The organism is Pantoea sp. AS142 (assembly GCF_037152305.1).
Classification (GTDB): Bacteria; Pseudomonadota; Gammaproteobacteria; order Enterobacterales; family Enterobacteriaceae; genus Pantoea.
In genome coordinates, this window is record NZ_JBBCMO010000002.1 from 575,213 (window position 1) to 656,753 (window position 81,541).

81 protein-coding genes and 1 tRNA gene (1 of these 82 only partly in view) are annotated in these 81,541 nt (G+C 54.3%); 46 read left to right on the plus strand and 36 right to left on the minus strand.

The annotated features are described in order from the left end of the window. Positions 1-2,537 carry the 5' portion of an ATP-binding protein gene (locus tag WFO64_RS07595; protein WP_337010369.1) on the minus strand. Its footprint begins 67 nt before the window's first position, so 2,537 of the gene's 2,604 nt are visible here — the first part of the coding sequence; it begins with the start codon at positions 2,535-2,537; its stop codon lies off the left edge, out of view. A 147-nt stretch (positions 2,538-2,684) separates the two neighbouring features. Between WFO64_RS07595 and WFO64_RS07600 the strand changes: the two genes are divergently transcribed. The 4 genes from WFO64_RS07600 to WFO64_RS07615 all read left to right on the plus strand — a co-directional run bounded on the left by WFO64_RS07600 (position 2,685) and on the right by WFO64_RS07615 (position 6,947). Beyond that, positions 2,685-4,199, plus strand: coding sequence for a sugar ABC transporter ATP-binding protein (locus tag WFO64_RS07600; protein ID WP_337010371.1), 1,515 nt, complete (start codon positions 2,685-2,687; stop codon positions 4,197-4,199). A 10-nt stretch (positions 4,200-4,209) separates the two neighbouring features. Continuing rightward, a complete protein-coding gene (locus WFO64_RS07605) occupies positions 4,210-5,190 on the plus strand; it encodes an ABC transporter permease subunit (protein WP_337010373.1) in 981 nt (326 codons plus the stop codon). Positions 5,191-5,280: 90 nt separating this feature from the next. Beyond that, positions 5,281-6,219: an ABC transporter substrate-binding protein gene (locus WFO64_RS07610; RefSeq protein ID WP_337010375.1), complete on the plus strand. Its 939-nt coding sequence runs from the start codon at positions 5,281-5,283 to the stop codon at positions 6,217-6,219. 44 nt (positions 6,220-6,263) lie between these two features. Next, entirely contained in the window at positions 6,264-6,947 is a 684-nt protein-coding gene (locus tag WFO64_RS07615; protein ID WP_337010377.1) for a D-lyxose/D-mannose isomerase, read from the plus strand. Positions 6,948-6,962: 15 nt separating this feature from the next. Here WFO64_RS07615 and WFO64_RS07620 read toward each other — a convergent pair whose 3' ends face one another. Then, on the minus strand, positions 6,963-7,706 hold the full coding sequence (locus WFO64_RS07620) for a response regulator transcription factor (protein WP_337010380.1): 744 nt from the start codon (positions 7,704-7,706) through the stop codon (positions 6,963-6,965). A gap of 422 nt (positions 7,707-8,128) precedes the next feature. On the opposite strand from WFO64_RS07620, the gene WFO64_RS07625 reads away from it, so the two are divergent. Continuing rightward, the gene (locus tag WFO64_RS07625; RefSeq protein WP_212685931.1) at positions 8,129-9,427 is read left to right on the plus strand and encodes an NCS2 family permease; all 1,299 of its coding nucleotides are present in this window, start codon (positions 8,129-8,131) and stop codon (positions 9,425-9,427) included. An 853-nt stretch (positions 9,428-10,280) separates the two neighbouring features. Here the strand turns inward: WFO64_RS07625 and WFO64_RS07630 are convergent. Further along, entirely contained in the window at positions 10,281-11,735 is a 1,455-nt protein-coding gene (locus tag WFO64_RS07630; protein ID WP_337010382.1) for an AMP nucleosidase, read from the minus strand. A gap of 461 nt (positions 11,736-12,196) precedes the next feature. On the opposite strand from WFO64_RS07630, the gene WFO64_RS07635 reads away from it, so the two are divergent. From WFO64_RS07635 to WFO64_RS07645, 3 genes are all read left to right on the plus strand, one after another. Further along, the gene (locus WFO64_RS07635) at positions 12,197-13,606 is read left to right on the plus strand and encodes an EmmdR/YeeO family multidrug/toxin efflux MATE transporter (protein ID WP_337010384.1); all 1,410 of its coding nucleotides are present in this window, start codon (positions 12,197-12,199) and stop codon (positions 13,604-13,606) included. A 195-nt stretch (positions 13,607-13,801) separates the two neighbouring features. Continuing rightward, entirely contained in the window at positions 13,802-14,914 is a 1,113-nt protein-coding gene (locus tag WFO64_RS07640) for a lactonase family protein (protein ID WP_337010386.1), read from the plus strand. Between the two features lie 150 nt (positions 14,915-15,064). Further along, entirely contained in the window at positions 15,065-15,220 is a 156-nt protein-coding gene (locus WFO64_RS07645; RefSeq protein ID WP_337010388.1) for a hypothetical protein, read from the plus strand. Positions 15,221-15,791: 571 nt separating this feature from the next. On the opposite strand, the gene WFO64_RS07650 is transcribed toward WFO64_RS07645, so the two are convergent. From WFO64_RS07650 to WFO64_RS07660, 3 genes are all read right to left on the minus strand, one after another. Next, a tRNA-Asn gene (locus tag WFO64_RS07650) sits at positions 15,792-15,867 on the minus strand. Positions 15,868-15,970: 103 nt separating this feature from the next. Further along, positions 15,971-16,747: a DgsA anti-repressor MtfA gene (gene mtfA, locus WFO64_RS07655; RefSeq protein WP_337010390.1), complete on the minus strand. Its 777-nt coding sequence runs from the start codon at positions 16,745-16,747 to the stop codon at positions 15,971-15,973. 170 nt (positions 16,748-16,917) lie between these two features. Then, positions 16,918-17,595, minus strand: coding sequence for a hypothetical protein (locus WFO64_RS07660; protein ID WP_337010392.1), 678 nt, complete (start codon positions 17,593-17,595; stop codon positions 16,918-16,920). A gap of 611 nt (positions 17,596-18,206) precedes the next feature. Here WFO64_RS07660 and WFO64_RS07665 point away from each other — a divergent pair. Together WFO64_RS07665 and WFO64_RS07670 are read left to right on the plus strand one after the other, a co-directional pair. After that, on the plus strand, positions 18,207-18,911 hold the full coding sequence (locus WFO64_RS07665; protein ID WP_337010394.1) for a phosphohydrolase: 705 nt from the start codon (positions 18,207-18,209) through the stop codon (positions 18,909-18,911). A gap of 71 nt (positions 18,912-18,982) precedes the next feature. Beyond that, the gene (locus WFO64_RS07670) at positions 18,983-19,264 is read left to right on the plus strand and encodes an Arc family DNA-binding protein (RefSeq protein WP_337010396.1); all 282 of its coding nucleotides are present in this window, start codon (positions 18,983-18,985) and stop codon (positions 19,262-19,264) included. 275 nt (positions 19,265-19,539) lie between these two features. Here WFO64_RS07670 and dcm read toward each other — a convergent pair whose 3' ends face one another. Continuing rightward, complete coding sequence (gene dcm, locus WFO64_RS07675) at positions 19,540-20,916, minus strand: DNA (cytosine-5-)-methyltransferase (RefSeq protein WP_337010398.1); 1,377 nt, start codon at positions 20,914-20,916, stop codon at positions 19,540-19,542. A gap of 187 nt (positions 20,917-21,103) precedes the next feature. On the opposite strand from dcm, the gene WFO64_RS07680 reads away from it, so the two are divergent. The 5 genes from WFO64_RS07680 (at position 21,104) to WFO64_RS07700 (ending at position 23,380) form a co-directional block, all read left to right on the plus strand. Then, positions 21,104-21,583, plus strand: a complete 480-nt coding sequence (locus WFO64_RS07680; protein ID WP_337010399.1) for a very short patch repair endonuclease — start codon at positions 21,104-21,106, stop codon at positions 21,581-21,583. 51 nt (positions 21,584-21,634) lie between these two features. Next, a complete protein-coding gene (locus WFO64_RS07685; protein ID WP_337010401.1) occupies positions 21,635-21,916 on the plus strand; it encodes a hypothetical protein in 282 nt (93 codons plus the stop codon). A 4-nt stretch (positions 21,917-21,920) separates the two neighbouring features. Further along, complete coding sequence (locus tag WFO64_RS07690) at positions 21,921-22,832, plus strand: DUF808 domain-containing protein (protein ID WP_337010403.1); 912 nt, start codon at positions 21,921-21,923, stop codon at positions 22,830-22,832. Between the two features lie 34 nt (positions 22,833-22,866). Beyond that, positions 22,867-23,004 carry a hypothetical protein gene (locus WFO64_RS07695; protein WP_337010532.1) on the plus strand — a complete coding sequence of 46 codons (138 nt, stop codon included), beginning with the start codon at positions 22,867-22,869 and terminating at the stop codon, positions 23,002-23,004. A gap of 196 nt (positions 23,005-23,200) precedes the next feature. Then, positions 23,201-23,380, plus strand: coding sequence for a YodC family protein (locus tag WFO64_RS07700; RefSeq protein ID WP_337010405.1), 180 nt, complete (start codon positions 23,201-23,203; stop codon positions 23,378-23,380). 85 nt (positions 23,381-23,465) lie between these two features. Here the strand turns inward: WFO64_RS07700 and WFO64_RS07705 are convergent, their stop codons facing one another. From WFO64_RS07705 to WFO64_RS07715, 3 genes are all read right to left on the minus strand, one after another. After that, on the minus strand, positions 23,466-24,686 hold the full coding sequence (locus WFO64_RS07705) for a glycosyl transferase (protein WP_003854447.1): 1,221 nt from the start codon (positions 24,684-24,686) through the stop codon (positions 23,466-23,468). 30 nt (positions 24,687-24,716) lie between these two features. Continuing rightward, a complete protein-coding gene (locus tag WFO64_RS07710) occupies positions 24,717-25,508 on the minus strand; it encodes a mannosyl-3-phosphoglycerate phosphatase-related protein (RefSeq protein ID WP_337010407.1) in 792 nt (263 codons plus the stop codon). A gap of 355 nt (positions 25,509-25,863) precedes the next feature. Continuing rightward, entirely contained in the window at positions 25,864-26,094 is a 231-nt protein-coding gene (locus tag WFO64_RS07715) for a DUF2525 domain-containing protein (RefSeq protein ID WP_337010409.1), read from the minus strand. 316 nt (positions 26,095-26,410) lie between these two features. On the opposite strand from WFO64_RS07715, the gene WFO64_RS07720 reads away from it, so the two are divergent. Then, a complete protein-coding gene (locus WFO64_RS07720; protein ID WP_003854456.1) occupies positions 26,411-26,569 on the plus strand; it encodes a YqaE/Pmp3 family membrane protein in 159 nt (52 codons plus the stop codon). A 65-nt stretch (positions 26,570-26,634) separates the two neighbouring features. Continuing rightward, positions 26,635-26,829: a protein DsrB gene (dsrB, locus tag WFO64_RS07725; protein ID WP_337010411.1), complete on the plus strand. Its 195-nt coding sequence runs from the start codon at positions 26,635-26,637 to the stop codon at positions 26,827-26,829. Positions 26,830-26,936: 107 nt separating this feature from the next. Here dsrB and WFO64_RS07730 read toward each other — a convergent pair whose 3' ends face one another. The 15 genes from WFO64_RS07730 to fliF form a co-directional block, all read right to left on the minus strand. Continuing rightward, entirely contained in the window at positions 26,937-28,643 is a 1,707-nt protein-coding gene (locus WFO64_RS07730) for a methyl-accepting chemotaxis protein (RefSeq protein ID WP_337010414.1), read from the minus strand. A 141-nt stretch (positions 28,644-28,784) separates the two neighbouring features. Next, entirely contained in the window at positions 28,785-29,420 is a 636-nt protein-coding gene (gene rcsA, locus WFO64_RS07735; RefSeq protein WP_013358291.1) for a transcriptional regulator RcsA, read from the minus strand. A gap of 626 nt (positions 29,421-30,046) precedes the next feature. Continuing rightward, positions 30,047-30,832 (minus strand): flagellar biosynthetic protein FliR, encoded by a 786-nt coding sequence (gene fliR, locus WFO64_RS07740; protein ID WP_337010416.1) that lies wholly within the window; start codon positions 30,830-30,832, stop codon positions 30,047-30,049. Beyond that, positions 30,832-31,101 (minus strand): flagellar biosynthesis protein FliQ, encoded by a 270-nt coding sequence (gene fliQ, locus WFO64_RS07745; protein WP_003854466.1) that lies wholly within the window; start codon positions 31,099-31,101, stop codon positions 30,832-30,834. Before fliQ ends, fliR begins: the two co-directional genes overlap by 1 nt. Positions 31,102-31,125: 24 nt before the next feature. After that, positions 31,126-31,857, minus strand: coding sequence for a flagellar type III secretion system pore protein FliP (gene fliP / locus WFO64_RS07750; protein WP_031593200.1), 732 nt, complete (start codon positions 31,855-31,857; stop codon positions 31,126-31,128). Next, complete coding sequence (gene fliO / locus WFO64_RS07755; protein WP_337010418.1) at positions 31,857-32,255, minus strand: flagellar biosynthetic protein FliO; 399 nt, start codon at positions 32,253-32,255, stop codon at positions 31,857-31,859. The genes fliP and fliO overlap by 1 nt, the downstream gene beginning before the upstream one ends. Before the next feature lie 13 nt (positions 32,256-32,268). Continuing rightward, positions 32,269-32,676, minus strand: a complete 408-nt coding sequence (gene fliN / locus WFO64_RS07760; RefSeq protein WP_337010420.1) for a flagellar motor switch protein FliN — start codon at positions 32,674-32,676, stop codon at positions 32,269-32,271. Next, positions 32,669-33,676, minus strand: a complete 1,008-nt coding sequence (gene fliM, locus WFO64_RS07765; RefSeq protein ID WP_003854473.1) for a flagellar motor switch protein FliM — start codon at positions 33,674-33,676, stop codon at positions 32,669-32,671. Before fliM ends, fliN begins: the two co-directional genes overlap by 8 nt. A gap of 4 nt (positions 33,677-33,680) precedes the next feature. Then, positions 33,681-34,166, minus strand: coding sequence for a flagellar basal body-associated protein FliL (gene fliL / locus WFO64_RS07770; protein ID WP_337010422.1), 486 nt, complete (start codon positions 34,164-34,166; stop codon positions 33,681-33,683). A gap of 129 nt (positions 34,167-34,295) precedes the next feature. After that, positions 34,296-35,564 (minus strand): flagellar hook-length control protein FliK, encoded by a 1,269-nt coding sequence (locus WFO64_RS07775; RefSeq protein WP_337010424.1) that lies wholly within the window; start codon positions 35,562-35,564, stop codon positions 34,296-34,298. Further along, the gene (gene fliJ, locus WFO64_RS07780; protein WP_337010426.1) at positions 35,561-36,004 is read right to left on the minus strand and encodes a flagellar export protein FliJ; all 444 of its coding nucleotides are present in this window, start codon (positions 36,002-36,004) and stop codon (positions 35,561-35,563) included. Before fliJ ends, WFO64_RS07775 begins: the two co-directional genes overlap by 4 nt. 28 nt (positions 36,005-36,032) lie before the next feature. After that, the gene (gene fliI, locus WFO64_RS07785) at positions 36,033-37,394 is read right to left on the minus strand and encodes a flagellar protein export ATPase FliI (protein ID WP_337010428.1); all 1,362 of its coding nucleotides are present in this window, start codon (positions 37,392-37,394) and stop codon (positions 36,033-36,035) included. Then, positions 37,394-38,086, minus strand: a complete 693-nt coding sequence (fliH, locus tag WFO64_RS07790; RefSeq protein ID WP_337010430.1) for a flagellar assembly protein FliH — start codon at positions 38,084-38,086, stop codon at positions 37,394-37,396. Before fliH ends, fliI begins: the two co-directional genes overlap by 1 nt. Then, a complete protein-coding gene (gene fliG / locus WFO64_RS07795) occupies positions 38,079-39,071 on the minus strand; it encodes a flagellar motor switch protein FliG (RefSeq protein ID WP_003854483.1) in 993 nt (330 codons plus the stop codon). Before fliG ends, fliH begins: the two co-directional genes overlap by 8 nt. Beyond that, complete coding sequence (gene fliF, locus WFO64_RS07800; RefSeq protein ID WP_337010432.1) at positions 39,068-40,795, minus strand: flagellar basal-body MS-ring/collar protein FliF; 1,728 nt, start codon at positions 40,793-40,795, stop codon at positions 39,068-39,070. Before fliF ends, fliG begins: the two co-directional genes overlap by 4 nt. 232 nt (positions 40,796-41,027) lie before the next feature. Between fliF and fliE the strand changes: the two genes are divergently transcribed. Next, positions 41,028-41,339, plus strand: a complete 312-nt coding sequence (gene fliE, locus WFO64_RS07805) for a flagellar hook-basal body complex protein FliE (protein ID WP_013358280.1) — start codon at positions 41,028-41,030, stop codon at positions 41,337-41,339. Positions 41,340-42,659: 1,320 nt separating this feature from the next. Further along, on the plus strand, positions 42,660-43,055 hold the full coding sequence (locus WFO64_RS07810; protein ID WP_337010434.1) for a hypothetical protein: 396 nt from the start codon (positions 42,660-42,662) through the stop codon (positions 43,053-43,055). Positions 43,056-44,026: 971 nt separating this feature from the next. On the opposite strand, the gene WFO64_RS07815 is transcribed toward WFO64_RS07810, so the two are convergent. Continuing rightward, positions 44,027-44,227, minus strand: coding sequence for a hypothetical protein (locus WFO64_RS07815; protein WP_337010436.1), 201 nt, complete (start codon positions 44,225-44,227; stop codon positions 44,027-44,029). Between the two features lie 305 nt (positions 44,228-44,532). On the opposite strand from WFO64_RS07815, the gene WFO64_RS07820 reads away from it, so the two are divergent. After that, positions 44,533-44,781 carry a hypothetical protein gene (locus WFO64_RS07820; RefSeq protein WP_337010438.1) on the plus strand — a complete coding sequence of 83 codons (249 nt, stop codon included), beginning with the start codon at positions 44,533-44,535 and terminating at the stop codon, positions 44,779-44,781. A 65-nt stretch (positions 44,782-44,846) separates the two neighbouring features. Here WFO64_RS07820 and WFO64_RS07825 read toward each other — a convergent pair whose 3' ends face one another. After that, positions 44,847-45,479, minus strand: coding sequence for a helix-turn-helix domain-containing protein (locus tag WFO64_RS07825; RefSeq protein ID WP_337010440.1), 633 nt, complete (start codon positions 45,477-45,479; stop codon positions 44,847-44,849). A 136-nt stretch (positions 45,480-45,615) separates the two neighbouring features. Here WFO64_RS07825 and WFO64_RS07830 point away from each other — a divergent pair, with 136 nt between their 5' ends. The 3 genes from WFO64_RS07830 to WFO64_RS07840 all read left to right on the plus strand — a co-directional run bounded on the left by WFO64_RS07830 (position 45,616) and on the right by WFO64_RS07840 (position 46,745). Next, positions 45,616-45,999 carry a hypothetical protein gene (locus WFO64_RS07830; RefSeq protein WP_337010442.1) on the plus strand — a complete coding sequence of 128 codons (384 nt, stop codon included), beginning with the start codon at positions 45,616-45,618 and terminating at the stop codon, positions 45,997-45,999. Between the two features lie 82 nt (positions 46,000-46,081). Further along, positions 46,082-46,327, plus strand: a complete 246-nt coding sequence (locus tag WFO64_RS07835; protein WP_337010444.1) for a hypothetical protein — start codon at positions 46,082-46,084, stop codon at positions 46,325-46,327. Positions 46,328-46,478: 151 nt separating this feature from the next. Beyond that, positions 46,479-46,745 (plus strand): hypothetical protein, encoded by a 267-nt coding sequence (locus tag WFO64_RS07840; protein ID WP_003854505.1) that lies wholly within the window; start codon positions 46,479-46,481, stop codon positions 46,743-46,745. A gap of 38 nt (positions 46,746-46,783) precedes the next feature. Here WFO64_RS07840 and WFO64_RS07845 read toward each other — a convergent pair whose 3' ends face one another. After that, positions 46,784-47,023, minus strand: coding sequence for a DinI-like family protein (locus WFO64_RS07845; RefSeq protein WP_003854508.1), 240 nt, complete (start codon positions 47,021-47,023; stop codon positions 46,784-46,786). Between the two features lie 175 nt (positions 47,024-47,198). On the opposite strand from WFO64_RS07845, the gene iraP reads away from it, so the two are divergent. Beyond that, the gene (iraP, locus tag WFO64_RS07850) at positions 47,199-47,498 is read left to right on the plus strand and encodes an anti-adapter protein IraP (protein ID WP_337010446.1); all 300 of its coding nucleotides are present in this window, start codon (positions 47,199-47,201) and stop codon (positions 47,496-47,498) included. Positions 47,499-47,697: 199 nt separating this feature from the next. On the opposite strand, the gene WFO64_RS07855 is transcribed toward iraP, so the two are convergent. After that, entirely contained in the window at positions 47,698-48,021 is a 324-nt protein-coding gene (locus WFO64_RS07855; protein WP_337010448.1) for a DUF6388 family protein, read from the minus strand. A gap of 254 nt (positions 48,022-48,275) precedes the next feature. Here WFO64_RS07855 and yedD point away from each other — a divergent pair, with 254 nt between their 5' ends. Then, positions 48,276-48,749 carry a lipoprotein YedD gene (gene yedD, locus WFO64_RS07860; RefSeq protein WP_337010450.1) on the plus strand — a complete coding sequence of 158 codons (474 nt, stop codon included), beginning with the start codon at positions 48,276-48,278 and terminating at the stop codon, positions 48,747-48,749. Between the two features lie 56 nt (positions 48,750-48,805). Here the strand turns inward: yedD and amyA are convergent, their stop codons facing one another. The 4 genes from amyA to fliD form a co-directional block, all read right to left on the minus strand. After that, on the minus strand, positions 48,806-50,287 hold the full coding sequence (gene amyA / locus WFO64_RS07865) for an alpha-amylase (RefSeq protein WP_337010452.1): 1,482 nt from the start codon (positions 50,285-50,287) through the stop codon (positions 48,806-48,808). 101 nt (positions 50,288-50,388) lie between these two features. Further along, complete coding sequence (gene fliT / locus WFO64_RS07870) at positions 50,389-50,754, minus strand: flagella biosynthesis regulatory protein FliT (RefSeq protein WP_337010454.1); 366 nt, start codon at positions 50,752-50,754, stop codon at positions 50,389-50,391. Then, positions 50,754-51,161 (minus strand): flagellar export chaperone FliS, encoded by a 408-nt coding sequence (fliS, locus tag WFO64_RS07875; protein ID WP_337010455.1) that lies wholly within the window; start codon positions 51,159-51,161, stop codon positions 50,754-50,756. Before fliS ends, fliT begins: the two co-directional genes overlap by 1 nt. Positions 51,162-51,169: 8 nt before the next feature. Beyond that, positions 51,170-52,585 (minus strand): flagellar filament capping protein FliD, encoded by a 1,416-nt coding sequence (fliD, locus tag WFO64_RS07880; protein WP_337010456.1) that lies wholly within the window; start codon positions 52,583-52,585, stop codon positions 51,170-51,172. A gap of 336 nt (positions 52,586-52,921) precedes the next feature. Between fliD and WFO64_RS07885 the strand changes: the two genes are divergently transcribed. The 10 genes from WFO64_RS07885 to WFO64_RS07930 all read left to right on the plus strand — a co-directional run bounded on the left by WFO64_RS07885 (position 52,922) and on the right by WFO64_RS07930 (position 62,834). Continuing rightward, positions 52,922-54,205 (plus strand): FliC/FljB family flagellin, encoded by a 1,284-nt coding sequence (locus WFO64_RS07885; protein WP_337010458.1) that lies wholly within the window; start codon positions 52,922-52,924, stop codon positions 54,203-54,205. Between the two features lie 576 nt (positions 54,206-54,781). After that, positions 54,782-55,420 carry a hypothetical protein gene (locus WFO64_RS07890; RefSeq protein WP_337010459.1) on the plus strand — a complete coding sequence of 213 codons (639 nt, stop codon included), beginning with the start codon at positions 54,782-54,784 and terminating at the stop codon, positions 55,418-55,420. Next, positions 55,381-56,349, plus strand: coding sequence for an HNH endonuclease signature motif containing protein (locus tag WFO64_RS07895; protein WP_337010461.1), 969 nt, complete (start codon positions 55,381-55,383; stop codon positions 56,347-56,349). Before WFO64_RS07890 ends, WFO64_RS07895 begins: the two co-directional genes overlap by 40 nt. A 144-nt stretch (positions 56,350-56,493) precedes the next feature. Next, positions 56,494-57,216: an RNA polymerase sigma factor FliA gene (locus tag WFO64_RS07900; protein ID WP_003854529.1), complete on the plus strand. Its 723-nt coding sequence runs from the start codon at positions 56,494-56,496 to the stop codon at positions 57,214-57,216. A 50-nt stretch (positions 57,217-57,266) separates the two neighbouring features. Then, positions 57,267-57,770 carry a flagella biosynthesis regulatory protein FliZ gene (fliZ, locus tag WFO64_RS07905; protein ID WP_337010463.1) on the plus strand — a complete coding sequence of 168 codons (504 nt, stop codon included), beginning with the start codon at positions 57,267-57,269 and terminating at the stop codon, positions 57,768-57,770. 205 nt (positions 57,771-57,975) lie between these two features. Continuing rightward, the gene (locus tag WFO64_RS07910; RefSeq protein ID WP_337010465.1) at positions 57,976-58,962 is read left to right on the plus strand and encodes a D-cysteine desulfhydrase; all 987 of its coding nucleotides are present in this window, start codon (positions 57,976-57,978) and stop codon (positions 58,960-58,962) included. A gap of 113 nt (positions 58,963-59,075) precedes the next feature. Then, positions 59,076-59,876: a cystine ABC transporter substrate-binding protein gene (gene tcyJ, locus WFO64_RS07915; RefSeq protein ID WP_337010466.1), complete on the plus strand. Its 801-nt coding sequence runs from the start codon at positions 59,076-59,078 to the stop codon at positions 59,874-59,876. Next, positions 59,876-60,544: a cystine ABC transporter permease gene (tcyL, locus tag WFO64_RS07920; protein ID WP_337010468.1), complete on the plus strand. Its 669-nt coding sequence runs from the start codon at positions 59,876-59,878 to the stop codon at positions 60,542-60,544. Before tcyJ ends, tcyL begins: the two co-directional genes overlap by 1 nt. Continuing rightward, a complete protein-coding gene (gene tcyN / locus WFO64_RS07925) occupies positions 60,541-61,293 on the plus strand; it encodes an L-cystine ABC transporter ATP-binding protein TcyN (protein WP_337010470.1) in 753 nt (250 codons plus the stop codon). Before tcyL ends, tcyN begins: the two co-directional genes overlap by 4 nt. Positions 61,294-61,757: 464 nt before the next feature. After that, on the plus strand, positions 61,758-62,834 hold the full coding sequence (locus WFO64_RS07930) for an acyltransferase family protein (RefSeq protein ID WP_337010473.1): 1,077 nt from the start codon (positions 61,758-61,760) through the stop codon (positions 62,832-62,834). 433 nt (positions 62,835-63,267) lie between these two features. Here the strand turns inward: WFO64_RS07930 and ulaR are convergent, their stop codons facing one another. After that, the gene (ulaR, locus tag WFO64_RS07935; RefSeq protein ID WP_337010475.1) at positions 63,268-64,023 is read right to left on the minus strand and encodes an HTH-type transcriptional regulator UlaR; all 756 of its coding nucleotides are present in this window, start codon (positions 64,021-64,023) and stop codon (positions 63,268-63,270) included. A 67-nt stretch (positions 64,024-64,090) separates the two neighbouring features. After that, complete coding sequence (gene ulaG, locus WFO64_RS07940; RefSeq protein ID WP_337010477.1) at positions 64,091-65,155, minus strand: L-ascorbate 6-phosphate lactonase; 1,065 nt, start codon at positions 65,153-65,155, stop codon at positions 64,091-64,093. A gap of 358 nt (positions 65,156-65,513) precedes the next feature. On the opposite strand from ulaG, the gene ulaA reads away from it, so the two are divergent. Genes ulaA through WFO64_RS07970 form a run of 6 tightly spaced genes read left to right on the plus strand, consistent with a single transcriptional unit; the run spans position 65,514 to position 69,921 of the window. Beyond that, on the plus strand, positions 65,514-66,914 hold the full coding sequence (ulaA, locus tag WFO64_RS07945; RefSeq protein ID WP_337010479.1) for a PTS ascorbate transporter subunit IIC: 1,401 nt from the start codon (positions 65,514-65,516) through the stop codon (positions 66,912-66,914). A 12-nt stretch (positions 66,915-66,926) separates the two neighbouring features. Continuing rightward, positions 66,927-67,232 carry a PTS ascorbate transporter subunit IIB gene (gene ulaB, locus WFO64_RS07950; protein WP_337010481.1) on the plus strand — a complete coding sequence of 102 codons (306 nt, stop codon included), beginning with the start codon at positions 66,927-66,929 and terminating at the stop codon, positions 67,230-67,232. Between the two features lie 9 nt (positions 67,233-67,241). Next, positions 67,242-67,709: a PTS ascorbate transporter subunit IIA gene (ulaC, locus tag WFO64_RS07955; RefSeq protein ID WP_337010483.1), complete on the plus strand. Its 468-nt coding sequence runs from the start codon at positions 67,242-67,244 to the stop codon at positions 67,707-67,709. Positions 67,710-67,721: 12 nt separating this feature from the next. After that, positions 67,722-68,372: a 3-keto-L-gulonate-6-phosphate decarboxylase UlaD gene (locus tag WFO64_RS07960; protein WP_337010484.1), complete on the plus strand. Its 651-nt coding sequence runs from the start codon at positions 67,722-67,724 to the stop codon at positions 68,370-68,372. A 9-nt stretch (positions 68,373-68,381) separates the two neighbouring features. After that, positions 68,382-69,242 carry an L-ribulose-5-phosphate 3-epimerase gene (locus WFO64_RS07965; protein ID WP_337010485.1) on the plus strand — a complete coding sequence of 287 codons (861 nt, stop codon included), beginning with the start codon at positions 68,382-68,384 and terminating at the stop codon, positions 69,240-69,242. Further along, complete coding sequence (locus WFO64_RS07970) at positions 69,235-69,921, plus strand: L-ribulose-5-phosphate 4-epimerase (protein ID WP_337010486.1); 687 nt, start codon at positions 69,235-69,237, stop codon at positions 69,919-69,921. Before WFO64_RS07965 ends, WFO64_RS07970 begins: the two co-directional genes overlap by 8 nt. 447 nt (positions 69,922-70,368) lie before the next feature. Here WFO64_RS07970 and putA read toward each other — a convergent pair whose 3' ends face one another. Further along, a complete protein-coding gene (gene putA, locus WFO64_RS07975; RefSeq protein WP_337010488.1) occupies positions 70,369-74,316 on the minus strand; it encodes a trifunctional transcriptional regulator/proline dehydrogenase/L-glutamate gamma-semialdehyde dehydrogenase in 3,948 nt (1,315 codons plus the stop codon). A 451-nt stretch (positions 74,317-74,767) separates the two neighbouring features. Between putA and putP the strand changes: the two genes are divergently transcribed. The 5 genes from putP to phoH all read left to right on the plus strand — a co-directional run bounded on the left by putP (position 74,768) and on the right by phoH (position 81,073). Beyond that, a complete protein-coding gene (gene putP / locus WFO64_RS07980) occupies positions 74,768-76,252 on the plus strand; it encodes a sodium/proline symporter PutP (protein ID WP_337010490.1) in 1,485 nt (494 codons plus the stop codon). A 190-nt stretch (positions 76,253-76,442) separates the two neighbouring features. Continuing rightward, on the plus strand, positions 76,443-77,267 hold the full coding sequence (gene efeU / locus WFO64_RS07985; RefSeq protein ID WP_337010492.1) for an iron uptake transporter permease EfeU: 825 nt from the start codon (positions 76,443-76,445) through the stop codon (positions 77,265-77,267). A 51-nt stretch (positions 77,268-77,318) separates the two neighbouring features. Further along, on the plus strand, positions 77,319-78,434 hold the full coding sequence (efeO, locus tag WFO64_RS07990; RefSeq protein WP_337010494.1) for an iron uptake system protein EfeO: 1,116 nt from the start codon (positions 77,319-77,321) through the stop codon (positions 78,432-78,434). Between the two features lie 2 nt (positions 78,435-78,436). Further along, positions 78,437-79,714, plus strand: a complete 1,278-nt coding sequence (gene efeB / locus WFO64_RS07995) for an iron uptake transporter deferrochelatase/peroxidase subunit (RefSeq protein ID WP_337010496.1) — start codon at positions 78,437-78,439, stop codon at positions 79,712-79,714. Positions 79,715-80,284: 570 nt separating this feature from the next. Beyond that, entirely contained in the window at positions 80,285-81,073 is a 789-nt protein-coding gene (gene phoH / locus WFO64_RS08000; protein ID WP_003852284.1) for a phosphate starvation-inducible protein PhoH, read from the plus strand. Positions 81,074-81,541 lie beyond the last annotated feature (468 nt).

Here is an 81,541-nt window from a genome sequence, read left to right on the forward strand (position 1 = left end):
GCGCGCTGTAACGCCTGCACCAGCTGCGCCTGCTGCCAGGGTTTCCCCAGCCGTTCACACAGCGGCAGTGTCACCGGCTGGTGACGCAGATCCTGACCGCTGATGAGCAGCGTTGCCAGCTGCGGCCAGTTCTGTTGCGCCTGGCGGATCACTTCCGCGCCGTTGATCTCACCGGGCAGCATCAGGTCGCTGATCAGCAGGTCGATATCGGGTGTCTGGCGCAGCAGCGCCAGCGCCGCTTCACCGTCGCCACACTCCAGCGTCAGATACCCCAACTGATGCAGATGTTCGCACAACGTCTGGCGCACCGCCGGTTCATCATCCAGCACCAGCACCAGTCGGTTATTCGCCGGCTCCGCTGGTGCAGGCGGTGGCGGGGCGATCACGGCGCAGGCGGCGGCTTCGGCTGCACGCGGCAACAGCAGCCGTACTGTGGTGCCCTGGCCCGGCGCGGTTTCCAGTTCTATCTGCCCACCTGACTGCCGCACAAAGCCATAGACCATCGACAGGCCCAGCCCGCTGCCGCTGCCAGTAGCTTTGGTGGTAAAAAACGGCTCAAACACCTGTTCGCGTACCTCGGCTGACATGCCGCAGCCGTGGTCAATCACCTCAATTGTGACGTGGTCACGTTGGTCATCCCCTTCCAGGCGGCGCTGGTTTCGGATGTGCAGCCGGATTTCGCCGCTTTGCTGGTGCATCGCATCACGCGCATTCACCACCAGATTCATCAGCGCATTCTCCAGCTGACTGGCATCAATCCAGGCGGGCCAGCCGGGACGCTGCGCGTCTATTATCAGCTGCTGTCCCGGCAGCAGCGAGTGCTGCAGCAGGCCCTGCAAATTGTCCACCAGCGTCACCACCGACACCGCGTGCGGATAGAGCGCCTGCTTGCGTGAGAACGCCAGCAGCCGCTGAGTGAGCTGCGCGGCGCGGTCGGCCGCCTGACGCGCCCGCTCAATCCGGGTAGCCAGCGGGCCGGGCATTAGCTGGCCCTCGGTCAGCGCCAGACTGCCGATAATCACCGCCAGCAGATTGTTAAAGTCATGCGCCAGTCCGCCGGTTAGCTGGCCGACTGCTTTCATCTTCTGGCTGTGCTGCAGCGCCTCTTCCAGTGTTTTACGTGAGGTCCTATCCAGCACCGTATTGACCATGCCGCGCCGCGGGATTGGGCTGAAGCGCAACTCCAGGGTACGGCCATCAGCCAGCCGGATCTCCTGCGGTTCACCGGGGTCGTGCAGATCGACCGCCAGCGGGGCCAGCAGCTTTTGAACGTGTACGCCACGATGCAACTCACGCGGGGCGATGCCGAGCAACTCCGCATACTGGGCATTCCACACGACCAGTTGACCGTCGTTGTCGAACAGGGCAAAGCCGTCGCGCATCGCCAGGAAGGTTGACTCCAGTTGATTGCTCTTCTCTTTTAGCAGCCGCGAGGTATGGGCCAGCGAGGCGGTATTGCGGGCAAAGACGTTAAAGGCCCGCGCCAGTTCGCCCAGCTCGTCGCGGCGCTGCAGTCCCGGTACGCTGACGTTCTGCTCGCCCTGCGCCAGCCGCGTCATCGCCCCGGCAATCGCCGTCAGGCTGGAGCCGAGATTGCGGTAGATGTAGATCCCGGCATAGCCGGTGATCGCCAGCGCCAGCAGCACGAACAGCGCGATGAAGCCGATGATGGAATCCAGTTCGCGATGGGTGGCCAGCGTGCGCGCCTCACTCTGAAACGCAACCTGCTGCACCGAGGCGCTGATATCTTCATTCAGCATTGCCACCAGCGCTTTAATCCGGTAGGTGGCGTAGGCGATCGCCAGGTCGCTCTGTTCCAGCGCCTCTGCCAGCGGCAGCAGGCGCTGCTGAGTGGCCAGCAGTCGCTGCGCGTTTTCGCCGGTCACGCCCGTCAGCGGCACGTTGCGCCACTGCGTCATCACCTGCTGGAGCTGCTCAATCACGGCGATGGGCGAGGGCGTACGGATGGCGATGGTGATCAGCCGTTCGGTTTGCTCGCGCAGTGCGGCATCCGGCCGCGTCCGCCGTTCCCGCTGCACCCGCGGGTTGATATGGCTGAGCAGAATCTGCGTCTGCCACAGGTCGCTCAGCATGTTATTGCGCTGCAGATGGCGCTGATGGCCGGTCAGCAGCAGGCTGTTGATCGTCTGTTCCAGCATCAGGCTGCGGGCGCGGATGCGGGCGATGCGCTCCGGCTGACGAGCCGCGAGCGGGGCACTGGCCAGCAGGCTCAGCGACTGCTGCAACGCCTGCTGATTCTGTTGTAGCCGCTGTGATTCGCTCTGGTACTCCAGCGCCCCGACCACCTGTGACAGCCGCACGGCCGCCGTCGCCACGTTGGCGGTATCACGCGCCAGCGCCAGGCTGCCGTTCATATCCGCCAGGGTCTGCGCCTGCGCCTGCTCCTGAATCGCCCCGGCATGACGAAAGCCCATAATCGCCACCACGCTCACCATCAGCGTGACCGACACCACCAGCAGATTGAACATCAACAGGCGTCCACGCGCCCCGGCCTGCCACGGATAAGTGCGCTGCATCCCACGACCTCGTCATCACTGCCACGATGGGCCGAGTATAGGCGCGTGCAGGCGGGCGTTTATGACAAATATGAATGGCCGCTGACATTCTCCGTTTATCTGGCGTTGCTCTACTGGCGGCTATCCACAGTCCGCAGGAGCGAGGCGATGACAGCCACACCGATACTGGAAATGCGGGGCATTACCCGCCGCTTCGGCAGCTTTTATGCCCTTAAGGGGGTCGATCTCACGGTCTGGCCCGGTGAGGTTCATGCGCTGATGGGGGAGAACGGCGCGGGTAAAAGCACACTGATGAAGATTCTGGCCGGTGCTTATACCGCCAGCAGCGGGGACATTCTCATTGAAGGCAAGCCCTACGCAATCAGGGGGCCGAAAGAGGCACTGGCCGCCGGGATCACCCTGATTTACCAGGAAATCAATCTGGCGCCCAACCTGACGGTGGCGGAGAACATTTTTCTGGGCAGCGAAATCGCGCCCGGCGGGCTGGTGAAGCGGCGGCAGATGGCGGAACAGGCGCAGCGGGTGATTGACCGGCTCGGCGCGCAGTTCAGCGCCTGGGACCTCGTCAGCCGCCTGAGCATCGCCGAGCAGCAGCAGGTGGAAATTGCCCGCGCGCTGCAACGCAACAGCCGCATTCTGGTGATGGATGAGCCGACCGCCGCGCTCTCCAACCGCGAAACTGAACAGCTGTTCGCGCTGATCAAACGGCTGCGCAGCGAAGGCATGGCGATCATCTATATCAGCCACCGCATGGCGGAGGTCTATGAGCTATCGGATCGCGTCAGCGTGCTGCGTGACGGGGAGTATGTCGGCAGCCTGACCCGTGAGCAACTCAACGCCAGCGAGCTGGTGCGGATGATGGTCGGACGGCCGCTCAGCGACCTGTTTAACAAAGACCGCGCTATCCCATTGGGTGATATCCGGCTGGCGGTCAATCACCTGACCGACGGCGGCAAAGTGCATCCCAGCAGTCTGACGGTGCGGGCCGGGGAGATTGTCGCCCTGGCCGGGCTGGTGGGCGCAGGCCGCAGCGAGCTGGCGCAGCTGATCTTCGGCGTACACAAGCCGAAAGAGGGCGAAATCTGGATTGACGGCGAGAAGGTCACCCTTCATTCACCGCGCGATGCCATTGCGCGTGGCATCGGTTTCCTCACCGAAAACCGCAAAGAGCAGGGGCTGTTTCTGGAGATGGCCGCGCAGGAGAACATCGTGATGGCGACGCTGGAACGTGACGCCAGTTACGGCATGCTGAACCGCCGCAAAGGGCAAACCATCGCCAATGAGGCGATCGCCTCACTCAATATTCGCGTTCCGCACGCCCAGGTTCGGGCGGGTGGTCTGTCAGGCGGCAACCAGCAGAAGCTGCTGATCTCACGCTGGGTAGCGATTGGCCCGCGCATCCTGATCCTTGATGAACCGACGCGCGGCGTCGATGTCGGGGCCAAAAGCGAGATCTACCGCATGATGCAGCAGATGGCGCGGCAGGGCGTGGCAATTCTAATGATCTCCAGCGAACTGCCGGAAGTGGTGGGGATGAGCGACCGCGTTTACGTGATGCACGAAGGCACTCTTGTCGGTGAGCTGGAGGGCAGCCACATCAGTCAGGAAAATATCATGACGCTGGCAACCGGTGCGCACAGCACGTCAGCAGGCGAAATTTAAGGAGACCACCATGACACAACTGGCCCGTACCCAAGCGCCGACGCTGAAACGCGCCCTGATGGGCGATCTGCTGCAAACGGTGGGTATTCTGCCGATTCTGATCCTGATCGTGGCAGTATTTGGTTTCGTCACGCCGAACTTCTTTACCGAAGCCAACCTGCTCAACATCACCCGCCAGGCATCGATCAATATCGTGCTGGCGGCGGGCATGACCTTTGTGATTCTGACCGGCGGCATCGACCTCTCGGTGGGATCGATGCTGGGCACTACCGCGGTGGTGGCGCTGGTGGCGTCGCTGGACCCGATGCTCGCTTCCCTGACCATTCCGATGGCGCTGGGCGCGGGTCTGGTGATGGGGCTGTTCAACGGCATTCTGGTCGCCTGGGCCGGATTGCCGCCCTTTATTGTCACACTCGGCACTTACACCGCCCTGCGCGGAGCCGCTTATCTGCTGGCGAATGGCACCACAGTGATCAACTCCGATATTAACTTCGAGTGGATCGGTAACGGCTATCTCGGGCCGGTGCCGTGGCTGATTGTGATTGCCTTTGCGGTCATCGCCCTTTGCTGGTTCATCCTGCGCCGTACCACGCTGGGCGTCCATATTTACGCGGTCGGTGGCAACATCCAGGCGGCGCGTCTCACCGGTATCAAGGTTGGCGTCGTGTTGCTGTTTGTCTACGGCATAAGCGGCCTGCTGTCGGGGCTGGGGGGGCTGATGAGCGCCTCGCGGCTTTACAGCGCCAACGGCAACCTCGGCGTCGGCTATGAGCTGGATGCGATTGCGGCGGTGATCCTGGGCGGCACCAGCTTTGTCGGCGGCATCGGCACCATCACCGGCACCCTGATTGGCGCACTGATTATTGCCACGCTGAATAACGGCATGACGCTGATGGGCGTCTCCTATTTCTGGCAGCTGGTGATTAAGGGGGCGGTGATCATTATCGCGGTCCTGATCGACAAATATCGTACCCGTCATCATGTGAGTTGAGGCTTAACAGCGCGGGTGCGCCATGTCGCCTCCGCTTCTGTAAAAACGCCATTAAGTGGTTGGCATTCTGAAAACAGCAGGAGAAGGTCTATGCGTTTTAATCCGATTGTAACCGGGCTGCTGGCGGCGACGCTGTTCAGTACCGGCCTGGCTCAGGCAAAAGAACTCAAATCTATCGGCGTCACGGTCGGCGATCTGGCCAATCCCTTCTTCGTGCAGATCACCAAAGGCGCGGAGATGAAGGCGCGTCAGCTGGCGGGCGATAAGGTGAATGTGACGCTGGTCTCCAGCGGCTATGATCTCGGTCAGCAGGTGGGCCAGATTGACAACTTTATTGCGGCCAAAGTCGACATGATTATCCTCAATGCCGCGGACTCTAAAGGGATCGCCCCGGCGGTGAAGCGGGCGCGTGACGCGGGTATCGTGGTGGTGGCGGTCGACGTGGCAGCCGATGGCGCGAATGCGACCATCACCTCTGATAACACGCAGGCGGGCGCAATGGCCTGTAAATATATTTCTGACCGCCTGAAGGACAAAGGCAATGTGGTGATTATCAACGGCCCGCCGGTTTCTGCAGTGCAGAACCGCGTTGAAGGCTGCATGAACGAGCTGAAAACCCATCCTGACATCAAGCTGCTCTCGTCCAATCAGAATGCCAAAGGCAGTCGTGAAGGCGGACTGGAGGTGATGACCGGCCTGCTCTCGGCTAACCCGAAAATTGATGCGGTGTTTGCTATCAACGACCCGACCGCCATTGGTGCCGATTTAGCGGCGAAGCAAGCACAGCGCAGTGAGTTCTTTATCGTGGGCGTCGATGGATCGCCGGACGGGGAAGAGGCGCTGAAGCGCAAGAATTCGCTGTTCGTCGCCACACCCGCCCAGGACCCGCAGGTAATGGCGGCCAACGCGGTTGAGATTGGCTATGACATCCTGCAGGGCAAGCCTGCGCCCGGTAAGCCGGTGCTGATCCCGGTGAAGCTGATTGATCGCAATAATATCGGCAGCTACCAGGGCTGGACGGTGAAATAAATTTGAGTGCGGCACCTTCCCGGTGCCGCACTCAGGAGGCCACAATGCAACGTTCCAGGGTTAACGGCTACCTGCAAGATACGCGCGAGTTCTTCCGGCAGCAGGGTGTGCATCTGCCACCGTGGGCTGATTACGGCGTGAGCCAGTGGCGGGCGCAGAATCGTGACGTGGCGCAGGAGATTCTGGCGTTGCGGCTGGGCTGGGATCTCACCAGTTTTGGCGCGGCTGATTTTTTACAGACCGGGCTGACGCTGTTTACCCTGCGCAACGGCTCGCCAGGCGGGCAGCCGTGGCATAAACCCTACGCCGAGAAGATCATGCACGTGCGCGAAGGGCAGCTAACGCCGATGCACTATCATCCGCGCAAGATGGAAGACATCATCAACCGTGGCGGCGGCAATCTGATCGTCGAACTGCACAACCGTGAGGGTGACGGACTGGCTGACTCGCCGGTGGCGGTGTCGCTGGATGGCCTGCGCCAGACCCATGCTGCCGGTGTACAGCTTCGGCTCTCGCCGGGGGAAAGCGTGACGCTGGAGGCGGGCATCTGGCACAGTTTCTGGGGCGAAAGCGGCTTCGGTGACGTGCTGGTGGGCGAGGTGTCGATGCCCAATGACGACGAAAACGACAATGTGTTTCTGACGCCACTGGCCCGTTTCAACCCGCTGGATGAAGATGAAGCGCCGCACGGGTTGCTGTGTAATGATTATGCGCACTGGCTACCCTGAGCGCAGCAGGGGTAATCAGGCAATCTGGCTGATACGCGTTGTCGAATCGGGTTTCACCACATCGACGGAAAAGACATAGCCCAGTCCGCGGATGGTGCGGATCAGGTCGGGCTGGTGCGGGTTGATTTCGATTTTGCGGCGCAGCCGCATGATCAGGACGTCGATGGTGCGGTCAAACACGTCGAGACTTTCGCTGTGGGTCAGCTCCAGCAGCTGATCGCGGGTCAGCACTTTGCGGGCGTGACGCACCAGCGCCCGCAGCAGGCTATATTCTCCCTGGGTCAGCGGCACCAGTTCACGCTGCGGGTTAAACAGCTGGCAGCGGCTATCGTCCAGTTGCCAGCCGCCAAAATACCAGCCCTCCTGTTCAGGATCGGCCTGCGCAATGCGGCCGTTACGACGCAGGGCCGCCCGGGCGCGCGCCACCACCACACGTGGATTGAAGGGTTTGGCGATGTAGTCATCTGCGCCCATCTCCAGGCCAACCACCATCTCCGCTTCTGAACCCATGCCGGTCAGCATAATCACCAGCACCTCCGGTCGCTGACGCTGAAGCTGCTGCAACACCAATAGCCCGTTAGTATCGGGCAGCATCATATCCAGCATCACCAGCGAGATCTCCGGGTGTTCGCTGAGCATCGCTAGCGCCGCTTTTCCCTGATGACAGCGGTAAACAGTCAACAGATGTTCACTTAACGCATCCTGCAAAACGTCGCAGACAGCAGGGTCATCATCCACCACCAGAATCGCGGGCTTCATTGCGCGGCCTCAATGTTACGAAAGAGTTAATTTTGGAGTCTACACAGGCCAGAAAAGGTTGCTGAGGCAGTGTGCTGAAACGTGACCGGCTTCGCCAGTGAGAGTGTGGAAGCGTGCGCTGGCGCAGAGTTTTTCGGGGCTGCCCGTTTGCTGCAGGAAAACGATTGCGCGGCATCGGTGCATTGCACCATAATCGCGCCTCGTTTTGGTTCGGAATGCTCTTAGGCGCATCCGGCTCTGCCAGGTAATCGATTGCGTCGGGATATGGCATGGCAATTGCTTTGGGCAGTGGGTAAGTCAGGGATTTCAGGCGATTCTGGCACGCAAGTAGGCAGCGGCCGGCGTCAATGTCCCGGAAACAGAATAATCAGCATGCAAACCCCTTTGGCAAGTGAGACTGATGTCTCCTGTATCGAGAGATGATGATGTTAGAAAAACTATTCAAACTCAAAGCGCATAACACCACGGTTCGTACTGAGATTATCGCCGGGATCACCACCTTCCTGGCGATGGCTTATATTCTGTTTGTGAACCCGAGCATTCTGGGCGCGACCGGCATGGACAAGGGCGCCGTGTTTGTCGCGACCTGTCTGGCGGCGGCGATTGGTTGCGTACTGATGGGGCTGATCGCCAACTACCCGATTGCGCTGGCACCGGGCATGGGGCTGAACGCCTTTTTCACCTACACCGTTGTGCTGCATATGGGCTACACGTGGCAGATTGCGCTGGGCGCGGTGTTTCTCTCGGCGGTGATTTTCTTCGCGATGTCGCTGTTTAAGATTCGCGAGTGGATTATTGCCAGTATTCCGCTGCCGCTGCGTGCCGGGATTGGTGCCGGTATCGGGCTTTTTCTGGCGCTGATTGCGCTGGAAGGGGCGGGCATTGTGGTGGATAACCCGGCGACGCTGGTGGGCATTGGCGACCTCACTAAACCGGGTCCGCTGCTGGCAATGCTCGGCTTTGTGGTCATTGTGGTGCTGGAAGCGCGTCGGGTGACCGGTGCGGTGCTGATCGGTATTCTGCTGGTGACCTTTATTTCCATGGGTATCGGTTTGTCGCCGTTTGCCGGGGTCTTCTCTGCACCGCCGTCGATTGCACCCACCTTTATGCAGCTGGATATTGCCGGGGCATTTAACGTTGGCCTGATCAGCGTGATTTTTGCCTTCTTGTTTGTCGATGTGTTTGATAACACGGGCACGCTGCTGGGCGTAACCAAACGCGCCGGCCTGGCGGATGAGCAGGGTAACGTGCCGAAAATGGGCCGTGCGCTGATTGCCGACAGTGCGGCTGCGCTGTTTGGTTCGCTGCTCGGCACCTCGACCACCACCAGTTATGTGGAATCGGCGGCGGGCGTGAGTGCCGGTGGCCGTACCGGCCTGACGGCGATTGTGGTCGCCGTGCTGTTCCTGCTGGCGCTGTTTTTCTCGCCGCTGGCATCCAGCGTGCCGGTTTATGCCACGGCGCCTGCACTGCTGTTTGTGGCGGTGCTGATGGCCTCAGGTCTTGCAGAGATTGACTGGAAAGATATCACCACCGCAGCGCCTGTCACCGTGACCGCGCTGACCATGCCGCTGACCTATTCGATTGCTAACGGCATCGCGTTTGGTTTTATTACCTGGACGCTGGTGAAGCTGCTGAGCGGTCGTGCTAAAGAGGTGAATGCGGCGCTGGTTATCCTGTCAATTCTGTTTGTGATCAAGCTGGGATGGCTGAGTGCTTAGGTGTTGCCTGTCGGCAGGGGGGCGCTTAGCAGCGGGCTGGCACTGAGCAGGGCTCGCTTGGCTGCGGGCTGACACTGAGTAAGTTTCGCTTTGCAGCGGGCTTGCACTGAGAAGTTTACGCCCGCCAGGCGTTCGGGCGTTTCAGGTTGCCTGAGCAGGCGGTCGCGTCAAGGGGCGGACGCCCGCCCCTTAACAATCCCGGCGTCCGGCAGCCTGCGCGCCCCGCTTAGCGGGGTGCCTTCGTCACGCCCTGCGGCCGACGGACCGCCCGGACGCGCCATCCCTGGCGCGTGCCGTTCTTTCGCCGACGTCCTGTCGGCTCATCCTGGCCTGCGGTTGTTCCTCAGCGCTGCGGATGCCTCTGGTAAATCCCCGCCTGTAATATCTTTTTATGTTTGCAGAGCTGAGGTGTTTGCTGGCGTGAAATCCAAAGCTAATCCCGGAAACGTAAAGCGATAAAGTACTCAACCCAAAAAGAAGAAATAACAGCGAGGGGGTGGGGAGGCCGTCAGAGCCGCTGAGCGGATGAGGGATTTTAGGACGAGCGACAGGGATGTCGCGAAGAGGCGGGTTCGCGCCAGGGATGGCGCGTCCCGCCGTTCCGTGAGAAATCCGGAAGACGCGAAGGCACCGCGAAGCGGCGGTGATGCAGGCCGGAGCCCGGGGTCAAGGGGGCGCGGCGACTGGCGCCCCCTTGTCGGTCGCCTGCAGCGGCGAGTCTGAAACTGCCTGACTTACCAGGCGAACGAAACCCTCTCACAGCCCGTTCGCGCAGCGAACAACCCCAGCCTCAGCGCAGCACGCCAGCCCGTTCGCGCAGCGAACAAACCTCTGCCAGCCAGCGGCGATAAACTTACCTGAAAGGCGGCTCATTAAACGTCCGCAACTTACGCGAATGCAACTTATCGCCCTCGGCGCGCAGCAACTCAACAGCATGGATACCAATCTGCAGATGCTCCGAAATCGCCCCTTCATAGAAGCGGTTCGCCTGGCCGGGCAGCTTAATTTCACCATGTAGTGGCTTGTCGGAAACGCACAGCAGCGTGCCGTACGGCACCCGGAAGCGATAGCCCTGCGCGGCAATGGTGGCGCTTTCCATATCGACCGCCACCGCCCGGCTCAGGTTAAAGCGCAGGGCTGAGGCGGAGTAGCGCAGCTCCCAGTTGCGATCGTCCGTGGTCACCACGGTGCCGGTACGTAGCCGCTGCTTCACCTCTTCGCCAGGCATGCCGCTCACCGATTTGGTGGCGTCATACAGCGCGCGCTGCACTTCGGCAATGCTTGGCACCGGGATGTCCGGCGGCAGCACGCTGTCGAGCACGTGGTCGTCGCGCAGATAAGCGTGGGCCAGCACATAATCGCCGATCCGCTGGCTCTCGCGCAGACCGCCACAGTGACCAATCATCAGCCAGGCGTGGGGACGCATCACCGCCAGATGATCGCAGATGGTTTTGGCATTCGACGGGCCGACACCAATATTAATCAGCGTAATACCGCGGCGATTAGGTGAGGTGAGATGCCAGGCGGGCATCTGGTGCTTCTTCCACGCCAGATCAGAGAGCATTGACTCGCTGTCGGCGGTTTCAGCTGTCAGCACCACATCACCGGCGCAGGCCAGGCTGTTGTAAGGGGTCGTGGGATCGCGCACCTGCGCAATCGCCCAGCGCACAAACTCATCAACATACCGCGTGTAGTTGGTGAACAGCACAAACGGCTGGAAGTGCTCAACACTGGTGCCGGTGTAGTGACGCAGACGGGCCAGCGAGAAGTCGGTTCGCAGCGCGTCGAAGTGGGACAGTGGGAACTGTGCGTCGGCGTGGAACAGACCGTCGGTGGTCTCATCGCCAATTTGTGACAGTTCGGTGGTCGGGAAGTGGCGCGCAATACCGGCGCTCATGGTGCGATCCAGTGACAGATCGGAACCGTCGATCACGTAAGGATAGGGGATCTCCTGGCTGGACGGCACCACGTCAATCTCCAGCTGATACTCTTTCTCCAGCATCGCCAGCTGTTCCGCAATATAGTGACGCAGCAACGCCGGACGGGTGACGGTGGTGCTGTAACTGCCGGTGTGGGTGAAGCGTCCCCAGGCACGCGTGCGGTTCTGCTGTGGACCCTCGCCGCGCCAGGTGATGCGCAGCTCCGGATAAACAAACAGTCCCTGCGCCCGATCGGTCTCGTCGGGCAGGGTGCCGTTTTCGGTAAACGCTTTAATCGCCGCGCGCAGCGCATCGACGGCGCCATCGTAAAGGCGTTCAAGTTCATCCAGCGCTTGCTGGCTGGTCAGGTTTTTCCGTAGTGTCGGCATGGTTTCTCCTTCCATTTTTTTTCGCAATTTGCCCCAAGCTTAGCGGGTTTGTTGCAGAGATTGGTGAAGAATCTATGATCGTCGTTTTTTTGCGCTAACGAAGCGGGCAATCTGACCAGGGCTGCGTTGCGTCGGAACGGACGGTGCGAGAATTAATTAAGAAAATCTTTACTATTAAAAGGGCGACGCCCCGGTTTTAATGACGCCGCTGAGAATAAAAGAGCGGTAAAGCAGCCAACGGTAACGCGCTGGCAACCGATCATAACGTCAGGTAAATAATCAGGTTTACTACAGCGGGCGGGACAGCCAGGCAGAATCTGCCGTATCAGAATTAAAAAGTGTGTAACCATGATTAATTTGCACCGGAAAGACTTTGCATATTTCTCTGCCCACTATCATCATTAGATCTCGTCAGTCTCTTCTGATTTGGTAATCCTTTGCAAAATCCCGGCGTAGCAGTGATGCAAGCGATCAGACGCACGGCGTGGTACCCGAAACGCCGCTCTTATCGCACGCTCTACTGGCGTGAAATATCGCCATTAGCAGTGCCTATCTTTTTCGAGAACGCCTGTGTGTTGTTGATGGGCGTACTGAGCACCTTTTTGGTCAGCTGGCTGGGCAAAGAGGCGATGGCGGGCGTCGGCCTTGCCGACAGCTTCAATATGGTGATCATCTCGTTCTTTGCGGCCATCGACCTCGGCACCACGGTGGTGGTGGCATTCAGCCTGGCAAAACGCAACGGCAAGCGTGCCCGCGCCGCCACGCGTCAGTCGCTGGCCATGATGACGATACTCGCCTTTATACTGGTGATCGCCATTGAGTTCTGGGGCCATCTGATCGTTGATGCGATAGCCGGTGCCGCTGATCCCAAAGTGAAAGCGCTGGCGTTGAGCTACCTGCAGACCTCCGCCTGGAGCTATCCGGCTGCCGCCATTACCCTGATCGGCAGCGGGGCGCTGCGGGGCGCAGGGAATACCAAAATTCCAATGCTGATTAACGGCGGCATGAACATCCTCAACATCATCATCAGTAGCGTGCTGATTTATGGCTGCTTCTCATGGGATGGTTTAGGGTTTGTCGGGGCCGGGCTTGGGCTGACCATTACCCGCTATATCGGGGCGATCGCGGTCATTTACGTGCTGATGATTGGCTTTAACGCCTCGCTGAAAATCACGCTGTCGAGTTATTTCCGGCGCTGGAACAGCAGCATTCTGATGGAAGTTTTAGGTATAGGTGTGCCTGCCAGTATCGAGTCAGTGCTCTTCAACGGCGGTAAACTGCTGACCCAGGTGTTTGTTGCCGGAATGGGCACCAGTGAAATTGCAGGTAACTTTATCGCTTTCTCGGTTGCGTCGCTGATCAACCTGCCGGGCAATGCGCTGGGGTCTGCATCAACCATTATTACCGGCACCCGTCTGGGCAAAAATCAGGTCTTCCAGGCGGAGCGCCAGGTGCGGCATGTTTTCTGGCTGGCAACGGTGTGCCTGAGCGCGATAGCGCTGATGACGGTGCCGCTGGCCGGGTTGCTGGCGCGTTTTTATACCAGCGATCCGGAAGTGATAAATGTTACAAAGCACCTGCTCTGGCTGAACGCGCTGTTTATGCCGATATGGGCCGCGTCCTGGGTGCTGCCCGCCGGACTTAAAGGCGCACGTGATGCGCGCTACACCATGTATGTGTCGATGTTCAGTATGTGGTGCGCACGCGTAGTGGTTGGTTACCTGCTCGGCATTGAGCTGGGGATGGGCGTCACCGGTGTCTGGCTGGGCATGTTCCTAGACTGGACGGTGCGCGGTATTTTCTTCTGGTGGCGTCTCAACAGCGGCAAATGGCTCAACCGCTATTACAGGATGATCGCGAAAACGGGATAGCGCGTTCTGCACGCCTTCCCCTGGTGCCGGGGGAAGGCATCACTTCTCACCGCCCGCATAAAAAATAACATCTCCGTCACATCTCCAGACTTTAAGATATAATTTCAGTCAGTTGCACAAAGCCAGTCTTGTCTGACAGGGTTAGCGTGATGCCTGCTGCGCATTGACGCAGACACTACTTATCAAGGTGACCCTATGATCCGTCTCAAAACGGCGCTGGCCCTTCTGCCGCTGCTGTGTAGCCCCCCGCTGTGGGCGACAACCTTTGTTTATGTATCAAATGCCGACTCCGGCACCGTTTCCCGCTATCAGCTCAACGAGGTAAATGGCAGCCTGCATTGGCGTGGCGATACGCCTGCCGGGAAAAAGATCATGCCGCTGGCGGCCAGCCCGGAGGGTAATCGACTTTATGGTGCGCTGCGTAGTCCGCCTTACGCGATCATCAGCTGGCGCGTCACCGGGCCAAAGGGTGATTTGCAGAAGATGGCGGTGACGCCGGTTGTGGCCAGCTTTCCGTGGATCACGACCGATCAGCGTGGGCGCTATCTTCTGGCCGCCTCCTATGACAGCGATATCGTCACCAGTAACCGGATTGATGATAAAGGCGTTGTGACCGCGCAGGTCACCGGAGAGGTGAAAACCGGGCCACACGCCCATTCAGTGATCACCGACGTCAGCAATCATTCACTCTACGTCGGCAACCTTGGCACGGATCGGATATTGCAATATGCCTTTAGCGACGATGGCACCCTCGCCCCGCTGGGAACCGGTTTTGTTCAGGGCGAGAAGAACAGCGGCGCACGGCATTCCGTGATTTCACCAGACAATCGTTTTCTCTATAACCTCGCGGAGATGAGCGGCACCATTACGCAGTTCCGGCGCGCGGCGGAGGGATCGTTGACGGAGCTGAAGCGCTGGCCGAATGCGGTGGCGAAGAAATATACTTTGCAGCATGGCGAGCAGCGCCCGGCGGGCTACAGCGATCCGACGCGACGCATCTGGGCAGCGGATATTAAAATCACGCCGAATGGACAATTCATTTATGTGACCGAGCGCACCTCCAGCACTGTCAGCGGTTACCGGGTCGATAAACCGTCGGGGGAGTTAACGCTGATCGGCGACTGGCCGGTTGAAAAACAGCCGCGCAGTATCGCGGTTGATGCGCAGGGTAAATGGCTGATTGTCAGCGGAGAGAAAAGCGCAGTGATTGGCAGCTATGCCATCGATCCCGCCAGCGGCGAACTCAGGCGCGTTGCAGAAGCCCCGGCCGGTAAAGGGGCAAACTGGGTGACGCTGATAACGCGCTAATGGGCTGGAGCAGACGGTACCTGGCGCTGCCAGATCGGTCGGGCAGGGCGCTTTATGCGAAATCTGATATAAGCAGTGCAGAAATTTTTGCTTCAGATTGGGCGTGTAAGCGGGTTAACTCAGGGCATCAACTGATGCGGAGAGCCTGAAATGAAACAGAAACTGATAGCCTGGTTTGAACAGCTGCTGAGCGGCCCTGCGACGGATGAGCATGGGCATGACATTCACGTCGAACTGCTGCTGCCCCTCAGCCAGCTATATGGTCTGGAATATTATCCGGCAGTGCATCGCTACCATGAAAAATAACGGTAGTTGTATTGTCTCTTGTTAAAGGCCCGCTACGTTGCGGGCCTTTTTGCGTCTGGCGGCCTGGGGGAGAAGTGTCATACCGTTTCTACGTGAAGGGGCAGGCATAAATAGATAATCTGGCTTTCCTGACGGTAAAATCGTTTAAAATCTGTGAGTTGTGTTCCATTGTCACCCGTTGTCGTCCATCTTTAATTGCCGCATGCTTTCTCTGCGCCTGTAATACCTTTGAGCAGGAAATGGCTGCCAGACGCGGGATTTGAAACCAGAATCGTTATTAGGGTGAAAATTGAGCGGGGTTATTTTGTGCTGATGTTGGGAAGTCCGCAATAAGTGTCTATTCCGGTCTCTTCTGATCTGACTGATGAGTTATCTGACGCATTAAGCGGTCAGAAACGCCGGCGTAAGACAAACATGTGGACGTTATTTCAGCCAGCACGCTGCGCATCTGCGGACGAAATATCTGCGGCTCTGGCTAAAGCTGCTCAGGGAGATATGCCGGAAGGACAGAATTGGGATGACTGAAAAGCAAAAAAACCGCTCAGGTTTCCCTGAGCGGTTTTTTTTAATCTGGCTCCTCTGACTGGACTCGAACCAGTGACATACGGATTAACAGTCCGCCGTTCTACCGACTGAACTACAGAGGAATCGTTTGAACGAGGCGAATATTAGCGGCGCCGACCGAAGGTGTCAACAGCAAAAAAGACATTATCATTCAACTGGCTAGCTTTAACACAAAGCGAGCGTGATTTAAACAGTTTGAACCGCGTCAGCAGCCATTCGGGCCAAGGGATCCTGCTGATAAAACTGGCGCAGATGTTGATACATGACGGGAAAACGTTCGGCAAGCAGAAGCGGGGCCGTAAAGAAATATTCAGAGAGCACGGCGAAGCACTCAGCGGCATCGCTGGCGGCGTAAGGATCAATCGTGGCGGCCTGTTCACCCACCAGTTCGACTTCACTCTCAATCTCCGCCATTGCGGCCCGCAAATCCTTTTCCCATTGCGCCACGTCACGTAGCGGTATCACCGGAACGCCGCTGGTGTAACCGCTGCCGCGGGCATCCAGCTTATGTGCCACCTCATGGATCACCAGATTAAAGCCGGAGAGATCGAACGAGTCCTGAATATCGAGCCAGTTTAGTACTACTGGCCCCTGCGTCCAGCTCTGTCCGGCGTGAACGGCTGGCGCGCTGTGAACCAGCCCATCTTCATCCTGCCACTGATCGGCGACCTTAAACGGCTCGGGATAGATCAGCACATCATGAAAACCGTCCAGCCACTCCAGACCCAGTTTCAGTACCGGCAATGAAAAGAGCAGGGCAATCCGCACGCTGCGTAGCTCATCCAGCTCTGTCCCCCCGAGAGGCACCAGCGTTTTCTGTTGCAGAAAACGCTTCGCCAGTGCTACCAACGCCTGTTTGTCAGCCTCATCAAGCAGGCTGAATACAGGCTGGGCCAGCCCCTGCTGCCACGGCAGCGCAGCCAGCGTGGTGACGTTGTGCGTTTTCCAGGGCCATTTAAACATCGCAACTCCTGCACAGAACCGGACTATTTCGCTATCCTGACGTGCCAGACATAAAAATGCCAGCATCGAATGCTGGCATCAGATTCTGGCTACAGGGCTGAAGACTGTCTATTCAACCCGTTAGCGCAACCGCTGTCTGTGATTCAACCCGCAAAGCGGGGGCTGAGGTATTAGTTGCGTTCGATGCGCTTAAACTCAATAACCCAGACCCAGGGATTCACTTCCCAGCTGGTGGCGCCATACTGTTTTTCCCAGGCTTTGCGATACGCCTCTTTAGGCGACTCAGAATTAACGTTCATCGTGAAGAAGTTATTAAGAAAGTGCGAATCGGTCTGTACACCTTCCGCCATAATGTCATCTTCACTGATATCCTGAATCTTCTCAGCGCGAACGCCGGTAATTTCGAGATTGATGCGACTGGCCCAGCGAGGCATATGAATGGCGGTCTGCCAGCCAAACTCTTCTGCTTTCGGGGTGCTCATCGCATGCTGACCCAGCTCATTGCTGTCAGCACGATACTGGCAATATTCCGGCAGGCGAAACGGCGTTGGGTCACGTTCATATTCGGCCAGAGCGCTCTCTGGCACCATCGGGCCACGCCAGGTTTCCCGCACCCAAAGTATGTCACCGGGTTTGCCATAAGGGCACTGATAGCTGATGTCGGTCATCGACATCATTTTGTAACCATGCTGATGGTTAGCACTTACATCGAAAGCGTGTACGCCCTCATGATGATCCTGACCCGGACCAAAAGCCTGAGTTTTCATAATGCGCCGGGTTTGTGTTTGCTGGCCAACCAACAGGGCACGAACACGCTGTTCGGAAAAAAGAATCGGCCGTTCTTTCATTGATTACCTCTTTTTATTAGTAGAACCCGGTATTGCTGTAAATAACCATTTGCTTCACATATGGGGGTTACCCGAAAAGCTTTAAATCATTTTACTTAATAATTTGTCTGTCTGACAGATACTTTAAAAGTGTCACTTTGGGTGTTAAAAACCCGCAAAGTGCAAAAAGCGCACCAAAGCGTATTACGCAACCGGCTGACAGCGACGAACAGCCCAGATACAGTACGTTATAACGGTAAAAATAGGAACCTTTTCAGATTTTTTCACCTGTTTTTACCGACAGTTTTACAATTAATCACGTGACAGAAAAAAATACAGCGCTGGATTTGATAGCCTGATGGAGTGAGTCAAACATTACTGCTGTTAAACTAATTTTCATAGCAGCAATTTGCTAAGGAATAGCTGAAAACCGCCCAAATTGCGGTTGTTGTGCAACAGAGATGCTATACATATGATCCAGATCTCATTTTTCTGCCGTAAAGCGCTGACAGCGCCGCTCTTTTCAACCGCACTGTAAAAAAAGTGTCATTAGCCAGTCGCTATGATGGTTTGCCGTTCGCGCACTGATCGCGACAGAGATTTTGCTGTCGAACACTACTGGGAGATAAATTATGTCACTCGCACTCTGGCAATCTCGCTACGAAAGCTGGTTTCAGGCGAACTGGATCCACGACGACAGCGCACACGATATTGCCCACCTGCGGCGCGTCTGGATGAGCGCGCAGCGCATCATGTCCGGCACTCTCGCGGATCCGCTGGTGGTGCTCACCGCCTGCTACTTTCACGATGTGGTAAACCTCCCGAAGAATCACCCGGAACGTCATCTTGCCTCCACCTATGCCGCAACGGAAACCCAGCGTATTTTGCGGCAGGATTTTCTCGATTTCCCTGCTGAACGAATAGATGACGTAATGCATGCCGTAAAAACCCACAGTTTCAGCGCCGGTATAGCACCTCAGACGCTGGAAGCCAAAATCGTGCAGGATGCGGATCGGCTGGAGTCGCTGGGCGCGATCGGGCTGGCGCGGGTTTTCTACACCGCCGGTGTGCTGAATCGCCCGTTATTCGACAGCCAGGATCCGCTGGGTAAAGAGCGCGAGCTGAATGATGTCAAATGGACGCTGGATCATTTCCAGAAAAAGCTGTTGCGTCTGCCGGAAACGATGCACACCGAGACAGGCCGCATGCTGGCTGAGCATAACGCCGATTTCCTGGTGCGCTATATGGCCAAGCTCTACGCAGAGCTGCAGGGCAATCTGGTGGGTATGGATGAGGGCGTATTGCGCGATTTCACCCCGTTGCGTACCGAATATTAAATTTTTATGACCGTATTTTAATCGAAACAGTCATCCGGTAGCGTGGAGTAATAACAAAAAGGAGCTGCCCGATGACCGACACTGTTAATTTGACGATTAAAATTGATCCCGAGTTGAAAGAAACGATTAAACAGCTGGCGCTGGAAAACCAGATTTCGATGAGCCAGGAGATTGTGCAGCGTTTGCAGGCCAGTCTGGATACGCATCCACATCCGGCAATTGATAACCAGGACATCACCGAAGAGGCAGCTGAAGTATCCAGTGCAACTGACGTGAAGGCCGTGGGATTAAGCGCCACGGAGTTGAAGCAAATTCGCCTGCTACTGAAGAAGCAGAGCAAGAAGAAGAAATAAAACAGAAACCCGTCGCAAGACGGGTTTTTTTATTCTCGCATATCTGGAGTTGGGTCGATCTGGCCGCAACGTATAAATTCAACGCCCAGGAAACAGGGGCAGAGGAGAAACGCTTTCCGCGCCATGGACGGTGCGGTCTGAGCGGTCATGGATGACAGTTTTTGCGTCTTTCCGGTCTGACCTGCTCCCTGAGCAGGCCGGATCTCACCGGTAATCCGGGCAGTTTAGCAAGAACCTTAACCCCGCCGGCAGAGGGATTTTTCATTGCAAAACGATTACGACGTTAGCTGACGGATATGCGGCAGCAGCAGCTGTGCCACAGCCGCAAACACCGGTACCACCACCGAGTTACCAAACTGCTTGTAAGCCTGGGTGTCCGAAACCGGAATGCGAAACGGCTCGTGGCCTGGCACATCGAAGCCCATCAGGCGGGCGCACTCGCGCGGGGAAAGACGGCGCGGTCGGCGCGCCATGTTGTCGGCATCCTGAAAATCCGCTTCGCCCAGCGAACTGTCCCAGCCGCGATCGATCAGAATCTCTGAGCCATCTTTGTAGTAACGCGCTGACAGCGTACGCACGCAGCAGTCAGGATTACGGGGATCGTTGAGGCCAAAGCCGAAGCCATTACCTTTGGCTCTGTGTTTTTTCGCATACTGGTAGAGGTAGCCCCACAGCACCGGCGACAGAATATATTTGTCGTCAGGTGCGTGTTCCAGCAGGCTCTGCAGGCTTGGTACCTGCGCCGGGTAGAAACGGCGGATATCGCGCAGCGTAAAATCCTGCTTTTTAAGGTCACGGCGAATACCGACCAGCACAATGCGTTCTCGATGCTGGGGCAGGAAATGACGCGCATCGATTACTTTGGCATCCGGGCTGCTGGCGCCGGCATCCGCAACGTCATAACCCAGCTCATCCAGCGTTTCCATGATTATGGCGAAGGTTCGGCCCTTATCATGGCTCTTGAGGTTTTTCACATTCTCCAGCACAAAGAACGGCGGCTTCTTGGCAGCCAGAATGCGGGCCACATCGAAAAACAGTGTGCCCTGCACCTGGCACTCAAAACCGTGAGCGCGGCCCAGCGCATTTTTCTTGCTGACGCCCGCCAGCGAAAAGGGCTGGCAGGGGAAACCGGCCAGCAGCACCTGATGATCGGGGATCGCCGCATCAATCGCGCGGTAGATCTCTTCATCGTCGGTCAGCCCTTCCGGCTGGGTGATCTGACGGATATCGGTATTGAAGTGATGTTCCAGCGGATCGCTGTAGTGGTTGGCTTTGTAAGTGCGAACCGCCTCTTTATTCCATTCACTGGAGAATACACACTTGCCGCCGATCGCCTCGAAGCCTTTTCGAATGCCGCCAATCCCGGCAAAGAGATCGATAAAACGAAATTCAGGATTATCATAATGGGCAGGTCGGGTCGGCAGCAGCCCTTGCAACAGTGACAGTTCCGTCTCACACAGCTGTGGCAGGGCGCATTTACCCTGACGAATCCTGTTCATAAGGGCTGGCGTCCAGCCGGTAAATCCCGCCTGTTGTAGGCGAGATGTGAGATCACGAACCGAATAGATTGCCAGCACCTGCTCAAAGAGTTCAGACACATCAGCAGATGGAAGTGCAGCAGAGAATGGTTCAGCGAGAGCGGCGGGATGCATGCGTTTTTCCTTAACAGTAAGGCGCCTATGCTATCACTCCTGAGGCAGTGAGGAAATTGCCGGGATGTGCCCTGTATCAGCCCCCCGGAATCTTCTGTCAGGGCGGCGCCTTTTCCGACGTCTGGCGGCGGCTTTCGCTTTTCGTGGCGCAGACTAAAGTTACAGAACCAGCAAAAAAGGAGAGTTTATGGCTGATGTTCACTCCAGCGAAATACGCAGCAAAAATATGCGTGCCATTCGCGCTCAGGATACGGTTATTGAGCAACGTATTGCGCTGTTGCTGAAAGACCGCGGTTTCAGCTTTCGCGTGCAGGATAAAAACCTGCCGGGCCGCCCCGATTTTGTTCTGACAGAACACCAGGCGATTATTTTTGTTCACGGCTGCTTCTGGCATCGCCATCACTGCTATCTGTTTAAACTGCCGGCGACGCGCACAGAATTCTGGACCGGCAAAATCAGCAGCAATGTTGAACGCGACCGGCGCTATGTGCGCCAGCTACAGGAGGCTGGCTGGAAAGTTCTGATCATCTGGGAGTGTGCGCTACGTGGCAAACTACGCCTGGCGGATCAGGATCTGCTGGAGCGGCTGGAGGAGTGGCTGCTGGCGATGTCGGTGAGTACCGAGATCGACCATCAGGGCATTCATCATTACAACGCCGATTGCTAATCACAGACATAATTGGTTAGATCTGCCTTTCTCCGTGGCCAGGAGCCTGAAATGAGCAGCATAAAACTGACGGTAAAACGTCTGTACCAGATTCGTGACGAGCGGATGGTAAACACCAAAGCGACCGCGCGGATCTATTGCGGCGACAGACTTATCGCCACGGAGGAGATCACTGGCATGACCGAAAGCCCGGTCAGCAAATATTTGCATGCTGAAGGAGCAGCAGGTGAGACAGTACGGGTGGAGTGGGATTGTGAGGGGATCGCCGAGATGACCGTAACGGAAATTGAGCGCTGCCCATGTTGTCAACATAACGAACCAGACGAAGGATAAGATTTTGGCGGGAACCAGTTTACTGACTTTACTTGATGATATTGCAACACTTCTGGATGATATTTCCGTCATGGGGAAAGTGGCGGCGAAAAAGACGGCTGGGGTACTGGGTGACGATCTGTCGCTGAATGCTCAGCAGGTCACCGGCGTGAAAGCCAATCGTGAGCTGCCGGTGGTGTGGGGCGTTGCCAGGGGATCGTTTCTTAACAAACTGATCCTGGTGCCGCTGGCGCTAATCATCTCGGCGTTTGCACCCTGGCTGATTACGCCGTTGCTGATGATCGGCGGTGCCTATCTCTGCTATGAAGGCGTGGAAAAAGTGATGCACACACTGCAGCAGGATAAGCAGAGCAAATCACCGGAAGCGCGCAAGCAGCGGCTCGATTCGCTGGCGAATCAGGATGCGGCAGAGTTTGAAAAAAAGAAGATTAAAGGCGCGGTACGCACCGATTTTATTCTCTCTGCGGAAATTGTCGCGATTACCTTAGGCATCGTGTCGGAAGCGCCGCTGCTCAACCAGGTCATTATCCTGGCGGGCATCGCCATTCTGGTCACTATTGGTGTTTACGGCATCGTGGCGGCCATCGTAAAAATTGATGACCTTGGCTTCTGGCTGCGTGAAAAATCCTCCCGTCTTGCGCAGGGTACCGGCAGCGTGCTGCTGGCTGCCGCGCCCTGGCTAATGAAGATTCTCTCGGTGGTTGGCACCATCGCTATGTTCCTGGTCGGCGGCGGTATCGTGGTGCACGGTATCACGCCGCTGCATCATCTGATCGAAGAAGTCAGCAACGGCTTCAGCGGCTGGATCGCCATGCTGCTCAGCAACGGCGCCAACCTGGTGCTCGGTTTTATCATTGGGTCGATCGTGCTGTTAGTGGTTAACCTTATTGCCAGAGTGCGCGGAAAATCGGTATAAAGCGCACTGTGATTTACGGTCAGGAGTCAGGAGAATGACGATGAACGACGACATGTTTGAATTTGATATCGATGCTCAACTTGAGCAGGCTGAAGCGAAAGCGCAGAAAAAAGCCAGCGAAGTGCCGGATGATCTCGGTGACGAAGCCGATTGCGAAGGCTGTAAAATCTGACGTCAGCACCATCACTTCATCTCATCAAAGCGGATAATAGGTTTTATCCGCTTTTTTTATTTTCCGCCTATCTCTCTGATTAATTCTGAATTTGCCCTATTTTTGCGTGCCTTAACAGGCAGGAACCTGACTCACCTGCTATAAAGAAAATAGTCACCCAGGTGAATAACACACAGGTTAATAAAAGGAGAGCAACATGACTTTCGCAATCAGTGAAGAAGTGCAGCACAAGGAAGAGGGGCACACCATGGTGGTGACCGGCTACGCGAGTGGCATGGTGGAGTGCCGCTGGTATGATGGCTATGCCGTGCGCAGCGAAGCTTTTCGTAGCGATGAACTTTGCGCTCTGAACCCCGCGCAGCAACGGGTGAGCTGATGAGCATCAGGCCTGGAGTCGTGCGACCCGCCAGGCCCGCTTTCTGTTTTCCTGTGGTCCGGCACATTCTCTGTGCCGCCCCGTGTCAAACGTTACCGTCGTTATCCTCTTCAACCGCTTGATAGATACGCTGCAAAACATCCGGGAAGGCTGACTGTACGCGGCTCCAGCTGGGTATAAAAGGCTTATCATTAGGACGCTCAATAAAGGCCTGTCCCGCTTCAAGAATAGACTGGGTGAACATCTCTACCGCGGCCTCTTCGACATGCTGATCAAATTTCAGCCCGTTCATCGCCGCCTCGTGGTTATAAGTCTCCATCATATCCAGCGCATTACGGTAATAGGTCGCCTTTAGCACCCGGAACGAGTCGCTGGTCAGCGGCACACCCATCGTGGCGAGCTTACGCAGCAGTGACTGAACAATATCGCTGCTCATGCGCTTCAGGCCGCCGGTGCCATCATCCTCAGCCAGCGGCTGATGTTTGTGATCGTAGTTGTCGGCGATCTCAACCTGGCACGACTGACGGGTAGTGTAGTTACGGTAAATCTCCGACAGCACGCCAATTTCCAGCCCCCAGTCGCCGGGAATTTTAATCCCGTTTAGCACATGCGTCCGCATGGCGAACTCCCCGGAGAGCGGATAGCGGAAGCTCGACAGGTAATCCAGATATTCTGAATGGCCATACACTTTCTGCAGCGAGCGCAGCAGCGGCCCGACCAGCAGACGGCCCACGCGTCCATTAAGCTTGCCATCCGCTACACGCGCATAAAAGCCCTTACAGAACTCATACTGAAATGCCGGGTTTGCCAGGGGGTAGAGCAGGCGAGCCAGCATCCCGCGCTCATAGGTGACGATATCGCAGTCATGCAGCGCCACACAGCTGGTCCGGTCTGACGCCAGCGTATAGCCGGTGCAGAACCAGACGTTGCGCCCTTTGCCAGGATTGGTGGGTGACAGACCCTCTTTATCCAATTCCGCATCAATCGCCTTCAGACGCGGGCCATCATTCCACAGAATGCGATGCCGTTGCGGCAGGCGGGAGAAGAACTCTCGGGCAAACAGGAACTGGTCGCGGTCGGCACGATCCAGACCAATCACAATTTCATCCAGATAGGGTACTTTAGCCAGCTCATCGACGATTTTCGTCAGCGCCGGGCCTTCAAGTTCGGAAAACAGCGATGGCAGGATCAGCCCCATTTTGCGTTTGCGGGCAAAGCGTACCATCTCTTTTTCCAGCGACTCCACGCTACGGTGGGTGAGGTTGTGGAAGTTGGTGATTACGCCATTCTGATAAAAGTCACTCATCGCATCATCCTTTTAATGCCCGTGGGCAGCTCATTGAGGTTGAATCAAAAAATAGTCCAGCCCTTCACGCCAGCCCTCGGGGCCACGGTGAGCGGTGTGATAGACCTGCTGTTGATCGGTACGGCTGAGCGTTACCGGTGTTTTGCTGTAGCCCTTGATCACCACCGCATAATCAACTGCATCCAGCATCGGGGCGTCATTAGGCCCGTCACCCAGTCCGATTGTCGTGTGTGCCTCACCGGATGCGTGGTCCAGCAGCCAGCGCAGTGCGTCGCCTTTGCCGCAGCCCGCTGGCATCACATGCCAGAAGCGTCCGCCCTGGGTCAGTGCCAGCCCTTCAGCACGCAGTGCATCATGGAACGGGTCAAATGCCGCATCACTGTCGCGCCAGACAATCACTTCTGAAGCGTCACGTTGCCGTGACAGTGCCGCATCTGCCTCACTCAGGCCGGTCATCGAAGCCACTTCAGCATCAGAGAAATCATGAAAACCGGTAAAACGGTAATCTGTTTTTAAGGTGGCCAGCCGCTGACAGATGGCGTTATAAGTCAGCGTGCTATCGGGCAGGCGAACCCGCTGCTGATCGCGGGTCTGCACCACGGCACCATTCTCAGCAATAAACGGTGAATCATTGATGCCGAGCCTTTTTTGTAGCGGGATAATCTCGGCTGCCGTTTTGCTGGAGCAGATCACCAGCGGAACAGTATGCTCCTTCAGGGCGGTGAGCCATTCGGTGGCCGCATCCCAGCGATAGGTATGATGGTCAAGTAATGAACCATCCAGATCGGTAATAATCATTAACGGTTGTTGAAGATCGGGCATTGACAGGCTCCTTTCATCACATTCACGGCTAAAGCAGCGATTTTTCAATATTATAGTTGAATATGGCGCTCACTTTAGTTCCTCCCACGCTGGCTGAACATCCAGGATAATTCTTAAAAAGAAATGACATTAAAAGTGGGGATGCAAGAGGTGTACTGGCGCTAAGTGGCTGTCCGGCGCGGTGTTTTCGGTAACGGCGGTTCCCTAATTACCAGCTATGTTACAGAAAAGTGCATATCTGATACTTGTTTCAGCCAGGAGATAGCGTAATCTGCAGAGGTGTTAAGAATTCCCTGGTGTAACGAATTGAATTTTTTACCCGGCCATCGCGCCGGGTATTTTTTTGAAATCGATTTCAGCGGTTAGCTTCATAGGCGCGATAATCACAAATGTCGATTTCAAACGCCTCCGCCAGTTCGGTATAGGAGTGGAAAACCCGGCCTTCAATTTCCAGCCGCGGCGTCTGATCGTGCTCCATATACTCCCGTACCTCCCCAGGCGTTCTGGCCTGAATGGCCGCCAGTAAGCCCTCGACATCAACCTGCAGATCGGACGGCTCACTATTATGCTGCTTTTTGTCTGTCATTTTCAGACTCCTGAGAGCAAACAGAATAATCAGTATAGAACGCGGTGCAGAAAGGTGGAGGCGGGCAGATCGCAGACAAAAAAAAGCCCGCGCTGCGCGGGCAAAATCCTTGTTACTTATAGGTTGGCTGCACCTATGGGAGTGGCGCAGTGGGAGAAGTGTAAAGGCCAGGCGCGTAAGAAGTCTTGCGGTGTAATGTTAAGACATTGTAAAAGTATACACTTACTCAGATTTACCTGACTTTTCGCCAGATCAGAGCAGATTCGGCTATAGTTGGTGATAAAGCTGATTTTTATCAATACCTAAAGGAATGGTTATGGACATCTTAAGAATTATTATCGCGATTTTGCTGCCACCGCTGGGCGTATTTATGCAGGTTGGGTTTGGCGGCGCCTTCTGGCTGAATATCCTGCTGACGATCTGTGGTTATATCCCTGGGATTATCCACGCCGTCTGGGTCATTGCCCGCCGCTAACGCGCTGCATCGCCTCGGTTCTTCGTTTAGACTGTATTCAGTAAATAATCAGGAGAACCGAAATAATGAAGGTAAATGACCGCGTCAGCGTCAAAACCGATGGCGGCCCGCGTCGCGTTGGCACCATTCTGGCTATGGAACCGTTTAATGAAGGCACCATGTTCCTGGTGGCGCTGGAAGATTATCCGCTGGGCATCTGGTTTTTTAATGAGCTGCACCAGCCGAATGGCATTTTCGTGGAGCCTTACCACGAAGCATGAGTCCGACGCGCAATAAAAAAGCCGTCTTTCCGCATGGCGGGAAGGCGGCTTTTTGCTGCCGGAGATTAAGCCTCCAGAGTCACCGCTGAAGGTTAACCGGCATGCGTTTAGAACGTTTCCCAGTTATCGCTGCTGCCCGCCAGGGCCGGACGGGGTGTCAGAGCCGGTGTTTTGAGCGGTGAAGGGGGACGAGCAACCACACCCGCGGTGGCCGGCGAATCCTGCAGGCGGAAGGCTGCCACCGCCTGCGTCAGTTTAGCCGCCTGATCTTCCAGCGAGGCCGCTGCGGCTGAGGCTTCTTCCACCAGCGAGGCGTTCTGCTGGGTGACGTTATCCATCTCGGTGACCGCCTGGCTCACCTGCTGAATACCGCGGCTCTGCTCGTCCGATGCCGCCGCAATCTCCGACATAATATCGGTAACGCGCCGTACTGCTTCGACAATTTCATCCATGGTGCTACCGGCTGCGCCAACCTGATGTGAACCGTCATTGATCAGTGTGACCGACTCAGCAATCAGGGATTCAATCTCTTTGGCTGCCTGCGCACTGCGCTGGGCAAGGCTGCGCACTTCGCTGGCCACCACTGCAAAGCCACGGCCCTGCTCACCGGCACGTGCTGCTTCAACCGCCGCGTTCAGCGCCAGGATATTGGTCTGAAACGCAATGCTGTTAATGACGTTAGTGATCTCAGCAATCTTCTTCGAGCTGCCGGAAATGTTGGTCATGGTTTTCACAACGCTGCTGACCAGCTCACCACCGCTGCGCGCTTTGCCAGAGGCATCTGCGGCAAGCTGGCTGGCATGATGCGCATTATCGGCGTTCTGCTTCACCGTGGCGGTAAGCTGTTCCATGCTGGCGGCGGTCTGCTCCAGAGCCGCAGCCTGCTGCTCGGTGCGTGAAGAGAGATCGGTATTACCGGCTGAAATTTCGCTGGACCCCTGGTAAATCGCAACGGCGCCTTCACGCACGGTGCCGACGGTGGTCACCAGCGCCTGCTGCATCAGCTGCAGATTGTGGATTAGTGTACCGATCTCGCTGCGGCCGTGGGGCAGGGGAGTGGAGGTCAGGTCCCCCTGCGCAATGCGCTCAATACGCAGCACCGACTGACGCAGCGGATTAATCACCACGCGGCGCAGGAAGACAAAGGTCAGCAATACCAGCACCAGCGCGGCGCTAAACGCTACGGCCATGGCGATAAAGCCGATGCGCGACTGTTGATCGGCTTCGGCGGTTATGGCATTGGCCCGGTCCGTACGGATCTTGATCGCCTTTAGTAACACGGTGTTATAGTCGTCATCCAGCTTGCGCGTAACGTCCGTCTCCTGAGCGATGATGCCTTCAAAGCTGCCCTGCTTACCGGCATTAATCATCGGTATCAGGCCTTTGTTAATGTAATCGTTGAAGCGTGTCTGAAGCGTGGCATCCAGTTCAGTGTCTCCAGCTGTCTTCACTTCGCGCGCCTGATAGAACGCAAAGCCATCTTTTGCCTGTTGAATACGTTTCTCGGCAGCAGCAATGTTGGCGCGAAACTCATCCATTTCACCAATACGCGCGGCAGCACCTGCATGAATAATGGTCAGACGCGCCGTACGCAGGTGGTTTGAACTGTTAGAGAGGCCCATACGAACCTGAATTTCGTCCGTGGCATCATCGAGGGAGTGATTGCTTGAAATCAGAAAGTAACTGGCGAGACCAATACAGAGTGCGAACAGCAGCAAAATGCCGCTGAAGATGAGGCTAAACAGGGGCACCAGGCGGATATTCTGCCATATGCCCGCGCTTTTCTGTCCATCATTATCTAATGCAGTATTCATTTCCTTGCTCTCTTGAGGCTGTTGTTATAGGGCTTAACATCGGCAAAAGAGAGTAAAGGCTTAGCAGGAAGAGTGAGACTTAGATCGCAATTCAGAGCAAAAGAAAACCGGCCATAAAGGCCGGCTTTTCAGGTAACATGATCAGCGAATATTAACGTAAATACCTGAGGTCACATTATCGGTTAAACGTACCACATGATAAATAACCTGCTTATTATGGGTTTTAATTTTACGTTTAATATTACCTTTGTGTGACGATACCGTTTTGGCCTTAATTTGCATTTTATCTGAGATCTGGATGGTATCATGACCCGACATCCACATCTTCAGCATGTTTGACTCAGTCTGGCTCAGCGTTAATGGATGAACATCCATGCCCGAAGAGATGCGTGCAGACTGGTTAAGCTTCTTCTGCAAATAGGTGCTGAGTAAGGAATCCAGCGTCGATGTCTTCATCGATTTTGACGTAATAATCAGGTTCTTACGAACGTAGAGATATTCCTCAAAATGGATATTACTAATCGCCATGAAAATAAAGAACAGCGTGTCAGGATGCTGCGTAATAATGCTGCGGATACGTTCGCTGGAATCTGATTCATGAATGAAACAATCTTCATTAATAAAGACGACACCAGGATTTAATTGCTCACATTTCTGCTGTAGTTGCTCAATATCGGAGACAGAAGAGATATTTTTCTTCTTAACTCCCTTTGAAGACATATAGTCTGATAATCCCAGGCGTGTGTAGTTACAGGAATCCATAATAATAGTTGGCATAATAGCAACCCTCACCAATTTGTTATCCGTTTAAATCAACGATGAATACGCGTTGCGGTACGAGAGAGATTTCTTAGGTACTTTTTTATTCTGCTCGTGCAGTTTGGCAACAGGCAACCGCCCGTAAAAGTCTTCATCCCTGACCCGATCTGCAAAAAATTTGTGCTGCCATGACGTCACCCATTCTCCGGCAACGGCGGAGAATGCCAGTGAACAGCCAGAGATTAAGTAAGACGCATTTTTGGGAGCGATGTCACTATCCCTGAAAACACGGCGCTTTCTGATAGGACAATTCTCAAAAACATTTGTTTTACGAAAGTGTGATGTCTCAGCGTGCGTTGACAATGCCGGAAAAAACATTTTTTAACAAGAAAAATCACCTAAAGATTTTTTTCTTTTAAATTCAGTATATTGCCTTTTTTGCCAGCGCATTCACAGACTGACCGCTTCTGTGAACCACCCAACTAAAATACGCGAAGCCCGGTTTAATAAGAATTATTTTCAGACTCTCTGCACATTTATCAGAATTTCCTTAGTTGCATTCTGGAAAACATGGTGCGGAAAATGCACGGATGGTTTTGCAATACTTAAGTGTCGTTATGCAAAGATAGTTAGAAACTTAATGTTCAGGGACGGGATAGTTCTGTCAGGAACAGGGCGAGTAAATCAAATATTTCACCGAACAAATGCTCACAGAACGGGGCGAGAAGGGGCATCAGCAAGCTGATGGTTAAAATTCCGACTGATAAGGTAATCGGGAAGCCAATTGCGAAGATGGATAGCTGTGGTGAAACACGGTTTAACAAACCCAGGACCAGATTGACCATGAGTAATAAAACGATTAAGGGTAGCGCTAACATCATGCCATTAAGGAAAATTAATCCGCCCGATTTCACCAGCGCCATAAACGCATTGGCATTTAGCGGCTGACCGCCAATCGGCAGTGTATGAAAACTGTCCGCCAGTAGCGAGATCAGCCACAGGTGACCGTTAAAGGTCAGAAACAGCAACATCGCCAGCATGTCGAGAAAACGGGCCAGAACCGGCATGTTAAGACGGCTGCCAGGATCGAAAAAGGTGGCGAACGAGATCCCCATCTGCAATCCAATCACTTCCCCGGCAAGGCGCACGGCAGCAAAAGCGAACTGCATGGTGAAGCCAAGCGCGATACCAATCAGCATCTGCTGAATCAGCAGCAGGAAGCCAGCAGGCGAAAACAGGGTGACATTGACCGCAGGTAACAGCGGCATCAGCAGCCATGTGATCATCACCGCCAGACCGATTTTGACACGTTTGCTGACGGATCGTTCATTGAGGATTGGCGCAGTGGCGAATAACGCCATGATGCGCACCAATGGCCAGAAGAACTGGCTGACCCACTGCACCAGCTGGCTGCTGTCGAGAGTAATCATCAGCCGATGATGTAAGGCAGGTTGGTAAAGACGGTACGGATATAGTCCAGCAGCAGATTCAGCATCCACGGGCCGGCAATGATACCGGTGGTGGCAACCGCCAGGATCTTAGGAATAAAGGATAAGGTTTGTTCGTTGACCTGGGTCGCAGCCTGGATCAGGCTGATCAGCAAACCGCTGACCAGTGCGGCCAGCAGCAGCGGGGCGGCCAGCATCAGGGCGACGCGCATCGCTTCCTGTCCCATTACCATTACTGATTCGGGTGTCATATGTTGCTCCGGTAAAAAGGGGGATCAGGAGTAGAAGCTTTGTGCCAGCGAACCGACCAGCAGTTGCCAGCCATCGACCAGAACAAACAGCATCAGTTTAAACGGCAGCGCGATAGACGCTGGCGGTACCATCATCATGCCCAACGCCATCAGGACGCTGGCAACGACCAGGTCGATGATCAGGAACGGGATAAATACGGTAAAGCCAATCTGAAAGGCGGTTTTCAGCTCGCTGGTGACATAGGCGGGCAGCAGAATACGCATCGGGACGGCTTCAGGACCGGCAATCGGGGCGGTATTCGCCAGCCGGGCAAACAGGGCTAAATCTGCTTCGCGGGTCTGACGTAACATAAATTCACGCAGCGGCTGGGCGCCTTTATCAATCGCCACATCCATGCTGATCTTGTCCTGGCTGAACGGCAGATAGGCGTCCTGATAAATTTTGTCGAAGGTCGGCGCCATAATAAAAAAGGTCAGAAACAGCGACAGTCCAAGCAGCACCTGGTTAGGCGGAGCCGACGGCGTGCCCAGGGCGTTACGCAGTAAACCAAACACAATGATGATACGGGTGAAACTGGTCATCATCAGCAGCACGGCCGGAATAAAGGTCAGCGCAGTGATAAAAACCAGCGTCTGTACCGGCAGTGACCAGCTCTGACCGCCATTCGGCAGCGAGTGACTCACCAGGCCAGGCAACTGAGCATGGGCAACCGGTGCCAGTAACAGCAGTGGCAGTAAAGGAAGCAGTCGACGCATCATTGTGGTTTTCCGGGACGTTTAACCAGGTTCTGTAACAGTTGACGAAAATCCTGTGGCGCACTGTTAACCGGGGTCAAAGAGACCGGCTGACCCGGCGGCAGAGTATGCAGATGCGTAATCTGCTGAGCGGTGATGCCCAGTACCAGACGGGCATCGGCGGTATCGACAATCACCACTCGCTCACGCTGGCCCACTGAGACGCTGGCTGTGAGTTTAAGCTCCTGGCTGCTGACCTTTTTCGGCGCGAAGCCGACACGGCGTGCCAGCCAGGCGCAGGCCAGAATCAATAAGATAATCACCGCTAACACGCTGCTGACCTGTGCCAGCATGGAGCCGGTCGAGATCGCCTGAGCATGCGGTACAGCCGGTTGCAGCGTTTGATTCTGGCTATTCATATTCAATGACTCTTTAGCGACTCAGACGACGCATACGTTCAGAGGGGGTGATGATATCGGTGATACGCACGCCATATTTATCGTTCACCACGACCACTTCACCCTGAGCGATCAGGTAACCGTTGATCAGGATATCCAGCGGTTCGCCCGCCAGGCCGTCCAGTGATACCACCGACCCCTGCGCCAGACGCAGCAGCTCTTTAATGGTCATTTTGGTGCGGCCCAGTTCCACGGTGAGTTTCACCGGGATATCCATAATCAGATCGATATCCTGCAGCGATCCAGCGACGTTGCCGCTGTCGAATGATTTAAAAACTTCGTCGGTCTGCGGCGCAGTGCTGCTGCCGACCTGCTCATTCATCGCCTCAGCCCACAGATCGTCCGCAGAGATATCGTCAGACGGTTTATTACTGTCAGTCATGGGGCTGTTCCTCGTTCAGCGAATTCAAAATCGGGTTTATCAGGTGTTCGACACGGAGCGCGTACTGACCATTCATCGTGCCATATTGGCTGGTTAAGACCGGGACGCTATCAACATGCGCGATAATGCGTTCCGGTTTCTCAATCGGCAGCACATCACCGGGTTTCAGCTGCAAAATCCGTGACAGACGCAGTGAAGTTTCGGCAAAGTGAGCGATCAGTTCCAGCTCAGAGTGCTGCACCTGTTTGACCAGGTTGTCACGCCAGTGGTTATCTTCCTGACGGGAGTTTTCGAGCGGTGGATTCACCAGCAGCTCGCGCAGCGGTTCAATCATAGAAAACGGGATGCAAATATTAAACTCACCCACCAGGTTACCAATCTCCACCTGGAACGGCGTGTTAACCACGATGTCGTTCGGTGAAGTGGTAATGTTGGTGAACTTGACCTGCATCTCTGAACGCACATACTCGACGTCCAGTGGATAAATGGCCTTCCATGCGTCGCTGTAACCATCCAGCGCCAGTTTCAGCATACGGCGAATAACGCGCTGCTCGGTATGGGTAAACTCACGGCCTTCGACTTTTGTCGGAAAACGTCCGTCGCCACCAAACAGGTTGTCAACGGCGATAAACACCAGGCTCGGTGAGAACACCACCAGCGCGGTGCCGCGCAGCGGCTTCAGGTGGATCAGGTTCAGGTTGGTTGGCACCGGCAGATTGCGGGCAAACTCGTGATACGGCTGAATCTTAATCGCCCCAACGCTGATATCCGGGCTACGGCGCAGCAGGTTAAACAGCGCCATACGGAAACTACGGGCAAAACGCTCGTTAATAATCTCCAGCGCCTGTAAACGCTCGCGCACCACGCGGCGCTGGGTATTGGGATCGTAAGGGCGAATATCGCCCTCGGGCCCGTTTTGTTTCTTTTCTTCTTCCGCGCTGCCACTGTCGCCGTTTAAAAGGGCGTCAATTTCAGCCTGGGAGAGAATGCTATCGCCCATTGATTCACCTCAAAATGAAGGCAGTAAACAGCACATCGTTTACGGCCTGCGGAGGTTGACCTTTTACCAGCGGGGGTGCCAGCGCCTGTTTAATTTGTTCTACAAGCGCCTGCTTTCCTTGCTCTGTCGCCAGCGCCGCAGCGCTCTGACGCGAGAGCAGCAGCAGCAAACGGCTGCGCACCTCAGGCAGATAGTCATTCAACCGACGCCGGGTATCCTCATCGGCCAGACGCAGGGTAAAGCCTACGTAAAGCACGCGGTCAGGATCGTTGTCGGGATTGACCAGGTTAACCGTAAATGTATCAAGTGCAAAAAAGACCGGAGCGGGAGGCGGTTCAACTTTCGCCACCTCAGGCTTATCGCCCTCATGTTTGTTCATTATTCGCCAGACTGCATAGCCTGCCACGCTGCAAGCGGCCAGCGTCACAATGAGCAACACCGGTATTAAGAGTTTACGTTTGCGGCCTTTTGCTTTCGCGTTATCAGACATGGTAGCAGTTACTTCCTGTGAATTATGGGCAAGCCTCTCGGCTCACGGGACAGATTATCCCGCGTCTTAAGTCAAACCAATGGGAAGAAAAGACGCGGGTTTTACGCTTACCTTCAGCGTTTGTCGCTGTCAGGCAAAAGTGTCGACGGCGCTGTTGCCACTGACGCGAGCCTGAAGGGCAGCGGGAACGGCAATCGGCGTAATGTCGGTGTCACTGTCCTGGGAGAGGGAGAAGCGGCCATGCTGTCCATCGCGGCGCGCCTCCTGCTGCTGCTGGAAGCTCTGGCCCTGCGCGGAACTGTCACTGCTCACCTGACTCTCGCCCAGGTTGATACCGCTTTCTGCCAGCGCGCTGCGCAGCTGCGGTATCGCGGCTTCCAGTGCCGATCTGACGTGGCTATGGCTGGAGACCAGACTAATTTGTGCCTGGTCGTTATCCAGTTTCAGGCTGATCTGGATAGCGCCAAGGTCTTCCGGATGCAAACGTAACTCCGCGTTCTGCTGGCCGTTGCGACTGAACATCACAATCTGCTGACTCAGCGCCTGCTGCCACTCGTCGCTGCCCAGTTGTGAGTTGAGCATCGGCGTTGACGGTGTGCTGCTGGTCGCGGAGGCGGTCACCGGTGCGGGCAGGCTGCTGGCACTGGCGATCGGCGTGGTATCGAGCGCGTTATCGCTGGCGCTGGCTTTAATCGCAGCCTGATCATCCTGCTTAACCATATTGCTCAGCGCCTGCTGGAAACTAGCGTCGAGCGTCAGACCGCTGCTGGTCGCACTTTGCGCGGCGGTGCTGCTCTGGCTGGCGGCAGTACTGACGGCCGGTGTGCTCTGCGCAGCACTTCTTTCCCCTGGCTGTTCATCTTTTCCCGCTGCGTGGTTCTCCTGCGCACTGTTAAGCAGTTGCGTCAGCGAGGCCTGTGTTTTACGGCCCGTGTCGGTCTGGGCAATCAGCTCGCCCGCCTCACTGCTGACCGGGGTCGGGGTAGTGGCAGGGACAGCTGCAACGCCCGGTAACATGGCGAACAGCGCCTGCACATTCTGCATGTCGCTGGCGCTTAAGGGGGCGGCATCGGGCTTGTCTTTATCATCGGCTGATTTTGACCCAGCTTTAATATTTTCCGGTTTAAACAGAGCGGTCAGCGCCGCTGGATTATCCAGTGCTGCCATCAGTGTATTCAGGGGGGCCTTTGAACGAGCGTCATCGGCAGTTTCGGCTTTAGCGTCAGTGGATTGCGCGGCTTTTCCCTGCTGTTTAGCCTGGCCGAGCAGCTGGTTTCCCAGCGCAGTCAGAAAATCCTTTGGCAGGGCATCAGCACCCGCGGCAAGGTCAGTTGAAACTGTTGTTTCCGCGTCGGTTTTTACCGCCGCTTTCATGGCAATGTTTGGCAGCGTAATCATTCGCCTCTCCTCGATGCGGCCCGTTGGGCAAATTCATCCATCCGTTTCTGATCGAGACGGTTTTCCTGTCGTAAAGCATTTTCAGCTGCCCGCGTAATCAGGGTCTGATAGGCGTTCAGCCGCTGCTGTTTGTCACGCCAGTTGATTAGCGCCTGCTCCAGCCGCTGGTTCCAGTTATTGAGCTGGTTGCGGTGCTGTTCAATCGCCTTTTCCAGCGTCTGAATAAACTGGTGATAGTTCGTCCAGCGGGTGTTAGCGATACCCGATGACATATCATCGTTGAGCTTGTTGCGATATTCGTCCTGATAGTCGAGCAGCATGGTCAGCTGCTCGTTAGCGGCATGCTGGCCGCGTCGCATATCGCCTAAATAGATGGCGGCGCGTTCGAGATCCTGCTCCGCTAAGTCGCGCAGCGTATCAATGGCATTTGCAGTTTTCATTGCCGTTACCTCGCGTTAATTCGTGTGACTAGCCAAACAGCGCATGCAGATGCAGGCTGGCGTCGTCGTAATCGCTGCGTTCAAAGATGCCCTGTTGCAGGAAGGCTTCCATCTGCGGATAGAGCTTGATCGCTTTATCGAGCATTGGATCGCTGCCGGCGGCATAGGCACCCACACTGACCAGATCGCGGTTACGCTGGAAACTGGAGAGCAACTGCTTGAACTGGCGCACCTGCGCATAGTGGTTCTCGTCGATCAGCGAGGTCATCGCACGGCTGATCGAGGCTTCGATATCAATGGCCGGATAGTGACCCGCTTCGCCTAGCCGACGCGACAGCACGATATGGCCGTCGAGAATGGCACGCGCGGAGTCCGCAATCGGGTCCTGCTGATCGTCGCCTTCGGTCAGTACGGTATAGAAAGCGGTGATCGAGCCGCCACCGTCGATACCGTTACCGGCACGCTCAACCAACGCAGGCAGTTTGGCGAACACGGAAGGCGGATAGCCTTTGGTAGCCGGGGGCTCACCAATCGCCAGGGCAATTTCACGCTGCGCCATGGCGTAGCGGGTCAGGGAATCCATAATCAGCAATACATGCTTGCCGCGATCGCGAAAATCTTCAGCGATGCGGGTAGCGTAGGCCGCGCCCTGCATACGCAGCAGCGGCGAGACGTCCGCCGGGGCGGCGATCACGACCGAACGGGCGCGGCCTTCAGCACCGAGTATGTTCTCGATAAAATCTTTGACTTCGCGGCCACGTTCGCCAATCAGACCAACCACAATGACGTCTGCTTTGGTATAGCGCGCCATCATGCCGAGCAGCACGCTTTTACCCACACCCGAACCGGCGAAAAGGCCCATACGCTGACCGCGACCGACTGTGAGTAGGGCGTTAATCGCCCGAACGCCGGTATCCAGCACGTCGGTAATCGGCGTACGCTGCAGCGGGTTAAATGGTGGGGTGTTCAGCGGCGCGCGATAGCCGGTATCTGGTGACGGCAGGCCGTCCAGTGGCCGGCCGCTGCCATCAAGTACGCGGCCCAGCAGTTCTGGCCCCAGCATCAGCTGTTTGCCCGCCTGCGGGTTCTCACCATTCTGGCGCGCATAAACCCGCGCACCCGGTAAAATGCCGTCCACTTCTTCCAGTGGCATCATCAGCAGCTTCTGACCATTGAATCCCACGACTTCGCTTTCGATTTCGCTGATGGTTTTGCCATCATTACGTTCGATCACGCAGGTCGCCCCCAGGGGTAGCTGTAAGCCAGTCGCTTCCAGCACCAGGCCGGTAGCGCGGGTCAGGCGGCCATAACGGCGTACTGGCTGCACCTGGGCGATGCGTTTCTCAAAGGCGTCGAGCGAGCCCAGCCAGCGATTCAGACGGGTGGTCATTACACTTCTCCTGGTGCAGCAAGACGGCAGAGTTCCTGCCAGCGTGTCGCGACGCTGGCATCCAGATCGCCATCTTCAGCGCTGAGCTTGCAGCCGCCAGGATGGAGGGTATTGTCAGCTATCAGGCGCCAGCCATGCAGATCCAGCGTTGGGCCCAGGGTCTGCTCAATGCGTTGTAAATCGTCCGGGTGAACCCGCAGTTGCGGTTTACCGCTGAACATCGGTTCCTGCTGCAGTAAACCCTGAATCTGGCGCAGCAGGGCAGTGCCATCCACCGTGGTTGCCTGACCAATGACTGAGCGAGCGGCTTCCAGCGCCAGCTGCATCAGGCGGGCAGCAATCACGCTGTCCAGTGATTCCAGCGTGTTCTGGAACTCCGTCACCAGTTGCTGCATCCGCGCCTGAAGTGGCGCCTGCTGCTGCTGGGCATCGGCCAGACCCTGCTGAAAACCGGCGTCATAGCCGGCTTTCTGACCTTCGGTAATACCCTGCTGATAGCCTTCGTTGTAACCCTGGCCCTGTGCCTCTTTACGCATCTGCTGTTGCAGGCGTTCGAGCTGCTGTTGCTGCTCATCAACGCCGTCTTCAGCTTCGTAAATTTCTGGCTGCAGTTCAGGTTCAGGCTCATCAAAGCGGCCTAAATCATTGGGCTGCCAAAGCTGCCAGGGGCGGGCAGAAAATGCATCAGACATACGTTTCCTCGCCACCACCAATCACCATCTCGCCCGATTCGGCCAGGCGGCGTACCACCAGCAGGATCGCTTTCTGTTCGTTTTCCACTGCAGACATACGCACCGGACCCCGGTTGGCCAGATCGTCGCGCAGGATATCGGCCGCACGGGCAGACATGTTTTTGAGGAACTTCTCGCGCAGTGGCTGTTCGGCACCTTTCAGTGCAACCAGCAGCTGCTCGGACTCCACTTCCTGCAACAGACGCTGGATGCTGCGGTCGTCCACTGCCACCAGGTTTTCGAACAGGAACATCTCGTCGATAATTTTCTGCGCCAGTTCGCCATCGAAGTCGCGTACGGCTTCGATAACCGCCTCTTCCTGCTGTGTCTTCATCAGGTTGATGATCTCGGCTGCTGTTCTCACGCCGCCCATCTTCGCACGCTTGAGGTTGGTGCCATCCAGCAGGCCGTTCAGCACTTCGGTCAGCTCAGCCAGCGCGGCTGGCTGCACACCCCCAAAGGTGGCGATACGCAGCATCACGTCGTGACGCAGACGCTCGTCGAACAGCGCCACAATATCGGCTGCCTGGGCACGCTTGAGGTGGACCAGAATAGTGGCGATGATCTGTGGATGCTCGTCGCGAATCAGATCGGCAGCGGCCTGCGGCTCCATAAAGTTGAGCGTTTCCATGCCGCTGGTGGTTTCGCGCGTTTCGAGAATGTCCTCCAGCAGGCTGGAGGCACGTTCTTCGCCCAGGGCACGGGTCAGCACCGAACGCAGGTATTCATTGGAGTTCAGACTCAGCGCCGCGAACTGCTCGGCATCCGCTTCGAACTCACGCAGTACTTCAGTCAGCTGTTTATGCGACACCTGACGCATGTTGGCCATTGCACCGCTCAGGTGCTGTACCTCGCGCTGGTTCAGGTGTTTGAAAACTTCCGCGGCGCGCTCTTCACCAATGGTCATCATCAGGATGGCGCTTTTTTCGGTTCCGGTCAGACTCATAGCTCTTTACTCATCCATTCGCGAATTACCAGCGCGACAACGCGCGGATCGTTTTCTGACATGTCGCGGATGCGCTGACTCATCACTTCTGCGCTCATGCGGTTGTTAGACTTACGTTCCTGATCCAGCTCATCTTTGCTGAGCTGCACATTAAAGGCTTCTTCTTCCGGCTGCTCTGTGGCACGGGCGGCAATGGCTTCAGCGGCGGCTTTCTCTGCGGCCTGCTTGCGAACCAGGTGCGGACGAACCAGTTTGCGATAAAGAATGAAGGCGACCAGGGCAATCAACAGCCACTTACCGGCGTTCATCAGCTGATCAAAGAAGGACTGCTGTTGCCAGAAGGGCAGATCGGCGGTCATCGGTTCCGTGGTGTTGAACTGCGAGTTCACCACGTTGACGCTGTCGCCACGGTTCTGGGAATAGCCCATCGCTTCTCGGGTCAGATCTTCAATCTGCTTCAGTTGCTGTTCGTTTAGTGCAACCGCTTTGCCTTTATCGTCAGCACGGAAGTTCACCACCACCGCAACCGACAGGCGCTGTACATCGCCGACATTCACTTTGGTATGACGAATGGAGCGATCCAGTTCGTAGTTCACCGTGTCGTCACGACGCGAGTTGGTCGGTGTCGAGCTGGCTGCGGCGGTGTTGGTGGCCTGGCCGGCGTTGTTCTGTCCGTTAGCATTCTGACCATTGGCGTTCTGGCCATTGGCTGCATTGTTGTTCGGCGTCGTCACCGGCGCGGTATTGGCTGGCGCAGGCTGGTTAGAGAGCGCGCCCGGCACGCCGCCCGGATAAGGGCTGCCCGACTGGTCGCTGGTACTGGTCTGACGCGAGCGGATCGCCGTGTTAGACGGGTTAGCGTTAGGTTGATATTTCTCGTCGGTCTGTTCGCTGGTGTCGAAGTTGATCTGCGCGGTAACCTGCGCATGCACATTGCCCTGGCCGAGAATCGGATTCAGGATCGCTTCAATCCGTTGCTGGTAACGCGCTTCAACTTCAGAGGCATACTTCAACTGCGCGTCATTCAGATCGCGACCGGCGGAATCAGAGCGGGTCAGCAGGCGACCGGACTGATCGACCACGGTGACGTTGCCCGGCGGTAAACCGGCGACGCTGCTGGAAACCATGTGGGCGATGGCCTGAATCTGGCCTTCATCCAGCGCACGGCCAGGCTGAAGGGTTAAGGTGACAGAAGCGGAGGGCGCTTTCTGCTCACGCACAAATAAGGTCGGTTTTGGCATCGCCAGATGAACACGGGCGCTTTTGACCGGGCCAAGCGACTCGATGGTGCGGGCCAGTTCGCCTTCCAGGGCGCGCTGGTAGTTAACCTGCTCGCTGAACTGGCTGATACCAAACTTCTCTTTATCCAGCAGTTCAAAGCCCACAGATCCGCCTTTTGGCAGACCCTGCTGAGCCAGACGCAGACGCAGCTCATGTACGTTCGCTTCCGGCACCATCAGCGCGCCGCCGTTTTCGGCGAAGCGATAAGGGATGTTCATCTGCGTCAGCTGCGTGACGATGGCACCGCCATCTTCATCAGTGAGGTTGTTATAAAGGACGCTATAGCTGGGCTGCTTCGCCCAGAGCACCATCGCGATCACTATCGCCACAACGGCGGCAGCGGCGACGATTAAAGGAATACGCGGATTTGCGCGCAGGCGAGCGAGCAGGTCACCGAAGCCTTTCTTTTCTTGTTCTGTTGTGGCGGCTGTACTCGCATTCATGACCGATTCCTGCCTGACGTAATTGACCGGGTAAGTTGAGATGGCAAAACAGACTCCCTGACCTGCGTAGATAAAATTTCCACTTCAATGCCAGGCATTATTAGGTGATAAGCAAAATTCGATGGCTGGATAAGGTAGGGTTTTTGATGTCATTTAGCGGCTTTGTCTCATTGACAACGTGCTAACTTTTACCCACAGAAAAATCATCACCCTCTTTAATAAGGTATCGTTCATGTCCATTCAGGCAATTGACGGCGTACTGCAGCAGCTTCAGGCGACCTCACTGCAGGCCAGCAACCGAAGCAGTGAAGCCACTAATCAGATCGATTTCGGTGCGACCATGAAAGCGGCGCTGGATAAGATCAGCGAGACGCAGACCACCGCCCGCACCCAGGCGCAGGATTTTGAGATGGGTAAACCCGGTATCGCGCTGAATGACGTGATGGTCGATCTGCAGAAATCGTCAATCTCAATGCAGATGGGTATTCAGGTCAGGAACAAGCTGGTATCTGCCTACAGTGAAATTATGAATATGCAGGTTTAGGTGCGTAACTGTCTGACGCTGATCTGGTCTGCGGGACGGGCATGTTGTTCGAGTATCCATGTCGTACACATCGCTCATTTTCGTGTTGATGAGCGATAGCGGGTCGGTATTGTTCTCTGACGTCCAGTCGCCATAAACCCGGCATCTCTTCTGTGCATTGGGATGATCCTTTTGCAAAATGATGATGCTCGGGTTTGCGTCTGCTGAGAGAACGCGCGATGAGAACCTGAGTCAGGATTATCTGGCCGGAGGCCTGCGCGGCTGCGAAGGGCGTTTGCTGTCTGTCCGAATGGCTAATTAAAAGCTGAAACCCATAGTATATCCTGCTGTTAAACGTGTCAGATCAGTCGCGACCGACCTCTTTCACAAACATAAAAAGCATCCAGCGTGTCCTGTTGACAGGCCTTTTTGCTATATCTGCATTGCGTGATGCAGTGACCACTGAAATTATAGCCGCTCTAAAAAAGCCCTTATCATCAGTATGCTGTATCCAGACATTATCCGGTAGCAAAGACCGGGCTCCATTTTATGTCCCCCCAGGGGGACAGGTGTCACCTGAAAATCTTTCCTGCATATTTCTTTCTGACATCCTGAGCGGATGCTCGGTAATTCGGAAGTTAACCTCTGAAGTTAACAATATTAAGAATATGGTGCACCCCGTCATCAACATTGATAAGACAAGCGCTCCAGAAGGCGCCCGCCCGACAGAGATATCATATCTTTCCACCGACTCCTGAATGAAATATATTACTGGCATATAAATCAGGCAAATAAAATAAGACCTTGCGCCAATGTACAGCGTTGGCCTTTCTGATAAATATGGGGGTGAAAATGTGGATTTTATCAAAGGAAGCTATGCTCAATCAGCATGCTAATAATGGGTGTTGAGACCAGAAATAAATCGTTAGCCATTAAATAATGGGATCAGAACCCTGTGAAGAATAAGTGAAATAGTCGTGATTGATATGCTTATTCATTCTCTCTTCATAAATCGGGTGCAAATTTCCCTGACCGGTCATTTATAAAAGGAGATGATATTCACTAACGTTTCAAACGATAAGATTTATGTCTGGTTATTGGGGTTTTATAAACGAACGACGGCTGATTATTTAAATTTAACAGAAGCAACAAAGCGGTGAGCAGGGGCGCTTCTCTGTTCCTGCCTTTTGTCGATGGCCCAGCGACATTCGGTTCCAGAACTCATTTATTCTGTCAGGCATTGAGATTCGGGTCATTAGCTATACTCTTACTTATTGCGCCACAAGCTGTGTCAACTCTCCGGTTTGACACCTTATCACCCATCAGCAGGACGCCAGACCAATGTTAAAGAAACTTATCCTGATAACGTCGCTAATCAGCATATTTGCCCCCGCCTTTGCCGCCACACAGTGCGGGCCGTTCTACCTTAAACCCGATAAAAATGGCTGGTTCTCAGTAAACGGTGAACGTGCGAAAACGCAGAAAGTTACTTTTGCCAAAGGTAAGGGCGATTACGACAACGCAACGATCAAACTGCTGGTTAAAAATACCAAGGCGCCGGGAATGGTCAATCTGGAGCAGACGACGCGCGATGGCAAAGGGATGTTGAGGGCGGAAATCGTCCGCACCAGCCAGAGTCAAATCCGCATACGGGGTACCTATGATTGCGAGTCGTCCAGCCAGGCTGAGTTGCGACTACAAACTCCTGAGGTTATCACAGTCCCGAAGCGGGCCTGATACGCCGCTATTGAGAGAAGGGGCTGAAGCTTATCAGGTGCGTGATTACTAGCCACCGTCGTCGCCCTAAAAGCTCATCGTCAATAAAATTGGCCATGCCAACGTCGCGCTGAATTTGGCGTTACACTTCTTTCGTCATCTGGCGGCAAGGAAGATTCAACGTGAATTAAACAGTCTTCATTCAATTTCTTCAGCCAGGGCATCGAGACTTGCCAGAATAAGGCTAAACCTGTTGTGAAAGTTTAACGGAAAGCTGACTTGATCTCCTATGAACGCTGTGTCCCTGGCGATCGGGCCCAGATGGATAGCTATACGTTAGGCTCCGGCTTATATCAGTCAATAGCTGGTGATGATTGCGCCCGCCAGAGGGTTTTAAGGCTTTACTCTCGCCTTAAGATTAAAACACTCGGGATTTATTGGTTGTCTTATTGAAGAACTGTCTTTACCAATACCGCGGTTCCAGACTAAGCGGGGAGGAACGTTTGTTGCCGTTAAGGTGCGGGGAGAATTAAAAGAGTACGGCTTCAGGTTTCGCCCGCATAAGCCTGCGTCACCTCATCTTAATCGCAACGTTGAACGCTCTCAAAAGACAGACAAGACGAAGTGTTACGCGACCGTAGACCTCTCAGCTAGCACCCTGAAGAAATACTGGCGGAAGGGAAGCACTACACCAACTGAGACTGTCCTCGTACCGCCGACAACCAACATCCATGGAGCGCGACTTCAATCCTGCTGGGCAAACGGCATTCTCTGATGTTGTCCAGCCAAACGACAAGCCCAATGACGGACGCAGAGAAGAGCAGAATGACAAGCCTGATCGGAAGCCGAGAAAACTGGAACCGATCTCTTTGAATCACTCAATTAATAGTACTCTCCAGACCCTTTTTCGGCTGGCGCAATCTGGCGGGGCGTCCCCTGAAATACCTCGAATCGCGATGATCAGCGCGCCCAGCGGGCGCACCTCTCGCCCGTCAGCTTGCTTTGTAGGGATCTTTTTTATCATCCTGGCTGTCATCATTTTTCCGTGGCACTTCGCCATGATCTTTCGGTGCATCAGTGGCGGGATGATCATCTTCCTCATAAGCATTGCCCGCATTTGGCGCAGCTTCAGGCAGGCTTTTGCTAACATCCCCTTCTTGCTGACGTTCTTCATTCGTATTGTGCTTAAACATAATTCCCTCCTGTTTTTCCTGTCCTTTAAGTCTAGACCAGCCCTGGAATCCCGCATTCGCTGCGGAGCGAAGAGAACAAAAAGCCCACCAGAGGCGGGCTTTTTAGCGTTTCTCTCATACTGAATTTGTCATTTTTGAGGTTTGGGTGTGTCCAGCAGGATCATGCTAACCGGGCATCATTGATGCAGAAATGGACAAACCTGGCATGTGGCTCGCGGTAGGTCACACTATTGTCGATAAATAAATTCGATTGAAATGATTAACGAAAGGCATATAGTGACCCGCGTTACCAGGAGATGAAAATTATGTTACGAGATTATTTAAAGATTGAAGCTGAAGATCAGTTAATCGAACAATGCGCACTGAGTATGAGAAATGGTGGTCAGGAAGAGGTGACTCAATGGATGATTGTTAACCGTGAGGGTGTTAAAAAAGGCGGCGTCACGCTGTTCGATAAACTCAACACCCGCCGCTCATGGCCGGTCAATTACCGCATTACGCAGACCGATCTGCAGGGCAATGTGATAGTGGATCAACTGACTGACGCCCTCTAGTTGCCCGACGATCCTCTTAAGCCTTGTTTTATGATGAAAAGTGAACCCGCGTCCGGCGGGTTTTTTTATGTCGGGCGATAGCGCCGCATTTCCACTAGCGTGCCTATCAGCTTCAGGCTATCCCGGCTGGAATAGAGCTCGGAAAAGTTGATATTGACCGGTGCCAGTTCAAACTGCATGACGCCATCTTCATTCCTGCGCTGACGCCAGGTGCGCAACAGTGCGGTCTGATGCTGTAACGCCAGCACGCAGTCGCCTGGCTGAGGTGAGAGACTGGGATCAATAATCACCACATCATCCCGTAAAATCGCAGGCGTCATCGCCTGTTCTTCAACCCGGAAGGCAAAACTCTGCTGAGAAAGCGCCATGTCGTTATGCATCAGCAGGGCATGCTGAACAGAACCGGCATCAGTTAGCCATTGCGCCACGTCGCGCTGTGCAAGCAGCGGAATCTGGTGGAGACCAGCGTAAGCGCTTTCGCTGAAAACAGGGCCATCCCCATCTATCAGAAAAGCCGGTGCGCAGCCAAGCGCTTCGGCGAGCCGTAGCAGGTTCTCACCGCGCGGTAGCGTCTCCTCTTTTTCCCATTGCGAAATCGCCACATGGGACACTTTCACCTGTTGCGCCAATTGCTTCTGCGTTAGTTGCAGTGATTTCCGTTGGAGTCGGATGCGGTCACCCAGCGTTTCATTTTTCATCAGCTTGACTTTTTGGTTGAGAGTGGTTTAAGTATACTTAAGTCCGAAACTTAAGCAATCTTAAATTTCAGACTGAGGACGTGGCTCTTCAGCACGCAGTATGTTCCAGAGACCTTACCGGACAAAGGGGTGTGGCATGGAAAGTAGTTTGATTACCAGTGTAGGTGCCTTAGTTCTGGGTGGGGGCGCAGCAGCACTGTTCTGGAAACCGTTATTGGCGGGTATCGCGTCAATCGTAACCAGTAATCGAGCCGGCGGCGAAATTATTACCAGCTACAAAGAGCAGGTGGTGTTGCTGAAAGAGAGCAACTTGCTGATACGGGAGGAGAACGATGAATTACGCGAACGGCACGACAGGAATCTGCGGCGTATCTCGACACTGGAAACCGATCTTCGGTTAATCAAGAATGCGGTAGGTATTTTACTGGCAATGACTGAAACAGATCAGAACGATAAATTTCGTAATGAAATCGATCGGCTTATCTCAACTCTGGAGGATCGCAGCGATGGTAATGATTAATAGCACCAGGGCTCCCATGTCATACAGGCGCAAAGTTATCCTCGGTGGCATTCTTCTGAGTTGTTCGATGATTTGCATCCTGATGACGATTATTTTTCTCTATGTCAGTAATACCGCCAACAAGCGGGTCGAGGAAATTCGGGCGGATTATCGGGCGATCGCGGCGCGGCGTGATGAACGGGTTGACGTTCTGACTGACAAGGTCACGGCATTACAACATAAGCTTGATGTGACGCCGGATCGCACCGCTGATGAAAAACGGAATAAAGTGACAGAGGCGGTAACAGAAGGTAAGCAGTCTGCGGCAAAACCGGGCCGCAAACCGTAACTTCCGATTATTCTTAGTGCAGCTTCGCTATTATTGACTAGGTTTAAATCTCAGGGCGACATTTTGTACCTGAATGCAGGCCCGCTGATTGGCCGGTTGATGAACCGCTAAGCCTAATCATTTTGGATAACTGACCAGAAGGAAATTTAGCATGAGCGATTCAACAGAAACCAAGACCAAAACTGACTATCTGCGTGACGTGACCTCTCAGCTGAAAGAGATGCGCCACTATGCGCAGACTAACACCGAAACCCTTTCCAGCCATTGGTTAGCCTTTGATGCCGGTGAATATAAAGATAAGACTAACGCCGACAGAATCGATGCATTGCTTAACAAGCAGGGCAAATTGCTGGAAGATCTGGATGCCGCTATTCAGGACATCGAGATTGAAATTAACCATAGCGAGCAGGAGAGCTAAGTCATCTCCCGCTAACTGATGCGGTGGCCGTTAAGGGATTAGTCGGCCACCAGCCACATTTCCGCTTCGTCGAACATCTCTTCAACAATACGCGCAACTGTCGCTTTATCGTTCTTACTCAAATCAGTATCAATCGCGTTACGTTCCATCGGTTTAACCTTAACTTCAATGTCAGGAAACACCCGATGCACCCGCTTCTCCAGCTCCTCACGAATCATCTCGCGGGCACCCGGTAAACCGGCAACGTTGCGCTTGTCATAAATCAACTCAACAAACATGATGGCAATCCATTCAGGGCAAAATCGCTGACATATAATACTGTAAATAAAAACAGTAGCAAGGTAGTGCGTCCGATTTTACATAAATTTTTATGTCGCGTTAACCTCAATCTTCGACTAGTAAAATGCGCACGCATCACGACATAATGGCGGCTCACTTTTCAGGAGGTCCGTGATGCGACAACTGGTTATTGATATTCTGTTAAAACTGGCAAAGATGGACGTCGATGCAAAAGAATTGACGGCGCAACTTGAAGCGCAGTCTCTGCTGGTTGCAGCGCTGCTGGTGCAGGCGAAACAGGACAACTCGCTGACCATTTCCGAAACGGTACAGGATGCCATTATCACTGCTTCGCAATCGTCGCCCGAGTTTTTACAATCTGATGTTGACCTGCTGCTGACGCACATAAATCGTCTGCTGGCCGTGGCGAGTTATGTCGAAGTCAAGGGCAAGGCAACGGAAGGTGAGGGGTAGGGGCGGATAAATATTCGCCTCTGGAGGTGGAATCGGGACAACACCTGCAGAGGCAGTGCATAGGCACTATTCGTTAAAGGTCAATCACGACCTGAGTCCCCGGCAGAAGTCTCACACACCGGTACCCTGAGTACCATTTTTCCGCCGTGGATTCACTGGGTGAAGGTGTTAACCCGATGCGATGCCTATGCAACGCTGATTAAAGCTCGTTTTTAATACAAAACTCTTCCCAGCTCATCCCCAGTGATTCAGCGTGAGATTGGAGATAGGTTTCGATCGCCTCAGCCGCCACGGCTTTATCCGGCTCCGCGAGCTGAATGGAAAAGATCATTCCATCCAGATTCTTCTGTCGTAAAAAAGCCGCATAAATACGTTCGGCATGCCAATCGCGTAGCTGTCGCAGAGACAGGTTGGCGGCACGGGCGTCGCTTTCAGTTAATTCATCAAGTGCAGACTGAAAGTCCGGATGCGCGGTAAAAAACATGTCGCGCGCCTGGGCATAGTAGGCTTCTGGCGTTTTCATATTCATATTCCTGAAAGTCTGTTGCAGCGCGTCAGTGTAGCGGGTTGTCTCTCGCTTGTCAGGCATGACAGAGGAGGCAGAGTGTGTCTGCTTAGCCAGCAATCAGCTGGTCGAAAAGCGAACCACGGTCCTCGTTGCCGGATAAATTCTGCCGCAATCATGGTCTGCGGGGTGTTTGAACATCCAGATACCTTGCGCAACTCGGTGTAAAAATTATAACGTAGCCGCCATTGACGCGATTTTAGGGATTAAACATGAAAAAGTGGATGCTGATTGCCGCGCTGGCACTGGGTGGTTGTGCGCAAATCAACGATTATGAAAACGCGGTGCAAACGCCGGCGCCCGCGGCTTTGCAGGGGAACTGGCAAACCGTCGGCCCCCAAAGCAGTCTCATCAGCGACCAGGCGATAGCCAGTGTCATTATCGATGCGGCTGGCAGCACGCTGGATTGTCGTCAGTGGCAGCGGGTGATCGCCAAGCCGGGTAAATTGACGCGGCTAAGTGGCGATTATGTCAACGTTACGCGTCAGATGCGGGTTATGCCGCTGGTGGTGGATAACGGTGAAATGAAATATGACAGGATGACGCTGCGTAAAGTGGCGCGTCCGACGGTAGAGTGTCAGCAGGCACTGGAAGAAATGGCGAAACAACCAAAAGCCACCGTGATTCAGAACATCGAACCGCAACTGCTGCGTACGTCGATTACCGACCATAACGCGCAGTCGTAATGACACCCTCATAACCAAACCGCCCCGACCGGGGCGGCTGATTTTTTACTGCATATTTATTCTGCAATTACCCATACGCTGACGCTGCCACCGTTACAGACAAAAACCGCTGTGCCGTGTTCGTCCGCAGTAATCGTCTCTTCACGGTTACCCAGATGATCGCGCCATACTTTGCCAGCAAAGCCTGCACCCATTGGCACGCTTTTTTCACCTGCATCGCCGTTCGACATGATCACCACGCAACCCGGTTGTGTTTCAGTGCCGCTGCGGCTGAATGCTACGCAGTTGGGATGATCAAAATAGTCGATCTGCACACCCCAGCCATACTGCTGGCGCGCCCGGATTAATCCTTCCAGTTCGGGGATTACCGGCATCTCAATCTTGTATTTCTCGCCGTCGCCGCCTTCATCTTCATAAGTCGCCCCAAACAGGTCAGGATAGAAAATAGTCGGCACGCCCTGCTCACGTAGCAGGATCAGCGCATAGGCCAGCGGTTTGAACCAGGCCTCTACCGGCGCTTCCAGCGACTGCAGCGGCTGGGTGTCATGGTTGGCCACGATTGTCACGGCATGCCACGGATCTGCCACCACCAGCGAGTTAGCAAAAATCTGGCTCATATCGTAGGCGCTACCTGCGGTTGAGGCCTGATGGAAGTTCATGTGCAGTGGCGCATCAAACAGCATGGTTTTGCCTTCCACCTGATGCACATACTCCTGCAGCTTGTCGGTTTCAAACGACCAGTACTCTGCGACGATAAACATCGGCTCTTCAGCGACTTCCTGAATATGATCGATCCACTCTTTATAGAACCAGGCCGGGATATGTTTAACCGCATCCAGACGAAAGCCGGTGCAGGGCACCTGTTCCATCACCCAACGCGCCCAGTATTTCAGCTCTTCCCTGACCGCATTGTTGCGGAAATCGATGTTGGCCCCCATCAGATAGTCGAAGTTACCCAGCTCGTTATCGACCTGATCGTTCCAGCCGTCGGCGGTGTAATCGTTGATGATTTTGAAGACGCCGTTTTCGTCCGGATTCTCTACATGGTCTACGCCGCTAAAGCATTTATGATCCCAGACAAATTTCGAATATTCCCCGGTACGAGCCGGAAAGGTGAATTTTGTCCAGGCTTCGCAGGGCACGACCTCGTCATAAATTTCATCACGGTTATCCGGATTGACGCGGTTAACGCTGATCGCCTCTTTCTCATCGGCACCCATCTTGTGGTTCAGCACCACATCCAGTAGCACCCCAACGTTGTGGCTGCGCAGGGCTTCTGTGGCCGCCAGTAATTGCTGTTTGTTGCCATATTTAGTGGCAACGCCGCCTTTCTGATCAAATTCTCCCAGATCGAACAGGTCGTAGCTGTCGTAACCAACAGAATAGCCACCCGAATCCCCTTTGTAGCACGGGGGCAACCACGCCATAGTGATACCAATTTCGCTGAGCCAGGCCGCGCGATCGGTAACTTCAGGCCACAATTTGCTGCCATCCGGGTAATACCAATGGAAAAACTGTAATAACGTTGGGTTTTGCATGTACCGCACTCCAGGGGATGATGAAAATCAAGTATGGAATAAGCGGCAGAAAAGAGACGTCGCGCAGAAAAATAAATCTGGCGACGTGATAATGCAGGGGATCAGGAGAGGGTTTCGCGCGGCACCATAACAACGCCACCTTGCTTGCCATAGGCGGACAGCACCGATTTTTGTCGGCTAGTCTGCCCCACCAGCGAGGCCAGCTCATCCATCCGCGCCTGTAACAGGCGTTTCACTTCGCTTTCATTATCCAGAATACGGCGCAGCACCGGGCGTAACTGCTCCTGAGTCTGCGCCGAGGGCGACACAGCTTCTGTCGATTGGGCTAAGTTCTGCACCGCACTGACATACTCCATCTCCCTGCTGATCAATTCATCCCATTCACCCTGTGCTGCATGACGCAGCATTCCCTGGCTGAGTTCGAGTAACTGTTGGTAAACGGTAAAAAGGTGCGGTGCAGTTGTCATTAAACGGCGTCCTGAATCAGGTTAGATTGAACCACTTCTTTCCACGCGTCCGCAATGTTGCGCAGCAGGCCTTCGACCTCCTCGACCGCTGCAACATCATTGTGCAGGTTGGCCTGCAACAGGCGACGCGTCATGTAGTTGTAAAGACCCAGCAGATTGTCTGCCAGCTCGTCACCACGGTTTTCAGTCAGGCCCTCTTTCAGGCCTGCTTCGATAATATTAATGGCTTTGGAGATGGAGCTGCCTTTGCCTTCAATGTTGCCATCCTGCATAAACAAACGGGCGCGGATTAACGCGCTGAGTGCGCCGTCGAACAGCATCACCACCAGCTGCTGCTGGCTGGCGCTCATGACGGCGCTTTCTACGCCAATTTTTGCATAGGCTTTGATGCCTGTAGCGCTGTACATGGTCACTCCTATGAGGTACTTGAACTTGAAGTATCGAACTGCTGCGTCAGATATGAGCTGGTCGAGTTGAGTTTATTGATGGCCAGATCGAGCTGGGTAAACTGTGTCTTATAGCGTGCGATATCCGCATCAATACGAGCGCTGGTGGTGTTGTAGAGGGTAGTTAAGTTGTTTAGTGTCTTGCTGACGCCATCGGTGGCAGTCTGAACAATCCCTTGGGTCGACAACCAACCGGTGATGTTGGTCGCGATATTGGTGGTGATACCCGTGGTTTTACCGTCTCCTACGATCATCTCTTTCACGCCCGCGATATCTTTATCCAGCGCGGCACTGACCTTGGTGGCATCCATTTTCAATGAACCGGTTGTCGGATCAGTGGTTACACCAATCTGCCCCAGTGATTTGTAGGAAGACGAGCTTTGCGCGTTGGTCAGCATACTTTTCAGCTGCGTCTGGATAGTGCGTAAGGTGCTATCACCCAACAGGGCGCCATTGCTGGAGTCCTGTGTAGCCGTATTGGTATCAACTTTGGTGTATTTGGTCAGGGTATTAAACTGATCCAGCAGTGTATTGTAGGCATCAACCCAGGTGCTGATGGCGCTGGAAGCTTTTGAAGTGTCTTTGGTGATCGTCAGCGACTGGTCGCCTGTCGTCAGTGCAGTCAGATTTAAGGTAATCCCTTCCAGCGCATCACTGATCTTGTTGCTGCTGTTTTCGATTTCAACCTTGTTGACCGTGAGCTTAGCATTCTGCGCCGTGACGCTTTGCGTCATCGCATTGCTGCTGGCGCTGGCGTCATAACCCACAATTCCCTGCAGCGTATCATCGCCGGTGACGGCGATAGTCGACACCGCATTATCGCTACCCGTTTCATTCGCGCTCATTGACAGGCGGAAGCTGCCATCCGACACCTTAATGATAGTGGCCGTGACGCCGGCATTGGCACCATTGATGGCGTCACGCATTCCGGTCAGCGAGGTCTGATCGCTGGAAAGTGTCACGCTTTTGCTTGAACCATCTTTTAAGGTAATCGCAATGCTGCGGCTGGCCACCGAACTGTCGCCCAGCGCGGCGGTGTTGCTGCTCTGTACCGATGAGGTCAGGACCTGCGCCTGTGCCAGCTGAGAAACACTAATTGAATAGGTACCCGCCACAGTGCTGCCAGAAGTCGTGGCGCTGAAGGCGCTGGAACTGCTGGTCGCGGTAGTGGCAGTAAAGAGATCGGCACTGTTCAGCTTGGTGTTAGCCGTCTGAAATGTTGATAGTGAACTCTTCAGCGTGGCATAAGCACTGAGCTTGGCGGTATAAGCTGTTTGTTGGGTGGATATCGGTGTGAGTGCCGTTTTTTCCGCCGTTTGCAGACTATCCAGAATGGTACTCAAATCGAGTCCTGAACCAATACCCAACGTTGAGATAGTAGCCATGTTAATTCCTTTATAAGGTCGACAGGGAAATTGATACCGGTGTTATCGGCCTTGAATAGGGAAAGTTTAAGGTTATTTGCCTTAGCGTAATGAGGTAAATAAGCCCTATAGAGAAGGGTATTTCAGCGGCTAGAAAATTAATGAATTAAGTCTAAAGAAGTTGGGATGGGTGGCGATAACTTAAAACGTGACAGGCAGAAGCAGAAAATTTCGCCTGGTACTAAAAAAATTCTAAAGGTTGTTAAACGGCAGACGATAACAACTTTGACGGCGCTGAAGCCGGCGGGTTGAAGCCCACACCTTAACCGAAAGACTTGATTAACAGGAAAATTCATCATGGCCCAAGTCATTAATACCAACAGCCTCTCGCTGATCACTCAGAACAACATCAACAAGAACCAGTCAGCTCTGTCTACTTCAATGGAGCGTCTGTCTTCTGGTTTACGTATCAACAGCGCGAAAGATGACGCTGCTGGTCAGGCAATTGCTAACCGTTTTACCTCTAATATCCAGGGCCTGACTCAGGCTGCTCGTAACGCCAACGACGGTATTTCTGCTGCGCAGACTACTGAAGGCGCGCTGTCAGAAATCAACAACAACTTACAGCGTGTTCGTGAGCTGACTGTTCAGGCTCAGAACGGCACCAACTCTGATTCTGACCTGACGTCAATCCAGGACGAAATCAAATCCCGTCTGGACGAAATCGACCGCGTATCTGGTCAGACTCAGTTCAACGGCGTGAACGTGCTGGCTAAAGACGGCACTATGAAAATCCAGGTTGGCGCAAACGACGGCGAAACCATCAACGTCGACCTGAAGAAGATTGACTCTTCTACTCTCGGTCTGTCAGGTTTCGGCGTGTCTAAAAACTCACTGAAAACCAGCGATGCAATCACTCAGGTTGGCGCAAGCGGTTCACTGAAAGATGTTGACCTGTCAGCGGTTGCCACTGCGCTGAAAGTCGATGCAAGCTCACTGTCACTGAAAAACGTACAGACCTCAGCTGGCGCAGCCACTGCAACTTACGTTGTTTCTTCTGGCAGCGACAACTATGCAGTATCTGTTGATGATGCTACTGGTGCAGTAAAACTGAACACCACTGACGTTTCTTACACCGACTCAGCTAACGGCGTTACTGCTGGTACTATGTCTGGTCAGTTTGTTAAAGTGGGCGCAGATTCAACTGGCGCAGCACAGGGTTACGTGACTGTTCAGGGCAAAGACTACAACACCGCAGCAGGCGCCATTGTCAATGGTAGCGCAGCCGGTACTACTGCCGTAGCAAGCAACATCGGCGATATCGCTTCTACCACCAATGCTAATGCGCACACGGGTTCTGCTACCGCTGACCCACTGGCACTGCTGGACAAAGCTATCGCGTCTGTTGATACTTTCCGTTCAAGCCTGGGTGCAGTACAGAACCGTCTGAACTCAGCGGTAACCAACCTGAACAATACGACGACTAACCTCTCTTCAGCACAGTCTCGTATTCAGGATGCTGACTACGCAACTGAAGTTTCAAACATGTCTAAAGCGCAGATCGTACAGCAGGCTGGTAACTCCGTGTTAGGTAAAGCTAACCAGGTTCCACAGCAGGTTCTGTCTCTGCTGCAGGGCTAATCGCCTTCTGTCAACATTCAAAACCCTGCTTCGGCAGGGTTTTTTGACTGTTGCTGACCGGTTTCTTTGACGTCAGCATCCGCCAGCCAGCATGACGTTGTTATTACACATCCTATTCGTGGGGCTACCGTAATATCACGATTTACGCTGAAGGTCAGCGCTGTAATTTTTCTTTTTCCCGAATAAGTCAAGCTTTTGCTTCTGCCCGTGTTTCCTTTCTGAATAATTAAACGATCCGCTTGCCTTTAATTAGCCTCTCTGAAATTTTATTGCCATTTTGCAGCATGTAAATGAGCTCCCTGTGGGTTTTCGCCTGTTTTGAACCTGATAAAATAACGCAGCGGCTGGTCTGTCGGGTTTAATATTTTTATGATGGAGGTCTGACAACTGCATGAAAACCTTTATCATTCACACCCGCGTGATTAATTCTGCACTCAGACCGGACGAAATAGGGTGCGCATTGATTCATTTCACTATGTATCGAAAAATGAGGGTTGAGGATATTGTCAGGCGTTAATTCTGGACGATGACATCTTATTTACCGAATAGCGCTCTGCGGGATTATTCCGTCCGACAATGCAGTTATCCAAAAGTAACGCCACGCGGGTGATGTTATCGAAAGCGATGCCCACGCTAACGGAAACAGCCTATTTTTATCCGGTCTACAGCGCCACCACCGCCCACGCTTATGTCATCAATCTGGAGGCGGCGACACACCTGCTTAAAGTGCTCTATCCGGTCTGGAGGGTTGCCGATACATGGTGCCGGTTTGAAGAGTATGGCGCCATGAAGCTACTAACCGTGCATCCCGCACCGGTGTTGCTGCATGAACTAGCGCAGCAGACCACGCGCCAGCCAATCAATAATATTGCTCAACACAACCCGCAGAAATGCGACATCTGGGCAGTGTTAATGGCGAACCGACCGCTCCGCGTCAGATTGCGTCATCGCTATGGTCGGGCTGAGCTCCTGCTGCTTCATCGCATCGTTGATGTCAACGTCGGTGCAAAACGTCAGGAAAAACGAAACCAATGCAGTATGGTACGGTTGCGAAGATGGCCAACGCCGCCGGCCCCAACCTTGTTGATCGCCCAGCCCGTTACAGTTCCCCTCAGTCCTGCCGATAACTCCTCACAGAACAACATTAATTTTGATTTTAACTTTGTGGAGTGTCTATGCGCTTCAATTATGACCTGTTACCGGGTGAGCGGCTGACCTTTGATGAGATCGCCCGGCGTTATGCTTTGCAATACCCTGATGATAAAGAGCTGACGGCGCGCGCCTTGCTGAGTCCCTCAACCGGCCTGCGCACGTTGAAAATTCGTGCGGTGTTCGCACAGGAAGAGAGCAACAGCCCGCTTGAGGATCTGCTGTTTATCTCTAATGACAATGAGCGTAAAAATTATCTGCGTCGCTTTGAGCACTACCTTAAGCAGAATCTTTCTTTCCTCTATTTCCGTCGCAGCGACAACGAGAAACGCGACAACCTGTGGCAAGTGATGGGCAGCAGCCAGGTCTTCGCGATGATCGATCCGCAATCCGCCACGGCACAAAATCTGCTCAACAGTCGTGGCTACAAACTGGTGCTGATGCATCAGGATGATGAAGATGCCTGGTGGCAGCTCTTCAATCCGCAGGCGGATCCCTGTTTCCCGCAATCGCGGCGTATTCAGTTCATCGTGGTGCTGAGTACGCCGCAGCACAAAGTCCCTGCGGCGGTGATGCCGGGAACTGAAGTCGGGCGTAGGGTCAAAGCACGGGTGCTGCAGCGTGCCAGTCAGGCGGAATTCAGCGCCGGTGTCAAAGCCCGCTACGGGGCCTGTGTGATGACCGGAACCGAGCTGACAGAACGGCATAACTGGCCGTGGGTGGAAGCCTGCCATATCGACACCCAGGAAGGCGATGACGGCTTACTGGCTGATAATAGCGTCGACAACGGCCTGTTTTTACGCAGCGATTTGCAGCGGCTATTTATTAACCGACTAATTAGCATTGATGGTGAATCAGGAGAGATTCAGGTGCATCCTGGCGAGGCGGCGCGGCAGCACATCGTGCCCTGGTATCAGGAGCTGAACGGTCGTGTCTGCCGTCTCTGGGATTCGGTGCCGCCCGCCACGCGCCAACGGTTGCGCGCCCGTCGTTAATCCCCTCTGAAGAGTGCAGAAGGATCTGCGCTCTGACGTAACAAAAATGAAATAGCCTCGTTTTACCCCGCCTATTCCCCCAATCGAAAACGCTACAGAATTGCATAATCATGCCGATAACTTCATTAACGCAGGGTAGTCAACGTGAACGATTTCTATACCGCCGAAGGCGTGATGGACAAGCATTCGCTCTGGCAGCGCTACGTGCCGCTGGTGCGCCATGAAGCGCTGCGTCTGCAGGTTCGCCTGCCGGCCAGCGTTGAGCTTGACGACTTGCTGCAGGCCGGGGGGATAGGGCTGTTAAATGCCGTAGAGCGTTATGACGCGCTTCAGGGTACAGCCTTTACCACCTACGCCGTGCAGCGTATTCGTGGCGCCATGCTCGACGAGCTTCGCAGTCGGGACTGGGCACCGCGCAGCGTGCGTCGTAACGCACGTGAGGTGGCCGGAGCAATGCACAGAGTGGAACAGTCGCTGGGGCGCTCTGCCTCCGAGCAGGAAGTGGCGCAGCAGCTGAATGTTTCCATGGAGGAGTACCGGCAGATTCTGCTGGACACCAACAACAGTCAACTTTTCTCCTACGACGAGTACCGGGAAGAGCACGGCGACAGCGCGGAGCTGGTGACGGAAGGCCATGAAGAGGCCAATCCGCTTCATCAGTTGCTTGAAGGGAGTCTGCGTGAGCGCGTCATTGAAGCGATCGAAGCGTTACCCGATCGTGAAAAGATGGTGCTGACACTGTACTACCAGGAAGAACTGAACCTGAAAGAGATTGGCGCGGTGCTTGATGTGGGTGAATCCCGGGTCAGCCAACTGCACAGTCAGGCGATTAAACGCCTGCGTGCCCGACTTGCGGGAGCGCGCTAGCAGTATCAGTTCCTGGCGATTGAAAATTATAAGAAACCGGGGACTCAGTAATGGGAGCCAAGACCAAGGCCAGACCGTTAAGTCGTTATCTTAAAGACTATAAACACAGCCAGAGCAACTGTTCACACTGTGGCAAGGTATTAGATCGAATGGCGCTCGTTTTTCGTGGCCAGATCATCAATAAAGAGGCCATCGCTCGAATGGACCAGATGATTGATGAGCTGTTGTGGCTGAAACTTCAGCCCGAACTCACTGCGCTTTGTCGTTTTTGTAGTGATATTTTTTGTAATACCCATCCTAATTACTTCGACATTATGGCGTTTAAGCAGTACCTGTTTGAACAGACAGAGATGAGCCCCAGCACGATTCGTGAATATGTGGTGCGGCTGCGTCGGCTGGATGAAATGCTAAAAGCCAAAAATTTCCCGGCCGACAGGCTTCAAGGAAATAGCTGGCATCAGTGTCTGGAAAGCGATCTGCCCGACGCCGGTAATAATAATTACCGCATCGCGCTGCGCAAGTACGATCAGTTCTTAGGCTGGCAGCAGGGTTAACCCTGATCTGCACCGATTGCTCCCCCGCGTGCCTGCGGCACGTTGCCCTTTTGCCCGCCAGCCGGGTAACGGGGAAGGGGGAGCACGGCGCTTCTTGCTTCCCACATCTGCCTCACCGCATCTGCTGTCACCTGAATCAGAGTGATCCTTTTCGCATCTTCTGCAACACTGTAAGGATAATTCCAGTGCCCGAACGGAGGCCCTATTGTCTTTACATCTGTTACACCAATTCCCACGTCTTGAACTGCTGGGCGCACCGACGCCGTTAGAACATCTGCCACGGCTCTCCGACTATCTGGGACGGGATATTTTCATCAAACGCGACGACTTCACGCCGATAGCGATGGGGGGTAACAAGCTCCGCAAGCTGGAATTTCTGGCGGCGGATGCGTTGCGTGAAGGCGCCGATGTGCTGCTAACCGCGGGTGCGATTCAGTCTAACCATGTGCGTCAGACGGCGGCCGTGGCGGCCCGGCTCGGTCTGAAGTGTGTGGCGCTGCTGGAAAACCCGATTGGTACCCATGCTGAAAACTACCTGAGCAACGGTAACCGTCTGTTACTGGATCTAATGGACGCTGAAGTGATCATGGTGGATGCGCTGCACAATCCCACTGAACAGCTGGCTGAGCAGGCCGCGCGTCTGGAAGCCCAGGGGTTTCGCCCTTACATCGTACCGGTCGGCGGTTCTAATGCGCTGGGTGCGCTAGGCTATGTGGAGTGCGCGCAGGAGATTGCTCATCAGAGCGAAGGCGTGGTCGATTTCGCCGCCGTTGTCGTCGCTTCAGGCAGTGCCGGCACCCATGCCGGACTGGCTGTGGGTCTGGAGCATCTGTTGCCAGAAACCGAGCTGGTGGGCGTCACCGTTTCACGCCAGGTTGAGGCGCAATTGCCGCTGGTTGCGCGGCTGCGTCAGTCGCTGGCAGAGACGCTGGAAGTGCAGGCCACGGCAGCGATTACTCTATGGGATGACTATTTCGCACCGCGCTACGGCCAGCCTAATGATGAAGGTATGGCTGCGGTGAAACTGCTGGCGCGGCTGGAAGGAATCTTACTTGACCCGGTTTACACCGGCAAGGCGATGGCCGGGTTGCTGGAGGGTATCAGCCAGGATCGTTTCCGCCGTGAAGGCCCGTTGCTGTTTATTCATACGGGCGGCGCACCGGCGTTATTTGCTTATTATCCTTCGGTCTGAGACAAGCAAAAAAAACAGTTTATACTCCGTGCGTTATCATTCTGGACTGGCAGCGACACGCGGTGCTGCCCTTATAAAAACACACACACAATACTGTCAATAATGGGGTGAATATGTCCTTTTCTCGTGCAGGCCGTCAGATGGTGATGGGCGTCATGGCTGTGGCGCTGATCGCTGGCGTCAACGTTAAAACGTTCGCAGCGGAAAATTTGCTGAACAAAATTAAAGAACGCGGCACGCTGCTGGTGGGACTTGAAGGCACCTATCCGCCGTTCAGCTTCCAGGATGAAAAAGGTAAGCTGACCGGCTTTGAAGTGGAATTTGCGGAACAGCTCGCGCAGCACATGGGCGTAAAGGCGAGCCTGAAGCCGACCAAATGGGATGGCATGCTGGCCTCACTCGACGCGAAGCGTATCGATGTGGTGATCAACCAGGTCACCCTCTCTGATGAACGTAAGAAGAAGTATGACTTTTCGACGCCATACACCATTTCCGGTATTCAGGCGCTGACCCTGAAAGCCAACGCGAACACCATCACCAAACCTGCGGACCTGGCGGGCAAAAAAGTGGGCGTTGGTCTGGGCACCAACTACGAGCAGTGGCTGCGTGAGAATGTGAAGGGCGTGGATATTCGTACCTATGATGATGACCCGACGAAATACCAGGATCTGCGTTCTGGCCGTCTCAATGCCATTCTGGTGGACCGTCTGGCCGCACTGGATCTGGTGAAGAAAACCGGCGATACCATGGCGGTCGCGGGTGAGGCGTTCTCCCGTCAGGAATCGGGCGTAGCGGTTCGTAAAAACAACGACGATTTGCTGAACGCTATCGACCAGGCCATTGCTGACATGCAGAAAGATGGCTCGCTGAGCAAGCTGTCTCAGAAATGGTTTGGCGCGGACGTGACGAAATAATGCAGGAAAGTCTTCAACTGGTGCTGGATTCAGCACCTTTTTTATTAAAAGGTGCGCTGTTTACACTCCAGCTCAGTATCGGCGGGATGTTCTTTGGGCTGCTGCTGGGCTTTATCTTGGCGCTAATGCGTTTGTCGCGCTTCTGGCCGGTTCGCTGGCTGGCGCGGATCTATGTCTCTATCTTTCGGGGTACCCCGCTGATCGCCCAGCTGTTTATGATCTACTACGGCCTGCCGCAGTTTGGCATTGAGCTGGATCCGATCCCCTCTGCGATGATTGGCCTTTCCCTGAATACCGCCGCTTATGCCTCAGAGTCACTGCGCGGCGCGATTTCATCGATTGAGCGCGGTCAATGGGAAGCGGCGGCAAGTATCGGCATGACGCGCTGGCAGACCCTGCGCCGGGTGATCCTGCCGCAGGCGGCACGCACCGCGCTGCCCCCGCTGGGTAACAGCTTTATCAGCCTGGTGAAAGATACCTCGCTGGCGGCGACCATTCAGGTGCCGGAGCTGTTTCGTCAGGCGCAGTTGATCACCTCGCGGACGCTGGAAGTCTTTACCCTGTATCTGGCAGCCTCATTGATCTACTGGGTGATGGCAACGGTATTGTCTGCATTGCAGAACCGGCTGGAACAGCATGTTAATCGTCAGGATTCGGAGCTGAAATGAGCGCCATCGAAGTCAAAAAGCTGGTGAAATCGTTTAATGGCCAGACGGTGCTACACGACATCGACCTCGATGTGGCCGCCGGTGAAGTGGTGGCGATTATCGGTCCCAGCGGCTCGGGTAAAACCACACTTCTGCGCAGCATCAACCTGCTGGAAGTGCCGGATAGCGGCAGCATCCGGGTCGGAGAGATTACCGTTAATGCGGCGCTGGCTCAGAGTAAGCAGAAAGAACAGGTGCGTCGTCTGCGTCAGCAGGTCGGGTTTGTCTTCCAGAACTTCAATCTGTTTCCGCACCGTTCGGTGATGGAGAACATTATTGAGGGGCCTGTTATCGTCAAAGGCGAAGCGAAAGCGGATGCGATAGCCCGCGCCCGCACGCTGCTGGAGAAGGTCGGGCTGCATGGCAAGGAAGAGAGCTATCCGCGCCGTCTGTCGGGGGGACAGCAACAGCGTGTGGCGATAGCACGTGCGCTGGCGATGCGGCCGGAAGTGATTCTGTTTGATGAACCGACCTCGGCGCTTGACCCGGAACTGGTCGGCGAGGTGCTTAGCACCATTCGCGCACTGGCTGAAGAGAAGCGTACCCTGGTCATTGTTACGCATGAGATGAGCTTTGCGCGCGACGTCGCCGATCGCGCCATCTTTATGGATCAGGGACGCATTGTGGAGCAGGGCGACGCGAAAGCGTTGTTTAGCAATCCTCAGCAGCCGCGTACCCGTCAGTTCCTCGATAAATTTCTTAATCAGTAATCTCACTGCCTTCTCTGGAAGGCAGCTTTAACCTGTTTAATTACCTCAGTTTTTTTAGGTAAATCCGGTATCTGTTTCTATAGTTACAGGTGCAATATCATAATAATTATTCCGCCGTTAAACCTTTTGCCACCTCTGACAAATCTTTTCTTTTCATCGGATATTCAATGGTTTTATTTGCTGCCACTTGGTCTTATTTATATTTTACTCATTATCGAATAATGTTTTCCTTTAATCGGGCTGCGGCGTTGCTCATTAACTTCATGCTGACCTGACTAGTAAGTGTAAGGAAACGTTCTGCCGAGTAAATAACAGTGGTATCAGGGCCAGTCAGCGGCTTTTAAGAGTTTCGCTACATTCATTCCCGTTTTAATGGCGAATAATTACTGGATAATCATAAAAGCAAAACTGATTTCCTCGCTTTTACTTCCCGGTATTCTGACCTACACAGCAGGAGTCATTGAATGAACCAGACTAAGTCAGACCAGATAGTGTGGGTAGATACTCTGAAGGGGGTCTGCATATTGCTGGTGGTCCTGTACCATACCGTTTTACCCGGTTTTGAAGGAACGATGAGATATCTCTCTGCCGGGTGGCTCCCCGCCGAAATATGGATACAGTTTAATACGGTACTGTCGCCGCTGCGTATGCCTGCCTTTTTCTTTGTATCGGGATTACTGGCAACCAATGGCATTCTGAACCGGCCATGGAAACAGGTCTTTACCAGTCGCATCACCAATCTCTTCTATCTCTATATTCTGTGGGGATTTATTCAGTGGTGGTCAATTATCGGCATCTCCACTGAAATTACCGGCCAGCGTATTTCGCAGAATCTGAACGCCGCCTATGCCGGTTCGCTATTCGAGTTTCTCAAGCTGACTTTTATGGCCATGAGCACCTCGTGGTATCTGTATGGACTGGGGCTCTATTTCCTCTGTGCCAAAGTTTTCCGTCAATATAAGCTGGCCCTGGTGGCGGTGGCGATCCTGCTGAACTATCTGGCGGTAGAAAAAGTGATCCCGTTCTGGGGACCTCAGAGCCTGGCCCAGTATTTCCTGTTCTTCCTGTTAGGGGCATTCTGGAGCCAGACTATGCTGCGCCTGAGTGAATGGCGACGGGAGAACCTGATGCCCTGGGCGCTTCTGGCCGCCATTGCCGGGTTTCATGTGATATTCGGTCTGGATAAAAGTTTGTTTCTCTGTGTGCTGGTGGTGCTATTCAGTATCGCCGCCTGCCGATGGCTGAATCTGCATTTCAACATGTGCTATTTCAACTGGATAGGCCGGAATACGCTGCAGATTTATGTCATCCACCGTATTTTTATCGAGTTTTTTGGTATGTCTGCCATTCTGTTCGCGCAGCGGCATCATCTGTTTGAGCAGGCGTGGTTTTCGTTCCTCTGGGCCTGTTTCTATCCGGTAGCCATCGTGGGTCTCTGCTCGCTCTGTTCAGTGGCAATCTGGTCGCTGACCAATCGTGGTGTCGGGCAGTCGCTGTTTGTGTTTCCGACGTTGATGAAGAGGGAACGAACAGGTGGATAATAGGCTGTGCAGTGTGACGACGGTACAGCTTTTCAGTGCAGACGAAGAAAGCCATTTTCCAGAATTCAGGAATTTCCTGACCCAATCTTTCTGTGCCTCTTTCTGCAGTGCAGGACGTTCTTATGGCTGATGCTGACCTATGCAGATGTGACTGTCTCCACCCGGTCAACGTTTGGTGAGTGAAAATAATGATTCCAGGACATGTCAACACCCGTATTGACAGTGACTTGTCTGCTCTGGAGCCGGAATGTCATCAGGGGATACAAATTTTGCAGTCACCAGATGAAATATCTGAGTACAGCGCCGAGAATACCTTATTCAGCCAGGTTTGAGACAGTATGAGGCTGCCACGCTGACGAACAATGATGAAGGCCGCTAGTCGAACCGTATTTTGCGCCTGCTTTTAAACCCTGGAGTGCTAAACAGCGGTACGCTACACCAGTAAAACTTCGACACCTTTTGCTTCAAGCGCTGCCACTATTTCCGCATCAGCCTGCTGTCCGGTAATGACCAGATCGATATTTTCAGTCTTGCTGAACAGCATGCCAGCACGCTGACCCAGCTTGCTGCTGTCGACCAGAACCGCCAGCTTCCCGACCATACCTAACATCCTCTGCTCGGAAATCGCAGTCAGCATTTCCGTTTTGTACAGACCCTCTGCGGTCAGTCCCTTGCCACTCGTGAACATCCAGTGTCCTGCGTAGAGGCTGGTTGTGCTCTCCTGAGATGGCATGATGATCGACTGGGTTTTATTGTACTGCCCCCCGATGATAACCACGTTCTCGTGATCGTGCTCAATCAGATAGTTCGCGAGAGGAAGATAGTTGGTGATGATTTGTACTGGCTTGTTGCAGATTTCCTGTCCCAGCAGAAAAGCGGTTGAACCACAGTTAATGACAACACTTTCTTCCGGCTGAATGAATGTAGATGCCGCCCGGGCAATACGAATTTTTTCGTCGTGATTATGTGCACGATGAGGATTGAGCGGGGTCCAGGGTTCACGTGTCGGTATAATCGCTTCTGCGCCGTTGCGAACTTTACGGACTTTACCCTCTTTATCAAGGCGAGCAATGTCACGCCGTGTGGTAGCCGGAGAGCTACCCAGCAGCTCCGTTATCTGACTGACACTGAGAACAGCATGTTCACGCAGCAGGTCAAGCAGAAGATGATGTCGCTGTGTTTCAGTCATTCTGGCACCTGTTCACATTTATTACGCCTTAAGGCGGCAGGGGCCGGAATTATCCAGCCCCTGAGTGCTAAAGAAAAGCCTTAAAAGGCAGATCGGGTTCAATAGTAAAGCAATCATCAAAGCCACGTGGATAGTGATATTCAAGATTATCTTTATCCTGCGGCCAGATGAACTTACCCCCTACCTGCCAGATAAAGGGCTTGAATCCATACTTCAGGCGATCTTTTTTCATCTCCCAGAGTACGCGGATCTCTTGCGGGTCAGCCTGAAAGTTTGACCAGATATCGTGGTGGAAGGGGATCACCACGTTAGTATTCAGCGCTTCAGCCATGCGCAGTATATCGGCACTGGTCATTTTATCAGTAATACCGCGCGGGTTCTCTCCGTAAGAGCCTAACGCCACGTCGATCTGATGCTCATTACCATGTTTCGCATAATAATTGGAATAGTGGGAGTCACCGCTGTGGTACAAGGAGCCACCAGGCGTTTTAAAGAGGTAGTTTATCGCTCGCTCATCCATCCCGTCTGTCAACACGCCTGTGGCTTTTTGATCAGCTGGCAGAGTAATGAGCGCGGTACGATCAAACGCATCCAGCGCACGGATTTCAGTATCTTTGATTTTCACGACATCGCCTGGTTTCATGACAATACAGCGCTCTTTTGGCACCCCCCAGCCGATCCACAAATCTACGCAGGTTTGCGGGCCAATAAACGGCACATCATTGGCGCAGTTTTTCAAAACCGCTGCAGCCACATTGACATCAATGTGATCGTTGTGATCGTGAGTAGAGAGTACGGCGTCGATTTGCCGAATGGCAAAGGGATCAAGCACAAATGGGGTGGTGCGCAGATTTGGCTGCAGCTTTTCAACCCCCGCCATGCGCTGCATCTGGTGGCCTTTTTTCATCAGGAAATTGCCGTGGCTTTGTTTGCCGGTTCCGCACCAGAAGTCTACGCAAATATTCGCGCCACCTTCAGATTTCAGCCAGATCCCGGTACAACCCAGCCACCACATTGCAAAGGTGCCTGGCGCGACCTTTTCCTGCTCAATTTCTTCATTTAACCAACTCCCCCATTCCGGAAACGTGCTCAGAATCCATGATTCACGAGTGATGGTGTTCACTTTACTCATCGGTTTACCTCCATTTTAATCAAAAGATATCATTTCATGATTTAATATGATTTATGATGGCACCGGATAATGAGTATTGCAACGAAATTAACAGGGGATATTCCACTGGGCGTGACGGTTTTTATTCTTTAATGGTGCAAGTAACATCAAAATATTACACGCCTTTTTTAATTAACTTTAAGTTTTTAATGATTTTTCTTGTTGAGTGATAAGGAGCGTCACGTAGAGTTGGGAAATAATTTGCGTGTCACATCACAAATAATCATTTTAGGTCTTGTTGTGATTATTTTTGATTAATACAGTGATGCCACCCGCCCCACAGGAACTGCCCCTTGTGTCCTTATATCTGGAGAGAGTTATGGAGATCCTCTACAACGTCTTTACCGTGTTCTTTAATCAAGTGATGACTAACGCCCCACTGTTGCTGGGTATCGTGACGTGTCTGGGCTACATTCTGCTGCGCAAAAGCATCAGCGTGGTGATTAAAGGCACCATCAAAACAATTATTGGTTTCATGTTGTTGCAGGCAGGTTCAGGCATTCTGACCAGCACTTTTAAGCCTGTTGTCGCCAAAATGTCCGAAGTGTATGGCATCAACGGTTCAATCTCTGACACTTACGCATCAATGATGGCAACTATTGACCGCATGGGTGATGCCTACAGCTGGGTAGGTTACGCGGTTCTGCTGGCGCTGGCGCTGAACATCATCTACGTGCTGTTACGCCGAATAACCGGTATTCGCACCATCATGCTGACCGGCCACATCATGTTTCAGCAGGCCGGGCTGATTGCGGTTACTTTCTATATTTTCGGCTACCCAATGTGGACCACGATCATCTGCACTGCGGTGCTGGTCTCGCTCTACTGGGGTATCACCTCCAACATGATGTACAAGCCAACGCAGGACGTGACCGACGGCTGCGGCTTCTCTATCGGTCACCAGCAGCAGTTTGCGTCCTGGATTGCGTATAAAGTTGCGCCGTACCTGGGCAAGAAAGAGGAGAGTGTTGAAGATCTCAAGCTACCGGGCTGGCTGAATATCTTCCATGACAACATTGTCTCAACGGCAATTGTGATGACCCTCTTCTTCGGGGTCATTCTGCTCTCATTCAGCATTGACGTAGTCCAGGCAATGGCGGGTAAAACCCACTGGTCAATATATATCCTGCAAACCGGTTTCTCTTTCGCCGTGGCGATTTTCGTCATCACCCAGGGCGTACGCATGTTTGTCGCTGAGCTGTCAGAGGCTTTCAGCGGTATCTCTCAACGCCTGATCCCTGGCGCGGTACTGGCGATTGACTGTGCGGCTATCTATAGCTTTGCGCCCAATGCGGTGGTCTGGGGCTTTATGTGGGGTACCATCGGCCAGCTGATTGCGGTGGGCATTCTGGTCGGTTGCGGCTCATCCATTCTTATCATTCCCGGCTTTATCCCCATGTTTTTCTCTAACGCCACCATTGGCGTATTTGCTAATCACTTTGGCGGCTGGCGCGCGGCACTCAAAATCTGCCTGGTAATGGGGATGCTGGAAATCTTTGGTTGTGTGTGGGCGGTCAGGCTCACCGGCATGAGCGCCTGGATGGGTATGGCTGACTGGTCAATTCTGGCACCACCGATGATGCAGGGCTTCGCGTCTGTTGGCTTGGGCTTTATGGCCGTCATCATCCTTATTGCTCTGGCTTATATGTTCTTCGCGGGCCGCTCACTGCGTGCTGAAGAAGAGGCTGAAAAACAAATAGCAGAAGTGTCTGCTCATTAAGGAGTATCAATTATGACCGTACGTATCCTGGCTGTTTGTGGCAATGGGCAAGGTAGCTCCATGATTATGAAGATGAAAGTGGACCAGTTTTTAACCCAGTCAAATATTGACCATACGGTGAACAGCTGCGCGGTAGGTGAATATAAAAGTGAAGTGAATGGCGCGGATATCATCATCGTCTCTACCCATATCGCCGGTGAAATCACCGTAACGGGCAACAAATATGTCGTGGGCGTACGCAATATGCTGTCGCCTGCGGATTTTGGTCCAAAACTGCTGGAAGTGATCAAAGAGCACTTTCCAAACGATGTGAAATAAGGAAGCCACATGAAACTACGTGATTCGCTGGCAGACAATAATTCCATCCTTTTACAGGCTGAAGCCAGCACCTGGCAGGAAGCGGTAAAGCTAAGTGTGGATCTGCTGGTTAAGGCTGACGTTGTCGAGCCGCGTTATTATCAGGCCATTCTCGATGGTGTTGCACAGCATGGCCCATATTTTGTTATTGCTCCTGGTCTGGCAATGCCGCACGGCCGCCCGGAAGAGGGCGTGAAGAAAACCGGTTTTGCGCTGGTAACGCTGAAGACGCCGATTGTGTTTAACCATGCTGATAACGATCCGGTCGATATTCTGATCACCATGGCCGCAATTGATGCAAATACCCATCAGGAAGTGGGCATCATGCAAATCGTCAACCTTTTTGACGACGAAGCCAACTTTGACCGCTTACGCGCCTGTCGAACTGAGCAGGACGTGCTGGATTTGATTGATCACGCCACTGCGGCGGCTGTCTAAGAGGAAAAGAATATGTCTTTACCCATGTTACAAATCGCGCTGGATAACCAGACACTCTCTCACGCATATGAAACCACCCGCCTGATTGCGGAAGAAGTGGATATCATCGAAGTTGGCACCATCCTCTGTGTAGGCGAAGGTGTTCGCGCGGTGCGAGACTTAAAAGCTCTGTATCCGCATAAAATCGTGCTGGCAGATGCCAAGATTGCCGACGCTGGCAAAATTCTTTCCCGCATGTGTTTTGAAGCCAGTGCTGATTGGGTCACGGTGATTTGCTGCGCAGATATCAACACCGCGAAAGGTGCTCTGGACGTAGCAAAAGAATTTGGCGGTGACGTGCAGATTGAGCTGACCGGGTTTTGGACCTGGGAGCAGGCGCAGAAGTGGCACGATGCGGGTATCCGGCAGGTCGTTTATCATCGCAGCCGTGATGCTCAGGCCGCAGGCGTGGCGTGGGGCGAAGCGGATATCAGTGCTATTAAGCGTCTGGCAGATATGGGCTTCAAAGTCACCGTTACCGGTGGACTGGCGCTGGAAGATCTACCGCTGTTCCAGGGTATTCCCGTTCATGTTTTTATTGCCGGTCGCAGTATTCGTGATGCGGCGTCCCCGGTGGAAGCGGCGCGTCAGTTCAAACGTTCAATCGCCCAGCTTTGGGGCTAAGGAGCGGGTATGTTGTCAAAACAGGTCCCGCTGGGCATCTATGAAAAGGCACTCCCGGCGGGGGAGTGCTGGCTGGAACGGTTGCAGCTGGCTAAACAGCTGGGGTTCGATTTTGTCGAAATGTCTGTGGATGAAACGGACGAGCGCCTCTCTCGTCTGGACTGGAGTTGTGAGCAGCGCCTGGCGCTGGTGCGAGCCATCGCTGAAACGGGTGTATGTGTGCCTTCCATGTGCCTGAGCGCCCATCGTCGTTTTCCTCTTGGGAGTGAGGACGATGCCGTGCGTGCGCAGGGGCTGCAGATCATGCGTAAAGCGATTCGCTTAGCGCAGGATGTCGGTATCCGCGTGATCCAGCTTGCCGGGTATGATGTCTATTATCAGGAAGCCAGCGATGAGACGCGTCGTCGTTTCCGTGACGGCCTGAAAGAGAGCGTCGACATGGCCAGCCGCGCACAGGTGATGCTGGCGATGGAGATCATGGATTACCCCTTAATGAACTCTATCAGTAAGGCGTTGGGCTACGCGCACTACCTGAATAACCCATGGTTCCAGATCTACCCGGATATCGGCAACCTGTCAGCATGGGATAATGACGTGCAGATGGAATTGCAGGCGGGTATCGGGCATATCGTGGCCATACATGTTAAAGATAGCCGTCCCGGCGTATTCAAAAATGTTCCGTTCGGTACCGGGGTAGTGGAATTTGAACGCTGTTTCAGGACGCTCAAAAAGAGAGGTTACTGTGGGCCTTACCTGATTGAGATGTGGAGTGAAACGTCGGACAACCCGGCTGCGGAAGTGATGAAAGCGCGTGACTGGGTGCGTGAGCGCATGGCGCGGGCGGGATTACAGGAGGCTGAACATGCGTAATCTTAAACAAGAGGCCTTTGAGGCTAACATGGATCTGCCACGTTACGGCCTGGTGACTTTCACATGGGGCAATGTTAGCGCTATTGATCGCGGGCAGGGACTGATCGCCATTAAGCCAAGCGGTGTAGCTTATGACACTATGAAAGCTGAAGATATGGTGATAGTGGACCTTGAAGGAAATGTCGTTGAGGGTAAATGGCGGCCTTCTTCAGATACAGCAACCCATCTGGCACTTTACTGCCGTTACCCATCCCTTGGCGGTGTGGTGCATACGCACTCGACGCATGCCACGGCCTGGGCGCAGGCAGGTTTAGCCATTCCGGCACTGGGAACGACACATGCGGATTACTTCTTTGGCGACATTCCCTGCACGCGCGCATTAACGCAGGCAGAAGTAGAAGGTGAGTACGAGCTCAATACCGGCAAGGTGATTATCGAAACGCTGGCTGAGACAGAACCGCTGAATACGCCAGGAATGATAGTTAATCAACATGGCCCGTTTGCATGGGGTAAAGCTGCGCACGACGCCGTTCATAACGCGGTAGTCATGGAAGAGGTAGCGCGAATGGCGTGGATTTCCTGCGGTATAAACCCGCATCTTCAGGGTATTGATGAGTATCTGAAGCACAAGCATTTCATGCGCAAGCATGGGCCTGGTGCTTACTACGGTCAAAAGTAACAATAAACAGCCCTGGAATGGTGTGAATTTTTCAATTGTCATCGCTCAGGTTCCAGGGCATCGGGCATAAGATTCTGCTCTGGAAACCCTTCAGATTCGCATCATTAATTTTCCCGATAGCTGACTGGATGAAACTTTCGTGTTGATCATTTACTGAATATCCAGAGAGCTGCTGGCTTTTAGCCAGCATTGCAAATTGTCCATTGCTGATTCATCCGTCAGACGTGGTGCGCTAAAACAGGTTTTCCCTTTAAAAAGCATTTTGATTAACGCTCTGGCAGCATCACCCGATTGGATGCCCCAACTGTAAAGGATTACCCTGATAGCCTGGCAATTATTTCATTATTATTTTCCATACTGTATCAAAGCTGAAATACCTAACCCGCCGCGCGAACGCACTCTCCATGGGGTCCGTTCGCGCAGCGAATACCTGTAGTGGGTGTCCTCTTACCCGATGGTCATCAGACTGGCATTACCCCCGGCTGCCGCGGTATTCACACTCAGTGAGCGCTCAATCAGCAGACGCTCCAGCAGCAGATTGGTTTCTCCGCGGGCGAAGCCCTGCACCGAAACAATCGCGCCGTCACGCGCAGCGATCTGCTCACACAGGGTGCGAAGCTGATCGGCATCACCATGATAGATCACCGCATCAAATTCTGAGGCTAACGGGTCACGCGCCAGCGTGATACGCGCTTTCACTGCGTCCGGCAGTGAGGCCCGCAAGGCGCGATGCAGTTCATCATCCTGCCACAGTGCTTTACTGCCGACGCTGGTCACCGCGGCCAGCTGGATTAACGTATCCTGCTCGTTGTCAGCCAGACAAAGCACCTGATCACGCGGCAATAGCGAGAAGGTATTGCGCTCGCCGGTCGGGCCAGGCAGCAGACGGACGACGCCCGCCTGGGCCAACTCGCCATAGTGCTGGCAGAGGTCAGCCAGTGCAGGCTTATCTTTGGCCCAGTTGCTGAGTGCCTGATGCGGTGCCAGCAGAGACTGACGCAGCGTGCTGTCAGCCGGGCGCTCGGCATCCTGACGATCAAAGGTCAGACGCAGCGCACCCTCCGGGCGATGCGCCAGCAGACGGTAAAGATAGAGCGGGCCGCCCGCTTTCGGACCCGTACCGGATAAACCCTCGCCGCCAAATGGCTGGACGCCAACTACCGCGCCGACCATATTGCGGTTGACGTAAAGATTGCCGACTCTGGCTTTCGCCGTGACCTGCGCAATGGTTTCGTCGATGCGGGTGTGTACGCCCAGCGTCAGCCCATAGCCGGAGGCATTAATCTGCTCAACCAACTGCGGCAGGTTATTGCGCGTGAAGCGCACCACGTGCAGTACCGGCCCAAAAATCTCTTTATCAAGATCGCTGGCCTGATCCAGCTCAATCAGCGTCGGTTTGACAAAGGTGCCGCTATTCCACTCTTTGCTGTCCTGCGGGTTATCCTGCACCGCCTGATAAACCGTGAAGCCCTTATTACGCATCGCCTGAATGTGGCGATCGATATTGGTTTTCGCTTCGGCATCAATCACCGGGCCGATATCGGTTGATAAGCGTTCCGGATTGCCCATGCGGCACTCCGCCATCGCACCGCGCAACATTTTCAGCGTATGGTCGGCGACATCTTCCTGAATGCAGAGCAGACGCAGGGCAGAGCAGCGCTGCCCGGCACTGTCAAACGCTGAGGCGACGATATCAATGACCACCTGCTCCGTCAGCGCGGAAGAGTCGACGATCATCGCATTCATCCCGCCGGTCTCAGCAATCAGCGGTGTCGGACGACCCTGAGGGTCAAGGCGACCAGCCAGGTTACGCTGCAGCAGAGTAGCTACCGCAGTGGAACCGGTAAACATTACGCCACGAACCCGGTCATCACCGGTCAACTGCGCACCAACGGTTTCACCCTGGCCTGGCAGCAGTTGCAGCACGCCTGGTGGCACACCGGCATCCAGCAGGATCTGAACCCCCAGCGCGGCAATCAGCGGTGTCTGCTCAGCCGGTTTTGCCAGCACGCTGTTGCCCGCTGCCAGTGCTGCTGCAATCTGACCAGTAAAGATCGCCAGCGGGAAGTTCCATGGACTGATGCAGACTACCGGGCCAAGCGGACGATGCGTTTCGTTGTCGAAATCGTCGCGCACCATACCGGCGTAGTAATAGAGGAAATCAACGGCTTCTCGCACTTCCGCGATAGCGTTGTTATAGGTCTTGCCCGCTTCACGCACCAGGATGCCAATCAACTGCTGCATCTGGCCTTCCATGATCTGTGCGGCGCGTTCCAGAATGGCGGCACGCTCCTGCGGTGGGGTTGCAAACCAGATTGGCCCGCTGTTCACCGCGGCATCGAGCGCCAGTGAGACGTCCTGTTCGGTTGCTTCACGGACCTGACCGACCCGATCACCAGGCGCTGCCGGGTTCAGAATGTCGTGCAACTCGCCGGCACCCGCTTCACCGTCGATCATCGGCTCGGCCAGGCAGGGCTGTGCGGCGCTGCTCAGCAGGGCGCTGGAAAGCGAAGCAAGACGGTGTTCATTCGCCATATCCAGACCCGCAGAGTTGACGCGTTTATCGCCATACAGCGCGCGTGGCAAGGGGATCTTCGGATGCGGCAGACCCATTGCGCCTTCGCTGGCACCCAGTTTCTCCACCGCCGTCACCGGGTCGGCCACCAGTTCATCAATCGGCAGCGAGGTATCCGCAATGCGGTTTACGAAGGAGGTGTTAGCCCCGTTCTCCAGCAGGCGGCGTACCAGATAGGCCAGCAGAGTTTCATGGGTGCCAACCGGTGCATAAATACGGCAGGGACGATTAAGTTTGCCGTCTGCCACTTTGCCGACCACCTGCTCATAGAGCGGTTCGCCCATGCCGTGCAGGCACTGGAACTCATACTGACCCGGATAGTAGTTGTTACCTGCCAGATGATAAATTGCTGCCAGGGTGTGAGCGTTGTGGGTGGCGAACTGTGGATAGATCAGGCTTGGTACCGAGAGCAGTTTACGGGCGCACGCCAGGTAAGAGATATCGGTGTAGACCTTGCGGGTATAAACCGGATAGCCTTCCAGTCCTTCCATCTGGGCACGCTTGATTTCGCTGTCCCAGTACGCACCTTTCACCAGACGGATCATCAGGCGACGGCGGCTGCGCTGCGCCAGATCGATGAGCTCATCAATCACAAACGGACAGCGTTTCATGTAAGCCTGAATCACGAAGCCGATGCCGTTCCAGCCTTCCAGCTCTGGCTCGAAGCAGAGTTTCTCCAGCATATCCAGCGACAGTTCCAGCCGATCCGCCTCTTCTGCGTCGATGTTGATGCCGATGTCATAGGAGCGCGCCAGCAGCGTCAGCGATTTCAGAATCGGGTAGAGCTCTTCCATCACACGCTCACACTGCGCGCGACTGTAGCGGGGATGCAGCGCCGACAGCTTGATGGAGATGCCCGGGCCTTCATAAATGCCACGACCATTTGACGCTTTACCAATGGCGTGGATCGCCTGTTGGTATGAGAGCAGATAGGCTTTGGCATCGCCAGCGGTCAGTGCCGCTTCGCCCAACATGTCGTAGGAATAGCGGAAGCCTTTCTCTTCCAGCTTGCGTGCGTTAGCCAGCGCTTCGGCAATGGTTTCACCGGTGACGAACTGCTCACCCATCAGACGCATCGCCATATCCACGCCTTTGCGAATCAGTGGCTCACCGCTCTTACCGATGATGCGATTAAGGGAACGTGAGAGGTTGGCTTCGTTGTGGGTTGAGACCAGACGGCCGGTAAACAGCAGGCCCCAGGTCGCCGCGTTGACAAACAGTGACGGACTGCGTCCCAGATGTGACTGCCAGTTGCCGTTGCTGATCTTGTCGCGGATCAGCGCATCGCGCGTCGGTTTGTCGGGAATACGCAGCAACGCTTCGGCCAGACACATCAGCGCCACACCTTCATGGGAAGAAAGAGAGAACTCCTGCAGCAGGCTTTGCACCATGCCTGCGCGTCCGGTTGCCCCTTTCTGGTGCCGCAGCTTATCGGCGAGCTGATAAGCCAGTTGATGAGTTTTCTCTGCCAGTGCCGCTGGCAAGCGCGCCTGCTCCAGCATCATTGGCACCGCATCGGTCTCCGGACGTCGCCAGGCGGCGGTCACCGCTGAACGGGTCACTGACTGAGGTAAAATCTGCTCTGCGAAATCAAGGAACGGCTGGTGCGTCTCCTCTGGCTGGCTGTCCTCAGACTCAGTGGCCGCCTGGCCAGAAAGAGGGATCTCCGGCACGGTATGGCCGGTTTCCAGCTGACCCAGGTAGTTAAAAATCGCCTGTTTAATCAACCAGTGTGGCGTGCGATCAATGCGCTGTGCAGCCAGTTTGATGCGCTCACGCGTCGCGTCATCCAGTTTTACACCCATGGTGGTTGTACCCATGACTCCAGAGCTCCTTAATAATGGTTCGATACAGCGTTGGCTGCACTATCACTTAAGTTGCAACTTTGTGCAACCGTGTTAAATGTGAGCCAGTTAACACCCTTTTAATGTCGCCGATTGTTAAATCTCGCAATGCGGCACGGATATTGCTGCAAGATCCTCGCCAGGTTGAAGAGTTTGCTAAGTGGCGGGTTTAAGGGAGGTTATACGGAGTTGCAACCGGATAACTGTGAGCAAGTGCAACCTCTGAGTACTTTTTCTCAACCGTTTAGTGAAATCGGTGTAACGCCTGTGTTAAATCCATTGTGCGCGCCACGCCTTTCCGGCAGGATACCGCGCCGCTGGGAAATGACTGACGCCCTGACGAAGAAAATCGACCTGCTTTGCCCCGTTCCGGCAGGCGGGTAGCTGGCGATTTCTCTGGAATATCAAATAATAAGTGGAGAGAGAGATGAGTGTAAGTACACCAATGTTGGTGACCTTTTTGGTTTATATTCTCGGGATGGTGTTAATCGGTTTTGCGGCGTATCGCTCTACCAAAAACTTTGATGATTACATCCTCGGTGGCCGGAGTCTGGGAAGCGTGGTCACGGCCCTCTCTGCGGGTGCATCAGACATGAGCGGCTGGCTGCTGATGGGATTGCCGGGTGCGATCTTTATCTCCGGAATCTCTGAAAGCTGGATTGCAATTGGCCTGACCATCGGTGCCTGGCTGAACTGGAAAATCGTGGCCGGCCGTCTGCGGGTGCAGACCGAACATCACAACAACGCCCTGACTCTGCCGGACTTCTTCACCAGCCGCTTTGAAGACCACAGTAAAATCCTGCGCATTATCTCAGCCATGGTGATCCTGGTGTTCTTCACCATCTATTGCGCGTCAGGTGTGGTGGCCGGTGCGCGTCTGTTTGAAAGCACCTTCGGTATGAGTTACCAGACCGCTCTGTGGGCGGGTGCAGCGGCGACCATTCTCTATACGCTGGTGGGCGGGTTCCTGGCGGTAAGCTGGACCGATACCGTACAGGCGAGCCTGATGATTTTTGCGCTGATCCTGACGCCGGTATTTGTGATTATCGCGGTCGGCGGCTGGTCTGATTCTCTGGCGGTCATTGAAGCGAAAAGCCTGGAAAATCTCGACATGCTCAAGGGGCTGAACGTCGTCGCGGTGATCTCGCTGCTCGGCTGGGGATTGGGCTACTTCGGGCAGCCCCACATTCTGGCGCGCTTTATGGCGGCAGATTCGCATCGCTCCATTCGTACGGCTCGTCGAATCGGCATGGCGTGGATGGTGTTCTGTCTGGCGGGTGCGGTTGCAGTAGGCTTCTTTGGTATCGCTTATTTCCAGAACAACCCGACGCTGGCAACGGGCGTCAATGATAACGCCGAACGGGTCTTTATCGAGCTGGCGCGTATCCTGTTCAACCCCTGGATTGCCGGCATTCTGCTCTCAGCGATTCTGGCGGCCGTGATGTCAACACTGAGCTGTCAGCTGCTGGTCTGCTCCAGCGCCCTGACCGAAGACCTCTATAAAGGGTTGCTGCGCAAAAATGCCAGTCAGAAGGAGCTGGTGTGGATCGGACGTCTGATGGTGCTGCTGGTGGCGCTGATTGCCATTGCACTGGCTTCAAACCCGGAAAACCGCGTACTGGGCCTGGTGAGCTACGCCTGGGCGGGATTTGGTGCGGCTTTTGGTCCGGTGGTATTGTTTGGTGTCTGCTGGAAGCGGATGAACCGCAACGGTGCGCTGGCGGGTATGATTATCGGCGCACTGACCGTGCTGGTGTGGAAACAGTATGGCTGGCTGGGACTGTATGAAATCATCCCAGGCTTCATTTTCGCCAGCATCGCTATTGTGGTATTTAGCCTGATGGGGCGTGAACCTTCAGCAGAAGCGCAGCAGCGCTTTGCCGCCGCCGAGGCGGAGTTCCAGACCAAATAAGCGAGGCGTTATTTGTTCAGGCCCGCCCCGAAAGGGGCGGGCTTTTTTGTTACAAAGATAAATCACCCTGAGGTGAAATTATCTCCGCCGGCAACTTGTTTTTTTCTCAGCGATAATGATAATCGGTATCGTTTACACTTTACCTGAATTTACGGTTAATTTACGCTGCTTAACATTCAAGAGGTTGGCGATGTTTGTTCCTTTTCTCATCATGCTGCGCGAAGGACTTGAAGCCGCGCTGATTGTCAGCCTGATAGCCAGTTACCTCAAGCGCACCCAGCGTACCCAATGGTTTCCGGCAATGTGGGCGGGCGTGTTTATTGCCAGTGCACTCTGTCTGGGCCTGGGTCTTTTCATCAATGCCACCACCGGTGAGTTTCCGCAAAAAGAGCAGGAGTTGTTTGAAGGTATTGTGGCGATGATTGCTGTGGTGATCCTGACCTCGATGGTGTTCTGGATGCGCAGAGTGGCGCGCAATATCAAGGTTGAGCTTGAGCAGGCGGTCGATCAGGCGCTACAACGCTCAGGCCGTGGCGGTCTGGCGCTGGTGCTGATGGTGTTTCTCGCCGTGGCGCGCGAAGGACTGGAGTCGGTGTTCTTCCTGCTGGCGGCCTTTACCCAGGATGTCGGTTATGCGCCGCCGGTTGGCGCTGTGCTGGGGCTGGCCACAGCGGTGGTGCTGGGCATGTTGCTTTACTGGGGCGGTATCCGCCTCAATATGGCCCATTTCTTCCGCTGGACCAGTGTTTTCATCCTGTTTGTTGCGGCGGGCCTGGCCGCGGGCGCGATCCGTGCCTTCCACGAAGCGGGTTTATGGAATCACTTTCAGGAGGTTGCCTTCGATCTCAGCAACACCTTATCGACCCATTCGCTGTTTGGCACCCTGCTGGAAGGGGTGCTGGGTTATCAGGAGACCCCAAGTGTCAGTGAAGTCACTCTTTACTTTGGCTACCTGATTCCGGCGCTAATTCTGTTCTTTATGCCTGCGCGTCCTGCTGCGTCGGCCACTGTGTAATAAGACTTTAACGGGCGAATCTTGTGCCCGCAACGTGATAGGGAAAGAGAAATGACAATGCGTTTCCGCCGCAAGGCACTGCTGCTTCCTCTGCTGGCGATCTCCGCTTCGGCGGCCGCAGCGATTCCTCAGGTTACCGTAAGCGTCAGCGACAAGCAGTGCGAACCGATGAACTTAACAGTTAAAGCCGGTAAGACTCAGTTTCTGATTAAAAACAACAGCCAGAAAGCACTGGAGTGGGAGATCCTTAAAGGCGTGCTGGTGGTTGAAGAGCGTGAAAACATCGCGCCGGGCTTCAGTCAGAAACTGACCGCTAATCTGGAGGCGGGCGAATATGAGATGACCTGCGGCCTGCTGAGCAATCCAAAAGGCAAGCTGATCGTGCAGGCAGGTGAGGGCGCGGCGAAAAGTGGCACCTCCGCACGCCTGCAGCTGGAAGGCCCGATTACCGAATATAAAGCCTTTGTTACGGAACAGGTGAACCAGCTGGTGAGCAATACGCAGGCCTTTACTGACGCCGTTAAAGCGGGCGATGTGGAAAAAGCCAAAGCACTGTTTGCCCCGACCCGTCAGTACTATGAGCGTATTGAGCCGATTGCTGAACTCTTCTCCGATCTCGACGGTAGCATTGATGCGCGTGAAGATGATTATGAGCAGAAAGCAGCCGATCCTAAGTTCACCGGTTTCCACCGGCTGGAGAAAGCGCTGTTTGCGGATAACAGCACCAAAGGCATGGCGGATTACGCTGAGCAACTGAATAAAGATGTGAAAGATTTGCAGGTGCGTATCAGCGAACTGGCCTTCCCACCAGCCAAAGTGGTCGGCGGCGCAGCCGGTTTGATTGAAGAGGTGGCCTCGAGCAAAATTTCCGGTGAAGAAGATCGCTACAGCCGTACCGACCTGTGGGACTTCCAGGCCAATATTGATGGTGCGCAGAAAATTGTCGAACTGTTGCGACCAATGGTGAGCAAAGCGAACCCGCAGTTGCTGGTCAAGGTTGACACCAACTTCAAAAAAGTGGATGCGATCCTGAGTAAGTACCGTACCCATACCGGTTTTGAATCCTATGAGAAACTGACCAGCGCCGACCGTAACGCACTAAAAGGGCCGATCACCGCGCTGGCGGAGGATCTTTCATTACTTCGTGGCACCCTGGGTCTGGATTAATCATGAGTCGCAAGGAAGATGACGCGCAGCCTGCGCGTCGTCGTTTATTGAAAGGGCTGGGTCTGCTGGGCGGCGCGGCGGCGCTTGGCGGCGGCTGTCCGTTTCAAGCCGCTGCCGCTGACAGCTTTTCGCCGGGTACAGTGACGCCGCAGGCGCGACAGCAGACGCAGCCGTTTTATGGTCAGCATCAGGCGGGAATCACGACACCCCAGCAGGCATCAATGATGCTGGTGGCGTTTGATCTGCTCAGCAGCGATAAAGCCGAACTGAAGCGTCTGTTTCAGCTGCTGACCCAGCGTATCGCCTTTCTCACCACAGGCGGTCCTGCACCCGTAGTTACCAATCCGCAGCTGCCGCCAATGGATTCCGGCATTCTTGGGGCGACTATCGCGCCTGATAATCTGACGATTACGGTGTCGGTTGGCTATTCCCTGTTTGACGAACGTTTTGGTTTAGCGCCCCATAAGCCGAAAAAATTGCAGCCGATGACGCGCTTTCCTAATGATTCGCTTGATGCCAGTCAGTGTCATGGCGATCTCCTGTTACAGCTCTGTGCCAACACGCAGGATACGGTGATTCATGCGCTGCGGGATATTATCAAGCATACGCCCGACCTGCTTGGCGTACGCTGGCGGCGCGAAGGCTTTATCTCCGATCATGCGGCGCGCAGTCAGGGGCAGGAAACGCCGATTAATCTGCTGGGTTTCAAAGATGGCACCGCCAATCCAGATACTCGCAATCCTGCTCTGATGAATCAGTTGCTGTGGGTGACCGCCGATCAGGATGAACCGGCCTGGACGCGTAATGGCAGCTACCAGGCGGTGCGGTTAATCCGCTTTCACGTTGAAATGTGGGATCGTACCCCGCTGGGTGAGCAGCAGACCATCTTTGGTCGCGATAAGTTAAGCGGTGCGCCGCTGGGCATGCGGCATGAACGTGATGTTCCGGATTATGCCCGTGACCCGGACGGCGAGGTGATCGCACTGGATGCACACATCCGTCTTGCTAACCCCCGCACCCCAGAGACAGACAGCAGCCTGATGCTGCGACGCGGCTACAGTTACTCTGCAGGTATCTCGGCTTCCGGGCAGCTGGAGATGGGGTTGCTGTTCGTCTGCTATCAGCACGATCTGGAACGCGGCTTTCTCACGGTGCAGCAGCGCCTGAACGGCGAAGCGCTGGAAGAATATATCCGCCCCTTTGGCGGCGGTTACTTTTTTGTTTTGCCCGGTGTCACGGACGCGAACCATTATTTAGCGCAGCCTTTGCTGGAGTCCTGATTAAATTTCAGCCACTGCGTGCGGCAGGCCTCAGGCCGCACGCTTTTACTGCTCCTGCGGTTTACTCATTGAGTTTAAGCTGAGATTTAGCGGTTTCACCCGCTATTTAAAATAAGCTAACTCGCTGTAATTTATAAATTTTACATTTTGCCGTAAAAGAAATGCATAGGCGTTGTTATCAATTCCTTTGCCAGCACATAAAATTACTGTTGCAAAGCTCCAACAAAATGGTGCACTTTATTAAACAGGCGTAATCGGATGTGTTGATGTATCACACTGGAGTTCGCGCATGGGTCGATTCTTTTATGGAAAGTCATTGTCAGTAAATAGATTGCGCCTGACCGCGAGGGCAATTCTGCCTCGTTATTACGTCCTCCCTTCAACCATTTCTTTTGTCTTATCGCATCCTGTTTTATCCGGTGTTCAGCTACGCCATCGCGCTGCTGTATACCCACTATCCTGTCCTGTCATGGCTCAAAAGGAAGCCAACTGAAACCTCTAAAGCGTTCACGTAATCGCAATGGGCCAACGGCCTGGCGCGGGAAATGAAACCAACTGAAAGGTGCCACTATGGGAAGACAGAAAGCAGTGATCAAAGCGCGCCGTGAAGCAAGAAGAGTGCTTCGTAGTGACTCACGGAGTCATCGTCAGCGTGAAGAAGAGTCGGTCACTTCGCTGGTGCATATGAGTGGACTGGATGCAATTGGCATGGCGCGCGATACGCGTGACCGTTTACCGATTGAAGCGCGCAATGAAGCTCAGGCGCACTATCTTAATGCCATAGGAACGAAACAACTGATCTTCGCAACCGGTGAAGCCGGGTGTGGTAAAACCTGGATCAGTGCCGCGAAAGCGGCTGAGGCCCTGATTAATAAGGATATCGACAGGATTATTGTTACGCGCCCGGTACTTCAGGCAGATGAGGATTTGGGATTTCTTCCCGGTGATATTTCTGAGAAATTCGCCCCTTACTTCCGCCCGGTTTATGACATTCTGGTTAAACGTCTTGGCGCATCGTTTATGCAATATTGTCTGCGTCCGGAAATTGCCAAGGTAGAGATTGCGCCCTTCGCCTATATGCGAGGACGCACTTTTGAAAATGCTGTGGTAATTCTGGACGAGGCGCAGAACGTTACCGCCGCGCAGATGAAAATGTTCCTGACCCGACTGGGCGAAAACGTCACAGTCATTGTTAATGGCGATATTACCCAGTGCGACTTGCCCGCTGGGGTGCCTTCCGGTCTCGCGGACGCGCTGGCGCGTTTTGAAGAGGACGAGATGGTTGGCATTGTGCGCTTTGGCAAAGAGGATTGTGTGCGTTCTGCGCTGTGCCAGCGCACCTTGCACGCGTATAGCTAGCGTTTGATTGAGTAGAAGTGTAGCGCCCAAACCCGGCTCCGGCCGGGTTTTCTTATGATGGGGCAGCGTCGCAGGCTCCGCTGTGTCCAACGGGCTGGGCCCGTTGTCGACCCCCGGCGGGGGTTCTCACCCCCTCTCAGCGTGCAATATACAAAAAAAAGCCTGAACTTTCGTTCAGGCTCTTTTTCAGAATGTGGCGGTGAGAGGGGGATTGATTCGCTTCGCTCACCCTGCGGGCAGCGTCGCAGGCTTCGCTGTCCAACGGGCTGGGCCCGTTGTCGACCCCCGGCGGGGGTTCTCACCCCCTCTCAGCGTGCAATATACAAAAAAAAGCCTGAACTTTCGTTCAGGCTCTTCTTCAGAATGTGGCGGTGAGAGGGGGATTGATTCGCTTCGCTCACCCTGCGGGCAGCGTCGCAGGCTTCGCTGTCCAACGGGCTGGGCCCGTTGTCGACCCCCGGCGGGGGT

Excerpts from the sequence above, each read along its gene's own strand:
- WFO64_RS07695 (WP_337010532.1), top strand. The coding sequence starts at position 22,867 with ATGACGATGAACGACGACATGTTTGAATTTGATATCGATGCTCAACTT.
- WFO64_RS07885 (WP_337010458.1), top strand. The coding sequence starts at position 52,922 with ATGGCCCAAGTCATTAATACCAACAGCCTCTCGCTGATCACTCAGAAC.
- fliN (WP_337010420.1), bottom strand. The coding sequence starts at position 32,676 with ATGACTGACAGTAATAAACCGTCTGACGATATCTCTGCGGACGATCTG.
- WFO64_RS07930 (WP_337010473.1), top strand. The coding sequence starts at position 61,758 with ATGAACCAGACTAAGTCAGACCAGATAGTGTGGGTAGATACTCTGAAG.
- WFO64_RS07705 (WP_003854447.1), bottom strand. The coding sequence starts at position 24,686 with ATGAGTGACTTTTATCAGAATGGCGTAATCACCAACTTCCACAACCTC.
- fliS (WP_337010455.1), bottom strand. The coding sequence starts at position 51,161 with ATGTACAGCGCTACAGGCATCAAAGCCTATGCAAAAATTGGCGTAGAA.
- WFO64_RS07625 (WP_212685931.1), top strand. The coding sequence starts at position 8,129 with ATGATGTTAGAAAAACTATTCAAACTCAAAGCGCATAACACCACGGTT.
- WFO64_RS07610 (WP_337010375.1), top strand. The coding sequence starts at position 5,281 with ATGCGTTTTAATCCGATTGTAACCGGGCTGCTGGCGGCGACGCTGTTC.
- efeO (WP_337010494.1), top strand. The coding sequence starts at position 77,319 with ATGACAATGCGTTTCCGCCGCAAGGCACTGCTGCTTCCTCTGCTGGCG.
- WFO64_RS07960 (WP_337010484.1), top strand. The coding sequence starts at position 67,722 with ATGTCTTTACCCATGTTACAAATCGCGCTGGATAACCAGACACTCTCT.
- ulaA (WP_337010479.1), top strand. The coding sequence starts at position 65,514 with ATGGAGATCCTCTACAACGTCTTTACCGTGTTCTTTAATCAAGTGATG.
- WFO64_RS07825 (WP_337010440.1), bottom strand. The coding sequence starts at position 45,479 with ATGAAAAATGAAACGCTGGGTGACCGCATCCGACTCCAACGGAAATCA.
- fliO (WP_337010418.1), bottom strand. The coding sequence starts at position 32,255 with ATGAATAGCCAGAATCAAACGCTGCAACCGGCTGTACCGCATGCTCAG.
- WFO64_RS07700 (WP_337010405.1), top strand. The coding sequence starts at position 23,201 with ATGACTTTCGCAATCAGTGAAGAAGTGCAGCACAAGGAAGAGGGGCAC.
- phoH (WP_003852284.1), top strand. The coding sequence starts at position 80,285 with ATGGGAAGACAGAAAGCAGTGATCAAAGCGCGCCGTGAAGCAAGAAGA.
- fliZ (WP_337010463.1), top strand. The coding sequence starts at position 57,267 with ATGGGAGCCAAGACCAAGGCCAGACCGTTAAGTCGTTATCTTAAAGAC.
- fliI (WP_337010428.1), bottom strand. The coding sequence starts at position 37,394 with ATGACCACCCGTCTGAATCGCTGGCTGGGCTCGCTCGACGCCTTTGAG.
- WFO64_RS07685 (WP_337010401.1), top strand. The coding sequence starts at position 21,635 with ATGAGCAGCATAAAACTGACGGTAAAACGTCTGTACCAGATTCGTGAC.
- WFO64_RS07715 (WP_337010409.1), bottom strand. The coding sequence starts at position 26,094 with ATGACAGACAAAAAGCAGCATAATAGTGAGCCGTCCGATCTGCAGGTT.
- ulaG (WP_337010477.1), bottom strand. The coding sequence starts at position 65,155 with ATGAGTAAAGTGAACACCATCACTCGTGAATCATGGATTCTGAGCACG.
- tcyL (WP_337010468.1), top strand. The coding sequence starts at position 59,876 with ATGCAGGAAAGTCTTCAACTGGTGCTGGATTCAGCACCTTTTTTATTA.
- fliP (WP_031593200.1), bottom strand. The coding sequence starts at position 31,857 with ATGCGTCGACTGCTTCCTTTACTGCCACTGCTGTTACTGGCACCGGTT.
- dsrB (WP_337010411.1), top strand. The coding sequence starts at position 26,635 with ATGAAGGTAAATGACCGCGTCAGCGTCAAAACCGATGGCGGCCCGCGT.
- WFO64_RS07710 (WP_337010407.1), bottom strand. The coding sequence starts at position 25,508 with ATGCCCGATCTTCAACAACCGTTAATGATTATTACCGATCTGGATGGT.
- yedD (WP_337010450.1), top strand. The coding sequence starts at position 48,276 with ATGAAAAAGTGGATGCTGATTGCCGCGCTGGCACTGGGTGGTTGTGCG.
- fliH (WP_337010430.1), bottom strand. The coding sequence starts at position 38,086 with ATGTCTGATGCATTTTCTGCCCGCCCCTGGCAGCTTTGGCAGCCCAAT.
- rcsA (WP_013358291.1), bottom strand. The coding sequence starts at position 29,420 with ATGCCAACTATTATTATGGATTCCTGTAACTACACACGCCTGGGATTA.
- WFO64_RS07820 (WP_337010438.1), top strand. The coding sequence starts at position 44,533 with ATGTTACGAGATTATTTAAAGATTGAAGCTGAAGATCAGTTAATCGAA.
- WFO64_RS07840 (WP_003854505.1), top strand. The coding sequence starts at position 46,479 with ATGAGCGATTCAACAGAAACCAAGACCAAAACTGACTATCTGCGTGAC.
- WFO64_RS07620 (WP_337010380.1), bottom strand. The coding sequence starts at position 7,706 with ATGAAGCCCGCGATTCTGGTGGTGGATGATGACCCTGCTGTCTGCGAC.
- WFO64_RS07670 (WP_337010396.1), top strand. The coding sequence starts at position 18,983 with ATGACCGACACTGTTAATTTGACGATTAAAATTGATCCCGAGTTGAAA.
- fliR (WP_337010416.1), bottom strand. The coding sequence starts at position 30,832 with ATGATTACTCTCGACAGCAGCCAGCTGGTGCAGTGGGTCAGCCAGTTC.
- fliD (WP_337010456.1), bottom strand. The coding sequence starts at position 52,585 with ATGGCTACTATCTCAACGTTGGGTATTGGTTCAGGACTCGATTTGAGT.
- WFO64_RS07640 (WP_337010386.1), top strand. The coding sequence starts at position 13,802 with ATGATCCGTCTCAAAACGGCGCTGGCCCTTCTGCCGCTGCTGTGTAGC.
- fliJ (WP_337010426.1), bottom strand. The coding sequence starts at position 36,004 with ATGAAAACTGCAAATGCCATTGATACGCTGCGCGACTTAGCGGAGCAG.
- amyA (WP_337010452.1), bottom strand. The coding sequence starts at position 50,287 with ATGCAAAACCCAACGTTATTACAGTTTTTCCATTGGTATTACCCGGAT.
- WFO64_RS07665 (WP_337010394.1), top strand. The coding sequence starts at position 18,207 with ATGTCACTCGCACTCTGGCAATCTCGCTACGAAAGCTGGTTTCAGGCG.
- iraP (WP_337010446.1), top strand. The coding sequence starts at position 47,199 with ATGCGACAACTGGTTATTGATATTCTGTTAAAACTGGCAAAGATGGAC.
- ulaR (WP_337010475.1), bottom strand. The coding sequence starts at position 64,023 with ATGACTGAAACACAGCGACATCATCTTCTGCTTGACCTGCTGCGTGAA.
- WFO64_RS07605 (WP_337010373.1), top strand. The coding sequence starts at position 4,210 with ATGACACAACTGGCCCGTACCCAAGCGCCGACGCTGAAACGCGCCCTG.
- fliL (WP_337010422.1), bottom strand. The coding sequence starts at position 34,166 with ATGTCTGATAACGCGAAAGCAAAAGGCCGCAAACGTAAACTCTTAATA.
- WFO64_RS07775 (WP_337010424.1), bottom strand. The coding sequence starts at position 35,564 with ATGATTACGCTGCCAAACATTGCCATGAAAGCGGCGGTAAAAACCGAC.
- WFO64_RS07815 (WP_337010436.1), bottom strand. The coding sequence starts at position 44,227 with ATGTTTAAGCACAATACGAATGAAGAACGTCAGCAAGAAGGGGATGTT.
- WFO64_RS07635 (WP_337010384.1), top strand. The coding sequence starts at position 12,197 with ATGCAAGCGATCAGACGCACGGCGTGGTACCCGAAACGCCGCTCTTAT.
- WFO64_RS07615 (WP_337010377.1), top strand. The coding sequence starts at position 6,264 with ATGCAACGTTCCAGGGTTAACGGCTACCTGCAAGATACGCGCGAGTTC.
- WFO64_RS07630 (WP_337010382.1), bottom strand. The coding sequence starts at position 11,735 with ATGCCGACACTACGGAAAAACCTGACCAGCCAGCAAGCGCTGGATGAA.
- WFO64_RS07965 (WP_337010485.1), top strand. The coding sequence starts at position 68,382 with ATGTTGTCAAAACAGGTCCCGCTGGGCATCTATGAAAAGGCACTCCCG.
- WFO64_RS07660 (WP_337010392.1), bottom strand. The coding sequence starts at position 17,595 with ATGAAAGAACGGCCGATTCTTTTTTCCGAACAGCGTGTTCGTGCCCTG.
- fliG (WP_003854483.1), bottom strand. The coding sequence starts at position 39,071 with ATGAGTCTGACCGGAACCGAAAAAAGCGCCATCCTGATGATGACCATT.
- WFO64_RS07720 (WP_003854456.1), top strand. The coding sequence starts at position 26,411 with ATGGACATCTTAAGAATTATTATCGCGATTTTGCTGCCACCGCTGGGC.
- WFO64_RS07895 (WP_337010461.1), top strand. The coding sequence starts at position 55,381 with ATGCGCTTCAATTATGACCTGTTACCGGGTGAGCGGCTGACCTTTGAT.
- WFO64_RS07600 (WP_337010371.1), top strand. The coding sequence starts at position 2,685 with ATGACAGCCACACCGATACTGGAAATGCGGGGCATTACCCGCCGCTTC.
- efeB (WP_337010496.1), top strand. The coding sequence starts at position 78,437 with ATGAGTCGCAAGGAAGATGACGCGCAGCCTGCGCGTCGTCGTTTATTG.
- mtfA (WP_337010390.1), bottom strand. The coding sequence starts at position 16,747 with ATGTTTAAATGGCCCTGGAAAACGCACAACGTCACCACGCTGGCTGCG.
- putP (WP_337010490.1), top strand. The coding sequence starts at position 74,768 with ATGAGTGTAAGTACACCAATGTTGGTGACCTTTTTGGTTTATATTCTC.
- fliQ (WP_003854466.1), bottom strand. The coding sequence starts at position 31,101 with ATGACACCCGAATCAGTAATGGTAATGGGACAGGAAGCGATGCGCGTC.
- ulaB (WP_337010481.1), top strand. The coding sequence starts at position 66,927 with ATGACCGTACGTATCCTGGCTGTTTGTGGCAATGGGCAAGGTAGCTCC.
- tcyJ (WP_337010466.1), top strand. The coding sequence starts at position 59,076 with ATGTCCTTTTCTCGTGCAGGCCGTCAGATGGTGATGGGCGTCATGGCT.
- WFO64_RS07835 (WP_337010444.1), top strand. The coding sequence starts at position 46,082 with ATGACGATTATTTTTCTCTATGTCAGTAATACCGCCAACAAGCGGGTC.
- WFO64_RS07890 (WP_337010459.1), top strand. The coding sequence starts at position 54,782 with ATGCAGTTATCCAAAAGTAACGCCACGCGGGTGATGTTATCGAAAGCG.
- WFO64_RS07830 (WP_337010442.1), top strand. The coding sequence starts at position 45,616 with ATGGAAAGTAGTTTGATTACCAGTGTAGGTGCCTTAGTTCTGGGTGGG.
- dcm (WP_337010398.1), bottom strand. The coding sequence starts at position 20,916 with ATGCATCCCGCCGCTCTCGCTGAACCATTCTCTGCTGCACTTCCATCT.
- tcyN (WP_337010470.1), top strand. The coding sequence starts at position 60,541 with ATGAGCGCCATCGAAGTCAAAAAGCTGGTGAAATCGTTTAATGGCCAG.
- WFO64_RS07970 (WP_337010486.1), top strand. The coding sequence starts at position 69,235 with ATGCGTAATCTTAAACAAGAGGCCTTTGAGGCTAACATGGATCTGCCA.
- WFO64_RS07810 (WP_337010434.1), top strand. The coding sequence starts at position 42,660 with ATGTTAAAGAAACTTATCCTGATAACGTCGCTAATCAGCATATTTGCC.
- WFO64_RS07845 (WP_003854508.1), bottom strand. The coding sequence starts at position 47,023 with ATGTTTGTTGAGTTGATTTATGACAAGCGCAACGTTGCCGGTTTACCG.
- putA (WP_337010488.1), bottom strand. The coding sequence starts at position 74,316 with ATGGGTACAACCACCATGGGTGTAAAACTGGATGACGCGACGCGTGAG.
- ulaC (WP_337010483.1), top strand. The coding sequence starts at position 67,242 with ATGAAACTACGTGATTCGCTGGCAGACAATAATTCCATCCTTTTACAG.
- WFO64_RS07645 (WP_337010388.1), top strand. The coding sequence starts at position 15,065 with ATGAAACAGAAACTGATAGCCTGGTTTGAACAGCTGCTGAGCGGCCCT.
- WFO64_RS07680 (WP_337010399.1), top strand. The coding sequence starts at position 21,104 with ATGGCTGATGTTCACTCCAGCGAAATACGCAGCAAAAATATGCGTGCC.
- WFO64_RS07855 (WP_337010448.1), bottom strand. The coding sequence starts at position 48,021 with ATGAAAACGCCAGAAGCCTACTATGCCCAGGCGCGCGACATGTTTTTT.
- fliF (WP_337010432.1), bottom strand. The coding sequence starts at position 40,795 with ATGAATGCGAGTACAGCCGCCACAACAGAACAAGAAAAGAAAGGCTTC.
- fliT (WP_337010454.1), bottom strand. The coding sequence starts at position 50,754 with ATGACAACTGCACCGCACCTTTTTACCGTTTACCAACAGTTACTCGAA.
- efeU (WP_337010492.1), top strand. The coding sequence starts at position 76,443 with ATGTTTGTTCCTTTTCTCATCATGCTGCGCGAAGGACTTGAAGCCGCG.
- fliE (WP_013358280.1), top strand. The coding sequence starts at position 41,028 with ATGTCCATTCAGGCAATTGACGGCGTACTGCAGCAGCTTCAGGCGACC.
- fliM (WP_003854473.1), bottom strand. The coding sequence starts at position 33,676 with ATGGGCGATAGCATTCTCTCCCAGGCTGAAATTGACGCCCTTTTAAAC.
- WFO64_RS07730 (WP_337010414.1), bottom strand. The coding sequence starts at position 28,643 with ATGAATACTGCATTAGATAATGATGGACAGAAAAGCGCGGGCATATGG.